Genomic DNA, 83,841 nt, shown 5'->3' on the forward strand with positions numbered 1-83,841 from the left:
AATGCCCGTCAATGAAGAGACGGTGACGCTGGAAAAGGCTCCGGTCGAGGTTCCGGCCGAGGTCAATGGGGGAGAGGCCGAGATCGTGCCCTTCCACGCGGGCGAAACGCTCAAATGGCGGTTGGCTTCCTAGAGCGCGCGACGAGATCCCACACGAAGATCGCCGCGGCCGCCCAGATACAGGCGAAGCAGGCGGCCTGCGCGGGCTTCAACTCCTCTCCGAAGACGGTGAGGCCGAGAATGAAGACGATGCTGGGCGCCAGGAACTGGATGAAGCCGAGCGTCGAATAGGGCAGCCGCCTTGCAGCAATGGCGAACATCAGCAGCGGAAAGGCCGTGAGCGCGCCCCCGAGCATGATCGCGAGGCTGAGACTGGTATCTTGCGTGAAAGCCGATCCGGCCGGAGTGCCTGCGTAATAGAAGGCGACCACCGAGGCAGGGACGAGCAGCACCAGCGACTCGATCGTCAGGCCGGGCAGGGCGCCCACGTCGACCTGTTTGCGAATGAGGCCATAAGTGCCGAAGCTCAGCGCCAAGGTAAGGCTGATCCACAAGGTCGTCAGCGCGCCGCCCAAAAGTAGTGAGACGCCCACCGCTGCGAGCGCCACAGCAGCCCACTGCGCCCGCGACAACCGCTCCTTCAGCAGCAGTGTGCCGAGCAGGACGTTGATCAGCGGGTTGATGTAGTAGCCGAGGCTGGCGGCGTAGACGTAATTGCTCTGGATCGCCCAGACATAAACGACCCAGTTCACCGCGATCAGCGTGGCGCTCAGGAGCAGCCAGGCCATGGTGCGCGGGTTGGAGAGCGCGGCCTTCAGTTCCGGCAATTGCTTTCGCACCGCAACGATCAGCAGGCACAGCGGCAGCGTCCAGATGATCCGCCAGCCGACGAACTCCATCGCCGGGACGCTGCGCACCAGGATCAGGTAAAGCGGCAGGAAGCCCCAGATCAGATAGGCTCCGAGCGCTGCCCAAAGGCCTGTCCGGGGGTGTTCGGTTGCTGTCGTTTCCATGAATGAATCGCGCCTAGGCCGGGGCGTTGACCCCTGCAAGCCTCATCTCGTCGGCTGAGAAACCACGACTCGTCGATTAATCGAAATCTGACGCCAATGTTGCAATCGGTTCAGGAAAGCGCGCGTAATACTGAACGGCATCAGGACACCACGAGTCGAATACGACCAAAGGAATTGCTCATGCCGAACCTTACCAAGACCCTTTCGCTGGCTATCGCCGCCAGCGGCCTCACCCTCGCCATGCCGGCCAGCGCCGCCGTGCCCGCCCATGCCGCACCGCAGGCGCAGGCCCATGCTGCCGCGCATGTCGATATCGCCGGCGAAACCGTCTTCGAGCATGGCAAGAAGCACAAGCGTCACAAGCGCCACAAGCATCACCGCGGCCATGATCGCTACGAGGACCGCTATTACGGCGAGCGCCGCTACTACCGCGACGACCGCCGTCCCTATTACATGCGCTACGACCGCCGCTGGGGCCAGCCGGTCTATCGCGACACCCGCATTTGGCGTGGTCGCGACAACCGCTATTACTGCCGCAAGGAAGACGGCACCACCGGCCTCTTGGTCGGAGCCGGTGTCGGCGCGCTGATCGGTCATGAAGTGGCCGGACGCGGCGGCGACCGCACGCTCGGCGCTATCGTCGGCGGCGCGGCAGGCGCGCTGCTCGGTCGCTCGATCGACCGTTCCAGCACCCGCTGCGGCTAATCACATCGCGAGCTTTCGGACTGCGCCCACCCGCAGTTCGGAGGGGGCGACCCTTCGGGTCGTACTGGGCGTCGTCCGAACCCTTTCAAGAAGGGGAGGGCGGCGCCCTTTTACTTGTGCGCGTCCTTGGACTTGCGGGTCGGCTTGACCGCGTCCTTGAGCCCGACGCCGATGCTGGCGCGCGGTTGTTCGACCTCGGTGCTGGCTACCGGATAGGCGCAATAGTCGGCGGCGTAATAGGCCGCCGGGCGATGGTTGCCCGACAGGCCGATGCCCCCGAAGGGCGCGCCGGAGGAGGCCCCGTTGGTCGGGCGGTTCCAGTTGACGATGCCGGCGCGTGCCTCGCTCCAGAAATGCTCGAAATCATCGGGCTTGCCGCCGACCAGTGAGGCCGAGAGGCCGTAGCGCGTGTTGTTCGCTTCCGCGATCGCTTCGTCGAAATCCTTGACCCGGATCACCTGCAGCAGCGGGCCGAACAGTTCGACATCGGGGCGGTCCTCGATGGCCGTGGTTTCGATGATGCCGGGGGTGAGGAAGGGCAGGTCCTCCTTCGGCCGCGTCATCTTGAGGATCGCTTCGCCGCCATGGGCCAGCAGGGCTTCCTGGCTTTCCATCATCATCTCGGCGGTCGCGTTGTCGATCACCGTGCCCATGAAGGGCTGCGGCTCGGCAAAGGGTTCGTCGACGATCAGGCGTTCGGCAAGGTTTTTGACCGCCGGGACGATCTCGTCATACACGCTGTCGAGCACGATCAGGCGGCGCGCGGCGGTGCAGCGCTGGCCGGCGGTGGTGTAGGCCGACTGGATGATGGTGACCGCCGCGTCTTCGATCTTGGGCGTGTCGATCACCACGATCGGGTTGTTGCCGCCCATTTCGAGGGCAACGATCTTGGCCGGATTGCCGGCAAGCTTCTTGTTGATCGCAATCCCCGCCGGGGCCGAGCCGGTGAAGAGCACCCCGTCGACCGCCTCGTGCGCGACCAGCGCCTTGCCCATGTCGGGCCCGCCGTGGAGGCATTGGATCACGCCTTCGGGCACTTCGGCCTCGTGGAACAGCTTGGTCAGGAATTCGCCAACCGCCGGGGTCTTCTCGCTCGGCTTGAAGACGACGACATTGCCCGCGATCAGCGCCGGCACGATGTGGCCGTTGGGCAGGTGGGCCGGGAAATTGTAAGGACCGAGCACCGCCATCAGCCCGTGCGGCTTGTGGCGCAGCGCCGAGCTTCCCTGAAGCGCGCTGTCGAGCTTCTTCTGTCCGGTGCGTTCGGCATAGGCCTTGATCGAGATCTCGACCTTGTTCTTGACCGCTTCGACCTCGGTGCGAGCTTCCCAAAGGGGCTTGCCCGTTTCGCGGGCGATCAGTTCGGCAAAGGGTTCGGCGTGCTTGAGCACCTGGTTGGCGAAGCGGCGCATGAATTCCATGCGGACCGCAGCCGATTGCCGCGCCCAGTCGCGCTTTGCCGCCAGCGCGCGTTCCATCACCTTGTCGATATTGCCGACCTTGCCACGCCAGATCTGGTTGCCCGTCGCCGGCTCGGTCGAAATCATCTTGTCAGACACAAAAAAGCCTGTCCTTGAACCCGTTGCCCTATCTGCAACCGCCTATGTGCCTTCTGCCTTGGCGCGTCAAATTGAGTTTTGGCTAATGTGTCCACAAGGGACGGGGGCCGGGCCATGCGCATCGCCGATGCGGCGAAGGCGCGCGACCTTTTCGTGCAGGGGCTGCCAGTCATCGCGTTCGTCGATGGCCGACCAGATTGCCTCCACCTCGTCGATGAGCATGCTTTCGGGCGCCCCCTCGCTCCAATAGGGGTGGGTGTCCTCGACCCGTTCGTAAGCGCTGAGCAGCTGCGCGATCTCGCCCGTCGCCCCGCCGGTGCGCAGGCGGTAGAAAAAGGCGTCGGGCTGTTCGCCGCTGGCCGCCATCTCGGCCTCGCACGCGCCGACCAGCCGGCCATCCTCTTCGCCGCCCTTGGGCACGAGGCCGAGCCGCCAGCGCCAGCGCCGCCCGACCGCTTCCATATAGAGCGGCCCGAACCGCTCCATCGCGGCGATGAGTGGGGGCGCATCGGCCAGCAGGCGCAGCGCGATGGCGAACTGGCCGCAGTTCCAGTGCAGCGCTTCGGGCTGGCGGCCGAAGGCGTAGAGGCCCTGATGGTCGAAATAGGCGGCGGTGAAGCCCGGCTCCCACTTGGGCAGGAATCGCCAGGGACCGTAATCGAAGCTCTCGCCAAAGATGTTCATATTGTCGGTGTTGAGCACGCCGTGGACGAAGCCGGCCACCATCCAGCTGGCGGCAAGATCGGCCATGCGCTCGACCACGAGGTGCATGAGGCGCACGGCTGGCTCTTCGCGGCCCGGCGCGTCCTCGGGTGGGGGTGGGCCGGGGATGTGTTCGAGGCAATAGGCAACCAGCGCCTCCATATGCTCCTTTTCCTCCAGCACGAGCAGGCGCTGGAAACTGCCGATGCGGATATGGCCGTGGCTCAGTCGCGTCATCACCGCCGAGCGTGTCGGGGAGGGTTCGTCCCCGCGCTCCAGCTTTTCCCCGGTCTCGACGATGCTGAAGGTCTTGGAGGTGTAGACGCCCAGCGCTTCGAGCATTTCGGTGGCGAGGATCTCGCGCACCCCGCCTTTCAGCGTCAGCCGTCCGTCGCCTGCGCGGCTCCACGGGGTCTGGCCCGATCCCTTGGTGCCGAGATCGAGAAGGCGGCCCGCGCGATCACGCATCTGGGCGAAAAGAAAGCCGCGCCCGTCGCCGATTTCGGGATTGAACACGCGGAACTGGTGGCCGTGGTATCGCAGCGCGAGCGGCTGGGGGAGGTTGCCTTCCAGCGGTTCGAAACGTCCGAAATGCCGGACCCAATCGCTGTCCGACAGCTCCCCCAGACCGACGGCGGCAGCCCAGCGGTCGTTCCGGAAACGCACGTTCGTTTCGGGAAAATCCGCCGGCGCGACCGGGTCGCCAAGCCAGTCCGCAAGCTCCGAGATTGGCGTTTCGGGGCGGTATTCGGCGGGTTCGGGGGCGCTCGGCATGGGCTTTGGATGGGGCGCATGGCCGGGTCATGCAAGTCGTCTCTCGAAATTTGCGCAAAGCCGCGCTACCGGAGCAGGCATGGATAGCGATTTCAGCGAGCGCAGCTGGCAGAGCCCCGACGGGCTGGAGCTGTATTTCCGCGATTATGCCGCGGGCGGCGAGGGTGCGACGAGCGGCAAGCTGCCGGTCGTGTGCCTCCACGGCCTCACCCGAAACAGCCGCGATTTCGAAGGGCTGGCCCCGCATATCGCGGCGCAGGGCCACCGCGTCATCGTCCCCGACATGCGCGGCCGCGGGCAAAGCGCCTATGCCGAAGACAGCGCAACCTACGCCGTGCCCACCTATATCGCCGATGTCATGGCGCTGCTGGCGCAGGAAGGGATCGAGCGCTTCGTCTCGGTCGGCACCTCGATGGGCGGCATCATGACCATGCTGATGGCCCAGTTCGCGCCCGAAAAGCTTGCCGGGGCCGTGATCAACGACATCGGTCCCGTGGTGAACCCGGTCGGAATCGACAAGATCAAGACCTACCTCGGCAAGGGCGGAAGCTTCCCGACCTGGATGCACGCCGCGCGCAGCCTCGAGGAAGTCCATGGCGAATCGCACCCGGGCTTCGACACGAACGACTGGATCCAGATGGCCAAGCGTTCGATGACTTTGTGCAACAATGGCCGGATCGCCTTCGATTACGACATGAAGATCGCCGAGCCTTTCTCCTCCGCCGACGAAAACGCCGTGCCGCCCGATCTGTGGCCGGGCTTCGAGGCGCTGGCGGCAAAGCCGCTCCTCCTCGTGCGCGGCGGCATCTCGGAAATCCTGTGCGCGGAGACTCTCGCGGAGATGCAGGCTCGCGCGCCCGATGCCGATGTGGTGACCGTGCCCGAAGCGGGCCATGCGCCCACGCTCGATGAGCCCGAGGTGCGCGCAGCAATCGACGCGCTGCTGAACGCCGCCCGATGAGCGCAGCGCATGACGGCATTGCGCCGAACGTCCTCCACGTCTTCCCGACGGCGGAATCCGCGGAACTGATCGCCGCTTTCGGCACTAAGCTGCGCCATACTATGGTGACGGCCGACGGCGCGCTTCCGGCTGGCCTGCGCAAGAGCCCCTATCTCAAACCCGCAAGCGATTTCCCAAAGCTTGGCGGCGCGCTGGGGCCGGGGCGGATGCAGAGGCTGGCGCGCGCCATGACGCCTTTCGACCTCGTGCTGACGCATGGGTATGAGGCGCTCGACGTCGCGATGGCGCACACGCTGTTCAAGGATGCGATGAACCTGCCGCCGCTTATTCATCATGAGCATGCGCTCGACGCGAAGCATGGGCTGAAACGCAAGTGGTATCGCCGGATTGCGTTGGGCAAGGCGTCCGGCCTGGTTGTCCCGGGCGAGGCGCTGGAAGAGCGTGCGCTGGTCGACTGGCAGCAGCCGATGGGCCGCGTCAAACGGATCGCCCCGCTGCTCGACACCAAGGCTTTCGCCAAGAAGCCGAAACACGACAGCCTGCGCCTCATCAAGCATCCGGGCGAACATTGGGTCGGCTGCTGGCCGGGCGAACAGGACTCCAGCCGCCTCGCCGCGCTGGTCGAAGCCGTGGCGCAGCTGCCGGGCGCGTGGAACCTCGTCGTAATGGGCGAAGGGCAGGAACGCGCCGACAGCCAGGCGCAGATCGACCGGCTTGAGATCAACGACCGCGTGCATTTCCTCGCCAGCTCGATTGCGCCGGCCAAGGTGATGGGCCTGTTCGACATCTTCGTATCGCTGTCGGGTCGGGGCACTTTCCCTGTCCACGTGGTGGAAGCGATGGCGGCTTCCGTCGCCGTGCTCGCCCCGCACACGCCGGAGATGGAAGGCATCCTTCCGCAAGCCGCGCAGGAATGGCTTTATGATCAGGGGGCGTCGGGATCGCTTTCCGCCTATCTCGGCGCGCTGGCGAAGGACAAAGGCCTGCGCACGACGCTCGGCGAAGCGAACCGGGCGAAAGCGGTGCAGGATTTCGACCGCGAGAAGACGCTCGCCACCTATCGCCGTCTCTATTCCAGCGCCATGAAACGCGAATTCTGAGGCCTTCGCCTTTCAGCCGCCGTTCACGCGGGCGGGGACAGGCAGGGCGTTGAACCGCGCTAGCCATTGCCCTTGTCAGGCGTGATGCCTAAAGACCCGCGAACCATTTTTTCAAGGACCGGAGCCCGCCGCGAAGTGGCACGTAAACCCAGTACCGAACTCTCCCGCGAAGAGAAGAAAGCCAAGGCCGAAGCCGCCGAACAGGACGCGCTGCTGCGCGAAGTGGACGAGGCTGTGCGTCAGGGCGATTTCGAAAGCTTCATGGCAAGCTATGGCAAGCCGCTGCTCGGCCTCGTGATCGTGGGCCTCGTAGCCTTCGGCGGCTATCTCTACTGGGATGGCGAGCGCGAAGGCGCGATGGAGCGCTCGGGCGAGGAACTGGTGACGGTTCTCGACCAGATCGAGGCAGGTAATATCGATACCGCCACCGGCCAGCTCGACGGGTTCGACGGCAAGGGATCGCCGGCTGTCAGCGCGAAGATGCTGCGCGCCGGGATTGCCTCGGAAGCGGGCGAAAACGAGGAAGCCGCGCGCCTCTATGGCGAAATCGCAGAGGACGGGAACGCGCCCGAAGCGCTGCGCAACCTTGCGCTGGTCCGCCGCACGACGCTCCTGTTCGACACGATGAAGCCCGAAGAGGTGGTGGCCGCGATGAAGCCGCTGGCCGTACCGGGCGAACCCTTCTTCACCAGCGCGGGCGAACTCGTCGCCCATGCCTATCTCGCGCAGGACAAGCGCGCCGAGGCCGGCGCCCTGTTCGCCGAAATCGCGCGCGACGAGAACACACCCGAAGTCGCCCGCGCGCGCATGCTCAACATGGCCGGCATCCTCGGCGTCGACGCGGTCGACGATGTGCAGGATGTCCTCGAACGGCAGGGCGTCGAGGGCACCGACGCCGAACTCGTCAGCGAATGACACGAAACGGAAATTTCATGAGCCAGAAACTAACCAAATTCGTCCTCAAGAGCGCGGTGCTGACCGCCTCCACGCTGGCGCTCGGCGCGTGCAGCGGCGGGCTTTTCGGCGGCGGCGACGGCAAGAAGGACACGCCCACCTTGGGTGAGCGCCAGCCGATCCTCTCGCGCATCGACACGGGTGCCAAGGTCGATCCGGCGCTGGCCGGGACTGCCGTGACGCTGCCGGCCGCGCGCGCCAACGACACCTGGGGTCAGGGCGGCGGGACGGCCAACAAGAGCTATGGCCACCTCGCGCTTTCCGCTTCTCCGGCCCAAGCCTTCACCGCGCAGGTCGAAGGTGCAAGCAACAAGCGCCGTCTGGGCGCTGCGCCGGTTGTCGGTGGCGGCAAGCTCTTCGCAGTCGGCACGGATGGTCAGGTTTCCGCTTTCGACGCGCAGACCGGCGCGCGCGCCTGGACCTACCAGAGCGCCTTCACCGACGACACGCGCCCCAGCGCCTTTGGCGGCGGTGTCAGCTTCGATAACGGCAAGCTCTACGGCACCGATGGCGCGGGCAATGTCTACGCGCTCGATGCGAACACGGGTGCCGAGCTGTGGAAGGTAAAGCCCGGTGGTCCGCTGCGCGGTTCGCCCACGGTCGCCTTCGGCAACATCTTCGTGATGAGCCAGGACAACCAGCTCTTCGCTCTGGGTGCGAACGATGGCCGCCTCGTGTGGCAGGAATCGGGTTCGACCACCATGGCCGGCGTGTTCGGCGTGGCTTCGCCCGCTGCGGGCAACGGCACGGTCGTCGCCGGGTACACCTCGGGCGAGCTCGTTGCCTACCGTTACGAGAACGGCCGCAGCCTCTGGGCCGACGCCCTGGCGCGCACCTCGATCTCGACGCAGGTCGGCGCGCTGTCGGACATCGACGCCGATCCGATCATCGACAATGGTCAGGTCTTCGCGCTGGGTCAGGGTGGCCGCATGGCCGCTTACGAGCTCGTTACCGGCCAGCGCCTGTGGGAGCTTACCGTTGCCGGTATCTCGACCCCGGCGATTGCGGGTGACTGGATTTTCGCCCTGACCGACGATGCGCGCCTGATGGCGATCGCGCGCAGCACCGGCAAGGTCCGCTGGCTCACCCAGTTGCCGCGTTTCCGCAACGAGGAAAAGAAGAAGGACCCGATCTTCTGGCAGGGTCCCGTGCTCGCGGGCGATCGCCTGTGGGCGGTTAATTCGGAAGGCCAGGTCTATTCGATCAGCACGGGCGAAGGTTCGGCAACGCTGTTCCGCGACCTCGAAGAGCCGATCAGCCTTCCGCCGGTCGTCGCCAACAGCACGCTCTATGTGCTTGATGACAGCGGCCGGATCACGGCGTTCCGCTAAGACTGAACCAGACAGGGCGGCTAACCGGCTGCCCCTGCCGAAACACATCGAGGGTCAGCCGAGCGGCTGGCCCTCGTCCGTTTCATAGACGCGAATATCGCGCGAGGCGGGCGGGTTGGCGGCCATTACCTCCTTGAAGGTCGCCATATGCGCGGAGGCCCCATGCGCCTCCAGAGCGGCCCGGTCCCGCCAGCGTTCGAACAGGATCAGCGTGTCGGGATCGGCAATGTCGCGCGCGAAGCTGTAATCGAGGCAGCCGTATTCGGCGCGGCTGGCGCGGACCATTTCGACGATGGCCTTCTGCGTGGCCGCATCGATCGTGCGTCCCAGCCGTATCGTGCCGTTGATCTGGATCATGCGCCTCGCTCCTTCGAAGGGTTAGAAACTGTACTTGTAGACCCGGCTGATATCGCCGCCCCATTCGCCGTGATACCGGTCGAGCAGGACTTGCGCGGGGACTTTTCCGGTGGCGACGATTTCATCCAGCGTCTCGAGGAAGCCGGTCTCATTGTCGCCCGAGGTGTTGAGGCGCCCGCGCGCCACAAGCCCCGAACGCGCAATGGCGAGGACGTCCTCCGCCAGATCGCGCAAGCTGCCTCCGCCCGGGATCGGCGCGTCGAGCGCCAGTTTCGGCACGGCGTTGCGCAAATCCTGGCGCTCTTCCATGGTCCAGTGCTTGACCGCGTCCCATGCCGCATCGAGCGCGTCCTGTTCGTAGAGCAGGCCGACCCAGAAGGCGGGGAGGGCGCAGATGCGGCTCCACGGTCCGCCATCGGCGCCGCGCATTTCGAGGAAGCTCTTGAGACGGACTTCGGGAAAAGCGGTCGAAAGGTGGTCCCACCAATCGCTCTCGGTCGGCTTCTCGCCGGGCAGGACCGACAGCTTTCCTTCGAGGAAGTCGCGGAAGCTGAGGCCCGCGGCGTCGATATACCTGCCCTCGCGGAAGACGAAATACATCGGCACGTCGAGCATGTAGTCAACCCAGCGTTCGTAGCCGAAGCCGTCCTCGAACACGAAGGGCAGCATGCCGGTGCGGTGCGGGTCGGTGTCGGACCAGATGTGGCTGCGATAGGAAAGGTAGCCGTTGGGCTTGCCTTCGGTGAAGGGCGAATTGGCAAACAGCGCGGTGGCGAGCGGCTGGAGCGCGAGGCCGGTGCGGAACTTCTGCGCCATGTCGGCTTCGGAAGAATAGTCGAGGTTCACCTGGATGGTGCAGGTGCGCAGCATCATGTCGAGGCCCAGCGTGCCAACGCGCGGCATGTGCCGTTTCATGATCTCGTAGCGGCCCTTGGGCATCATCGGCAGTTCTTCGCGGGTCTTGTCGGGCCACATGCCGAGGCCGAGGAAGCCGACATCGCAGGCTTCGCCCACCTGCTTTACCTGCGCGAGGTGACGCCCGGTCTCGTTGCAGGTCTGGTGCAGATTTTCGAGCGGCGCGCCGGAAAGTTCGAGCTGGCCGGCCGGTTCGAGGCTGACCGTGCCGTCGTCCCCGCGCATGGCGATGACCTTGCCGCCTTCCTCGACCGGTTCCCAGTCGAACTGGCGCAGGGACATCAGGATGTCGCGAATGCCGCCCTTCTCGTCATAGGAGGGGGCGCGGTGGTCGCTCTTGTGAAAGACGAGCTTCTCGTGCTCGGTGCCGATCCGCCACTGGTCCTTGGGCTTTTCGCCCTTCTGCATCGGCGCGACGAGCTGGTCGCGGCTTTCGATGACGGGGTCGGCCTTGGCTGAGGTATCGCGGGTGCTCATTTGGGTGGCGTTAGGCAACCGAACCTGCCGAGGGAAGGGAAATTATTCCTCGCCCAGCCAGTCGCCCGCCTCGGCCATCCATACCGCGATTCCCGCCAGCGCCGCGGTTTCGCCGCGCAGGACGCGCGGGCCGAGGCTGATGGCGCGCGCGTTGGGATGCGCACGGATGGCGGCGCGCTCGGCATCGTCGAAGCCGCCTTCGGGACCGATGAGGAGCGCGGCAGGCCCCTCGGCATAGCAGAACGCGTCGGCTGCCGGTTCGCCGCCTTCCTCGTCAGCGAAGAAGAGGATGCGGTCGTCCGGCCAGTCGCGCAGCAGGGCGTCGAGCTTAACCGGTTCGGCGACTTGGGGAAGCGCGGTGCGCGCGCATTGCTCGGCGGCCTCGGTGACGATGGTCACGGCGCGTTCGCCGTTGAGCTTGTCCGCGACGCAGCGCCGGGTGATCACCGGATGGATCGCCGCAACACCCAGCTCGGTCGATTTTTCGAGGACCATGTCGAAGCGATCCTTCTTGAGCAGCGCGGGACAAAGCCAGAAATCGGGCACCTCCTCGCGCGGGCGAAGATGGTCCTCGACCTTCAGCTCGACCCGACGCTTGCCGGCCTCGGCAACGCGGGCCACCCATTCGCCCGTCACATCGTCGCACAGGATCACCGCATCGCCTTCACCCACGCGCATGACGCGGGCGAGATAGTTCGCCTGATTGCCTTCGATGCCGACGATGCGCCCGGCGGCGAGTTCATCGGAAACGAAAAGGCGGGGGGCGCTCTTGGGCGGCCATGCGGGAGTTGCTGCCATGGCTTTGCAGGTGGCACGTGCGCTTGTAGGGAGCAAGCCATGAGCGACACCGCGCCTGCAGATATCGTCCCCGACAGCGAACACCGCGGCCTCGTAGCGCGCCTGCCGCAGCTGCCGCGCGACTTGGCGCAGCTGGCGCGGTTCGACCGGCCGATCGGCTGGTGGCTGCTGTTCTGGCCCTGTGTGTGGGGCGTCTGGCTGGCGGGTGCAGGCTGGCAGTGGGCGCTGCTGGGCTGGCTGCTGCTCGGCAGCGTGGCCATGCGCGGCGCAGGCTGTGTCTATAACGATATCGTCGACGCGAAGCTGGACCGGCAGGTGGCGCGCACCGCCAGCCGCCCGGTGGCGAGCGGGCGCGTGTCGAAGAAGCTTGCCTGGGGCTGGCTCCTCGCGCTTTGCCTCGTCGGGCTGGTGGTGTTGCTCCAGCTGCGCCCCCTCGCGCAGATGGTCGCGCTGGGGAGCCTTGCGCTGGTTGCCGCCTATCCTTTTATGAAGCGGATCACGTGGTGGCCGCAGGCGTGGCTCGGCATGGTCTTCACCTGGGGCCTTCTCGTCGGCTGGACCCAGCTGCGCGCCGACAATTGGGACGCGCTCGCCGCCATGTACGCAGGCGCAGCGCTGTGGGTCATCGGTTACGACACAATCTACGCCATCCAGGACCGCGAGGACGACGCGCTGGTGGGAATCCGCTCCTCCGCTCTGCGGCTTGGTGGTCATGTGAAGGGCGGGGTGGCACTTTTTTATACGGCAGCCGTCGCGCTCTGGGCGCTCGCCTTCTGGCTCTACCGCGCGGACTGGATTGCCCTTCTGGCGCTGTTTCCGGCGGCGGGACATCTCGCATGGCAAGTCGCTACTCTCGATGGCGAGGATGCGGGCAATCCGCTCGCGCGCTTCCGCTCCAACCGATGGACCGGCGCCTTGGTGGCCGCCGCCTGCTTTGTCGTGGGGAACGCCTGATGTGCAATCTCTACCGCATGACCAAGAACAAGGACGAGGTCGCCGCGTGGTTCGACGCGGTGAATGAGCTGGGCGGCGCGAATTTCGGCGAGGAGGTCTTCCCCGGCTACCCGGGCGCGGTGGTGGCCGAAGGCAAGCTCACCCAGATGAGCTGGGGCTTCCCGCTGGTGATGAAGGGCAAGAACGGCCAGCCGCTTAAGCCCAAGCCGGTCAACAACGCGCGGACCGACAAGCTCGACAGTTTCTTTTGGCGCTACAGTTTCGAGGAACGGCGCTGCCTCATCCCCGTCACCGCATGGGCGGAAGCCGAGGGGCCCAAGGGCGGCAAGACCCGCAGCTGGCTATCGCGCCCCGATGCCGAGCTGTTCGCCGTGGCAGGGGTGTGGCGCAATTCGGACGAATGGGGCGACTGCTACTCCATGGTGATGACCGATGCGGACGGTCTCGCCGCCGAGGTTCACACACGGATGCCCGTGTTGCTGGACAAGGCGGACTGGGGGACGTGGACCTCCGGCTCGCCCGAGGATGCGCGCGCCCTGTGTCGCCCGTGGGAAGGCGAGCTCACGCTCGACCGCAGCACGGTGCCGTGGTCGGGCAAGGGGCAGGTGGGGCTGCTCTAACACCATGCGGATCGCCCTGTTCGAACCCGAAATCGCCGGGAATGTCGGCAATGTCATGCGTCTGGGCGCCTGCATGGGCGCGGGCGTGGATCTCATTGAACCGCTCGGCTTCCCGTGGGACGATCGCCGCGTGCGCCGCGCCGCAATGGACTATATCGACCATGTCGAGGTGGTGCGCCACGAGAGCTTCGAAGCCTTCCGCGCGGCAAGGTCAGGGCAACGCCTCGTGCTTTTTACCACCCGCGCGACGCAGTCCTCCTACGACTTCGCCTATCACCCCGACGACATCCTGCTGTTCGGCAAGGAAAGCGCCGGAGTGACCGATGCGGTTCGCGCGTGCGTCGACGCTAGCGTGCGGCTGCCGATGAAGCCGGAGGTGCGCTCGCTCAATTTGGCGACCAGCGCGGGTCTCGCGCTGGGCGAAGCGCTGCGGCAGACGGGGAATCTCCCGGCCTAGACCTTTCGGCCTTGCGCTTGGGCGAGTGGCTGGCGAAGAGCGGCCTACGCAGCACGATCTCATTCATAGCAGACCACCTCGAATTCGATGCCGTCCCAGTCGAAGAAATAGAAGCTGTCGGGCCCGGGCTCGTAGCTTCCGTGGTTGAACGGTTCGAGGCCCTGCTCTCGCACGATCGCTTCGGCAGCGGCGAGGTCATCGACCTGCACCCCTATGTGATTGAGCGGCACGCCCTTGGCGAAATCGCCTCGCGCGCCATCCTTCGTGTAGATCGCGAGGTAGTTGCGTTCGTCGCCGACGTGGATCGTGCGACCGCCGAGCTTCGACGGCCCTCTCCACCGTTCCTTCCAGCCGAGCAGGCGGGCGAACAGCTGCGCGCTGCGGTCGGGATCGGTGACGGTGATGTTGACGTGTTCGATAGTGCCATGCGGCATTGTGCATCTCCTTTTGTGGCCCCGCAGAACGGGGCGCGTTGGTCGATGCACCACCCTATGCAACCTCAAGCTAAGTTGAGGTCAAGCTTCAAATGCGCTATCTCAGTAATTGATGAAAGCGAACGACCTCCTTCCCATCGGCAATATCGCGCGGCGGACCGGCCTCTCGGTCTCGGCAATCCGGTTCTACGAGGAGAAGGGGCTGGTCGAAGCCCACCGCACCGGCGGCAACCAGCGGCGGTTCCTGCGCAGCGATATCCGGCGGCTGAGCTTTATCCTGATCGCGCAAAAGCTGGGACTGTCGTTGGCGGAGATCGAAGATGCGCTGGCGGGTCTGCCGCAAGGGCGTACTCCTACCGCCGCCGACTGGACGACAATCAGCAAGGAGGTCCGCCAACGCATCGACGCGCAGATCGCGGCGCTCGAAAAGGTGCGCGACGATCTCGACGGGTGCATCGGCTGTGGATGCCTGAGCCTGAAGAAATGCGCGCTCTACAACGCGGATGACCGCCATGGCCGCGACGGCGTGGGTCCGCGGGTCTTGCGCTGAGTTGGTAGGCTGCGCATAGGCTGCCTGACCTCCCTGAAAACCGGATCGACCGCTTGAAACCCATCCCTTCTTCGCGCCTCTTCCTGTGGTTCGTGCTCGCCCTTCCGGCGCTGGCACTTGGTGGGCAATGGGCCTTCACGCCCGAAGCCTACGGCTATGGGCATGCCATCGCCGACAGCGGGGACTGGGCGGCGTGGTTGCTGATGGTGACGCTGGCGGTGACACCGGTCCGCCTGCTGTTTCGCAAGCGTCGCTGGGCGCAGTGGCTGATGCGGCACCGGCGCGACCTGGGGGTGGCGAGCTTTGCCTATGCTGCGATCCACACGGGCGTCTATATCTGGAAAAAGGGCGCGCTGGCCTGGAGCGGCGGCGAGCTGGGGCAGGACTTCATTCTTGCCGGGTGGCTGGCCTTCGCGCTGTTCGTGCCGCTTGCGGTGACCTCGAACGACGCCTCGATGCGGGCGCTCAAGCGGTCATGGAAGACGTTGCATCGGCTGGTCTATCCGGCCGCACTGCTGACCTTCCTGCACTGGATCTGGTCGGCCTTCGACCCGACCACGGCGTGGATCCACGCAGGGATCCTCGCCGCGATCGAAGGTCTCAAGATCTGGCTCCAGCGCCGTTAGAGCGTGACGTACTGGCGGAAGCGGGCAACCTCGGCTTCGTCGACATACTTGCCGATTTCGCGGTCGAATTCGTCCATGTCCGCATAAGGGCGGTATTCCATGAACTCGTGCTCCATCTTCTCGGTCATGCCGGGGATGAGCTTGATATCGGCTTCGCTGGCGCTGTTGAGGTTCACCGGCACGAAGACCGTTTCGAGCACGGCGGCGGCTTCGTCGGCGCTCATGGTTTCCATCAGCTTGGCATTGAACGCGCTGACGCTGTCATAGGGCTGGCCTGCGACGATTGCGGCGGCGGCTTCGGCCCCGAGACCGGCGGCGGCAAGCTGTTCGGCCGTCGCGGTGCTGGCGTCGAGCACGCCTTCGGTCGTCGCTTCGGCTTCCGCGGTATCGGTGGCTTCAGTTTCGGCGGTGGTGTCGGTCGCCTCTTCAGCCTCGCCCGAGCAGGCGGCGAGCGAGAGGGCGGTTCCGGCAAGGGCAGCGGCGACAATCAGTTTACGCATGAAATATCCTCTTATTGCGAAGTATTCGCATTAGCAGTTATCGAGGCGATGGAAAGTGATTTCTCGACGAACGAACGGGAAGGGCGGATCAATGCTCCGGTCCGAGCTCCGGATCGAGGTCGCGCGGGCGGGCGAAATGGACCAGCGTGCCGCAGCCTTCCTTCAGCTGCGACCAGTCGTCGATCTCGAGCTCGAACACGGCAAAAGCGGCGGTGGGGAACTTAACCTTGGCCTCGTCGAACAGGGCGTTCTCGTTGGCCGGGGCGACCAGTTCGAACAGCATGTCGCCAAGGCCCGGGTTGTGACCGGCGATCAGCAGCGTGTCCGCCTCGCCGCCCTGTTCGTGGATCACGTCGAAAATCGTGTCGGTGGAGGCGAGGTAGAGCGCCTCTTCCCACTCGATCTCCGCGCCGATGGCCGCTTCCTCCAGCGTGGTCTTCACGCGCTGCGCAGGGCTGGCGATCAGCTTGTCCCACTTCACCCCGTGATCGCGGATGTGGTCGCCGATCAGCGCGGCTCCCTTGCAGCCGCGCTTGTTGAGGCCCCGGTCGAAATCGCGCTTGTCGCTCTGCCCCCAGTCGGACTTGGCGTGGCGCAATAATCCCAGGATCTTCACGATTCTTCGCTCTCCGCTTCGGCCGTGTCGGCGTGAGCGCTGTCTCCAACACCCTTCGCCACGCGCTGTAAAGCTTCCGCAAGCGTCAGGCGTATGACGGGCGTGCCCTCGGGGAAGGCGGAGAGGAGGCGGCTGGGGAAGGCGGGCGAAAGGACGACGAAGTGCCCGGCGTCGTCCTTGCTGCGGATCAGCCGCCCGAAAGCCTGCGCCAGCCGGGCGCGGATGATGCGGTCGTCATAGCGCTGCGCGCCGCCCGCCGCCTCGGCTGCAGAGGCGCGGCGCGCGCGGTGGAGGATGGTGGGGCGCGGCCAGGGCACGCTTTCCATCACCACGCAGCGCAAAGAGCGCCCCGGCACGTCCACCCCGTCGCGCAGGGCATCGGTGCCGAGCAGGCTGGCGCGCGCATCGTCACGGAAGATGTCGGTAAGCGTGCCGGTGTCGATCGGATCGACATGCTGCGCGTAAAGCGGCAGGCCCGCGCGGGCGAGGCGGTCGGCGATCCGGCCATAGACCGCGCGCATGCGGCGGATCGCAGTGAAGAGGCCAAGCACGCCGCCCTCGCTCGCTTCGATCAGCCGCGCATAGGCTCCGGCCAGCGCGGGAATATCGCCGCGCTTGATGTCGGTGACGATCAGCACCTCGGCGCGGCCTGCGTAATCGAACGGACTGTCGGCCTGTGTGGTCTTGGGCGCGAGTTCGAGATGCGGCGTACCGCTCTTGGCAATGGCGTGCTCCCAGTCGGGGCCGCTCTCGTCCCGGTCGGTCAGTGTGGCGCTCGTCAGCATGACGCCATGCGCGGGTTCGAGCACGACCTGCGCAAACGGTTTCATCGGGTCGAGCCAGTGGCGATAGAGCCCGACGTCGAACTCGCGCGCGTCGTTGCGGTCGACAGCCAGCCAGTCGACGAATTCGGGGTCCGCCGGTCCGCCAAGGCGGCCGAGTAGCGCCTCCCACGCCGCGATCAGGTCGATCCGCCAGCTCAGCGAATGGCGAGCGCCCTCGATACGCGCGCGGCCCTGTCCGTCGAGCCAGTCGGGCGCGTCTTCCATGATTGCCTCGAGCCGCCCGGCAAGCTTGAGCAGCGGCCTGCGGATCTGCGCCAGGGCCTGCGCTGCCGTGCTCGCCGCCTCGACCAGCTCGCCAGGAAGCTGCGCGGTTTCGGTCTCGATGCCGTAGCCCGCTTCCTGCCCGCTCTCGTCGCGCGCATAGGTGGTGGCGCGGACCTGCGCGAGCAAAGCCTCGAGTGGCCCCGAGGGCGCGCCTTCCGCCAACCGCCCGAGCCACCCTTCCGAGGGGAGCGCCTCGGCCGCCTCGACCGCGGCCTCCACCGCATCGCCGCCCGCCTCGTCATAACTCGCGACATCGGCCAGCCGCGCGGCCAGCCCGCGCCGACGGCCGCGCGAATTGCGCTCCGGCCCGATGATCCAGCGGCGAAGCTCGATCGCCTCCTGCCCCGTCAGCGCGGCGGAAAAGGTGCTGTCTGCGGCGTCGAAAACGTGGTGGCCCTCGTCGAACACGATGCGCGTGGGGCGGCTGGCAAGATCGCGTCCGCGCGCGGCGTTGACCATCACCAGAGCGTGGTTGGCGATGACGAGATCGGCCTGCGCGGCGTTACGCGCGCTGCGTTCGATGAAACACTTTCGGTAATGCGGGCAGCCCGCATAGACGCATTCGCCGCGCTGGTCGGTCAGCGCCGCGATCCCACGCTTACGAAACAGCGTGCCGAGCCAGCCGGGCAGATCGCCCCCGATCATGTCCCCATCCTGCGTATAGGCGGCCCAGCGCGCCACCAGGTGCGCGAGGATCGCGGGACGCCCGGCAAAGCCGCCTTGCAGAGCGTCTTCGAGATTGAGGAGGCAAAGATAATTCTCGCGTCCCTTGCGCACCACCACAGGCGGCGAGCCATCGGGGCGCGTCGCAGGCCATGCGCGCGTGCTCTCGCGACGCAGCTGGCGCTGGAGGTTTTTTGTATAGGTGCTGACCCAGACCGTCCCGCCCGATTGCGCCGCCCATAGCGAGGCAGGCGCGAGATAACCCAAAGTCTTGCCGATCCCCGTCCCCGCCTGCGCAAGCAACACATGCGGGCGGCGCTGGCGATCACGCGGGGAGAAGATATGGCCCGCCCCGCGCGCGAACAGCCGCTGACCCTCGCGCCGTTCTGCACCTTCGCCGGTCAGCTGTTCGAGATGCGCCTCGATCTCCGGCTCCTCGATCAGGACCTGCGAGGGCTGCGGACGCTCGGGCGTCTCCTCCCACTCGGGCAGGCGCGTGAAGAGCCACTTTTCCGCCTTTTGCGGCTTGGCGACATGCGGGGCGAGGACGTTGGCCCAAGGCCAGCGCAGGCGGGCGAGCGACTGCAGGCTCGACCACGCGCCCTCGCGCTCGGCCCAGTCCTCGCTTTCGCAGGTCGCGACCAGCGCGCCTGCCGCCTGTTGCAGCAACAGCGGCACGCCCGCATCGTCCTCCGGTTCAGCCAGATCGAGCGCATGGGCGAGGCCCTTGGGCGTCGGTACGCAGAACTTTGCCGGATGAACGAAAGCGAACAGCTCCAGCAGGTCGAGCCCCGAAAGATCGGGATAGCCCAGCCGGCTCGCCACCAAGGGCGCGTTCATCAGCAGCAGCGGCGTATCGGCCGCCGCCATCACCGCCTCCCCCTTGGAGCACCCGCGCGTCGAACCATTGGCGTCGCGCAGCCAGGTACCGGCATGGCTGGCATGAAGCGCGGGAAGGGGGAGAGGCTGGCTCACCCCTCCGGCGTTAGAACACAAAAGGAACGCGGGGCAAGCGGCGTGGGCGAGTTATTTATCGGTCTTCGGCGGTATCTTGGAAACGAGGAGTTGGGCCGTAACCTCCGCTTTCGGGTGAGAGCGCACGAGCGAGTTGTGGCTTCGATATGCGAAAGCGGCCTTTTGCGCGAATACGAAGCCGGGGCTGTTACGGATCCCGCCGAAGCACCCGACCGGAACGAAAAATGCCAATCTTCATTAGGGATTTGAAGGGAATAGCGCATGAAAACAGCCCTGGTTTCAGCTGCGACTGTGGCGCTGTCGGCGTCGGTCGCCTCGGCCCAGCCTGAAGGACCTCCGCCAACGCCGCCCGAGCTTAGCGAGGAAGCCGTCGCGAAGGGAAGGTCATCCGATATTTCGCGCGCTTACGCAGAAGCCTTCGGGGTCAATTCGGGAGAAGCCAGAGACAGACTGGCTGCACAAGACAGAGCCGTCGTCTACGCAGAAGAGCTCTTGCGCTCCGAACCATTGGGTTTTGTGGATCTTGAAATTGAGCACGAACCCAATTTCAAGATCGTGATCTATTACAACAAATCGATCGACCGGCAAAAGCTGACCAGTGCTGCGCCAGTCGAATTGCGGCGCTTTCTGGTGTTCAATCCTATCAACAAATCCAGGGAGGAAATCCGGACTGACCGGCAGGTTGTTTCGCAGGCTCTGACGGCCGCTGGGCTGCAGTACGGTCTCGAATTCTCCCTGCGGAAAGGCGAATTTTTCCTGGAGATACCGGCCAACGCCGATGAAGAGCGGTATCGCGCCGTGCTGCCGGAACTGACGCGAGCCACTATCAGCATCGTGCGAGGGGCCACCAGCGTCGATGCAGCCGGACTTTATGGCGGGTATTGGTTCGAGGCCGAATTCTACTGCACCGCCGGGTGGCCCGTTCGCAACTCTGCCGGCACGGAGGGGCTTCTCACCGCCGGCCATTGTGGCCCTCCCTATGAGATGAATTTCTCATGGAACAGCGAGCGTCCGATCCTGGCACCGGCATGGGCACGTAAGGACGAATTGCGCGGTTACCAAACACTAGACCATGCCATGTATCCATTGGGGCGGCACACGACGACGCGGGTCATAAATATCGAGAACAACAGGGTTTATCGCGGCGAAACGAATACCGTCCCGGGCATTGTTACGGCATTCTACGAGATCGCCAGTCCGCGCCAGCCGGCTCGCGGCCAATATCTCTGCAAGATGGGTTCGACGACGGGGCTAACCTGCGGCATTGTTGCCGACCTCAATTTCAATGGCGACGGGCAATGGAATGTCGTCAAGGTTAGCCAATCCGCGCAAAGGCATATTGCCGAAGGCGGGGATAGCGGCGGCCCCGTTTTTTCGTGGAGTTCAGATGGCTCGATGGTGCATCCGATCGGTATCATGAAGCGTACCGCACGCGTGAATGACCAAGTTTGCCGGAACAGCAGCACCACAGCTTCGAACAACACGACGTGCTATTTCACGTTTATCCCGCTTACGACAATCCGTGCTTACGACCCCTTTCAGGTCAATACGGTAGACGGGTTTCGTTCGCCATGAGGCCTGTCGTTCCCGTTTCAGCGCTATCGCTTGCTCTCGCGATATCCCTTTCTGCCTGTACGCAGCCGGGCACCGGAGCTGCGCAAACTCCAGTTCCGGTCATGGCCGATTACGATCAATCTTTCGATGCTATCGCCTTCTCGGGAACACTGCGACGTAACGAAGAGTGCATCGTTCTGATCGGATCGGACGGAACGCGGTATGTGCCGGTTTTTCGTACGACGGCAGACGCGACCGAATTGGCCCGCAGGTTCGATTTGGCCGGCGGTGAGAGGGTTACGGTCAATGGGATGAACCGGTTTCCAAGCGATGGACCCGGTGCCGAAAAATTTCGCCCCTGGGCAGAGTGCGGGGGTCACTTTTTTACGTATGGCGGTATCGATCGCGAATGGAGCAAACCTCCCCGCCCCGTTAACGCGCCGGAAGGATAAGGTTCGAGGTTTTGCGCTCCTGTAACAGGTGGCGGGTGGTGAAGCTTCGTTGGTTAGGGCGGGAACGAAACCCTCTTCTTTCTTGGGCCTATTTCAGTTCGCTCGACTGGCCGGGCTTGGGCAGTACGCGGGTCAAGATGATTGGCCGAAGTCGAGGCTTGGGTCCGGTATTCGCCATTCAGCTGATCTGGCGTTGTCTGTCCTACTTCGGATCGGCTGATTAATGACATCTCATGACTATCGCTGAAATTCCTCTCTTTTATCCTCACTCTTGCCGCCCCATCGACTTACGGAATTTTCGTTCTCAAGACCGTGCTCCATGCGCTCCATCCTGTCGGGCCCGCCGCCTGCCGTTCCAACCGGTGTCCAACACTTCGCACTTGCGAAATGGGCGCGCAGGCGCAAAGGCGGTGGCCATGAGCATGAACGATCTGATCACCGCCGCACGTGTGTCCAAGGCCTGGCCCTTCCAGGAGGCGCAGCGGCTGCTCAAACGCTATCCCGATGGCGCGAAGCCCGACGGCAGCCCGGTGCTGTTCGAGACCGGCTATGGCCCCAGCGGCCTGCCGCATATCGGCACCTTCCAGGAGGTGCTGCGCACCACGCTCGTGCGCCGCGCGTTCGAGGCGATGATCGGGGCGAAGCCGGAAGACGGCAAGACGCGCCTCGTCGCCTTCTCCGACGACATGGACGGCCTGCGCAAGGTGCCCGACAACGTGCCCAACCAGGCGCTGCTCGAGGCGAACCTGCACCTGCCGCTCTCCCGCGTGCCAGACCCGTTCGAGAAGGGGCACGAGAGCTTCGCGGCGCATAACAACGCCATGCTGCGCGCCTTCCTCGACCGCTTCGGATTCCAGTACGAATTCGTCGCCGCGAGCGACATGTACAATTCGGGCCGTTTCGACGAGGCGCTGCGCCAGGTCCTGCGCAAGAACCAGGACATCCTCGACATCATGCTGCCCACTCTGCGCGAGGAGCGGCGCAAGACCTATTCGCCGATCCTGCCGATCTCGCCCACCACGGGCCGCGTGCTGCAGGTGCCGGTGGAGGTCGTCGATGCCGAAGCCGGCACGATCCGCTTCACCGACGAGGATGGCACGCAGGTCGAGCAGTCCGCGCTCGGCGGCATGAGCAAGCTGCAGTGGAAGGTCGACTGGGCGATGCGCTGGTACGCGCTCGGCGTCGATTACGAGATGTACGGCAAGGACCTGACCGACAGCGGCGTGCAGTCGGGCAAGATCGTCAAGGTGCTGGGCGGCCGCAAGCCCGAAGGCCTGATCTACGAGATGTTCCTCGACCAGAACGGCGAGAAGATCTCCAAGTCCAAGGGCAACGGCCTCTCGATCGAGGAATGGCTGCAATACGGCAGCGAGGAGAGCCTCGGCTTCTACATCTTCCCCAATCCCAAGAGCGCCAAGCAACTGCACGTCGGGGTGATCCCGCGCGCTGTGGACGATTACTGGCAATTCCGCGAACGGCTGGAGGAGCAGGAGCTCGACAAGCAGCTCGGCAATCCCGTGTGGCACCTGGCGCGCGCCAACGGCGGGTTCGAGGGGGCCGAGGCGCCGGGCGCGGGCGACAGCCTGCCGGTGACCTATGGCCTGCTACTCAACCTCGCCAGCGTACTGGGCGCCGAAGCGAGCGAAGAGGCGCTGCGCGACTATCTCGCCAGCTACATCGGCAGCGACGAGATCACGCCCGAACTCGACGTGCTGATCGGCACCGCGGTCGCCTATACGCGCGACTACATCGTGCCGACCCTGTCAAAGCGCGCGCCGACGGCAAACGAGGTGGAGGCGCTGAAGGCGCTCGACGCCTATCTCGCCAAGGCGCCGGCGGACACCAGCGCCGAGGATTTGCAGACCGAAGTCTACGAAATCGGCAAGCGCGAGGAATACGGCTTTGCATCCCTGCGGGACTGGTTCAAGGCGCTTTACCAGACCCTGCTCGGCAGCGATCAGGGGCCGCGCATGGGCAGCTTCATCGCGCTCTACGGGGTGGAAAACAGCCGCAAGCTGATCGCCGAGGCGCTGGCCAAAGCCTGACTGCGCGGCCTGTGGGGTCGGGTCAGACGTGCTTGCGCGTGCGGTACCATTTGGTGAGCACGTATTTCGAACCCTCGATCACAGGCGTGCCGGCGTGCATCGTGTCCTCGTTCGGCGTGCCGTCGGGCTTGGCGTTGTTCCAGATCAGGAGCACGCCGGGCTTGGGTTCGATCGAGGCGCCGACATGGGTGAAATGGGTGTGCCCGCCCTGCGGCACGCGGTTGAGGAAGGCCATGGCCGTCCAGCACCGCTGGCCGCCGCGTTTGCGTTCCATCTTCCAGTATTCCTGGTCGGTGTAGAACCAGTCGTTATGCGGCTTGAATTCCTGCCCCGGCAGATAGCGCTGGCCCTGGATCGCCTCGCCGGTCATCGGGTTCATGCCGAGCAGGTCGTCGATCCGGCGCGAGATGCCTTTCACAAAGGGATCCTGCGGGTTGAAATTGCCCGAGTAGGAGGTGCGGAACTTCTCGATATAGGCGGTTTCGTGCAGCTCGCTCGGCCGTGCAACCACATCGATCATGGTGATGAACCGGCGGCATTCCTCGGGCGTGAGGAAATTCGCTACGGCGAAAATCTCCGCCTTGTCGGTGGGCACCTTGTAGATGCTCTCGTCGGCTTCCAGCCGCTTGCGCACCTGTGCGCCGATACGTTTAAGAGCGTCTTGGTCGGGAATCACGGCAATCTTGGTCATGGACACTAGTGTTAGCGTTGCCGCGCGCCGCTGCAAGCAGGCATCTTGTGCGAATTGCGCCAGCCGCTAGATTCGCCGCCACAAGGATACGGGACGGGAGGCACCCAAACATGACCGATACGACTGCTGCACGCCGCTATTCGCTGGGCGCGATGATTTTCCACTGGGTGATCGCAATTGCGGTCATCGTGAACTGGCGGCTTGCCGAAAACGCCGAGCATGCCGAGGCGATGGAAGACAAGATGGCCATCTTCGCCGATCACAAGGCGCTGGGCATCCTGATCTTGGCTCTCACCCTCGGACGGCTCTTCTGGCGCTGGACCCACCCGGTTCCGCCGCTGCCCTCCGACCTTGCCAAGTGGGAAGCGACACTCGCCCGAGCGGTCCACATCATTTTCTACGTCCTGCTGATCGGGCTGCCGCTGGGCGGCTGGTTCGCCAACTCGCTGGCGGGGCGTGAGATCGACATGTTCGGCTTCTTCACCATTCCCCCACTGCCGCTGGGCGAGAATGGCGATCTGGCGAAGTCGATCTTCGGGCTGCACGCGACCGGTGGCTCGCTCTTCATCTACCTCATCGCGCTGCATATTCTGGGCGCGCTGAAGCACACCTTCTTCGACAAGAACGGCGGCATCTTCCGCATGCTGCCCTTCGGAAAGGTCCCGGGCTGACACGAAAAGCCCCCGCCGATCGCTCGGCGGGGGCACTTGGCGCTCGCGGTCCACTCTCACGCCGCGAACGGCAATTCTGAGTTACCAGAAGAAGTCGTAAATCACGTCGACCACTTCGCCGCTGTAGATATCGACCAGCAGCACGTCGTCGTAATAGCGGACCCAGCGATAGGGGCCGTAGACCTCGGGCAGGCGATAGTGCCAGGGATCGTTGATCCAGTAGCGGCTGCCGAAGAACAGGTTGCCGAGACGGAACCCGATGTTCAGGCGGCGATAGCGGTAATCACGATAGGGCGCGTAATAGCGGCCGATGCGATAGATGTGGCGGTTCGAATGGCGATAATCTCGCCAGTTGTAGCGCCGGTCCGCGCGCCAGCGGCGCTCGCTCCACCGGTTGTATTCATGCCAGCGGCGGCCGTCGTAATAGCGGGCACGCCGATCGGAACGATGTTCGCTGCGCTTGCCGTCGCGATAGCCGTCCCGATAGGATTCGCGGCTCTGGCGCCGGTCTTCGCGGGCGTCGGCACGACGCTCGTCGCGGCGACCTTCGCGATAACCGTCACGGCGTGCGTCGCGATAGCTACGGTTGCGATCTCCGGTGTAGGTCCGGTCGCGATCGGCACGGCGGTCGCTGCGGTTCCAGTCACGGCCCGAGCGCTCCTGCGCCCGGTCGGCGCGGCGGTCGCTGCGGTTCCACTCGCGGCCCGCGCGCTCCTGCCGACGCTCGGCAGCGACGCGTTCGGCAGCGCGGCGGATCGACTCGTTGCCCTGCGGACGGCGGTTTTCGCTACGGTCGGCGCGGCGTTCCTGACGGCGTTCGGAGCGCTGCTCTTGCCTGCGCTCGGAACGCTGTTCCTGGCGGCGTTCACCGCGCTGTTCCTGCCGGCGTTCGGAGCGGCGCTCCTGCTTGCGTTCGCCCCGTCGTTCGGAGCGGCGGTCGTCGCGGTCGCGCTGGCTGCGTTGTTCGGCAGCCGCTTCCGCAGCAGAGGCCGCGGTGGGCAGGGCAGTGGTCGCCATCGCAATTGCAAGGGCGCCCAGCGCGCTGCCTTTCATCAGCTTTATAAGTGTCATGGAGCGTGTCCTTCTCGGCTTGGTCAGCCGCTCCACACCTGCGGCTTTGTCTGTCGATGTCGCACTTTGTATCACAGCGTCCTGACCCCTGTCTGAACCGGCTCGTCGACCTCACGTTCATATTTCTGATTACTAGCCTGAACGTGAACCCTATCCCATGCCGCGCGTTCGGGTGGGATGGAGCATACACTCGCCTCGGTCCGTCAGGACTTGCTGGACCGCATGACCATCGCCGCGCAGGACCGGCATTCGCCCATGCACACGCCCGTCGTCGCCACTGCCGATGCCGATGCTCGGATCATGGTGCTGCGCGATTTCGACGCGGAAGACTGGACGCTGCGCTTCCACACCGACCGGCGCGCGCCGAAGGTGGGCGTGATCGGCGATGGTTCGCCAGTTGGCGTGCTCCTCTACGACCGCGAGGAGAAGGTGCAGATCCGCTGCCGGGGCCGGGGCTGGATCGAAGAGGACACCGCGCTCGCCGACACGAGCTGGAAGGAAAGCGATGCCTTCGCACGCCGCTGCTATTTGGGCGCGCCGCCAGGAGAGCCGCGGGATGAGCCCTCTAGCGGCTTACCCGACTGGATTGAAGGCCAGCGCCCGACCGAGGAGCAACTTGAGCCCGCTCGGATCAATTTCGCCGTGCTTATCGTGGAGATCGAAGAAGCGGACTGGTATTACCTGTCGAACAGTGGCCATCGACGTGCGCTGATCGACCGTGACGGCGGACGGTGGATCACACCTTAACTATGCGAACCGCACGGTTTTGTTAAGAATGGCGCGGTATTGTGCTTCACCAGGGTAATTGCAGGACAAGACAACGTGACAAGGCCATCCGGACGCATCCTCATGCTGTTCGACAACATGAATCGCGACTATGTTTCCCGCCTCCATTCGGGCGCAAGCCGCGAGGCCGACGCAGTCGGGCTGCAGCTGCAGATCGAAAACATCCATGCAACCGACAGCAAAGCGGAAAGCTTTGTGGACGATCCGGTCATCGCGGGTGTGATCCTGACCGCCCCCTTGTGCGATGACCGCCATGTCATGCTGCAGATCGAGAAGCGGGACCTTCCCTTCGCGCGAATCGCCTCGATGCTCGATCCGGGCCGCGGCATCACCGTTGCCATGGACGAGTACGATGCCGCCCGCTCGGTCACTGCGCTGTTGCTCGAAGCCGGACATCGCCGCGTCGGCATTATCCGTGGGCCGCGCTCGCACCTTTCGAGCATGCGGCGCTATAACGGCTTCACCGCCGCGCTGGGATCCAAGGGCGTGAAACTAGTCCCATCGCTGGTCGCGGAAGGAGATTACACGCGCAAAGGTGGCGAAGAGGCCGGCGCGAGACTGCTGGCGGCGAAGCCCACGGCCATCTTTGCCAGCAACGACGCAATGGCTGCCGGACTTGCCGATGCGGCCCGCAAGGCCTCGCTTTCCGTGCCCCGCGATGTGTCGATTGTCGGGTTCGACGACGATCCCATCGCCAAAAGCATGCATCCGCCGCTCACTTCGGTTCGCCAGCCGCTGGAAGACATGGGCGCGGCAGCGTGCAAGCTGCTGGCCGGGCGCATGGTCGGCCGCGGTTCGGGCAAAGCGCATACGGATGTGCCTTTCGAGCTGGTCGAACGTGCCTCGATCGCGCCACCCGGCGCCGCAGGCTGACAGCCGCGCCGCCGGTCAGGCGGCGTGGACGGTGTGCCGGTTGCGGCCGGCTCGCTTAGCCTCGTAAAGTGCCTTGTCGGCGGCGCGCAAAAGGTCGCGCTCGTCCAAGCCGGGCTGGAGCTCGGCAACACCGATGCTGAGCGTGACGGTCATGGGGTGCTCCCATTCTTCCGCCGCCAGCCGTTCGCGAATGCGGTCGCACCGCGGGTCGAGCTCGTCCGCGCGGCGCTTGGGGAAGACGAAGAGGAATTCCTCGCCGCCCATCCTGCCGACCGAATCGTCGCTCCGCAGCTCGTCCATCAGGATGGCCGCGATCTGCTTGAGCACCGTGTCGCCGACCTCGTGGCCGAATTCGTCGTTGATCGCCTTGAAGTGGTCGATGTCCACCATGGCGACGGTCAGCGGCTCGCCCTGGAATTCGTGGGCGTCCATCGCCTCGGCTAGGTTGGCGAGGATGCAGCGGCGGTTGGGCATGCCGGTCAGCGCATCGGTTTCGGCCAGCATGCGCACTTCGGCAGCCTCGCGCTCGGCCTTGGCGCGGGCGATTTCGAGCTGGGCCATGGTCTCGGCACGCTCCGTCACGTCCATCATGGTGCCGAACAGCGCGGTGACCTTGCCGTGACTATCGGCCTCCGCCTGGCCGCGGCAATCGATGTGGACGATATCGCCGGGCCCGCGCACCATCCGCGTTTCGAAGGCAAAGGGTAATGCCTGACTGGTGGCTTCCACGACGAAGGCGCGGACGCGGTCGCGGTCGTCGGGATGGATAAGCGCGAGCCACTGCTCGAAGCCGGGACTCTCACTCTCATCAAAGCCGCAGATGCGCAGAGCCTCGCGCGACCAGCGAGCCGAATTGTCACCCGGCTGGAACCGCCAGTGGCCTACCTTGGCCGCCCGCTCCGCCGCTTCGAGCAGGGCCGCGCTCTCCGCCGTCCGGGCGAGGGCATGCTCACGCTCCGACAGGAGGTAGGCGAGCGGCATGGACGAGCCGAGCAGCGCCACGAGGTAGAGCTGGAAGAACAGCACCTGTTCTTCGGTGGTGGAGAAGAACAGCGTCACCGGGCCTGCGTTGAAGGCGGTCAGGATCGAACCGATGGTCGCGATGATCGTGACGGCGGTGGCTGCGCCGCTTAAACCCATAATGGCCGTGGCGACGGCGATGCCGAGGACGGGCAGGAACAGGAGCGGCATATCCGCCTGACCGAAAGCGGCGACCGAGAGGATGGCGACCACCATCATGGTCCAGAGCGACCTCATCGACAGCAGCGCACGCTGGTCCTGCGGGTCCTGCGCAATGAACAGAATAACCGGCGTCACCACCAGCATGCCCAGCGACACCGTACTCGTCCATGAGGACAGGAAGGGATAGGTCATGTTGCCCGACAGCAGGCCCGCCATTAGGCCGCTGAAGCAGCCGGCGACGATTGCCGTGGCTGCGAAGCGCAACGTGTTCAACGGTCGTGAAAGCGGGGTGAGGGAAGCTTTGTTTCCGCCCATCAGGTAAAAGACGAGATAACCTTCGGCGAGGTTGGCGACGGTATAGCCAGCCGAATCGAGGACTCCCGATCCCGCCCAGACATTGGAGATCATGCTCGCCGCAGCGACATAAAGCGTCGTCATCCGGCGCCGGCGGGGGCCGAACAGGAGCAGGGCAGCCACGAAGATGCCGCTGGGAGGCCAGACGGCGGCAATGCCGTCCTCGCCCTGCGTCAGGTCGAGGGCGACCAGCGCGCAGGCAAGCCAGGCCAGTCCGAATACGATCGGCCAGCCGAAATACCCCGCACTCTTTTGTCTCGACACCAGCGAGTCCCTCCTGGTTCCGCGGTATACCAAACGATCGGGGATTTGGCTTAACAATTCATATAGTCCAAAACAGCCCACCTACACGTGGGAGAGCCGGCCGGAGTGCCGCTTCCCCGACGCGAGGCGCGCGGCGGGTTCCGGCGCACCCTCCTGGCATGCCGGAACCCGTTGGAAATCAGGCGGCCTGCTTGATCTCGCGCAGCGTGAGATCAAAGGTCACGTCCTCGCCCGCGAGCGGGTGGTTGCCGTCGACCTTCACCTGCTCTTCGCCCACTTCGAGGATGTAGAGCGTCATCGGCTGGCCGTCGGGCGACTGGGCCTGCAGCGCCATGCCGGGCTCCGGCGCGGGTTCGGGCGGCAGGTTGGCGCGCGGGATGTCGAGGATCAGTTCCTCGCGGCGCGGACCGAAGGCGCTGTCGCTCTCGATGGCGACGCTCTTTTCGTCGCCCACGGCCATGGAGGTGAGGGCAGCTTCGATCTGCGGGAAGATCTGCCCGCTGCCGAGCGTGATTTCCTGCGGACCGGTCTGCGCGGTGTTGCCGATTTCGGCGCCATCGCCCCGCTTGAGGACGTAGTCGATGATCACGGTGTCACCGCTGTTGGGAGTAGTCATGGATATCCTTTGAATTTCGTGTGTGCGGCGCGAGGAAACTGCGCCGTCAGGCAACGCACCCGCGGTTCGGATGCCTTGCGCGCGATTGTGTCAAAGGTGGGTGGGGGGAGTCAAATCGGCTGGTCCCGCGAGATTCGCTGCTCTTCTTCAAAAGCCAATTGTGCACATAGCTGCTCTATCTGGCGAACGATTGAACTCGCCGAAGGCAGAAGCTCGTAAGTGTGATGACGAACCTCTTCCAAACTTCGAGAAACAAGCGGCACCGCAGCGGCTATAGCTCGGGCAACCTCTCGGATGGTCACAAGATAGGTCAACTGCTTGGGGTGCTCGAAATCGTCTCGATAACTTGCAAGTCGCATCAGAAAGAAGCCTTCCTGCGCACTCATTCCGAGAGGATGCTTCGACCATGGAAGCGGTCTGGTCGTCGCTTCGGCGGCAAGCTGCCTGAGTGACATGACGCGGAATCCTGGTGTACTTCGCGGTCGTTCGTCAAAGTCGCGTTCGAAATACTCTAGCCATTGCTTTCTAACCTTCTCGGGAGACGCGCCAATGTTTGCGCTGCCTGCAAGTGCCACCGTTAGTGCCGACTGAACAGCCCGATGAGCCGAGCAAGCGGCTGAGAAAATATAGAGATTACGAGGTCCTGTATTTTCGAGGTGCGCCTTGCATTCTTCTAGCGAATGCAAGGCCACCGCCTCGGGGGAGATCTCAGGGTATCCGAGATCGAACAAGTGACTACCTAGTCAGCTTCTTATACGCCAACCGCGTCGGACGATCCGCAGCGTCGCCCAGGCGGCGTCGCTTGTCTTCCTCGTAGGCCTCGAAGTTGCCCTCGAACCATTCGACGTGGCTGTCGCCCTCGAAGGCGAGGATGTGCGTGGCGAGGCGGTCGAGGAAGAAGCGGTCATGGCTGATGACCACGGCGCAGCCGGCGAAGTTTTCGATCGCCTCTTCCAGCGCGCCCAGCGTTTCCACGTCGAGGTCGTTGGTCGGTTCGTCCAGCAGCAGGACGTTGCCGCCTTCCTTCAGCATCTTGGCCATGTGGACGCGGTTGCGTTCACCGCCCGACAGCTTGCCGACGTTCTTCTGCTGGTCCGCGCCCTTGAAGTTGAACGCGCCGACATAGGCGCGGGTCGAGGTGTCGTGGCCGTTGACCTTCATATAGTCGAGGCCGTCCGAAATCTCTTCCCAGACGTTGTTCTTGGGGTTCAGGTGGTCGCGGCTCTGGTCGACATAGCCGAGGTGGACGGTCGAACCGATTTCCACCGTGCCGCTGTCGGGTTCTTCCTTGCCGGTCAGGATCTTGAACAGCGTGGACTTGCCCGCGCCGTTCGGCCCGATCACGCCGACGATGCCGCCCGGAGGCAGCATGAAGGAGAGGTTTTCGAAGAGCAGCTTGTCGCCATAGGCCTTGGAGATGTTCTTGGCCTCGATCACCTTGCCGCCCAGACGCTCGGGCACCTGGATGACGATCTGCGCCTTGCCGGGCTTGCGGTCCTTCTGGCCTTCCTGGAGTTCCTCGAACTTGCGGATACGCGCCTTGGACTTGGTCTGGCGCGCGGATGGCGTCTGCCGGATCCATTCGAGTTCGCGTGACAGGGCCTTCTGGCGGCCGCTTTCCTCGCGGCTTTCCTGCTCGAGACGCTTGGCCTTCTTTTCCAGATAGGTCGAGTAGTTGCCTTCGTACGGATAGTAGGACCCGCGGTCGAGTTCGAGGATCCATTCCACCACATTGTCGAGGAAGTAGCGGTCATGGGTGATCATCAGCACCGCACCCGCATAATCCTTGAGGTGGTTTTCGAGCCACTGGACGCTTTCAGCGTCGAGGTGGTTGGTCGGTTCGTCCAGCAGCAGGATCGAGGGCTTCTGGATCAGCAGGCGGGTGAGCGCGACGCGGCGCTTCTCACCGCCCGAAAGATCGGTGACGGGCCAGTCGCCGGGAGGGCAGCGCAGCGCTTCCATCGCGACTTCGAGCTGGTTGTCCAGCGTCCAGCCGTCGACCGCGTCGATCTTGTCCTGCAATTCGGCCATTTCGGTACTGAGCGCGTCGAAATCGGCGTCTTCCTCGGCCATTTCCATGCCGATGGCGTTGAAGCGTTCGACCATGTCGGCCACTTCACGCGCGCCGTCCTTGACGTTTTCGAGCACGGTCTTGCTCTCGTCGAGCTCGGGCTCCTGCTCCAGATAGCCGACGGTGATGTTCTCGCCCGGCCATGCTTCGCCGGTGAAGTCCTTGTCGATGCCGGCCATGATCTTGATCAGCGTCGACTTGCCTGCGCCGTTAGGACCGACGATGCCGATCTTGGCGCCCTGGTAGAACTGCAGGTTGATATTGCTGAGCACCGGCTTGTTGGCACCGGGGAAGGTCTTGGTCATGTCCTTCATGACGAAGGCGTATTGCGCGGCCATCGGGCGAATCCTTGGATGTGTCGTCAAAGAGGGGAAGTTTGGTGGGCCAGATAGGCGCGAAGGGGGCAATCGGCAAGGTCGCTCTGGCAATTGGCGTGAGGCTGGCTTAGGCGACCATGGCAATGGACGAGACGCCGGGTCAGCACAGCAAATTGCCGCAGGTCGCGATCCTGTTCGCGCAGTTTGCCGCCTATCATGTCGACCGGGTGGAAGCGGTGGCGCGCCGGCTGAAGGGCCGGGCGGAGGTGCTGGCGGTGGAATACGCGACCACCAGCGCGGTTTATGCGTGGGAGCCGGCCGAAGGGATCGAGCACGCGCGCCATGTCACGCTGTTCCCGGGGCAGAGCTATCACGATCTCGGCAAGATGGAGCGCTATCGCGCGGCTAAGAAGGCGCTCGCCGGGGCCGACATGGTCTGCGTGGGCGTGCCCTATTCGCGGCCCGACATCATCGCGCTGTCCTGGCGGCTGGCCGCAGCGGGCAAGCGCATGGTGCTGATGACCGAGAGCAAGTTCGACGATTTTCCCCGGCGGCTGGCGCGCGAGCAGGCCAAGGCCAAGCTGCTCTCGCCCTACAAGGCAGCCATCGTCGGCGGTTTGCGCCAGCGCGACTATCTCCAGTTCCTCGGCTTCGGGGACAAGCCGATCGTGCCGGGCTACGACACGGTGGGGCTGGACCGCATACGCGCTCAGGGCGGCGGTGAGACGGTGCGCTGGGAGGACCGCGATTTCCTTTTCGTCGGCCGCTTCGTGGCGAAGAAGAACCTCAACGTGCTGCTGGCGGCCTATGCGCGCTATCGCGAACTTGCAGGCGCTGCGGCGCGGCGGCTGGTGCTGGCCGGGGACGGCGAACTGGCGGACGATCTGAAGGCGCAGGCGGGCGAGGGGGTGGAGTTCACCGGCTTCCTCAAGGCCGAAGCGGTCTCGCAGCAGCTCGCCCGCGCGCTTGCGCTGTGCCTCGTCAGCACCGAGGAGCAGTGGGGGCTGGTGGTCAACGAGGCGGCGGCTTTCGGCGTGCCCTCCATCGTCAGCCAGGCCGTGGGATCGCGCGATGCGCTGGTGCGCAACGGCGTCAACGGATATGTGGTCGAGCCGCAATCTATCGAGAGCATCGCGCGGGCCATGCTGGCGCTGTCGCAGAGCGAGCAGGCGTGGCAGCGCTATTCGGACGCGACCGCAGAGCGCGCGCATCTGGGCGATACCGAGCGGTTCGCCGACGCGGTGGAGGCGCTGTTCGATCCGACGAGCGAAGGCGCGAGCCGCGCGTTAAAATTCTGGCAGGAGATTTCGGAAGGATGAGTGACGCGAAACCGGGTGCGCTCGCGCGCTATTCGCTGACCAAGCGCGTGCTGGTGACGGGCGGGGCGGGCTTCCTCGGCTCGCATCTGTGAGACAGGCTGATCGCCGAGGGGCACGAGGTGCTGTGCGTCGACAATTTCTTCACCGGCGCGCGCGCCAACATCGCCCACCTCTTCGACCACCCGCGCTTCGAGCTGCTGCGCCACGATATAACCATGCCGCTGGCGGTGGAAGTGGACGAGATCTATAATTTCGCCTGTCCCGCCTCGCCGATCCACTATCAGTTCGACCCGGTCCAGACGACCAAGACCAGCGTCATCGGCGCAATCAACATGCTGGGCCTTGCCCAGCGTTTGCGCGTGCCAGTCCTGCAGGCCTCGACCAGCGAGGTCTATGCCGATCCCGAACTGCACCCGCAGCCCGAAAGCTATTGGGGCAACGTCCATCCGATCGGCCCGCGCAGCTGCTAAGACGAGGGCAAGCGGTGCGCCGAGACGCTGTTCTTCGACTATCGCCGCCAGCACGATTTGCCGATCAAGGTCGTCCGCATCTTCAACACCTATGGCCCGCGCATGCACCCGAACGACGGGCGCGTGGTCTCCAACTTCATCCTCCAGGCCTTGCGGGGCGAGGACATCACCATCTTCGGTGACGGCGAGCAGACGCGCAGCTTCTGCTATGTCGACGATCTCGTCGATGGCTGTGTGCGGATGATGGGGACCGATGCCGATACCACGGGGCCGGTCAATCTCGGCAATGAGGGCGAGTTTTCCATGCTCGAGCTGGCCGAAACCGTGCTCGACATTGTCGGTGGGAAATCGAAGCTGGTGCACAAGCCCCTGCCGCAGGACGATCCGCGCCGCCGCAAGCCCGATACCTCGCTGGCGCGCGAATTGCTCGGCTGGGAAGCGACGACCAAGCTGCGCGAAGGCCTTGCGAAGACTATCGAATATTTCGAGCAAAGCGGACACGCGCAGGCCGATTGAGGCTTGGCATCGCCGCTGGCGCTGTTAGCAAGCGGCCCCATGAACAAGTCGCTTCTCGCGCTCGCCGCGCTCTCGCTCTCCGTTCCCGCCCATGCCGACCGCGCTGATCTGGCGCTGGAAAGCGACACGATCGCGTGGGATTTCGTCGAGGGGATCACCACCGAAGTCGGCCCGCGCATGCCCGGTACCGAGCAGGAAGCGCGCGGTCGCGTCTGGGCGATGCAATGGCTGAGGGCCAACGGCTTCGCCAATGTCGCCGACGAGCCGTTCGACATGCCGACCTGGGTGCGCGGTGTGGAAACCGCCGAAGTGACCGCGCCTTTCGCGCAGCCGATGGCGATCACCGCGCTCTCGACCACCACGTCGACCGGGCCGGAAGGGCTGGAAGCCGAAGTCGTCTATTTCCCGACCTACGCCGACCTGCAAGCCGCCGAAGAGGGCAGCCTTGCGGGCAAGATCGCCTTCGTCAGCCACGATATGCGCCGCGCGCAGGACGGCTCGCATTACGGCTTTGCCGGCCCTGCGCGCTGGATGGCGCCCTCACTGGCGGCGAGCAAGGGGGCAATGGCGACGGTCATCCGCTCGGTCGGCACCGACAGCCACCGCGTGCCGCATACGGGAACGACGACCTTCGCCGAGGGCGTGAAGCCCACGCCGGCCGGCGCACTTTCCAATCCCGATGCCGACACGCTGGAGCGCATGTTCGCGCGCGCCGAGGGGCAGCCCATCCGCATGAAGCTGGTCATGACCCCGCGCGATCTCGGCATGACGCGCAGCGGCAATGTCGTGGGCGAGATCACCGGGCGCGATCCCTCGCTGCCGCCGGTCCTGCTCGCCTGCCATCTCGACAGCTGGGACCTCGGCACCGGCGCAATCGACGATGGCGCCGGCTGCGGGATCATCGCCGCGGCGGCAAAGCACGTGGCCGCCCAGGGCCAGCCGCTGCGTACGATCCGCGTGCTTTTCGCTGGCGCCGAGGAAACCGGCCTGTGGGGCTCCAAGGCCTATAGCGAAGCGCATCTGGACGAGCCGATCTATGTCGGCCTCGAAAGCGATTTCGGCGCGGACCGCATATGGCGGTTCGAAACCAATTTTACCGCCAGCGATTCGGCGCTTTATGCCGAGCTGGCGGCAAGCGTCGCCCGCTTCGGCGTGGCGCCCACGCGGATCGCGGCGACCGGCGGTGCGGACCTCAACCTTGTGCGTGACCAGAAGGGCCCGCTGATCGACCTGCAGCAGGACGGGACGCGCTATTTCGACCTCCACCACACGGCGGACGATACGCTCGACAAGATCGATCCGGTACAGCTGCGCCAGAACGTCGCGGTGTGGACCGCCGTGGTCGGCGTGCTGGCCAACCGGGCGGAGCCGATTGTGTTGTCGAGTGGCAACTAATCCGGAAAAATCCCGATTTGGTACAGATTTGGGTCGGAATTCCGTCCCGAAACTTGTAAGCACGCGCCAATTCTTTACGCGCCGTTAAGGGTACTCGCGTAAAGCAATGGGGGTAAGGAGGTCGGGGCGACCTAATGAGGGAACAGATCATCGGTCTCATCACGCCTACCATGGCGGCGGTGTTCTTCGTGCTTTTCCTGGTCATGTGGCACCGGGGGAAGATGGGGAACTATGTTCTCGCTTTCGCGCTCAGCTACGTCTTTTTCGCAATCGGCTTCATGGTTACGCACGTGCTCGACACGGCGGCATTCTATACCTGGCATGTTACCCAGTTCTTCTACACCATAGCCTTGGTGACGGGCGCATGGGGCTTGGCCCAGCGCGCAGGCCAGCCCCCGATGCTCGGTGTCTTTTTCGGCATCTACGTGCTCGCTGCGCTGACCCTGGCCGTGGCGGTCGTCGTAACGCCGGACGTCGGACCGAGGTTGGTGATCATCAACAGCGCTTATGGTGTGATCAAGGTCGTCACCTTGATGATCCTGCTCGGCACGGCTCGCCGCGATGCGATCGACAAGCTGATCATCGCCATGCAGGCGCTCTCGGCGGCACAGTTCCTCATCCGGCCTTCGCTGACCTTGCTGATCGAGAACCAGATCGCGGCCGACGCCTATCGCGATTCCATTTACTATTCGGTGCTCAACCTCTCGGTGACGGTCGTTTCGCTCTTGAACGCGATGATCCTGATCGGCGCCTGCGTTTACGATCAGATCAAATCGGTCAGAGAACGCGCCGAGCTCGACTTGCTTACGGGGCTGCGCACGCGCCGCGCCTTCGAGCAGGATGTCATCGCACAGGTCGAAAAGGCCAAACTGGAAGGCGTTCCGGTTTCGTTGGTCGTCGCGGACATCGATCACTTCAAGGCGGTCAACGACGTCTGGGGCCACCAGGTCGGCGACAAGGCGATCGCCGCCTTCGGGACGGTCGTCCAGGACACCATCCGCGATACCGACATCGCTGGCCGCATCGGCGGCGAGGAATTCTGCGTTCTCGCGTGGAATTGCGACGGCGAAGCGGCAATCTCCATGGCCGAACGCATCCGCAAACGCTTCGCGGAAACGCAGGTCGAGGGCATGCCCGAAGACCACCGCCTCACCGCCAGCTTCGGCGTGGCCGGGCGTAACGAGGGCGAGGGATACGGCAAGGTCTTCGCCCGAGCCGACGCTGCGCTCTACACCGCCAAGCAAGAGGGGCGGAACCGCACCGTGCGGATCGAGCACAAGAAGGCGCTCGCCAGCGTTTCGAAACTGGGCGCCGCCCTCGCGGATCATCCCGAGGACAAGCCCCGGGCCGCTAGCGCCTAGGCCAGCAGGCCCTCGACGGGCCGCGCCGTGCGGTTCGGAAACAGCTCACGCATCACCTTTTCCGCATCCATCCCGTAATGGTCGGCCATCGCGCCGGCCATGAGCGCTTCCAGCGACTGGGTCGGCATTAGATCACGACGTTCGAACAGGTTTTGCGGCGCTAGGCCCGGCCAATCGGCCACGACCCTGCCGCCGCGCACCGAACCGCCCAGCAGCAGCGCCGCGCTACCCGTGCCGTGGTCGGTGCCGTTGGTCCCGTTCATCGCGACGGTGCGGCCGAATTCGGTAACGACCATCACGAGCGTGTCCTTCCACACAGGGCCGATGCCCTTGCGGAACTCGGCGATGAGCCCGTCGAGCTGGCGGAAGCGATTGTCGAGCATCCCCATCTGGTTGGCGTGGCTGTCCCAGCCGGGCAAATCGACCATGGCTATCCGCGCGCCTTGCGGATCGCGCAGCATACGCGCGGCGAGCACGCCGACGTCGGTGGCGCGCGCGAGATTGCGCATGTCGGAAGCGTCGGCAATCCCGTCGGCCTGCTGCGCCGCCTGCCACAGCGCGGCCAGCTGCGAGTCGGCGGAATAGAGGTCGGGTAGCCGCTCGATCAGTCCCTCGCTCGCCTTGGGCAACGGGCTGGGGGCGTAGGTCGAGGCCGGATTGTCGCCGCGCAGGGCCAGCGGAAGGGCGGATGCCAGGGCTATGGCCGGAAGTTCGCCGCCGCCGGCGAGACCGAGGAAGCGGTTGAGAAAGCCGTCGCGGCGCTGGAAGGGCTGCGTGCCGCCTGTCTCGAGCAGGTTCTGCGCGTCGAAATGCGAGCGTTCGCGATAATCGGTCGCCACGGCGTGCGCGACAAGCGCCTCGCCATCGGCATAGAGCTTGCCCACCTCAGCCAGCCGCGGATGCAGCGAGAACATCCCGTCGAGCTTGGGCGCACCGGCATAGGCCTTGACCCAGCGGGCACGGTGCTGGCGGTAGGCGGGATCGGCCAGCGGTGCGGCGAGTGCCAGCCCGTCAGTCGCCCCGCGCATCACGAGGACGAGCAGGCGTTTCTCGCTCGCCGCGCGGGCGAAGGCGAACTTGGGGCCAAGGGCGGCAAGGCTCGCCCCTGCCATCGATCCGGCCAGCATGGTGCGTCGTGTCAGCATCGCTATCTCCGCATCATTTCGGGCGATACGAGCAGCAGGGCAAACCCCATCTCGTTGCTTTCGGCCCATCGAATGGTTTGCATCGTGCTCTCGGACAGCGAGCCGGGGAACATGGCTTCGGCGAGCGCGCGCGTGTCTTCGAGTCGCATTTCGGCGGCGAACCGCTCGGCTGCCTCCACCCTCCGAAGTAACGAACTGGGCGCAGCCCAGCCACCTTCCCTGTCGTCCCACCCTGCGGGAGATCTAGGTTTCCAAACCTCTTGTCCCAGTGCGCGCATCATCCCGGCAAAATTCCCATCAATCTGGGAAACTTCCCCTCCTGCGCGCAGCATTGCGATTGCCCATTCCCAAGGCTGGCGGAACTTAACCGGTCCCGGCTCCCAGCATTCTTGAGAATCAATCAGGGACAAATACACGCTCGGCAAATGGCCGTCGGTTTTCGTGAACGTGGAACTCAGTCGCTCCACGAGTGCCTTCGGAGGTGCATCGCCCGCAAAATGGCGCGCTAGCTTTTCTGCAACGAACAGTGCGGTTGAAGGGTGGCGAGCAAGATCCTCAAGAATAGCGATCGCTTGGCCCGCGCCGTTGTCAATATAGCGACGGCCAAGAACGATCCGCTGTCCCGGTTGGTGGAACCAGTCGAAAAACGACGCGCCGCGACCCTGTGGCACGGCTTTATCGGCGTAAGGAATGCCCTCGATAGTCCAACCGGTCAAGGCCAAGGCCAGTTCGGTCACATCATTTTGCGAATACCCACCGTCGACACCGAGTGTGTGCAATTCAAGTATCTCGCGCCCCAGGTTCTCGTTGAAGCCCCTCTTACTCTGCCTTTTGCGAGTGCGGTATTTCGCTGCCGAGCTGGAAGGTCCAAGCGATCGAAACTGATCAAGGTAAGCCAGCATCGCTGGATGCAAAGCGGCCGCTTTCAAAAGATCGACGAAGAAACCGTTGACATGCGGTCGGACTGCACCGAATTCATAAGGCGCAAGCAGCATGGGCACTTGCGATTTGTCTGACGACACGGCGAAATGATTTGCCCAAAAATGGACCATCCGCTCCATGAACGGTGTATCTGTCGCAAATGCCAGACGAGCTCGTATGGCAATGTCACCGTTTACGGAGGCACGGACTGCCTTTCGGCGCTCCTTCAGAAGAAGACTACGTTCCTTGCCTTCTGCTTCGTCGCGCATCGAGCGAAAGGTGTAGGTGGCTTCTACCGCACGCCGGACGGCTTTGGCGCCAATGGCGCGTCCGGCAACTTCTGAAGGTGAGGGCCGATAGGCCTCGATCTGCCGGACCAGCCAGGCGCGCGGATCGCTCGGCAGGGCATCGCCCCGGCGATAGCCGAGGCCGAAGCGGTTGAGGGCGATGGCGAGTGGGGTCATGGCGTCGGTTCTTGTCCGTTCCTTCAGTCAGGGCAACTCACGCCGCCCGTTTTGGTCCCCCGCCGCTGAAGTGCCTTGCTAGGAGGCCGGGCATGAATGCCACCTGTAACGCGGCGCGCGCGACGAGGAACAGGCTGAAAGAAAGCCACAATCCGTGGCTTCCCAGCGGCCAGCTGACCCATAGCGCCAGCGCGTAGACAATCGCCGCGCCGATCATCGTCAGCAGCAGCCTGTGCGTCCAACTCGCCCCGACATAGACCCCGTCGAGGACGAAGCCGGCCAGGCCGAGGAAGGGGATGACCACCAGCCAGGGCGCCAGCGCCTGCGCCTCGATCCGGACCGCCTCGGTCGCGGCGAAGCTGGCTAAGATCGGGTCGGCGAGCAGGAAGAAGCCGCCAGCGACCAGCGCGGCGGCGACCATGCCGCGCCACAGGATCGCGCGGATATAGAAGATGAAACCGCGCCGGTCGTGCGCGCCCGCGCGCTCGCCATTCAATACCTGCGCAGCGTTCTCGAACCCGTCGAGCAGCAGGGCGGTGAAGATGAAGAGCTGGTAGATGATCCCGTTTGCCGCCAGCACCACCGCGCCGCGCTCGGCCGAAAGGCGGGTGATCCCGGCCAGAGCCACCACGAGCACCACCGTGCGCAGGAAGAGGTCGCGATTGACGGTAAGGAAGGGGCGCAGCTCGGCCAGCTTGGCCACCCCGCCCGCCCTGGCCCGCGCCACCAGCACGGCGCCCTGCGCCCCGCCGAGCATGATCGCGGCCAGCACGGCAAGCTTGGCGTATTCGGCGATGAAGCTCGACCAGCCGATCCCGGCGATGCCCCAGTCGAGGCCGAGCACGAACCACAGGCCCAGCCCGACGTTGAGGAGGTTGTAGGCGACCTCCACCAGCAGCACCGTCTTCATCCGGCGCTGGCCGACGAGGAAGCCGATCATCGCGAAATTCGCCATGACCGCGGGCGCGCTCCAGTACCGGATGTCCGCATAAACCCCCGCCGCCTCGCGCACCGCGCCGCTCGCTCCTAAAGCGTCCAGCGCCAGAGGCAGCAGCAGCGGCTTGGCGAGGATCAGCAGCGCGGCGATGGCGAGGCCGATGATCAGTCCCCGCAGCAGCACCAGCGCCTGCGCCTCGGCGCCCGAGCGCGTGCCTTCCTGTGCCACCAGCCCGGTGGTGCCGGTCTTGAGGAAGTTCATCACCGTGAAGAGGACGGCGAACAGCCGCGCGCCCACGTCGACCGCACCTTGCGTCGGCGCATCGCCCAGCCGCCCGACAATCCAGATGTCGCCGATGCCGATCAGCGCAGTGGCGACATTGGTCACCATGGCAGGCAGGGCAATCGCCCAGATGGCGCGCGTATCGAGAGGGGTGGGAGGGGAGGCGGTGGTGGCGGTCACTCGCTCACTCCCTTGCAATGTTCAACGTGTGGTCGGGGAGACAAGATTCGAACTTGCGACCCCCTGTACCCAAAACAGGTGCGCTACCAGGCTGCGCCACTCCCCGACACGTACGTCGAACTTCTGACCGGACGGCTGTTGGTAGGCCCGGCAGGACTCGAACCCGCGACCTAGCCGTTATGAGCGGCCAGCTCTAACCAACTGAGCTACGGGCCCCCGCCAACCATCCGAGAAGGCGAAACCGCCGCCTAGCGCCGCCCTTGGCGCGAGGCAAGCAGCGAAAGGGCAAATTTGCCTATCCCGCGGCGTTTTCGGGCGCGGGCGCGGTCTCGGCGGCGGTCAGCAGCGGGAGCGACAGCACCAGCCGGTCGCCATCGCGCAGCAGCTCGCCGCCCGAGGAACGGGCCTCCGCGCGCGCCAGCCTCAGCGAGAAGCCCGCGCCGAAGATCCCGGCGCTCAGCGCGCCCGTGCTGGGCCGCGTTTCGACCGAAAACACGTCCTCCGCCTCGCGCAGGGTGGCGGGCAGGGTGGTGGCGAATTCGATCTGGTCGCCGGCGGTGTCGAGGTCGAGGCGGATCGTCTCGCCCGCCGCCGTGGCCCCGGCGATCGTGGCGAGGAGGCGCCAGGCGAGCATCTCGGCTTCCGACTGGTCGAGAGCGAGCGGGGCGCTAGCATCGCCCAGATGCGCATCGAAGCGCGCCACGCGCGGGCTCAGCACGGTCTGCAACTGCATGACCTGGCGGCGCGCAATGGCGGCGAAATCGCAGTGGCCCGCTTCGAGTTCGAGCACGCCCGCCTCGAGCTTGGCCAGCCGGTCGAGCTCGTCGAAACCGGCAAGGATATGCGCCGAATCGCCCGCGATGGTGGCGGCGATGCTGCGGTATTCGTGCGGGACCGGGCCGATCATCTGCTGCTGGATGATCTCGGCATAGCCCTGCATGGCGTTGACCGGCGTGCGCAGCTCGTGGAGCAGCTGGCGCAGGCGGTCGGCGGCAGCCTCGCGCCCGTCGGCCACCTCGGCAGCGACCCGGCGCAGGCGCCCGACATAGCCGAAGAAGCGGCCTTCGTTGCGGGTGAAGCGCGGGGTGGCGTCGAGGATCCACTCGCCCGCAATGCGCGGTGCGCCGCGCAGGGCGATGCGCAGGTTGCTCAAGGGCTGGCGGCGGCTGATGGCATCGACCAGCGCGCTGGAGCCGAGCGTCTTCAGGTCGGTGCCCACGATCATGGGCGCGGTAGAGCCCTCGGCCCAGTCGACCCGGCCGCGCGAATCGGCGCTGAAGATGAAGTGTTCGAGAGGTCCGGGTTCGCCCCGGTCCTCGTCGCCCATCGGCAGGCGCGGGGCCTCGGCATCGCTGGCGGGCGGAGCGGCGCCGGATGCGCGCGCGCGGCGGAAGCCTTCGATCCGTTCGACCAGCGAGCGCACGTCGTCCTTTCCCGGCGCGCTGCGCGGCTCGTGCGCGGCGGGCGGCGCGGATTCTTCGGTAGCGGGCTGGGTGTCCTCGATCTCCGGCCGGGGCCTTTCGGTCGGCGGGGCGAGCTCTTCCATCAGCTCGAGCGGTTCGGGTTCGGGCAGGGCGCGGTCGGACACGCCAAGCCGGTCGAGTACCTCCACCGCCTCGCGCGGCAGATCGCGGCGATGGCGCAGGAAGCCGCGCGCACGGATTGGCAGCTTCGGGATGAGTTCGGCCCACTCGCCGCCCCGCAATTGCGCGCGATAGAGCGCCGCGGCGGCGACATGGGGATGCGCCTCGCCGAACCATTTGACGAGTTCGGGATTGCGGAAGCGCCAGCCGCTCTCGCCCACGATTGCCGCGCGGGTCTTGGCCGGGATCATCTCGCCCAGCGCGATCAGGCGGAGGTATGCCGCAGCCTTCAACGCACGATCGCCGGCCTGCGGCCGCTCGCCGAGCAAGTCGATGAGCTGGCGGAACTGCGTCTTCGCCGCACGCTCGCCGGTTGCGCGCAAGCGCAGCACAGTGGCAAGGCGGTCGTCGAAATGCATTCAGTCTCCGGCTAAAGGGCGCGAGTATGGAGGATGGGCCATCGCACATCTGCCCTCATCCAGGCTCAACAGATATAGTTAAGCGGCCATTTACCCCAGCTGCACGCTCTCCTGCGTTGCAATGTGGGACGATTGCTGGCAAAGATAATAATGTTAGCCAATCGGATGGTTGCGCACTTCCAACATTTCATGTGCGCAAAACGATCCCCTTGGCATGCCGTCTGAACGGGGAAGAATCGCCATGGCCAATCTCGACGATATCGATCGTCGCCTGCTGTCGGAACTGCAGGATGAAGGCAGAATCACCAATGTCGAGCTGGCGCATCGCGTCGGCCTGACCGCGCCGCCCTGTCTGCGCCGCGTCCGCGCGCTGGAGGAAGAGGGCGTGATCCGCGGCTACCACGCCGATCTCGACCCGTCGAAGCTGGGCTTCTCGATCACCGTCTTCGCCATGGTCAGCCTGAAGAGCCAGGCGGAAGACGCGCTGCGCGAATTCGAGGCTGCGATGAAGGATCTGCCCGAAGTGCGCGAAGTCCACATGCTCAACGGCGAGATCGACTTCATCATCAAGATCGTCAGCCGCGACCTGCAGGCCTTCCAGGAATTCCTGACCAGCAAGCTGACGCCCGCGCCCAATGTGGCGAGCGTGAAGACCTCGCTGACGATCCGCACCAGCAAGAACGATCCCGGCGTCCCGCTATGAGCAAGACCCTGACCGGCCATTGCCTCGGCGGTGCGGTCACGGTGGAGCTTTTAGGCGCCAAGGACGAACTTGAAATCTGCCAATGCACCATGTGCCGCCGCTGGGGCGGGGCTTTCTACGCGGCCTTGGCGGGGGACAGCTTCACGCTCGGCGGTGAGGAGTCAATCACCGCCTACGCTTCGAGCGATTGGGGCGAGCGGGCCTTTTGCTCGAAATGCGGGACGAATATCTGGTGGCGCTTCAAGCCGACCGGCAATCGCAGCTTTTCGGCTGGCCTATTCGATGGTTCGGCGAAGCTCGGCATCGAGAAGGAAATCCTCGTCGATGAAGCGGCGGACTGGTGCCGGCTGCAGGGCGACCATCCCCGCCAGAGCGGCGAGGAAGTGATCGCCGAGGCCAAGGCCGCCGGTTTCACCTTCGACTGATGGCCGCGCCTCAGATCTCGAACAAGTCCGCCAGAATCGTGCCCTCGTCGAGATCGAGCCGGTCGGGGTTGGGGCTGTCGTAAAACACCAGCAGGCGGCGGTTTCCATCCTCGTCGGTGAAGAATTCGATGCCCTCCGGGTGGTCAGCGTCCAACTTGACGGGGAGGTCGAACAGCCGCTCGGGACGATGCAGCTTGACCGTTTCCTCGTCCTCTGGTTCCTCGTTCACCCAGTCGTTCCAGCGGTAGATCGCGCAGCGTCCGTCGAGGTCCTGCGTGGGTCCGGCAAGGATCAGCAGGTCGTCGCCATCGAGCAGCAGGTCGCGGATGCCGAGGCCGCCCAGATCCATCAGCCGCTTGAAGGGCTTGCCGGGCAGGTGAAGCTTGCCGCTCTCCTTGGGCTCGATCTGCGGTTCGAGCAGCAGGGCAAAGGTCTGGATGACCGGGCCGCGCAGTCCCAATGCGATGCGCTCCGGCCCGGCGGCGGCGATGCCCTCGATATCGAAACCGCCTTCCTTGGCCGCCATGCGCAGCGAGGGGCCGACCAGCGGGTCCTTCGCCATGTAGCGCCCCAGTTTGCTGCCGTATTTCGCCTTTTGCGAGACCAGCCCGGCGCGGCGGTCCCCGTCTTCCTTGACCGGTACGGCATGGCCGTCCTCGTCATAGAGCAGCGGGATGCGCGCCAGCACGCAGCGCGGGCGGGTGTCCTTCAAGTCGGCCAGCTTTTCCAGGTCGATGCAATCGGGTTCTGCCCCGTCGTCGCGCGGATCGGGGCGGGTGCGCGAATGGCTGCCGGTCACCCACAACCAGCCGTCGATCGCGGCCAGCCCCTCGATGTCCATCTCCTCCTCCGGGTCCTTCAGGTCGATGAAGTCCTTGAGCGGATAGCGCGTGTGGTTCTCGTACCAGCCGTATTGGCCGGGGGTCAGCCGTTCGACCCCATGCGCCTCGTCACCCGCCACGAAGAGCGTCTCGCCGCAAAAGGCGCTGGCGGAGATGTCGTGGATGGGATGCTCATCTTCGTGCGCATCGCCGGAGAACTTGAGCTTCAGATGCCCGACCGGTTCGCGCGGGGCGGGCAGGTCGTCGCTGTTGGTGAAGGGCTGGGGCTTGAGGGTCATGGGCATTGAACCCATGACCCTGCCGATTGGTTCACCGGGGACTTATGCGTCCCGCTCTTTCAGCCATTCTTCCAGCCATTTGATCGAATAGTCGCCGCTTTTCACGTCGTCCTGTTCGAGCAGGGCCTGGTGGAGCGGGATCGAGGTTTTCACGCCTTCGACCACCATTTCTTCCAGCGCGCGTTTCAGCCGCATCATGCAGCCTTCGCGGTTGCGGCCGTAGACGATCAGCTTGGCGATCATGCTGTCGTAATAGGGCGGGATCGAATAGCCGGCGTAGAGCCCGCTATCGACGCGCACATGCATGCCGCCGGCGGGGTGGTAATAGCTGATCTTGCCCGGGCTCGGCGCAAAGGTGAACGGGTCTTCCGCGTTGATGCGGCATTCGATCGCATGGCCCTTGAACTCGATCTCGTCCTGCTTCACCGACAGCGGCTTGCCGTCGGCGATACGGATCTGCTCGCGCACCAGGTCGACGCCGGTGATGGCTTCGGTCACCGGGTGTTCGACCTGAAGGCGGGTGTTCATCTCGATGAAGTAGAACTCGCCGTTTTCCCACAGGAATTCGATCGTGCCCGCGCCGCGATAGCCCATGTCGCGCATGGCCTGTGCGCAGACTTCGCCCATGCGCATGCGGTCTTCCTCGCCCAGCACGGGGGAGGGGGCCTCTTCGAGCACCTTCTGGTGGCGGCGCTGGAGCGAGCAGTCGCGCTCGCCCAGATGGATGGCGTTGCCATTGCCATCGCCGAAGACCTGGAATTCGATGTGGCGCGGATCGCCGAGGTATTTTTCGATATAGACGGTGGCGTCGCCGAAAGCGGCCTTCGCCTCGCTGCCCGCCTGCTTCATCAGCGTTTCGAGCTGGTCTTCGCTTTCGCAGACCTTCATGCCGCGGCCACCGCCGCCGCTGGCGGCCTTGATGATGACCGGGAAGCCGATTTCCGCGGCGATTGCTCGCGCTTCCTCGACCGTCGCGACAGCGCCGTCGGAACCGGGCACAAGCGGCAGGCCCAGCGCACCGGCGGTCTTCTTCGCTTCGACCTTGTCGCCCATGGTGCGGATATGTTCGGGCTTGGGTCCGATCCACTTGATGTCGTGGGCTTCGACGATCTCGGCGAACTTGGCGTTTTCCGAGAGGAAGCCGTAGCCCGGGTGGATCGCATCGGCCTGCGCGATTTCGGCGGCCGAGATGATGTTGGCGATGTTGAGATAGCTGTCGGCGGCGGCCGGCGGACCGATGCACACGGCGTGGTCGGCAAGGCGGACGTGCATGGCATCGGCGTCGGCGGTGGAATGCACCGCGACCGTCTCGATACCCATCTCGTGCGCGGCGCGGTGGATGCGCAGCGCGATTTCGCCGCGATTGGCGATGAGGATGCGTGAAATGCCCATGGCTTACCCGATGACGACGAGCGGCTGGTCGAATTCGACCGGCTGGGCGTTCTCGACGAGGATCGACTTGACCGTACCGGCCTTGTCGGCGGTGATCGGGTTCATGACCTTCATGGCTTCCACGATGAGGAGGGTCTGGCCTTCCTTCACGCTGTCGCCGACGCTGACGAAGTCCGACGCGCCCGGTTCCGGGGCGAGATAGACGGTGCCGACCATGGGCGACTTGATCGCGCCGGCGGTGTCGGCTGCTGCGGGCGCGGGGTCGTTACCCGGAGCAGGGGCTGCCGGAGCCGGTGCGGCGGCTGCGGGTGCAGGTGCTGCCATCGGTGCAGGCGCTGCGGCCATCGCCACGCCGCCACCGCGCGATACGCGGATCTTGCGGTCGCCATCCTCGACTTCGATTTCGGTGAGCCCGGTGTCGCCCAGCATCTCGGCGAGTTCGCGCACGAGCGAGGTGTCGACGTCCATGCCGGATTTTCCGGCGTTACCTTTACGTTCGGCCATGAATGGTCCCTTGTCAGTTATTGCACGCGCCTATGCGTGAGCCGCGCGCGCAAGACAAGGGGGAGGGGGCTTATTTAGAGCGCGGCGGCCTTGTCCAACGCTACGGCATAGCTGCGCGGGCCCAATCCCTGCACGCAATCGGCTGCCGCCATGCCGACATAGGAGACATGGCGAAATTCCTCGCGGGTGGAGGGATCGGAGAGGTGCACTTCGATGACCGGAACCGCAATGGCCTTAATGGCATCGAGCAGCGCGATGGAAGTGTGCGTATAGGCGGCGGCGTTGAGCAATACAGCCTTCGCGTCCTGCCGGTTCGCCTCGTGCAGCCAGTCGACCAGCTGGCCTTCGTGGTTGGTCTGGTGGAAACTGATCTCCAGCCCCAGCGGCCCGGCCTGCTCGTGCAGCATGGTCTCGATATCGGCGAGCGTCTCGGTGCCGTAAATCTCCGGCTCGCGCGTGCCGAGCAAATTGAGGTTGGGGCCGTTGAGGACGAAGACGGTGTTGGTCATGGCCCGTGTCTTAGCGCGCCCGGCTCACCTTTCCAGCCCCTTCGCCTTTCCCCACTGGCGCGCGGCGGTGTAGCCGAGGTAGCCGGTGCCGAAGAGGGCGTAGAGCTCGTCGGGCAGGCCGCGCAGATAGGCGGTGATGCCGCTGCCGATGTCCTGCGCGGCCTGGGGGGAGAAGGCGGCGAGGACGCCCATGGGGAGCGAAAACAGGATCACCGTGTACATCACATAAAGGAAGCTCGGCCGCGCGCGGCTGGTCCAAGGATCACGCGAATTAGCCTCGGCGACGATGGCGGACAGGCGCGCCTCGATGGCTTTCAATTCGTGCGTGCCTTCCAGCGCGAGCAGCTCCAGCTTGGCCTTTGCGCGCGCTTCCTTGTCGGGGATGATCTTGTCGATGATCGAGGCGATGGGGCCGATGAGCGATTCGATGAGTGCCATTTGTGTTCCTCCTTCCTGCCCAATGAACCATATGGGTTAGCGTAGGAAAGCCTTTTCGATGACCGTCAGGGGATGCCCCGCGCGTTGGTCATTGAAATTTCACACCTCTGCGCTACAGGGAGAGCAGAGGTAAAGGTCCGAGTAACCGCCGTGATGCGCCGATTTGCACCGCTGTTCGTTTTGGCTGCCGCAGGTTCGCTTGCGGCCAACGCTGCGCTTGCGCAGGTTTCAGGCGAGCAGGACGACGCCATCTCCTCTTCTGCAGAGGGCGCACTGGCCGTACCCGAAGACTGGGACTGCGACATTTACTCGGAAGAATATCGCGAGTGGCTGGAGGCAGGCAACGACCCGCAGGACTGGCGTTTTGCCGGCAAAAGCTATCGCGCGGCCAATGACGGCGATCTCTACAATTGGCAGGACTGGCTCGACTGGTCCGAAGAACAGAGCTGCATCGCCGCTGTCTACGCCGACCCGCAAAGCGCAGGCGGAGGACTGTTCGGAGATGGAATGACCGGCGTCGGTCTCGTCACCGGTTTCCTCGCCACCGGCCTCATTGCGGCCAGCGGCGGCGAGAACGCGAAAAGCCCGGGCTGATCCCGGTGGCGCGTCGCCGCGCGCCCAACGCAAAACCAGTTTCCCCGATACTCCCGCTTGTGGATGCCAGACCGCGCGCTAAGATCGCGCCCGAGAGGCAATTCGAGGGGGGTAATCATGGCTGTCGTTTCCGGTCGTTCCATTTGCACGGCGCTTGCCGCGATGCTGCTTGCAGGAACGGGCCTGACCGCGCCCGCCCTTGCGCAAGGCTCGGACAAGGCGGAGGCCAATCCGCTGGCCTCGCTTCCCTTGCGCGCCATTGGCCCGGCCTATCCCAGCGGGCGTATTTCCGACTTTGCGGTCTTTCCCGATGGCGACCACCATTACCTCGTCGCCACCGCATCGGGCGGCCTGTGGGTGACCGAGAACAACGGGACGACCTGGAAGCCCATCTTCGATTCCGAAGGCAGCTACGCCATCGGCGTGGTCGAGCTGGCGCCTTCCGATCCCGACATCATCTGGGTCGGCACGGGCGAGAACAACGCGCAGCGGTCGGTTGCCGCCGGCGACGGGGTCTACAAGTCGAGCGATGGCGGCAAGAGCTGGACCAATATGGGGCTCAAGGCCTCGGGCCACATCAGCCAGATCTGGATCGACCCGGAGGACGCCGACACGGTGATCGTCGCCGCGCAAGGGCCCTTGTGGAGCCCGGGGGGCGACCGCGGCCTCTACAAGACCACCGATGGCGGCAAGAGCTGGGACCGCATCCTCGAAATCGACGAGAACACCGGCATAAACGAATTCGTCGTCCACCCGGATGACCACGACCAGATCGTCGCCTCCTCCTACCAGCGGCGGCGGCATGTCTGGGTGCTGATCAACGGCGGCCCGTCTTCCGGCATCCACCGCACGAATGACGGCGGCGAAAGCTGGAGCAAGGTGTCCTCCGGCCTGCCGGGCGGCGATCTCGGGCGCATTGGCATCGCCTCCGCGCCGAGCGATCCCGACACGGTCTATGCCATCATCGAGGGGACCGACGACACGCAGGGCGTCTACCGCTCACGCAATTTCGGCCAGAGCTGGGAGAAACGCTCGGGCCACATGACCACCAGCCCGCAATATTACAACGAGCTGGTCGTCGACCCGCACGATCCCGACACGCTCTATTCGCTCGACACCTTCTCCAAGCGCTCGACCGATGGCGGCAAGACTTTCGCCGACCTCAATGCCGCGCACCGCCATGTCGACGACCACGCGCTGTGGATCGATCCCGACAATACCGATCATATGCTGATGGGCGGCGACGGCGGCGTCTACGAGACCTGGGATGGCGGCACGCTGTGGCGGCATATGCAGAACCTGCCCGTGGTCCAGTTCTACCGCATCCAGCCCGACAACGCCGCGCCGTTCTACAATGTCTGCGGCGGGACGCAGGACAACAATTCGCTCTGCGGTCCCTCGCGCACGACCAACAAGCACGGCGTCGTCAATTCCGACTGGCACGTCATCCTGGGCGGTGACGGCTACAAGCCGCAGATCGACCCGCGTGATCCCAACATCGTCTACACCCAGTACCAGTACGGCGGCCTCAACCGCTACGATCGCCGCACGCAGGAGCGTGTGCCGCTGACCCCGCAGCCCGAGGCGGGCGAGCCGGCCTACAAGTGGAACTGGAACACCCCGCTGCTCATCAGCCCGCATAATCCCGACCGTATCTATTACGCGGCCGAATACCTCTTCGCGTCCGACGATCGCGGCAACAGCTGGCGCAAGATCAGCCCAGATCTCACCCGTCAGATCGACCGCAACGCGCTTGAAGTCATGGGCCGCGTGTGGAGCGTGGACGCGATTGCCAAGAACAACTCGACCTCGATCTACGGCGCGGCGATTGCGCTCAGCGAAAGCCCGGTGGAGCGCGGCCTCATCTATGTCGGCACCGATGACGGCGTGATCTCCGTCACCGAAGACAACGGGGCGACCTGGCGGCGCAGCACCGCATTTCGCGGCGTGCCCGACATGAGCCTGGTGGAGGACATCGTCGCCTCCAACCACGACGCCAATGTCGCCTATGCCGTATTCGACAACCACAAGCGCGGCGACGACAAACCCTACGTCTACCGCACCGCCGACCGTGGCCGCAGCTGGACCGCCATCACCGCCAATTTGCCGGGGCGCGGCACGGCGCACACCTTTGCCGAGGATCACCGCGATCCGAACTTGCTCTTCGTCGGCACCGAATACGGCTTGTTCTATTCGCAGGACCGTGGCGGCAGGTGGCACCAGATGAAGGGCAATTTCCCCACCATCTCGGTGCGCGATATCGAAATCCAGCGGCGCGAGAACGACCTCGTCGTCGGCACCTTCGGGCGCGGGGTCTATATTCTCGACGATTATTCGCCGCTGCGCACCTCGCCTGCCGCGGTGAAGGGACAGGAAGCGACGCTGTTCGGCGTGCGCGATCCCTGGCTCTATATCGAAGGCGATCTGTGGGGCGGTTTCGGCGGTCCGCAGTCCTTCAACGGGGCCGATTTCTGGTATGCCGACAACCCGCCCTTCGGTGCGGTCTTCACCTATCACCTGCGCGACGGCCTCAAGTCGCGCGCCGAAATGCGGCGCGAGGCAGAGGCCAAGATCGCCAAGGATGGCGGCGACACGCCCTATCCCTCGTGGGAGGAATTGCGGCTGGAAGACCGCGAGACCGCGCCAGCCATGGTCTTCACGATCCGCGATGCGAGCGGCAATATCGTGCGCCGCATGACCGGTCCGCACGCCAAGGGCCTGCATCGCGTTGCCTGGGACCTGCGCTATTCCGCGCCCGATCCGGTGTCGCTGGGCGGTGCCGGTGAGTCACTCTTTGGCGCGCCTGCGGGCGGCCCGCTGGTCCTGCCGGGGCAATACAGCGTCACACTCTCCAAGCGCGTCGACGGGGTGGAAACCCAGCTGGCCGGGCCGCAGAGCTTCACGGTGAAGCCGCTCGAACGCAGTCCCGAAGCGGCCGAGGATCGCGCCGCCGTGCTCGCCTTCCAGCAGCGCACCGCCGACCTCGTGCGGACGGGCACGGGCACCTCTTCCGCCTTGCGTGAAATGAACGACCGGCTGGCGCATATGAAGATTGCGGTCGATGCGGTGGACGCGCCGACCGATGCAGAGCGGGGCGAAATCCGCCGGCTCGGGGGCGTTCTCGCCGATGCAGCCACCGCGCTTTATGGCGATAGCACCATCGGGGGGCGCAACGAGGCGGCGCCGGTCGGCATCATGGGCCGCCTCGGCGCGATCCGTTATGGCGGCTGGTCGCACACCTCGCCGGTGACCGGATCGGAACGGGCCGCGCTGGACATTGCCGAGCGCGAGCTTGCCCAGGTCATCGGCCAACTGCGCGGGGCGGAAGCCTCGATGCAGGCGCTGGCCGACCGGCTGGAAGCGCTGGGTGCGCCCTACACGCCGGGCAGCGGCATTCCCGACCTGCCGCAAGGCAGCTAGGGCGAGCGCCTCGCGAGGTCGGCATGGGCCGGCTTCGCGGGCGGCAGGACGGCATAGGGTGATGACGCGGCAGGACGGGACATTTCGCGCGGCGCTTTGCCTTTCGGCGGCGGGGCTTGCCGCCGCCGTTCCTGCTCATGCGCAGGAGGTCGGACCGCCCGAACCCCAATCGGAGAGCGAGCCCATCGTCATCACCGGCACGCGCATGGAAGCGGTGCTAGCGGACGAACCCTACACCGTCAGCGTGATCGATTTCGAGGCGCTGGAGCGGGACTTGCCGCGCACCGTGCCCGAGGCGCTGGACGAGATTCCCGGCGTGATGGTGCAGAAGACCGCGGCGGGACACGGCTCTCCCTACATTCGCGGCTTCACCGGCAACCGCACGCTGCTGGTGATCGACGGCATCCGTTACAACAACGCGACCTATCGCGACGGGGCGAACGAGTATTTCGCGCAGGTCGATCCCTTCACGTTGGAGCGCATCGAGCTGGTCGCCGGACCTGCATCTGCGCTTTACGGCAGCGAGGCAGTCGGCGGTACGCTCGCCCTGTCCACGCGCGCGCCAGCGCTGTTCGGGAAGGAGGGCGCCTATGTGGGCGGCGAACAGGTTTTGCGGGCGTCCAGCGGCGATGCCAGCCTCGTTTCGCGCACGGCCATCGATTTGGGCGAGGGCGGCAAATGGGGCTTTCGCGGCGGCGTCACCGCACGCGACTATGGCGATATCCGAGCCGCGGATTTCGGGCGGCAGCCCTACACCGGCTATCGCGAGGCGGCGGCGGACGGGCGGCTCGATGTGGTCCTCTCGCCCGGCTGGACCGCGACATTCGCGCACCAGACGCTGTGGCAGGACGACGTGCCGCGCACCCATTCGACCCTTTTCGCCGTGCCCTTCGAAAGGACCGTGGCTGGCGATGATCGGAGCCGCGAAAAGGACCACATTCGCAGCCTCACCTACGCCAAGCTGAACGGAGAACCGGGGCGGGCTTGGCTTGACGATCTCGAGGTCACACTCTCCCGCCAGACTCGCCGCGAGAGCGAACTGCGGGTGCGGGGCGATGGGCGGCGCGTGCTGCAATCCTTCGATTCCGACCTGACCGCCCTCAGCGCTGTGGCGGTCGCCCCGCCCGGAACCGCCTCGGTCATGTACGGCTTCGACCTCAGTCACGAGGGCGTGGACAGCGCGCGCACCGACACCGACCCGCTGCGCGGCATCGTGCGCCGCCGCCTGCAAGGACCGGTGGGGGACGATGCGAGCTACGCGCAGGCGGGCGTCTTCGGACGTGTCGACCTGCTGCTTGGCGAGCGCCTCAAATTGGAGGCCGGCCTGCGCTTCTCCCGTGTCGCCGCACGCATCGGCACCTTCGCCGATCCGGTCACGGGCGAGGCGCGCTCGTTTAAAGGCGACTGGTCCGACCTTTCGGGCACGCTGCGCGCGCAATACCGCGTGGGTGCTCACCGGCTCTGGGCCGGATACGGCCGCGCCTTTCGCGCGCCCAATATCGCCGACCTCAGCCGCTTCGGCGCGAGCCGTTCGACCGAGATCGAAGTCGCCAGCCCCGACCTTGGGCCGGAACGCTTCGACACGTTCGAACTCGCTTGGCGATACGAAGGCGATGCGTTGGAGCTGGGCGCCAGCGCCTACACCACCGCGCTCATCGACTACATCGAAACCGTCCCGACCGGGCGGATGCGCGAGGGGCTGGTCGAGGTCGCCAAGCAGAACGCCGCCTCTGGCCGGGTGAACGGCGTCGAACTGACCGCGCGCGCAAGACTCACCTCCGCCCTGTCGTTGCAGGGTAATGCAACATGGCTTGAAGGCCATCTGACCTCGCCGACGACCGGCGGGGAGGTGCGCGAACCGATCAGCCGCATCCAGCCGCTCACTGCCAATCTTGCGCTGAAGTGGGAGCGAGACACGCACTGGCTGCGCGCCGATCTGCGGCTGGCGGGCCGGGCGGACGAATTGAGCAGCGGCGACCTGCTCGATCGCGAACGCATCCCGCCCGCCGGCACGCCCGGTTACGCCCTGCTCGGCCTTGCCGCTGGAATCCAACTGGCCGAACGGATCGAGGCCACGCTGGCGCTGGAGAACCTGCTTGACGAAGCGTACCGCGTGCATGGTTCTGGGACCAACGAGCCGGGCCGCCACGTCCGCGCAGGACTGCGTTTCAGCTTCTAGAGCGCAGCCTTCTTGGCCTTGCGCCGCTTGGCCATGCGCGGCAGCAGGAAGAGGTAGATGCCCGTTCCCCACATCACGATGAGCAGGATGCCGGTGGGCAGGAACACGTAATATTTCACCCCGTCCGTGAAGAACGAGCCATCGTGGATCGTCTCGATCAGATCGGATCGGCGATAGGCAACGTGGAGGACTTCGGCGGTCTGGGTATCGACCTGCACCTCCCAGCCGGACTTGGCGCGCAGCTTTGCGATTCCGCGATCGACGCGCAGGTCGATGCGGTCGATGTCCGACCAGTCGGCAATGCCCGCCTGCGGATGCTGGCGCGCGGCCGCGACCATCTGCTCGAAAGAGGCACCGGGCAATTGCGCTTCCGCCACCCCGCGCGTCGTCGGCGGCTGGATCCAGTCGACGTCCTTTTTCAGCATCAGGACGATACCCGCGAAGAACATGATCCCGGCCGGCAGGAACACCGCCAGCGAAAGCCAGTAGTGGACCTGCCGGATAAGCTTCTTCGCGTTCATCGACCCTTACCGCAACATCACGGAATGACGCTGCCGGGCACCCAGGGCGCGTCGGCGGCGATCAGCTTGCGTTCGAAGGCAGGGATGGTCTGTTCGACCAGCACCTTCACACGCGAGCGGAACGCCTCGAAATCGGCCCTAGCATAGGCCAGCTCGTCGCGCTGGGTCTGCGTCGGGCCGTAGCTTGTGCCCGAGACCGTCCACATGACCATCTGCAGGCGGTCGAGGAAGGTCGCCTCGCGCCGTTCGTTGAGCTTGTTGCGCGCCGCATCGCCGTGAACCATCGCGTCCAATGCGAGGTATTCGTTGCGGATCGCAAGCCAGTCGGCTTCGAGTTCGGCCGGATTGCCCGACCGTGCGTTCTGCGCTGCCACGCCGAGCTGCTCGACACGCTTGCCGAGATTGTCGACCGTGTGATCCGCCGCGATGACCGAGCGCGAGAAGCGCGAGATGTCTTCCCAGAAATCGGCGGTATCCGGCTGGTTCGGCAGCGCGCGTTCGGTGCGCATGGGCTTCACCGTGAAGCTCTGCGGCCCCACCAGTTCGGTCGTGCGTCCGTCGATACGCTGCGAGAGCGACACGGTGTATTCGCCCGGAGGCGCCATGAAGCCGGTCGGATTGCCGAAGGAGAGGCTGATATTGTTGGGATAGCGCAGGTCCCAGTTCACCCGGTGGAAGCCCTTCTTGCCCGGACCCTGCAGGCGGCGCACGACATTGCCATCGCTGTCGCGCACGGTCAGCCAGATGCCCGGCTCCAGCTCCTGCAATTCGGCGGTGAGTGAGCCGAAATCGGGCAGCGGCGTGTTGCCGCCGTCCTTGATCAGCGGCTTTTCCGCGTCCTTGCGGGTGCCGGCGCGGGTGGGCAGGTCGTCCTTGAGGTAATAGGTGAAATTCGCGCCGAAGGGCGGGTTGGGTGCGGTAAAATAGCCATCGCCCTGCCATGCCTTGCCGTCGCCGCCGAGCGGGCGCTCCTCCATGTACCACCAGGCATCGCGGCCCGCGAAGAGCAGCGCGTCCTGCTGGAGGCTCTGCGCGGTCAGCTGGCGCAGCGGCGAGATGTCGTCGACGATGAAGAAGCCGCGGCCGAAGCTGGCGCCGACAAGGTCGTCCTCGCGGCGCTGGATGGTGACATCGCGGAAGGAGATCGTCGGCGCATCGCCCGTTAGCTTGGTCCACTTGCGCCCGCCGTCGAGCGTGAAGAACAGCCCGAATTCGGTCGCGGAGAAGAGCAGGTTCGGATTCTCGTGATCCTGCACCACACGCCAGACAAGGTGACGGTCGGCAAGATTGCCGGCGATCGAACGCCAGCTGCGCCCGCCGTCGGTGCTCTTGAGGAGATAGGGTTTGTAGTCGCCATACTTGTGGTTATCGAGCGCCACATAAACGGTGTTCACGTCGAACAGATCGGCACGGATGTCGTTGACGAAGGCGTTGGCGGGTACGCCCGGCAGCGAGCCGACCTCTACCTTGCGCCAGCTGGCGCCGCCATCCTTGCTGTACTGGATCAGCCCGTCGTCGGTTCCGGCGTAGAGCACGTTGGGATCGAGCGGGGATTCGCCCAGCGAGGTGATCGTGTTGTATTGCGACATGGCGAGCAAGTCCCAGCCCGCCTCGAAGCTCCACTGGCGGCCCTGAACGGGCAAGCGCAGGCGGTTCTCGTCACGGGTGAGATCGCCCGAAATCGGCGTCCAGCTGTCGCCCCGGTCGTCCGAGCGCCAGACGCGCTGCGAGGCGAAATAGAGGCGGGTGGGCTGGTGCTGGCTGACGAGGATCGGGGCATCCCAGTTCCACCGCTCGATGGGCTCGCCGGGGCGCGCCTTGGGCTGGATATAGACGTTCTCGCCGGTCAGCCGGTCGACACGGGTGAGGTTCCCCTGCTGCCACTGGGCATACATGATGTCGGGATTGCCCGGCTCGACTGCGGACTGGTGCCCATCGCCGCCCAGCGTCACGAACCAGTCGGCGTTGCGGATGCCGTTGACGTTGGCGGTGCGCGACGGCCCGCCCTGCGAATTGTTGTCCTGCGTCCCGCCATAGACGGTGTAGAACGGCTCTGCATCGTCCACCGCGACCTTGTAGAATTGGGTGATCGGCAGGTTGTCGATGAAGCGCCAGGTGGCGGTGTGATCGTAGCTTTCGTAGATGCCGCCGTCCGAACCGAAGACGATATAGTCGGGATCGTCGGGACGGAAGGCGATGGCGTGATCGTCCACGTGCTTGGTGTTGTTGTTGAGATCGCTCCAGGTCTTGCCGCCATCGTTCGAGATCTGGCTGGTGTTGGAGACGAGGTAGATGCGGTCGAAGAAGTGGGGGCTCGCGTAGAGTTCCTGATAATAGTGCGGCCCGGTGCCGCCGCTCACCGCGTCCGACATCTTGGTCCAGCTGCCGCCGCGATTGGCCGTACGCCACACGCCGCCTTCGCGCTGGTCGAGCTCGATCGCGGCATAGACCACGTCGGGCTGCATCGGCGAAATGGCGAGGCCGATCTTGCCGAGATTGCCCTGCGGAAGACCGGTCTTCATCTGGGTCCAGCTCTCGCCGCCATCCTCGCTGCGCCACAGCCCGCTTTCGGGGCCGGCGCCGATATAGGCGGCGACCGTGCGATGATGCTGCCACAGGGCGGCATAGAGACGGTCAGGGTTGCGCGGATCGATGAGGAGGTCGGTTGCGCCGGTGTAGGGGCCCGAGGCCAGCACGTTCTCCCAGGTCTTGCCGCCGTCGGTCGTCTTATAGACGCCGCGTTCGCCGCCCGGCGACCACAGCGGCCCCTGCGAGGCCACCCAGACGGTGTCGGGATCTTCGGGATGCACGATGATGCGCGAGATATGCTCGGACTTTTTCAGGCCCATGTTCTGCCAGGTCTGGCCGCCATCGTCCGAACGGTAGATGCCGTCGCCAAAGCCGATGTGGCGCCCGCCGTTGTTCTCGCCCGTACCGACCCAGACGCGGCCCGGATCGCTGGGATCGAGCGCGACGGTGCCGATGGAATAGGCGCCCTGGCCGTCGAAGATGGATTTCCAGGTGGTCCCGGCGTTCTCCGTTTTCCAGACGCCGCCCGAACCCACGGCGACATACCAGGTGGCGGGATCCTCCGGCACGATGACTATGTCGGCGATGCGGCCCGACATGAAGGCGGGCCCGATGTTGCGCAGCTTGAAGGCGTCGAAGGTCTTGGCCGAAAGCGCGCCTTGCGAGCTGTCGTCCTTGTCCGATTGCGCGACGGCGGTGCCGCCCAGAACGAGAGCGAGAAAGCAGCCGACGAGGCCGCGCGTGAAGCTGTGCATCCAATCCCCCCTGGGTAGAAGTGCCCGGCAGGGTAGCGATTATGGCACGCTTGGAAAGGGAATTCGCAACGCGTCCGTCGGCGCAGGGTCGCCGTTGGTCGAACGCGGTATCGTGCGGATGAGAAGGGGGAAAACCACTGGTCGGGATGACTGGATTCGAACCAGCGACCCCCACACCCCCAGTATGGTGCGCTACCAGGCTGCGCTACATCCCGAAACCAGTGGAGGCGGCCCTATAGGCGCGGTATTTCCACATGGCAAGCGCCTGTCTTGCCCAATTCATTGCCAGTGCATCGCATTGCTGCTAACCGCGCAGCCCGAAATCGAGGGGAGGGCGACGAGGGGGTCTTGAAGGCCTCGCTACAAGCGCCCAACTCGCTTCCGACAGACACGTTTTACCAACGACAGGCTTTCATTCCATGCTCACGATTCTCGCCGCTGCCAGCCCTGCCGCAGAGCCGCCGGTCTGGCTGCAGATCCTCCCCTGGATCGCGATCTTCGCCGTTTTCTGGTTCCTGATGATCCGCCCGCAGATGCGCCAGCAGAAGGCGCACCAGGAAAAGGTCGCCGGCCTCAAGCGCGGCGATGAGGTGGTCACCGCAGGCGGCCTCGTCGGCAAGATCACCAAGGTGGAAGAGCAGTTCGTCGAGCTGGAACTGGCCAAGGGGATGAAAGTCCGCGCGGTCAAGCACACCATCGGCGAAGTGCTGAACGCGAAACCGGCCAAGCCGGCCAACGACTGAGCGCCCCCACAAGAAGGATAGGCCGCCGCCATGCTGGAATTCCCGACCTGGAAAAAGGTCATGCTCTGGGCTGTCGCGATAATGGGCGCGCTCGCAGCGCTGCCCTCGATCGCCTCGCTGACCAATAACGACTGGCCCGACCAGCTTCCCGACCCCACGGTCAATCTGGGTCTGGACCTTGCCGGCGGCAGCCACATTCTTCTTGAAGCGGAGCGCAGCCAGGTCGCGGCCAAGCGGCTGGAAGACATGGAAGAAGGTGTGCGCAACGCCCTGCGCCGTGCCGAACCGCAACGCATCCGCATCGGCGACGTGTCGACCGATGGTGGTGAATTGAGCTTCCTGCTCGACGATGCAGCCGACATCGACCGTGCGCGCGGCGAGATCGAGGATCTCATGGCGGGCACCGGTCCGGTGCGTGAATGGGATCTGCAGGTCGTCGACGGCCAGCGCTTTGTCCTCACGCCGACCGAGGCGGGTCTCGACAACGCCGTGGACGCCGCCATGGAGGGCGCGCTGCGCACCATCGGTATCCGTGTCGACGAATTGGGCACGCGCGAGCCGACCATCCTGCGCCAGGGTGACACCCGCATCGTGGTGCAGGTCCCCGGCCTGCAGGATCCCGACGCGCTCAAGGCCCTGCTCGGCAAGACCGCCAAGCTCGAATTCAAGCTCGTCGAACGCGATGCCTCGGCCGAGGAAGTCCAGCGCGGCTTCGTTCCGGGCGGCGAGGTCTATCCCTATGCCGACACCGACACCTATCAGGGTACCGGCGTCGTCGTTCAACGCCTTGGCGGGATCGACGGCGAGACGCTGACCGGCGCGATCCAGACTTTCGACAGCCAGACCAACGAGCCGGTCGTTTCGATCACCTTCAATCCCGAAGGCGGAACCCGCTTCAGGACTATGACGACCAAATACACCGGTCGCCAGTTCGCCATCATCCTCGATGGCGAAGTGATCTCGGCCCCCGTCATGCGCGAGCCGATCGTCAACGGCCAGTCGCAGATCAGCGGCAGCTTCACGACCGAAAGCGCCAACGAGCTCGCAATCCAGCTGCGTTCGGGCGCGCTGCCGGTCGACCTTGCCGTCGTCGAAGAACGCACCGTCGGGCCGGACCTTGGCGCCGATTCGATCAAGCAGGGCCTGCTCGCCATGGGTATCGGCACGCTACTGGTCATGGTGCTGATGATCGTCACCTATGGCCGCTTCGGTATCTATTCCACCGTGGCGCTGGTCATCAACGTGATGATGCTGCTCGGCATCATGGCGATGCTGGGTGCGACGCTGACGCTGCCGGGTATTGCGGGCTTCGTGCTGACCATCGGTGCGGCGGTCGACGCCAACGTGCTCATCAACGAGCGTATCCGCGAAGAACGCAAGCGCGGACGGCGCGTGATGGCGGCGGTCGAGAACGGCTACAAGGAAGCGAGCCGCGCCATTTACGACGCCAACATCACCAACTTCATCGCCGGTGTGCTGCTGTTCCAGTTCGGCTCCGGCCCGATCAAGGGCTTTGCGGTCGTGCTGGTGGTGGGCCTGTTCACCTCGGTCTTTACCGCCGTACCGCTGACCCGGATGTGGGTGGCGGGCTGGCTGCGCAAAGCGCGGCCTTCGGACCTGAACATTTAAGGAGGACGGACCCATGAAACTTCTCAAGCTCGTCCCCGACGACACCAACATCAAGTTCCTCAAGTGGCGCGTGCCCTTCTTCGTGGTCAGCCTGCTGCTGATCGCGGCGAGCTGGGCACTGGTGATGACCAAGGGCCTCAACTACGGCGTTGATTTCGCCGGTGGCCTTGAGGTCCGCGCGACCTTTACCGAGCGTTCGGAAGCGCCGGTCTCGGAGCTGCGTTCCGACATCGAAGGCTTGGGCTATGGCTCGCCGGTCGTTCAGCGCTTCGGCGAGGACAACCAGGTCTCCATCCGCGTGCGCCTGCCCGACGAAGTCTCGGCCGATAACGAGGCCGCGCAGGCTGCCGCCAACGCGGTGGTGCAGGAATTGCAGGGCAAGTATCCCGACTTCCGCCTCGACGGGAACGACAACGTGTCGGGCAAGGTCTCCGGCGAATTCCGGGAGGATGCGGTCTTCGCGCTCGTCCTCGCCATGCTGGGCGTTGCGCTCTACATCTGGATCCGCTTCGAATGGCAGTTCGGCGTGGGAGGTCTCTTCGCATTGTTCCACGACGTGTCGCTGACGCTGGGTATGTTCAGCCTGTTCCAGCTCGAATTCAGCCTCCAGATCATCGCCGCCATCCTGGCGATCATCGGCTACTCGCTGAACGATACGATCGTCGTCTACGACCGTATCCGCGAGAACCTGAAGAAGTATCGCAAGATGCCGCTGCCCGAACTGCTCGACCTTTCGGTCAACGAGACGCTGGCGCGTACGGTGATGACCTCGCTGACGCTGCTCGTGGCGCTGATCCCGCTGCTGCTGTTCGGTCCGGCTAGCCTCTTCGGTCTGACCGCCGCGATCACGCTGGGAATCTTTGTGGGTACCTACAGCTCCATCTACATGGCCGCGCCGCTGCTGGTGTGGATGGGCGTGACCTCGAACAGCTTCATCCCGGAAGAAACGGTCGCCGACCGCCAGGAAAAGAAGCTGCGCGGCGAAGTCTGATAAAGCGCGTCCGCCGCTTTTAGAGGCGGCGGACCAGCATCTCCGCAACGCCGATCCACGCCGGATTATCGACGACCTGCTGTTTCTCGCCATGGCCCGGTGGCAGCAGGCCGACGAGATTGCCCTGCCGGTCGATCAACCGGCCGAAGGCGAAACGTCCGCCCTTTTTCGGCACCAGCACATCGCGATTGACCGCGCGCGCGGCCTCTTCCGGCGGTAGCTGGCGCAGCCATAGCTGGTCGCCCGGGCGGTATTCGCCATGCGGGTAATCGATGGTGAGCACCACCAGCGCGCCGTCGCCGCCAAGATCGGTGGCAAGGATCGCATCACGCGTGGAGGGCAGGGCCTCGGGGCCCGCCTGGCCGAGCGTGGCGACCACCTGCGGGTGGCCCGCTTTCTCGGAGCGGACCAGCATCTCCGGTTCGACCCCAAGGGCAGCGCCAATCCGCTCCATCCATTTGAGCGAGAGGTTGCGCATTCCCGTTTCCAACCGCCCGACCGTCTGCGGCGTGGTGGGCGGATCGCAGGCGTCGGCCAGATCGGCGAGGGTCATGCCCTTCTGCTTGCGAATGTCGCGGATGCGGTTGATCACGGCATTTCCCTGAATAACCAAAGTGGTAAAAAGAGCTTTCCTACACTAACCGACAAATTGCAAGGCCCTCTCCTGCCAAGGAGGAGACGAGCGATGCGCAGGGAACTGGTCGAACGCGAACTGACCGAAGTCGGACCGAAGCGTACCGGTTCGGCGCGGGGAAAGAGAAGAACCGTTACGGTCAATCTTGCGGAGAGCCCGCTGACATGGCTCCACGCGCGCGGCCATCTCGACGATCGGCAGTTCGACGCGGGCGAGCGCCTCCGCGCGGATTACGAGCGCGCGCAGTTGGCGCCCTCCATCACCATGAACTGGGACCCGGTGCGAGTCGACGGAGGCGGTGGCGACGGCTTGACGCCATCGGAACGCCAGATAGCGGCCAAGGCCCGGTTCGACGGCGCCATGGCCGAGGCGGGCAGCGGACTGAAAGACATCCTCTGGCGGGTCGCTTGCGCTTGTGAAGGGCTGCCCGAGGCCGAGAAGGGGCTGGGCTGGCCCGCCCGCAGCGGCAAGCTGGTGCTGAAGCTGGCACTCGACCGGGTGGCCGATTTCTACCGGATCAGGTGACGCAGGCTACTTGTGCCTGATCCGCGTTACACGTGGTCCGTGCTGTGGGACCGGATCAGGTCTTGGCTGACGAGGGGGCTTGACCAATTCGACATTTGGAAGACGATGTGCATCGTTGAGATCGCAACGGCGGGAGATTGCGGGATGTTCGGATTGTTCAAGAAGAAGATGGCGCCCCAGGAGCCTGTCGAATTGACTGCGGTCGTACCGGTCGACGCCACGCCGGAGCGGTTCTTCGAACTGGTCGATTTTTCCGATCCAGCCAATGCGAAACGCGAATTGGGCCACGAAGTGCGCCAGACAGGCGATGGCAATTTCGTGCTGGTCATGAGTTTCATGCCCGATCTCCACTTTCCGATCACCGTCGAAAAATGCGAGCGGCCGGTGCATTACGCCTATTCCACTGTGATGCCCGAGGGCGTGGGTAATCTGATGCGGAGCGAGGAATCCTATCAGATCGAAACGAACGAAGATGGCGGCTGCATCGTCGTAATGACGATGAAGGCCGAGTTGCGGCCCGGCCTGACCATGCAGGAGTACGATCGTGAACTCGATCTCCTCACGATGTCGCTGCAAAATTCGATGGCCAAGATGAAGGTCCACGCTGAAGGAGGCATCGAGGACGTGCGCGAATTCGAGCGTCAGCAGGCGGGATAATTCGTCACCCGATAAGACTTCTGACGCGTTCGCGCAGGGCTGGAATCACGTCATTCCCAAACCAGCGATTGTCGCGCATGAAGAGCGTGCTTCTCCACGAGGGATGCGGGAGCGGGAAGAATGCCGGCAGGAATTCGCGGTAGTTGCCGACGCGCTCGCGCATGCTCCAGCCTTTCGTGTCGGGCAGATAGGCGCGCTGGGCGTAGGTGCCGACCAGCAAGGTGAGGCGGTCTTCGGGGAGCTTGGTCCAGATGCGCTCGTGCCAGGTTGGCGCGCATTCCGGGCGGGGCGGTTTGTCGCCTCCGCTCGCCTTGCCCGGGTAGCAGAAGCCCATCGAGACGATGGCGAACAGGGCCGGGTCGTGCAGCGTATCGAAGCTGACACCGAGCCATTCGGCGAGCCGGTATCCCGATTTATCGTCGAAAGCGAAGCCGCTTTCGTGGGTGATGCGCCCCGGTGCCTGCCCGATCACCACCACGCGGCTGGTCGGGCTGAACTGGACGATGGGCTTGGGGCCGAGCGGCAACTGCTCGGCGCACAGGGTGCAGGACCGGATTTCGCGTTTGAGAGCTTGTGCGCTCAAAGCGCCTCGACCTGTTCGGCCAGGTCCAGCCAGCGTTCCTCGGCAGCCTCCTTCTCGGCGCGCGCGTTCTCGATGCCCTTGGAGACATTGGCAAAACGCTGTGGGTCGGAAGTGTAGAGGTCCGGGTCGGCAAGGATTTGCTCGCCGCGCGCGATGGCCGCTTCCAGTTCCTCGATACGCGCGGGCAGCAGCTCGTAGTCGCGCTGGTCTTTGTAGGAGAGTTTGGTCGGTTTGGGCGGCGGCGGGGGAGGGGGCGCGGGCTTTTCCTCGGCCTTGCCGGCCTTCGCCTTGCTGGTGACGGGGGCCTGACGCTTGGCCTGCCAGTCCTCGTAACCGCCCGCGACCACATCGACCTTGCCTGTTCCATCAAGGCCGAGCGTAATGGTCACCGTGCGGTCCAGGAAATCGCGGTCGTGGCTGACGATGAGGACGGTGCCTTCGTAATCGGCGATCACTTCCTGCAGCAGGTCGAGCGTTTCGAGATCGAGATCGTTGGTCGGCTCGTCCAGCACGAGGAGGTTGGAGGCCTTGGCAAACTCGCGCGCCAGAAGCAGGCGGCTCCGCTCGCCACCCGACAGAACGCCCACGCGCATATCCACGATCTTCGGATCGAAAAGGAACTCTTTCAGATAGCCCTGCACGTGCTTACGGTTGCCGCGCACGTCGATCCAGTCGCCACCTTCGGCCAGCACCTGCCGCACCGTCTTGTCGGCGGTGAGGAGCTGGCGCTGCTGGTCGATCATCACGCCGGTGAGCGTCTTGGCGATCTCCACCGTGCCGCTGTCGGGCTCGAGCTCGCCGGTGAGCATCTTCAGCAAGGTCGTCTTGCCCGCGCCGTTCGCGCCGACGATACCGATCCGGTCGCCGCGCTGGATGCGCAGGGAGAAGGGCTTGATGATCGTGCGGTCACCGTAGGCCTTGGTGATCTTGTCCGCGACGATGACCGACTTGGACTTGAAGTCTTCCTCGGTAGCCAGCTTCAGCTTGGCGGTGCCTCCTGCCGAAATCATCGAGGCCCGCTGCGCGCGCATCTGCCACAGCTTTTCGAGCCGTCCCTGGTTGCGCTTGCGCCGCGCGGTCACACCGCGTTCGAGCCAATGCGCCTCGATCTTCAGCTTCGCGTCGAGCTTTTCCGCCGCGCGGGCTTCCTCGGCATAGACCTGTTCTTCCCACGCCTCGTAGCCGCCGAAGCCTACTTCCTTGCGGCGCAGGTCCCCGCGGTCGAGCCAGATGGTTGCGCGGGTCAGGCGTTTCAGGAATGTCCGGTCATGGCTGATGACGACGAAGGCGCCCTTGTAGCGCTCCAGCCAGCCTTCGAGCCAGTCGATCGCGCCGAGGTCGAGGTGGTTGGTCGGCTCGTCCATCAGCAGGAGGTCGGGCTCCTGCGCCAGCGCTCGGGCGATGGCGGCGCGGCGCTTTTCGCCCCCGCTCGCTCCCTTGGTCTCGCGGCTCATGTCGATGCCGAGCTGGCCGGCGATCGCTTCGACCTCGAATTCCTGCGGGGCGTGTTCCCCATCGAGCGCCCAGTCCATCAGCGTGGCGTGACTGGTCAGGTCCGGGTCCTGTTCGAGCAGCACGATCTTGGCGTGCGGCTTGACCTTGCGGGTGCCTGCGTCGGTTTCGATACGTCCGTCGATCATACGGAAGAGGGTGGTCTTGCCTACGCCATTGCGGCCGATCAGCGCGAGGCGGTCGCGCGGGCCGATGTGCAGGTCGAGCGGCGCGTGGTCGGGGCCGCCGAACAGCCACTTGCCGCCCTGCTGCAGGGCCATGCCTTCGAGGCTGAGGATGGGGGGCTGTGCCATAGGCCGCGCGAGGTAGTCGCGCTTGGAGCATCCCGCAAGCGGTTAGCGCGCCGCTTTCTGCGCCTCCACCATGCGCGCGACGTCTTCCAGCAAGGCGGGCGCGTCGTAGACAATGCCGTCCTTGATGGTCCAGCGCACGCCGCCGACCTGCTCGATGGCGCCGGTCTCGTAATTCAGCTTGGTATGGCCGGTGCCATAGAGCAGCTTCAGATTGTCGAGCGGATTGCCCGGCACGATCACGAGATCGGCCAGCTTGCCGACCTGGATGGTCCCCATTGGCGGGGTTTGCCCGCGCGCCTGGTAGATTTCCTCGGCCCCGGCCACGGTGGCGGCGCGGATGACCTCGAGCGGCTCGAGGCCGGCTTCGCGCAGCATTTCCAGCTCGCCGATATAGGCGAAGCCCCAGGTCTGGTAGATATAGCCCGGATCGCTGCCCGCCGTGACGCGCCCGCCGCGGCGGTGGAATTCTTTCGTCAGATCGAACCAGTATCGGTAGAACTTGCGCCAGGCGACTTCGTCTTCGGTCGACCAGTCCTTGTAATAGCTGCCGTGATTGGTCGCGCTTGGGGCATAGAAGTCCATGAGGCTCGGCAGACTGTACCGTTCGTGCCAGTCGCGGTTCTTCGCTGCCATCACGTCGCGGCTAGCGGAATAGATGTTGAAGGTGGGGCTCAGCGTCACGCCGCTGTCGACGAGGTGGTCGATATAGGCGTCCCATTCCTCGCTGCCCGGCTCCACCACCTGGTCGGCCAGCCGTGCGACCCAGGCGAAGCGCGATTGCTCGTCGTAATAATTGTAGCCCTGCGGGTAGGTCGGCAGCGCGGCCTCATCCAGCAGGCTTTCGAAATGGCCGTAGAAATGGGTGACGCCGTCCATGCCGAGCTCGACCGCCTTCGCCGCGTTGACCCTTTGGACGCCCGGTTGGGCGAGGTGGGCGACGCTGCCCATCTGCTGCTTCTCCGCCTCGTCGAGCGCGGCTTTGAGCAGCGCCGGTTCGAGGCTGTTGAAGAACTTGATGCCCCAGAAGCCTTGCGCCTTCGCCCAGCGCACCCATTCGCGCGCCTCCGCTTCGGTCGTAATCGGGCCGCGGTCCCACTTGTCGCCGAAAGCGGCATAGGGAAACAGGCGCGGGGCGGTGATCGTGTTGGCGGCGCTGCGCTGTGTGTCGGACAGGTCCGGCTGGCCCGGCCCCCAGTAGAAGGACACGCCGCGCACGCTCGTCACCCCATGGGCGAGCCATAGCTTGTAGCCATAGGAGGGCTGCCCCGCCTTGGAGGGATCGCCGTTGTGGCCATGCGTGTCGACGAAGCCGGGCATTACCGTCATGCCCTTGGCGTCGATGATCCGTGCAGCGCCTGCGCGCACCGCATCGGGAGCCGCGCCGCCATGGATTGCGGCGATGCGATCGCCCTCGATCACGATATCGACCGGCCCCATCGGCGGCGCGCCGGAGCCTTCGACCATCGTCGCGCCCGAAACGATCAGCGTAGGGTAGGGGCCCTCGCCCTCGGTGCGGTCGGGGACGGGCTGCATCTGCGCGGCAAGCGGCGTCGCGACTAGGACAGCAAAAGCTGCACTCAGGATTTTCAAAAGTTTCATGGCGGCTGGTTTCCCTCTCCCGAGCATCGCTAACGTGCAAAACCCTGCGCGCAAAGGCTTTTGCGGAACCTCTGCGTTCAGCCGCGCGTAAACCGGCAACGCGGACAGTGCGTCCGAGAAGAGGAGATTTGCCCATGATGCGCCCCACCAGACTGCTTGCCGCACCGGCCCTGATGCTTGCCGCAGCCCTGCCGATGACGGCGCATGCGGGCGAAGTGCAGATTACCGCCCAAAACCCCGTGATCGAATTGACGGTCTTCGAGCAGATCGAGGTCGAGCCGGATACGGCGACGATCTGGACCGGTGTCCAGTCCGACGCGAACACCGCTGTCGAGGCGCTGCGGCGCAATTCGGCGGAAATGCAGCGGCTGGTTTCGCTGATCCGCGCGCTTGGCATTGCCGAGCGCGACATCCAGACTTCGCGGATTAGCCTGAACCCGCGTTACGATTACCAGAACCGGGGCGACCAGCCGCCCCGCTTTCTCGGCTATCGCGCCAGCAACCAGGTGACCGTCAAGCTGCGCGATCTCGACCGGGTCGGCGAAGTGCTCGACGCGATGGTCGAAGCCGGTGCGACCAATATCAACGGACCGAATTTCTCCATTGAGGACGACGAGGCCGCCAAGGCGCAGGCTCGCAGCAACGCGCTCGAGCGCGGACGCGCGCAGGCCGAGGAATACGCCCGGCTGGCCGGCTACACCGGTGTTCGCTTGCTGCAGGTGGCCGAATCCATCCGCGGGTCGAGCGGCATGATGGAGCAGAGCGACCGGATCGTCGTAACCGGCTCCCGCAGCATGGCTGCGCCGCCCCCGCCGGTGGCGCCCGGCGTCGTTGCGACTGGCGTCGGCATTGCGCTGACTTATGAGATGACCCGCTGAACGGGTGCGAACGGCAACATTCACACCTTGTTCAACGCTTCATGCCTAGTAAGCTGCCTGTCATGAAACAGCTTCTCGCCTCCCTGCTCGCCCTCGGCCTGGTTGCCGGGCCGCTGACCGCCACGCCGGCGGAAGCGCAGCGTCGCTCCGACCAGGGCGAGGCGCGCAAGGAGATGCGGGCGGGCAATATCCTGCGCGCTCGCGAGATCGAGAATCGTGTGCTGCCGATGATGGGTGATGCCGAATACCTCGGCTTCGACTACGATTCGACCGCGATGGCGTATCGCCTGAAGTTCATCAAGAAGGGCCGTGTGCTCTATGTCGATGTCGACGCGCGCACGGGCCGGATCCTGCGCCGCAGCCGCTGATTTTCTCGCGGATTTCGGTCGATCAGAAACCTCGTTCATCTTGACGCGTTCATCTACATGAACAACACGCGCAAGAATATTAGCGAGGAAAGCAATTCATGAGAATCCTGATCGTCGAAGACGAGCCGACGCTGGGCCAGCAGCTCAAGAGCACGCTGGAGCAGAACGGCTATGCGGTGGACCTGTCCACCGATGGCGAGGATGGCCACTTCCTCGGTTCCACCGAAGATTACGACGCGGTGATCCTCGATCTCGGCCTGCCCGAGATCGACGGTCTGACCGTGCTCGGCATGTGGCGCAAGGAGGGGCGTAAGTTCCCCGTTCTCGTGCTGACCGCGCGCGACAGCTGGTCGGACAAGGTTGCCGGGCTGGATGCGGGCGCGGACGATTACCTTGCCAAGCCCTTCCAGACCGAAGAGCTGATTGCTCGCCTCCGCGCGCTCATCCGTCGCGCGTCCGGCAACACCTCCAGCGAACTGACGGCCGGCGATGTGCGTCTCGACACGCGTTCGGGCCGCGTCACGCTGAAGGGTGAGCCGGTCAAGCTGACCGCGCAGGAATACAAGCTGCTGTCCTACCTCATGCACCACAAGGGCAAGGTGGTCAGCCGCACCGAACTCATCGAACACATCTACGACCAGGATTTCGACCGCGATTCGAACACGATCGAAGTCTTCGTCACCCGCATCCGCAAAAAGCTGGGTGCGGAAGTGATCACGACCATCCGTGGACTCGGTTACAGCCTCGACGACCCCGCCGACCAGCCCCGCGCATCCTGAGGAGGATGGCGAGGCGAGGGCGGCGGCGGGTTCTCCTGCCGGCGACACCGCTGCGCCTGAACCCGACGCCGATCCGGTAACGCTCCCGACGCCGCCCGCACCGCGCCGCAGTCTTGCTGCGCGCATGATGGCGATTGCGGCGATCTGGGTCGGGGTCCTGCTGCTGGGTGGCGGGTTCGCGCTTGAACGCGCGCTGACCCGGGAAGTGCAGAGCAATTTCGACGACCAGCTGGAATATGTCCTTACCGCCCTGATCGCCTCGGCTGAGGTCGACGAATGGGGCGACGTGCGCTTCTACCGCTCGCTCGGCGACCAGCGCTTCCTCGAGGTCAATTCGGGCGTCTACTGGCAGATCAGCGGGCCGGGCAGGGACCCCTATCCCAGCCGCAGCCTGTGGGATCGCACGCTCGCGGTCGATGGCGATCACACGGACGACGAGCCCCACTTCTACGACAGTGAGCAATATCCCGACGAACCGCTGCGCGTGGTCGAGCGGAACATCATCCTGCCCGAAAGCGACACGCAGTGGACCTTCACCGTGGCCAGCGCGCGCGAGGAAATGGACTTCCAGGTTTCGCGCATCCGTTCGATCCTGGTGTGGAGTTTTGCCGTGCTGGGCCTCGGCCTCCTCATCATGGCCGCGCTGCAAAGTTACTATGGCCTGTCGCCCTTGCGCCGAGTGCGCGCGGCGATCCAGTCGATGCGGTCCGAAGGCGCGAACCGGATCGAGGAGCCGCTGCCGCTGGAAGTCGAACCGCTGGTGGAAGAGATCAACGCGCTGCTCGCCCATAGCGAACGCCAGGCGGAGGAAGCGCGAACCCATGCGGGCAATCTCGCCCACGCGCTGAAAACCCCGCTCACCGTCCTGACCAACGCCGCCACCGCGCACGATCCCAAGCTTTCCGACCTCGTCTGCCGCGAAACCAAGACCATGCAGCGCCATGTCGAGCACCATCTCGCCCGCGCCCGCGCGGTGGGGCGCCGCGCCACGGGTCATGCCCGGGCCGAGGTCTGGCCGAGCGCGGAAAGCGTGCTGCGCGCCGTCACCCGCATTTACGAGCACACCCGCTTCGACCTCGACGGCAAGCGCGAGGCCGCCGTCGCCATCGAACGGCAGGATCTCGACGAAATTCTCGGAAACCTGATCGAGAACGCTGCCAAATATGGCGGCGGCTCCGTCTTCGTGACGGTCGACGCCGAGCCCGATGCCGAGCAATGCGCCATCTGGGTCGAGGACGACGGGACCGGCATTCCCGAAGCCGAGCGCATCCGCATCTTCGACCGCGGCGCGCGGCTCGATACCGGCAAGCCCGGCACGGGCCTTGGCCTTGCCATCGTGAGAGACGTGGCCGAAATCTACGCCGGCTCGGTCGAACTCGGCACCAGCGAGGACCTCGGCGGGCTGATGGTCACGCTTAGATTGCCGCGACCCGGCGTTTAGGTTCAGACTTCGTTCAATCCATCGTGTATAAGCCACGGACCATGGACGAAAAAAATATCACGGCGCGCCGCGCGCCCTTCGCTCTTCGGGTGGGACTTGCCGGGCTGGTTGGCCTCGGGCTCTCCGGCTGCACGATGATGGCCGACTCCTATGGCCACTCGGGCGTTTCGGTCGGCGTCGGCTACAGCTCGGGCGGCTATTACGACCCGTATTACGATCCCTATTATGACAGCTACTACGGCTGGTACGACGACTACTATTACCCCGGCACGGGCTATTACGTCTACGACCGCTACGGCTATCGCCATCGCTGGAACGACTACCAGCGCCGCCTCTGGGCCGAACGCCGCGAGCGCTACGAGCGCCGCGTCGCGCATCGTGCCCTGGCCGAAAACTGGGCCGGGTTCGAACTTGGCGAAAGCGGCCGCTACGAAGACCGGCGGGCCGATTACCGCCGGGCAGAGCGCCGCGATCGCGCCGCAACGCGTGACCGCCGCGAGGATGCGAACCGCGGTTCGGCTATCCGCCAGGCTGCCGAGGCCACTGCGCGCGAACGCCGCGAGGAACGCGCCGGCCAGCAGCGCGCCGTGAGCCGGTCCACTGAAGCGGCTCGCCGCGCTCCGGCTCGCGAGGCCGCGCGCCGCGCACCGGCTGGTGAAGCGACACGTCGGGCGCAGCGCGGCACGGCAGAGGCCGTGCGCAGGGCTCCGGCCGCTCCGGCGGCCAGCCGCGCTCCGGCACCGGCTCCCGCCCCGCGCGAGAACCGTCGCCAGGAACGCGCCGCACCGGCGGCCCAGCGCAGCAATGCGCAGGAAACACGCCGCGAGGAACGCGCGCGTCCCGATAGGTCGGAACGCTCATCGCGCCGCAACTCTCCTGCCGCGACGCGCCGAGCCCGCGAAAAGAACCCCGATTAAGAGGTCAGTCCCTGCGCTTTCTCGTGATGGCGAATGACTTCGTCGATGATGAAGCGCAGGAACTTCTCGCTGAACTCGGGGTCGAGCTCGCTCTCCTCCGCCAGCCGCCGCAGCCGGGCGATCTGCTCGGCCTCGCGCGCGGGATCGGCGGGGGGCAGGGTGGCGGTGGCCTTGTAGGCGCCCACCGCCTGCGTGATGCGAAACCGCTCGGCCAGCATATGCACGAGCGCGGCATCGATATTGTCGATGCTCTTGCGATAAGCCGCCAGCGTCGCGTCTTCGGCGGGGGTCTGTTGCACCTCTTGCGTCATCGCTTGCCAGATTAGCGCCAATCCGCCTCTTGCCAAGAAAGTTTAGGCAGGACATGGCCAAGCTGACATGACAGCCGACGTCGTTCCCCTCCCGCGCAAGGGCCCGGAGCCCTCGATCGAACCCATGCTGGCGCTTACCGCGCAGGGCATGAACGCGGTCAACCAGGTCATTCTCGACCGGATGCAGAGCGAAGTGCCGCTCATCCCTGCGCTCGCCGGACATTTGATTTCGGGCGGCGGCAAGCGCCTACGCCCGATGCTCACGCTCGCAGGGGCAGAGCTGGTCGGCTACAGCGGCACGCGCCATCACAAGCTCGCCGCGGCGGTCGAATTCATTCACACCGCGACGCTGCTGCACGACGATGTCGTCGACGGCAGCGACTTGAGGCGCGGCAAGGCGGCGGCCAACATCATCTTCGGCAATCCCGCCACCGTGCTGGTGGGCGATTTCCTCTTCAGCCGCAGCTTCGAACTGATGACCGAGGACGGCAGTCTCAAGGTCCTCAAGATTCTCTCGGGCGCCAGCGCGATCATCGCCGAGGGCGAGGTCGACCAGCTGACCGCCCAGCGCAAGATCGACACCAGCGAAGAACGCTATCTCGGCATCATCCGCGCCAAGACCGCCGCGCTGTTCGCCGCGGCCAGCCGCATCGCGGCCGTGGTCGCGGAATGCAGCGAAGAAGAAGAACAGGCGCTGGACGAATACGGCCGCAACCTGGGCGTCGCCTTCCAGCTGGTCGACGACGCGCTCGATTACGATTCCAACGCGGCCGAAATGGGCAAGGACCGCGGCGACGATTTCCGCGAGGGCAAGATGACCCTGCCGGTCATCCTCGCCTACGCCCGCGGCAGCGAGGAAGAACGCGAATTCTGGAAGGCCGCCATCGCCGGTTTCCGCACCACGGACGCCGATCTCGACGAGGCAATCCGCCTGATCGAAGCGCATAACGCCGTCGCCGACACCAAGGCTCGCGCCCGCCACTTCGCCCAGCGCGCGATCGACGCGCTGTCGATCTTCCCCGACGGCAAGGCCCGCCGCGCCATGACGCAGGCGGCCCTTTTCGCCGTATCGCGCGGCTATTGATCGGCACTTCAAAGCTCCGTTCGCCCTGAGCTTGTCGAAGGGCAGTCCTTCCTTTTAAGGCCTGGCGAGAAAGGAAGAGCAATGCTTCGACAAGCTCTGCACGAACGGTCGGCCGGCGGTGGCTGACGACCTCCCCATCCACGCTGTCCTGCCCGACCTGCTCGCCGCACTGCGGGAGAGTAGCGGCGCCGTGCTGGTCGCGCCGCCGGGGGCGGGCAAGACGACGGCGGTGGCCCCAGCGCTGCTCGATCAGGAATGGTGCAGCGGCACGGTGATCCTCACCTCGCCCCGCCGTGTGGCCGCGCGCGCTGCGGCGGAGCGGATGGCGCAGATGCTGGGCGAGAAGCCGGGCGAAACCGTGGGCTACCTGACCCGCCTGGACAGCAAGCGTTCGAGCAAAACTCGCGTGCTGGTAGTAACCGAGGCGATCTTCGTGAACCGCATCCTCGACGATCCAGAGCTTGAAGGCGTGTCGGCGGTGCTGTTCGACGAGGCGCATGAACGCCATCTCGACAGCGACCTCGGCCTCGCGCTGGCGTTGGAAACTCAAGGCGTGCTGCGCGAGGAATTGCGCGTGCTGGTCATGTCGGCGACGATCGACGGGGCGCGCTTCGCCGCGCTCATGGGCGGCGATACACCGGTGATCGAGAGCGAGGGGCGGGCCTATCCGCTGGAGATCCGCTGGCTCGGCTCCTCCCCGCAGGCGCGGGTCGAGGACGCCATGACTTCGGCCATCGCGACCGCGTGGAAGGAACAGGAGGGCGATATTCTCGCTTTCCTGCCCGGTGTGGGCGAGATCGAGCGCACGCGCGAACGGCTGGCGGAGCGTCTGCCGAGCGCGCTGGTGTTGCCACTCCATGGGCAAGTCCAACCGGCCGAACAGCGCGCCGCGATCCGCCGCGATCCCAAAGGGCGACGGCGGATCGTGCTGGCCACCGCGATCGCCGAAACCTCGCTGACGCTGGAGGGCGTGTCGGTCGTGGTCGACGCAGGGCTCTCGCGAAGGGCGGAGTTCGACCGGGCGGCAGGGACGACGCATCTCGTCACCCATCGCGCGAGCCAAGCGGCGGCGGCGCAGCGCGCGGGACGTGCGGCGCGGCAGGGGCCGGGCGTGGCCTATCGCCTGTGGGAAGAGGGCGGACACGCCGGAAGGCCGCAATTCGATCCGCCCGAGATGGAAACCGCCGATCTGGCGCCGCTGGTGCTCGACCTCGCGAAATGGGGGACGAGCGATCCCGCAAGCCTGCAATGGCTCGACCCGCCGCCCGTGGCCTCCGTGGCGGCAGCGCGTGCGACGCTGGTCGGGCTGGGCGCGCTCGATGCGGAAGGGCGGATCACCGAACGCGGAAAGCAACTCGCCAGCCTCCCGCTCGACCCGGCTTCGGCGGCGATGCTGCTGTTCGGGGCGGAGCACGGCAGCGCCGCGAAAGCCGCGCGGCTGGCGCTCCTGCTGCAGGAACGTGGCCTTGGGGGGCGGGGCGAGGATCTGGAAGCGCGCCTGTTGCGCTGGAACGAGGACCGGGGCGCAAGGGCCGAGGCCAGCCGCAAGCTTGCGGGGCGCTGGGCGATGCTGGCGGAGAAGCTGGTGGCGTCGGGAAACCGCGACAACATCCCGGCAGCCATCCTCCTCGCAGCCGGTCGCCTAGAGTTCATCGCCAAGCGCCGCGACGCGTCGGGGGAAAGCTGGATCGCCTCGGGCGGGCGCGGGTTCATGCTCGATCCCGCATCGCCGTTGGCGCGGGCCGAGTTTCTCGTGATCGGCGACGCGCAGGGGCAGGCGAAGGGCGCGCGCATCACTTCGGCTATCGCGCTGGAGCAGGCCGATCTCGAACACTGGCTGGGCGAGCGGATCGAGAAACGCTCTGTCCTGCGCTGGAAACAGGACCGCGTGGAAGCGCGGCTGGAAAAGCGGCTGGGCGCAATCACGCTTGCGAGCGGTCCCGATCCCTCGCCCGACAGCGCGGCGCTTGTGGATATCCTTGTGGGCAAGGCTCTGGAAAATCCGGCAAAACTGATCCCGGCGGAGCTGCAGGCGCGCGCCGCCTTCATCGGGCTGGATGCGTTTTCGTCCGACAAGCTGGCCGAAACCGCCGATCTCTGGCTCGCCCCGCTTCTGGAGGGGCGGCGCGATCTCGACCTTCCCAAGGGCCGACTGGTCGACGCGCTGCTCGGCCTGCTCGACTGGAACGACCGGCAGCGGCTGGACAGCGAGGCGCCGCGCGAGTTTACTTCGCCTGCCGGGACCACGCACCGGATCGACTACACCGGCGACGACGCGCCCAGCGTGGAGGTCCGCGTGCAGGCGCTCTTCGGTCTGGAACGCCACCCGATGATCGGCGACACGCCGCTGTTCCTGAAACTCACCAGCCCGGCCGGACGCCCGATCCAGTCCACCCGCGACCTGCCCGGTTTCTGGCGCGGCAGTTGGGACGATGTGCGCAAGGACATGAAGGGTCGCTACCCCAAGCATCGCTGGCCCGAGGAACCATGGGCGGAAAAGCCCAGTTTGAAGACCAAGAACGCCTTTTCAAAATCCGGCGGCTGAATTACAGGGCCCTCATTATGGCAGCACGTATCTACCAGCGACCGCAGAGCGCGATGCAATCGGGCAAGGCCCGTACCGACGAGTGGGTGCTCGAATTCGAACAGTCCGAGGCTCGCCGGGCTGACCCGCTGATGGGCTGGACAGGCAGCGGCGATACGCAGGCGCAGGTGCAGCTCAAATTCCCGAGCAAGGACGAGGCGAAGGCCTATGCCGAGAAATACGGTATCGCCGCCCGCGTCCACGCCACGCCGCCGCACAGCCTGAAGCTGCAGGCCTACGCGGATAATTTCCGGTAATCACACCTGCGCAAATGCGGTGTTGAAATCTGGGCCAACCGCCGCCATATGGCGCGCCGGGAGTCGGGTGGACGTTTGCGTTCGCTCACCGGGTCAGGTCCGGAAGGAAGCAGCCCAGGTGAATTGCGGCGGGTCGCTCGGCTCCTTTTCCCTCAGCTCTGGTTGCTGACGCGCATGCGATCGCGCGCCTCGTTGCGCGACCCCGTCGCCGGGACGAGCCCGGCCACCTTGCCGAGACCGAACGCAGGCATATTGCCATAGACCGTTTCGTAGGCTCCCCCGTCGACCGCGTAAGTTTCGTGGTAGATGCCGACTGTGCCGTCGCTTCCGACATTCCGGTTGAACGCCGTCCAGGCCGGCCAGTGCTTCTCGTCGTGTGAGCGGGCATAGCGTTCGAGGCTCTCGAAATCCTTCCAGTATTGCAGCAACATCACCTGTCGCAGGCTGCAAAAGGCGAACTCCGTCCCGAGGAAACCGCTCTGGGGATTCGCCGAAAGTTCCTCCAGCATCGGACCCATCGAGCGAAAAACGGGCCACCATTTGCTGAACTTGTGGAAATGATTGATCCGCATGCCGATCAGGAAGACCACGAGCGGGCCGGAAAATTCGGCGGTCATCCGCCCTTTGACTATCGACATGGGGCTCTCCTTGACGACATAGATTGCAAATTGAAACCTATTGGTCAAGCTTCGACAAATCGGGATCGAGCGCCTACCTGATAGGCTATGGGTGATTCACCGGAAAATACTGACGGCCTCCCGTGGGAGACTGACGTCGAGGACGACGCGCCGAGCGCTGCCGAACTGGAGGCGGCCGGGCAGAACTCGATGTTCGGCGACGCGCCGGAGCCCCAGGTCACGCCTGCGCCTTCACCCGAGCCGGCGCCAATGCCCGCGCCCACTCCTGTGGAATCGCCGGCTGCTGCAACTCCCGCGCAGGACAGCGCCGAACCCGCGCAGCCTTACCGCGTCCTTGCACGCAAATACCGTCCGCAAACTTTTGCCGAACTGATCGGGCAGGACGCCATGGTTCGTACGCTGGCCAACGCCATTGCGCGCGACCGGCTGGCGCATGCCTTCCTGATGACCGGCGTGCGCGGGGTGGGCAAGACCTCGACCGCGCGCCTCATCGCCAAGGCGCTGAACTGCATCGGCCCCGATGGCGAGGGCGGTCCGACGATCAGCCCCTGCGGCGTGTGCGAGCCCTGCACGGCGATTGCCGAGGGCCGCCATATCGACGTGATCGAGATGGACGCCGCATCGCACACCGGCGTCGACGATGTGCGCGAGATCATCGAGGCGGTGCGCTATGCCGCGGTCTCCGCGCGCTACAAGATCTACATCATCGACGAGGTCCACATGCTCTCGCGCAACGCCTTCAACGCGTTGCTCAAGACGCTGGAAGAACCGCCGGCGCATGTGAAATTCCTCTTCGCCACGACCGAGGTCGAAAAGCTTCCCGTCACCGTCCTCAGCCGCACGCAGCGCTTCGATTTGCGCCGTATTCCGGTCGAATTGCTCGAAGCGCATTTCGCCGAAATCTGCCGCAAGGAAGGGGTGGAGGCCGAGGAAGAGGCGCTCCATATCGTCGCCAACGCCGCCGAAGGTTCGGTGCGTGACGGGCTCTCCATCCTCGACCAGGCTATCGCCCATGCCGATATGGACACGGGCGGCAAGGTCACGGCGGAGCGCGTGCGCGACATGCTGGGCCTTGCCGATCGCGGGGCGCAGCGGCGCTTGTTCGCCCATATCCTCGATGGCGATGCCAAGGCCGCGCTGGCTGCGGTCGACGATCAGTATGCGCTCGGCGTTGAACCGCTCGCACTGATGCGCAGCCTGATGGACCTCACCCACCGCATCGCGTTGACGCAGGTTTCGGGCGGCGAGGCCGAAGCGACTACCGCCGAAGAGCGCGAGCAGCTGACCGAATGGGCTAAGCGGCTCGACGTCGGGCAGGTCCACCGCCTGTGGCAATTGCTGCTCAAGGGTCACGAGGAAGTCCGCCACGCGCCCGACCCGTTAGTCTCGGCGCGGATGGCGCTGCTCCGCGTGCTGCACGCCGCGGGAATGCCCGATCCGGGCAAGCTCGCAAAGCAGTTGGAAGAACTGGCCGCGCGCGGTCCCGCTCCGGCAGCGAGTGCGGGCGAGGGCGGCGCCGGCGCCCCGACAGCCACGCTCGACTGGGAAGAGCTGATCGAGAAGGTCTCCGCCGCTGGCAAGCTGCAGGCGGAGAGCATCATGCGCCTCCAGATCCGCCCGATCAGCGTGGAGATGGGCAAGCTCGTCTACACTCGCGATGCGAAGTATGGCGACGCGATCGAGCCGGTGCTTAAGGACGCGCTTTACGCCGTGACGGAAACCCGCTGGCAGTTGGAAACCGGCGATCCCGCGCTCGCCACGCCCTCGCTCGAAGAGCAGCGGCAGGCCAAGGCCGAGGCCGCCAAGGCTGCCATGAAAGAGCATCCGATGGTGAAAGCGGTTGAAGCCGCGTTCCCCGATGCCGAAATGATAGAAGACGGCGCCGATGTCCCCCCGATGCGGCGCGAGGTTCCCTGGAACCGCAGAGCATAAGGACGACCCAGATGAAATCGATGGAAGAAATGATCGCCGCCGCCCAGAAGGCTGCCGAGACGATCCAGACGCAGATGAACGAAGCGCAGGCCAAGCTCGACACGATTGAGGTCGAAGGCGCTGCCGGTGGCGGCCTCGTCAAAGTCCGCGCAACGGCCCGTGGCCGCATCATCGGCGTCGAGATCGACGAAAGTCTGATGAAGCCGGAAGAAAAGCAGATGGTCGAAGACCTCGTCGCGGCCGCCTTCAACGATGCGCGCGACAAGGCCGATCGCAAGTCGGCCGAGGAAATGCAGGCGATCCAGGGCGGCATGGGCCTGCCTCCGGGCATGAACATTCCGGGTCTGGGCTAAGCCTGTCCTACAAGCCGTGACGCCTGCTATCGAAGGGGCAATGGCGGGACATGACGACACAGGGAAAGGGCCGCGCGAGCAATCGCTGCGGCCCTTTTCGCGTCCTGCGCGTTTTCTTCGTCAGGACTGTGCTCCATGCGCCCCATCCTTCAGCTTGGCGGGGTTGAAGCTGAACGGCTGGCGCTGTGCACAGCTAAGCGGAGGCGCGGCGTTGCGAAGCGGGTAATCGCTACCCATATTCGGTTCCAACCCGACGGCCCCGAGGCGGGCCGCAACTGGACAGAATGCATATGACCGAGACCTTTCCCCTCCTTCCGCTGCGCGACATCGTCGTCTTCCCCGGCATGGTGGTCCCGCTCTTCGTGGGCCGCGACAAGTCGGTGGCGGCGCTGGAAGTCGCGATGGAAGGATCGAAGGACATCTTCCTCCTCTCGCAGCTCGATCCGGGGTGTGACGATCCGGAAGGCCGCGACCTCTACGACACCGGCGTCATCGCGCAGGTGCTGCAGCTGCTGAAGCTGCCCGATGGCACGGTGCGCGTGCTGGTCGAAGGGCAGGCGCGCGCCAAGCTGCATGAACTGCGTGCCGTCGGCGACTATGTCGCTGCCGACGTGACCGAGATCGAGGAACCGACCGCGTCGGGCACAGAGATTAGCGCGATGATGCGCCAGGTGGTCGAGCAGTTCGGCGAATACGCCAAGCTCAACAAGAAGATCGGCGAGGACGCCGCCGAGCAGCTCGCCGAGGTCGACGATGCGGGCGAGCTGGCCGACACCATTGCCGCCGCCATCCAGGCCAAGGTTTCCGACAAGCAGTCGCTGCTGGTCGAACCCGATCCGCTCAAGCGCCTCGAAATGGTGATGTCCTTCATGGAAGGCGAGCTGTCGGTGCTGCAGGTGGAGCGCCGCATCCGTGGCCGCGTGAAGCGGCAGATGGAAAAAACGCAGCGCGAATATTACCTCAACGAACAGCTGAAGGCGATCCAGAACGAACTCGGCGATGGCGACGAGGACGGCGGCAACGAGATTGCCGAGCTGACCGAGAAGATCGGCAAGACCAAGCTGTCGAAGGAAGCCAGGGCCAAGGCCGAAAGCGAGCTCAAGAAGCTTAAAGGCATGCAACCGATGAGCGCCGAGGCGACCGTCATCCGCAACTATCTCGACGTGCTGCTCGGCCTGCCGTGGGGCAAGAAGAGCAAGGTCAAGAGGGACATCGGCAAGGCGCAGGAGATCCTCGATGCGGATCACTATGCGCTGGAGAAGGTCAAGGACCGCATTATCGAATACCTCGCCGTGCAGGCGCGTACCAACAAGCTCAAAGGCCCGATCCTGTGCCTCGTCGGCCCTCCGGGTGTCGGCAAGACCTCGCTCGGCAAGTCGATTGCCAAGGCGACGGGACGTGAGTTCATTCGCCAGTCGCTGGGCGGTGTGCGTGACGAAGCCGAAATCCGCGGTCACCGCCGCACCTACATCGGCTCGCTGCCGGGCAAGATCGTCACCAATTTGAAAAAGGCCGGCAAGAACAATCCGCTGTTCCTGCTCGACGAGATCGACAAGCTCGGACAGGACTTCCGCGGCGATCCTGCGTCGGCTTTGCTCGAAGTGCTCGACCCCGAACAGAACAGCAAGTTCCAGGATCACTACCTCGAACTCGATCTCGACCTGTCGGACATCATGTTCGTCACCACGGCGAACAGCCTCAACCTGCCGCAGCCGCTGCTCGACCGCATGGAAATCATCCGGCTCGAAGGTTACACCGAGGACGAGAAGGTCGAAATCGCCCAGCGCCATTTGCTGCGCAAGCAGGTCAAGGACCATGGCCTGAAGGATGGCGAGTTCGAACTGACCGAGGACGCACTGCGCGACCTCATCCGTTATTACACGCGTGAAGCGGGCGTCCGCACTCTCGAGCGCGAACTGGCGCGGCTGGCTCGAAAGAGCTTGCGCAAGATACTCGAGGGCAAGGCGGCCAGCGTCACCATCACGCCCGAAAACCTCTCCGAGTTCGCCGGTGTCCGAAAGTTCAAGCACGGCATGGGCGAGGAAGAGGCGCAGGTGGGCGCAGTTACGGGCCTAGCCTGGACCGAGGTGGGCGGCGAACTGCTGACCATCGAAAGCGTCACCACGCCGGGCAAGGGCGAGATCAAAACTACCGGCAAGCTTGGCGAAGTGATGAACGAAAGCGTCGCCGCCGCCTTCAGCTTCGTGAAGGCGCGCGCCCCGCATTACGGCATCAAGCCCAGCATCTTCCAGCGCAAGAACATCCACATCCACCTTCCCGAAGGGGCGGTGCCGAAGGATGGCCCTTCTGCAGGTATCGGCATGGTCACCTCGATCGTCTCGACGCTGTCGGGCGTGGCGGTGCGCCCTGACGTGGCGATGACCGGCGAGGTCACGCTGCGCGGCCGGGTGCTGGCGATCGGCGGACTGAAGGAAAAGCTCCTCGCAGCGCTTCGCGGCGGCATCAAGAAGGTGCTTATCCCCGAAGAGAACGTGAAGGACCTCGCCGAAATTCCCGAGAACGTGAAGCAGGGGCTGGAGATCGTGCCGGTCGCCCATGTCGACGAGGTGCTCGAGCATGCGCTGACCAGCCTGCCGTCACCGATCGAGTGGACCGAGGCGGACGATCTGGCGAGCCAGCCGGGGCAGGCCCACGGCAGCGCTTCGCCCACCGCGCATTAACAAATGATCTGTTGCGCCGCAGCGAGATGTCTCGCTGCGGCACAACAATAGTGCGTTTCGCCGCAAAATAGAGATTTCAAGCCCAAAAACCGCCGATTTTGGCGGATTTTGCCTTTGACAGCGGGGGCAAAAGCCTCTCAATTCGCTGCTCCCCGGGCGAAGCGATTCACCGGACGACAATTCAAAACTCGATTGAGGGGGTTCTAAAGAGAATGAACAAGAACGATCTGATTGGTGCTGTTGCAGAAGCGAGTGGCCTTTCGAAGAGCGACGCATCGAGCGCCGTCGAAGGCGTGTTCGACGCAATCACCAAGTCGCTGTCGAAGGGCGATGAAGTTCGCCTCGTCGGCTTCGGCACCTTCTCGGTCGCCAAGCGCAAGGCCTCGACCGGCCGCAACCCGCGTACCGGCGAACCGATGAACATCCCCGCTTCGAACCAGCCGAAGTTCAAGGCCGGCAAGGGTCTCAAGGACGCCGTCAACTAAGACGCGCCTTAAAAGCACACGAAAACGCCGCAGCGACCTCCCGGTTGCTGCGGCGTTTTTCTTTTCCGGTAGCGGATCAGTCGAAGGCGATCAGCGCCGTCGGAGCCTGTTCGGTGCGCGGGCTGATTTCCCACACAAGAGACTGTCCGTGCGCGCTGGCCTGGGGACCCTCGTCGGTGTTGTTGGCGAGGATGCGGCCATCGGTGACGATGGTGAAGGTCCCTTCGGGCACTGCGATCTTGCCGATGTCCTTGCCGCTCTCGCCCGACATCTGCGCCAGACCGGCCATGCCCGCCATCATGCCCTGCATCGGATTGCCGCCACCCTGTGCGGCGAAGCCCGGTGCGTCGACGCGGAGCTGGTTGTCGTCGCGCAGCATCACGGTGACGAACATGTTCGCCATCGGCATCTTCTCGATCATGGGGAAGGCGAAGTCGTGGCTCATCCGGCCCGAGATGCGGAAGTCGACATCGAACAGGCCGTCGCCAAGATAGGTTACGTCTTCCCAACCGCGCTGGCGTTCGAGCTTTTCGGCGAGTTCCTGCGCCGCTTCGGGATTGGACGGATCGATCCCGCCCAGCATGGCCTTCATCTCCTCAGCCTTCTTCTTGCGCTCCGCCTCGCGCGCGCTCGCCCCGGCATCCCATTCGGCGCGCTGCTCGTTCACCTCGGCAAGCGTGCATTCGCGCTTCTCGAAATCGTCGTCATAGCACTCGGCCTCGAAGGTCTCTTCCTTGCCCATTTCGGACAGCTTCGAGAGCGCGAGCATCTGGATCTCGCCATCGTAGCTGTAGGAAAAACTGCCATCCTTCATGATGTGCAATTCGCTGGTAAAGGCGCCCGGCGTCAGCAGGCAACCGGACAGGGCCAGCGAGCTCGCCGCAGCGAGGCTGGCTGCGCGCAATTTCATCGGCATCATGGTCAATTCGAATTTCCCCCCGTTAGACGTCAGCCGCGTGTCGCGGCGGCATAGAGCGCAATCGCTGCCGCGTTGGACACGTTAAGGCTTTCGATTTCGTTAGAAATGGGCAGCTTGGCGAGGGCATCGCAATGCGTCTCGATATTGTGCCGCATGCCTTCGCCTTCCGCGCCGAGCACGATCGCGACCGGGCCTGTGGGCAGGGCGTCGGCGAAGGTTGTGTCGGTATGGCCGGTCAGGCCGATCCGCCAGTATCCGGCCTCGGCCATCTCCTCCATCGCACGGGCGAGGTTGACCACCCGGATCCACGGCAGCGTCTCGAGCGCGCCCGAAGCGGACTTCGCGATGACACCGCCTTCGGGCGGAGCGTGGCGGTCCTGCGTCACGAGAGCCGCCGCGTTGAAGGCGACCGCCGAGCGCATGATCGCGCCGACATTGTGCGGGTCGGTTACCTGGTCGAGCACGATGATCGGGCGCGCGGGATCGCCGTCGAGTACTTCGTCGAGGAACCGGTCCTCCAGCGCCGCGCATTCGAGGACGAGGCCCTGGTGCGGCGCGTCCTTCGCGACGAGCCTCGCGAGATCCTGCACATCGGCGTATTCCACAGGGAAATCGGGCGGCAGCTCGCCGTCGAGCGAAGCCACGCCTTCGCGCGTCGCCCACAGCTTGCGGTGCTGTCGATCGGGGTTCTTGAGCGCCGCCTCGACCGCGTGGCGGCCCCAGAGGCGCACGTGGCCCGCGCTGGCCCGGCCGCTACCGCGCCCGCCCTTCATGCGGCCGGCCCGACCCCTTAATGCGCGTTTGCGTTCGCCTTTTGCCATGGTTTTCGTCCTGTATCCGAGATTGCGTGGCGCTCCTGCCAGCGAGGGC

Annotated in this window: 77 protein-coding genes, 3 tRNA genes, 1 other RNA gene and 1 pseudogene (1 of these 82 running past the window's edge); 44 read left to right on the plus strand and 38 right to left on the minus strand. The window is 65.0% G+C overall.

Features of this window, described 5'->3' with window-relative positions; genetic code table 11:
* Positions 1-133, plus strand: the final stretch of a protein-coding gene (gene pyrC / locus K3148_RS09980; protein WP_221424665.1) for a dihydroorotase. Its footprint begins 914 nt before the window's first position; only the last 133 of its 1,047 coding nucleotides appear in the window; its start codon lies beyond the left edge, outside the window; the stop codon is at positions 131-133.
* On the opposite strand, the gene rarD is transcribed toward pyrC, so the two are convergent.
* Positions 111-1,013: an EamA family transporter RarD gene (gene rarD / locus K3148_RS09985; protein WP_221424666.1), complete on the minus strand. Its 903-nt coding sequence runs from the start codon at positions 1,011-1,013 to the stop codon at positions 111-113. The genes pyrC and rarD overlap by 23 nt on opposite strands.
* A gap of 180 nt (positions 1,014-1,193) precedes the next feature.
* Between rarD and K3148_RS09990 the strand changes: the two genes are divergently transcribed.
* Positions 1,194-1,718 carry a glycine zipper 2TM domain-containing protein gene (locus K3148_RS09990; RefSeq protein WP_221424667.1) on the plus strand — a complete coding sequence of 175 codons (525 nt, stop codon included), beginning with the start codon at positions 1,194-1,196 and terminating at the stop codon, positions 1,716-1,718.
* Between the two features lie 110 nt (positions 1,719-1,828).
* Here K3148_RS09990 and astD read toward each other — a convergent pair whose 3' ends face one another.
* Both astD and K3148_RS10000 read right to left on the minus strand, forming a co-directional pair.
* Positions 1,829-3,277, minus strand: coding sequence for a succinylglutamate-semialdehyde dehydrogenase (gene astD / locus K3148_RS09995; protein ID WP_221424668.1), 1,449 nt, complete (start codon positions 3,275-3,277; stop codon positions 1,829-1,831).
* 66 nt (positions 3,278-3,343) lie between these two features.
* Entirely contained in the window at positions 3,344-4,753 is a 1,410-nt protein-coding gene (locus K3148_RS10000; RefSeq protein ID WP_221424669.1) for a protein adenylyltransferase SelO family protein, read from the minus strand.
* Positions 4,754-4,832: 79 nt separating this feature from the next.
* Between K3148_RS10000 and K3148_RS10005 the strand changes: the two genes are divergently transcribed.
* From K3148_RS10005 to K3148_RS10020, 4 genes are all read left to right on the plus strand, one after another.
* Entirely contained in the window at positions 4,833-5,714 is an 882-nt protein-coding gene (locus K3148_RS10005; RefSeq protein ID WP_221424670.1) for an alpha/beta fold hydrolase, read from the plus strand.
* The gene (locus K3148_RS10010) at positions 5,711-6,814 is read left to right on the plus strand and encodes a glycosyltransferase (protein WP_221424671.1); all 1,104 of its coding nucleotides are present in this window, start codon (positions 5,711-5,713) and stop codon (positions 6,812-6,814) included. The genes K3148_RS10005 and K3148_RS10010 overlap by 4 nt, the downstream gene beginning before the upstream one ends.
* A gap of 135 nt (positions 6,815-6,949) precedes the next feature.
* Positions 6,950-7,729, plus strand: a complete 780-nt coding sequence (locus tag K3148_RS10015; protein WP_221424672.1) for a tetratricopeptide repeat protein — start codon at positions 6,950-6,952, stop codon at positions 7,727-7,729.
* Between the two features lie 17 nt (positions 7,730-7,746).
* On the plus strand, positions 7,747-9,099 hold the full coding sequence (locus K3148_RS10020) for an outer membrane protein assembly factor BamB family protein (protein ID WP_221424673.1): 1,353 nt from the start codon (positions 7,747-7,749) through the stop codon (positions 9,097-9,099).
* Between the two features lie 54 nt (positions 9,100-9,153).
* Here K3148_RS10020 and K3148_RS10025 read toward each other — a convergent pair whose 3' ends face one another.
* The 3 genes from K3148_RS10025 to K3148_RS10035 are packed head-to-tail and all read right to left on the minus strand — an operon-like array spanning position 9,154 to position 11,646.
* Positions 9,154-9,456: a putative quinol monooxygenase gene (locus K3148_RS10025; protein WP_221424674.1), complete on the minus strand. Its 303-nt coding sequence runs from the start codon at positions 9,454-9,456 to the stop codon at positions 9,154-9,156.
* A 21-nt stretch (positions 9,457-9,477) separates the two neighbouring features.
* Entirely contained in the window at positions 9,478-10,848 is a 1,371-nt protein-coding gene (locus tag K3148_RS10030; RefSeq protein ID WP_221424675.1) for a glutamate--cysteine ligase, read from the minus strand.
* A 42-nt stretch (positions 10,849-10,890) separates the two neighbouring features.
* Positions 10,891-11,646 carry a 16S rRNA (uracil(1498)-N(3))-methyltransferase gene (locus tag K3148_RS10035; RefSeq protein WP_221424676.1) on the minus strand — a complete coding sequence of 252 codons (756 nt, stop codon included), beginning with the start codon at positions 11,644-11,646 and terminating at the stop codon, positions 10,891-10,893.
* Between the two features lie 39 nt (positions 11,647-11,685).
* Here K3148_RS10035 and ubiA point away from each other — a divergent pair, with 39 nt between their 5' ends.
* Genes ubiA through K3148_RS10050 form a run of 3 tightly spaced genes read left to right on the plus strand, consistent with a single transcriptional unit; the run spans position 11,686 to position 13,677 of the window.
* Positions 11,686-12,600 carry a 4-hydroxybenzoate octaprenyltransferase gene (gene ubiA / locus K3148_RS10040; protein ID WP_221424677.1) on the plus strand — a complete coding sequence of 305 codons (915 nt, stop codon included), beginning with the start codon at positions 11,686-11,688 and terminating at the stop codon, positions 12,598-12,600.
* Positions 12,600-13,220, plus strand: coding sequence for an SOS response-associated peptidase (locus tag K3148_RS10045; RefSeq protein WP_221424678.1), 621 nt, complete (start codon positions 12,600-12,602; stop codon positions 13,218-13,220). The genes ubiA and K3148_RS10045 overlap by 1 nt, the downstream gene beginning before the upstream one ends.
* Before the next feature lie 4 nt (positions 13,221-13,224).
* Positions 13,225-13,677 carry a tRNA (cytidine(34)-2'-O)-methyltransferase gene (locus tag K3148_RS10050; RefSeq protein WP_221424679.1) on the plus strand — a complete coding sequence of 151 codons (453 nt, stop codon included), beginning with the start codon at positions 13,225-13,227 and terminating at the stop codon, positions 13,675-13,677.
* A gap of 59 nt (positions 13,678-13,736) precedes the next feature.
* Here the strand turns inward: K3148_RS10050 and K3148_RS10055 are convergent, their stop codons facing one another.
* The gene (locus K3148_RS10055; RefSeq protein ID WP_221424680.1) at positions 13,737-14,111 is read right to left on the minus strand and encodes a VOC family protein; all 375 of its coding nucleotides are present in this window, start codon (positions 14,109-14,111) and stop codon (positions 13,737-13,739) included.
* Positions 14,112-14,223: 112 nt separating this feature from the next.
* Between K3148_RS10055 and soxR the strand changes: the two genes are divergently transcribed.
* Together soxR and K3148_RS10065 are read left to right on the plus strand one after the other, a co-directional pair.
* A complete protein-coding gene (soxR, locus tag K3148_RS10060; protein ID WP_221424681.1) occupies positions 14,224-14,661 on the plus strand; it encodes a redox-sensitive transcriptional activator SoxR in 438 nt (145 codons plus the stop codon).
* Positions 14,662-14,714: 53 nt separating this feature from the next.
* A complete protein-coding gene (locus K3148_RS10065; RefSeq protein WP_221424682.1) occupies positions 14,715-15,287 on the plus strand; it encodes a protein-methionine-sulfoxide reductase heme-binding subunit MsrQ in 573 nt (190 codons plus the stop codon).
* Here the strand turns inward: K3148_RS10065 and K3148_RS10070 are convergent.
* From K3148_RS10070 to K3148_RS10080, 3 genes are all read right to left on the minus strand, one after another.
* On the minus strand, positions 15,284-15,787 hold the full coding sequence (locus K3148_RS10070) for a helix-hairpin-helix domain-containing protein (protein ID WP_221424683.1): 504 nt from the start codon (positions 15,785-15,787) through the stop codon (positions 15,284-15,286). The genes K3148_RS10065 and K3148_RS10070 overlap by 4 nt on opposite strands.
* 88 nt (positions 15,788-15,875) lie before the next feature.
* Complete coding sequence (locus tag K3148_RS10075; protein WP_221424684.1) at positions 15,876-16,403, minus strand: SixA phosphatase family protein; 528 nt, start codon at positions 16,401-16,403, stop codon at positions 15,876-15,878.
* Positions 16,400-19,150, minus strand: a complete 2,751-nt coding sequence (locus K3148_RS10080; RefSeq protein WP_221424685.1) for an ATP-dependent DNA helicase — start codon at positions 19,148-19,150, stop codon at positions 16,400-16,402. The genes K3148_RS10075 and K3148_RS10080 overlap by 4 nt, the downstream gene beginning before the upstream one ends.
* Positions 19,151-19,411: 261 nt before the next feature.
* Here K3148_RS10080 and K3148_RS10085 point away from each other — a divergent pair, with 261 nt between their 5' ends.
* The 3 genes from K3148_RS10085 to K3148_RS10095 all read left to right on the plus strand — a co-directional run bounded on the left by K3148_RS10085 (position 19,412) and on the right by K3148_RS10095 (position 23,201).
* Positions 19,412-20,725: a S1 family peptidase gene (locus tag K3148_RS10085; RefSeq protein ID WP_221424686.1), complete on the plus strand. Its 1,314-nt coding sequence runs from the start codon at positions 19,412-19,414 to the stop codon at positions 20,723-20,725.
* Between the two features lie 101 nt (positions 20,726-20,826).
* The gene (locus K3148_RS10090) at positions 20,827-21,156 is read left to right on the plus strand and encodes a hypothetical protein (protein ID WP_221424687.1); all 330 of its coding nucleotides are present in this window, start codon (positions 20,827-20,829) and stop codon (positions 21,154-21,156) included.
* A 416-nt stretch (positions 21,157-21,572) separates the two neighbouring features.
* Positions 21,573-23,201: a lysine--tRNA ligase gene (locus tag K3148_RS10095; RefSeq protein WP_221424688.1), complete on the plus strand. Its 1,629-nt coding sequence runs from the start codon at positions 21,573-21,575 to the stop codon at positions 23,199-23,201.
* A gap of 22 nt (positions 23,202-23,223) precedes the next feature.
* Here the strand turns inward: K3148_RS10095 and K3148_RS10100 are convergent, their stop codons facing one another.
* Positions 23,224-23,892 carry a prolyl hydroxylase family protein gene (locus K3148_RS10100; RefSeq protein WP_221424689.1) on the minus strand — a complete coding sequence of 223 codons (669 nt, stop codon included), beginning with the start codon at positions 23,890-23,892 and terminating at the stop codon, positions 23,224-23,226.
* A gap of 110 nt (positions 23,893-24,002) precedes the next feature.
* On the opposite strand from K3148_RS10100, the gene K3148_RS10105 reads away from it, so the two are divergent.
* Entirely contained in the window at positions 24,003-24,563 is a 561-nt protein-coding gene (locus tag K3148_RS10105; protein ID WP_221424690.1) for a cytochrome b, read from the plus strand.
* 81 nt (positions 24,564-24,644) lie between these two features.
* On the opposite strand, the gene K3148_RS10110 is transcribed toward K3148_RS10105, so the two are convergent.
* The gene (locus K3148_RS10110; RefSeq protein ID WP_247711543.1) at positions 24,645-25,634 is read right to left on the minus strand and encodes an RcnB family protein; all 990 of its coding nucleotides are present in this window, start codon (positions 25,632-25,634) and stop codon (positions 24,645-24,647) included.
* 177 nt (positions 25,635-25,811) lie between these two features.
* Here K3148_RS10110 and K3148_RS10115 point away from each other — a divergent pair, with 177 nt between their 5' ends.
* Together K3148_RS10115 and K3148_RS10120 are read left to right on the plus strand one after the other, a co-directional pair.
* Positions 25,812-26,381 (plus strand): PNPOx family protein, encoded by a 570-nt coding sequence (locus K3148_RS10115; protein ID WP_247711544.1) that lies wholly within the window; start codon positions 25,812-25,814, stop codon positions 26,379-26,381.
* 75 nt (positions 26,382-26,456) lie between these two features.
* A complete protein-coding gene (locus K3148_RS10120; RefSeq protein ID WP_221424691.1) occupies positions 26,457-27,293 on the plus strand; it encodes a substrate-binding domain-containing protein in 837 nt (278 codons plus the stop codon).
* 15 nt (positions 27,294-27,308) lie between these two features.
* Here the strand turns inward: K3148_RS10120 and K3148_RS10125 are convergent, their stop codons facing one another.
* The 4 genes from K3148_RS10125 to ettA all read right to left on the minus strand — a co-directional run bounded on the left by K3148_RS10125 (position 27,309) and on the right by ettA (position 32,118).
* Positions 27,309-29,093, minus strand: a complete 1,785-nt coding sequence (locus K3148_RS10125; RefSeq protein ID WP_221424692.1) for a sensor domain-containing diguanylate cyclase — start codon at positions 29,091-29,093, stop codon at positions 27,309-27,311.
* A gap of 178 nt (positions 29,094-29,271) precedes the next feature.
* Entirely contained in the window at positions 29,272-29,709 is a 438-nt protein-coding gene (locus K3148_RS10130) for an FKBP-type peptidyl-prolyl cis-trans isomerase (RefSeq protein WP_221424693.1), read from the minus strand.
* Between the two features lie 110 nt (positions 29,710-29,819).
* On the minus strand, positions 29,820-30,440 hold the full coding sequence (locus tag K3148_RS10135; protein ID WP_221424694.1) for a hypothetical protein: 621 nt from the start codon (positions 30,438-30,440) through the stop codon (positions 29,820-29,822).
* A 4-nt stretch (positions 30,441-30,444) separates the two neighbouring features.
* Positions 30,445-32,118, minus strand: coding sequence for an energy-dependent translational throttle protein EttA (gene ettA / locus K3148_RS10140; RefSeq protein ID WP_221424695.1), 1,674 nt, complete (start codon positions 32,116-32,118; stop codon positions 30,445-30,447).
* 122 nt (positions 32,119-32,240) lie between these two features.
* On the opposite strand from ettA, the gene K3148_RS10145 reads away from it, so the two are divergent.
* The 4 genes and pseudogenes from K3148_RS10145 (at position 32,241) to K3148_RS10160 (ending at position 37,158) form a co-directional block, all read left to right on the plus strand.
* Positions 32,241-33,416 carry a glycosyltransferase gene (locus K3148_RS10145; RefSeq protein ID WP_221424696.1) on the plus strand — a complete coding sequence of 392 codons (1,176 nt, stop codon included), beginning with the start codon at positions 32,241-32,243 and terminating at the stop codon, positions 33,414-33,416.
* Between the two features lie 101 nt (positions 33,417-33,517).
* A pseudogene (locus K3148_RS10150) lies at positions 33,518-34,402 on the plus strand (UDP-glucuronic acid decarboxylase family protein).
* Positions 34,403-34,441: 39 nt separating this feature from the next.
* Positions 34,442-35,797 carry a M20/M25/M40 family metallo-hydrolase gene (locus K3148_RS10155; protein ID WP_221424697.1) on the plus strand — a complete coding sequence of 452 codons (1,356 nt, stop codon included), beginning with the start codon at positions 34,442-34,444 and terminating at the stop codon, positions 35,795-35,797.
* Between the two features lie 134 nt (positions 35,798-35,931).
* Positions 35,932-37,158: a GGDEF domain-containing protein gene (locus tag K3148_RS10160; RefSeq protein ID WP_221424698.1), complete on the plus strand. Its 1,227-nt coding sequence runs from the start codon at positions 35,932-35,934 to the stop codon at positions 37,156-37,158.
* Here K3148_RS10160 and K3148_RS10165 read toward each other — a convergent pair.
* The 6 genes from K3148_RS10165 to K3148_RS10190 form a co-directional block, all read right to left on the minus strand.
* On the minus strand, positions 37,155-38,303 hold the full coding sequence (locus K3148_RS10165; RefSeq protein WP_221424699.1) for a DUF1501 domain-containing protein: 1,149 nt from the start codon (positions 38,301-38,303) through the stop codon (positions 37,155-37,157). The two genes, K3148_RS10160 and K3148_RS10165, sit on opposite strands and share 4 nt — an antisense overlap.
* Before the next feature lie 2 nt (positions 38,304-38,305).
* The gene (locus K3148_RS10170) at positions 38,306-39,688 is read right to left on the minus strand and encodes a DUF1800 domain-containing protein (RefSeq protein WP_221424700.1); all 1,383 of its coding nucleotides are present in this window, start codon (positions 39,686-39,688) and stop codon (positions 38,306-38,308) included.
* 37 nt (positions 39,689-39,725) lie between these two features.
* On the minus strand, positions 39,726-41,087 hold the full coding sequence (locus K3148_RS10175; protein WP_221424701.1) for an MATE family efflux transporter: 1,362 nt from the start codon (positions 41,085-41,087) through the stop codon (positions 39,726-39,728).
* Positions 41,088-41,116: 29 nt separating this feature from the next.
* A tRNA-Pro gene (locus tag K3148_RS10180) sits at positions 41,117-41,193 on the minus strand.
* A gap of 33 nt (positions 41,194-41,226) precedes the next feature.
* Positions 41,227-41,303: transfer RNA gene (locus K3148_RS10185), tRNA-Ile, on the minus strand.
* Positions 41,304-41,382: 79 nt separating this feature from the next.
* On the minus strand, positions 41,383-43,089 hold the full coding sequence (locus K3148_RS10190) for a sensor histidine kinase (RefSeq protein WP_221424702.1): 1,707 nt from the start codon (positions 43,087-43,089) through the stop codon (positions 41,383-41,385).
* 241 nt (positions 43,090-43,330) lie between these two features.
* Here K3148_RS10190 and K3148_RS10195 point away from each other — a divergent pair, with 241 nt between their 5' ends.
* Positions 43,331-43,792, plus strand: coding sequence for an Lrp/AsnC family transcriptional regulator (locus K3148_RS10195; protein ID WP_221424703.1), 462 nt, complete (start codon positions 43,331-43,333; stop codon positions 43,790-43,792).
* Positions 43,789-44,217, plus strand: coding sequence for a GFA family protein (locus K3148_RS10200; RefSeq protein WP_221424704.1), 429 nt, complete (start codon positions 43,789-43,791; stop codon positions 44,215-44,217). Before K3148_RS10195 ends, K3148_RS10200 begins: the two co-directional genes overlap by 4 nt.
* A 10-nt stretch (positions 44,218-44,227) precedes the next feature.
* Here K3148_RS10200 and K3148_RS10205 read toward each other — a convergent pair whose 3' ends face one another.
* The 5 genes from K3148_RS10205 to K3148_RS10225 form a co-directional block, all read right to left on the minus strand.
* Positions 44,228-45,337 (minus strand): DUF3616 domain-containing protein, encoded by a 1,110-nt coding sequence (locus K3148_RS10205; protein WP_221424705.1) that lies wholly within the window; start codon positions 45,335-45,337, stop codon positions 44,228-44,230.
* 42 nt (positions 45,338-45,379) lie between these two features.
* A complete protein-coding gene (gene accC / locus K3148_RS10210; RefSeq protein WP_221424706.1) occupies positions 45,380-46,729 on the minus strand; it encodes an acetyl-CoA carboxylase biotin carboxylase subunit in 1,350 nt (449 codons plus the stop codon).
* 3 nt (positions 46,730-46,732) lie between these two features.
* Positions 46,733-47,233 (minus strand): acetyl-CoA carboxylase biotin carboxyl carrier protein, encoded by a 501-nt coding sequence (accB, locus tag K3148_RS10215; RefSeq protein WP_221424707.1) that lies wholly within the window; start codon positions 47,231-47,233, stop codon positions 46,733-46,735.
* A 74-nt stretch (positions 47,234-47,307) separates the two neighbouring features.
* A complete protein-coding gene (locus K3148_RS10220; RefSeq protein ID WP_221424708.1) occupies positions 47,308-47,742 on the minus strand; it encodes a type II 3-dehydroquinate dehydratase in 435 nt (144 codons plus the stop codon).
* Between the two features lie 24 nt (positions 47,743-47,766).
* Positions 47,767-48,180: a holin family protein gene (locus K3148_RS10225; RefSeq protein ID WP_221424709.1), complete on the minus strand. Its 414-nt coding sequence runs from the start codon at positions 48,178-48,180 to the stop codon at positions 47,767-47,769.
* 180 nt (positions 48,181-48,360) lie between these two features.
* On the opposite strand from K3148_RS10225, the gene K3148_RS10230 reads away from it, so the two are divergent.
* The 3 genes from K3148_RS10230 (at position 48,361) to K3148_RS10240 (ending at position 54,373) form a co-directional block, all read left to right on the plus strand.
* The gene (locus tag K3148_RS10230) at positions 48,361-48,774 is read left to right on the plus strand and encodes a hypothetical protein (protein ID WP_221424710.1); all 414 of its coding nucleotides are present in this window, start codon (positions 48,361-48,363) and stop codon (positions 48,772-48,774) included.
* A gap of 117 nt (positions 48,775-48,891) precedes the next feature.
* The gene (locus tag K3148_RS10235) at positions 48,892-52,194 is read left to right on the plus strand and encodes a VPS10 domain-containing protein (RefSeq protein WP_221424711.1); all 3,303 of its coding nucleotides are present in this window, start codon (positions 48,892-48,894) and stop codon (positions 52,192-52,194) included.
* A gap of 61 nt (positions 52,195-52,255) precedes the next feature.
* A complete protein-coding gene (locus K3148_RS10240) occupies positions 52,256-54,373 on the plus strand; it encodes a TonB-dependent receptor (protein WP_247711685.1) in 2,118 nt (705 codons plus the stop codon).
* On the opposite strand, the gene K3148_RS10245 is transcribed toward K3148_RS10240, so the two are convergent.
* The 3 genes from K3148_RS10245 to K3148_RS10255 all read right to left on the minus strand — a co-directional run bounded on the left by K3148_RS10245 (position 54,370) and on the right by K3148_RS10255 (position 58,393).
* Positions 54,370-54,894: a PepSY-associated TM helix domain-containing protein gene (locus K3148_RS10245; RefSeq protein ID WP_221424713.1), complete on the minus strand. Its 525-nt coding sequence runs from the start codon at positions 54,892-54,894 to the stop codon at positions 54,370-54,372. The genes K3148_RS10240 and K3148_RS10245 overlap by 4 nt on opposite strands.
* A 17-nt stretch (positions 54,895-54,911) precedes the next feature.
* A complete protein-coding gene (locus K3148_RS10250) occupies positions 54,912-58,178 on the minus strand; it encodes a VPS10 domain-containing protein (protein WP_221424714.1) in 3,267 nt (1,088 codons plus the stop codon).
* Between the two features lie 138 nt (positions 58,179-58,316).
* Positions 58,317-58,393: transfer RNA gene (locus K3148_RS10255), tRNA-Pro, on the minus strand.
* Positions 58,394-58,597: 204 nt separating this feature from the next.
* Between K3148_RS10255 and yajC the strand changes: the two genes are divergently transcribed.
* The 3 genes from yajC to secF are packed head-to-tail and all read left to right on the plus strand — an operon-like array spanning position 58,598 to position 61,541.
* Complete coding sequence (gene yajC, locus K3148_RS10260; protein WP_221424715.1) at positions 58,598-58,921, plus strand: preprotein translocase subunit YajC; 324 nt, start codon at positions 58,598-58,600, stop codon at positions 58,919-58,921.
* A 30-nt stretch (positions 58,922-58,951) separates the two neighbouring features.
* Positions 58,952-60,550, plus strand: a complete 1,599-nt coding sequence (gene secD, locus K3148_RS10265) for a protein translocase subunit SecD (protein ID WP_221424716.1) — start codon at positions 58,952-58,954, stop codon at positions 60,548-60,550.
* A gap of 13 nt (positions 60,551-60,563) precedes the next feature.
* On the plus strand, positions 60,564-61,541 hold the full coding sequence (gene secF / locus K3148_RS10270) for a protein translocase subunit SecF (RefSeq protein WP_221424717.1): 978 nt from the start codon (positions 60,564-60,566) through the stop codon (positions 61,539-61,541).
* A gap of 19 nt (positions 61,542-61,560) precedes the next feature.
* On the opposite strand, the gene K3148_RS10275 is transcribed toward secF, so the two are convergent.
* Positions 61,561-62,133: a helix-turn-helix transcriptional regulator gene (locus K3148_RS10275; protein WP_221424718.1), complete on the minus strand. Its 573-nt coding sequence runs from the start codon at positions 62,131-62,133 to the stop codon at positions 61,561-61,563.
* 93 nt (positions 62,134-62,226) lie between these two features.
* Between K3148_RS10275 and K3148_RS10280 the strand changes: the two genes are divergently transcribed.
* Entirely contained in the window at positions 62,227-62,700 is a 474-nt protein-coding gene (locus K3148_RS10280; protein WP_221424719.1) for a DUF6456 domain-containing protein, read from the plus strand.
* A gap of 144 nt (positions 62,701-62,844) precedes the next feature.
* A complete protein-coding gene (locus K3148_RS10285) occupies positions 62,845-63,357 on the plus strand; it encodes an SRPBCC family protein (RefSeq protein WP_221424720.1) in 513 nt (170 codons plus the stop codon).
* 4 nt (positions 63,358-63,361) lie between these two features.
* Here the strand turns inward: K3148_RS10285 and K3148_RS10290 are convergent, their stop codons facing one another.
* The 3 genes from K3148_RS10290 to K3148_RS10300 are packed head-to-tail and all read right to left on the minus strand — an operon-like array spanning position 63,362 to position 67,344.
* Entirely contained in the window at positions 63,362-63,940 is a 579-nt protein-coding gene (locus K3148_RS10290) for a uracil-DNA glycosylase family protein (protein ID WP_247711545.1), read from the minus strand.
* Positions 63,937-65,745 carry an ABC-F family ATP-binding cassette domain-containing protein gene (locus K3148_RS10295; RefSeq protein ID WP_221424721.1) on the minus strand — a complete coding sequence of 603 codons (1,809 nt, stop codon included), beginning with the start codon at positions 65,743-65,745 and terminating at the stop codon, positions 63,937-63,939. Before K3148_RS10295 ends, K3148_RS10290 begins: the two co-directional genes overlap by 4 nt.
* Positions 65,746-65,787: 42 nt before the next feature.
* Entirely contained in the window at positions 65,788-67,344 is a 1,557-nt protein-coding gene (locus K3148_RS10300; RefSeq protein WP_221424722.1) for an amidohydrolase family protein, read from the minus strand.
* Between the two features lie 134 nt (positions 67,345-67,478).
* Between K3148_RS10300 and K3148_RS10305 the strand changes: the two genes are divergently transcribed.
* The 5 genes from K3148_RS10305 (at position 67,479) to K3148_RS13995 (ending at position 71,727) form a co-directional block, all read left to right on the plus strand.
* Positions 67,479-68,222, plus strand: coding sequence for an SIMPL domain-containing protein (locus K3148_RS10305; protein ID WP_221424723.1), 744 nt, complete (start codon positions 67,479-67,481; stop codon positions 68,220-68,222).
* 62 nt (positions 68,223-68,284) lie between these two features.
* Entirely contained in the window at positions 68,285-68,590 is a 306-nt protein-coding gene (locus tag K3148_RS10310) for a PepSY domain-containing protein (protein ID WP_221424724.1), read from the plus strand.
* 98 nt (positions 68,591-68,688) lie between these two features.
* Entirely contained in the window at positions 68,689-69,369 is a 681-nt protein-coding gene (locus tag K3148_RS10315) for a response regulator transcription factor (RefSeq protein ID WP_040963393.1), read from the plus strand.
* Complete coding sequence (locus K3148_RS10320; protein ID WP_221424725.1) at positions 69,317-70,810, plus strand: sensor histidine kinase; 1,494 nt, start codon at positions 69,317-69,319, stop codon at positions 70,808-70,810. Before K3148_RS10315 ends, K3148_RS10320 begins: the two co-directional genes overlap by 53 nt.
* A gap of 41 nt (positions 70,811-70,851) precedes the next feature.
* Entirely contained in the window at positions 70,852-71,727 is an 876-nt protein-coding gene (locus K3148_RS13995; protein ID WP_221424726.1) for a hypothetical protein, read from the plus strand.
* Here the strand turns inward: K3148_RS13995 and K3148_RS10330 are convergent.
* Positions 71,724-72,038 carry a chorismate mutase gene (locus K3148_RS10330; RefSeq protein ID WP_221424727.1) on the minus strand — a complete coding sequence of 105 codons (315 nt, stop codon included), beginning with the start codon at positions 72,036-72,038 and terminating at the stop codon, positions 71,724-71,726. The genes K3148_RS13995 and K3148_RS10330 overlap by 4 nt on opposite strands.
* Before the next feature lie 67 nt (positions 72,039-72,105).
* On the opposite strand from K3148_RS10330, the gene K3148_RS10335 reads away from it, so the two are divergent.
* The 4 genes from K3148_RS10335 to ffs all read left to right on the plus strand — a co-directional run bounded on the left by K3148_RS10335 (position 72,106) and on the right by ffs (position 76,114).
* Positions 72,106-73,122: a polyprenyl synthetase family protein gene (locus tag K3148_RS10335; RefSeq protein ID WP_221424728.1), complete on the plus strand. Its 1,017-nt coding sequence runs from the start codon at positions 72,106-72,108 to the stop codon at positions 73,120-73,122.
* Between the two features lie 118 nt (positions 73,123-73,240).
* Entirely contained in the window at positions 73,241-75,667 is a 2,427-nt protein-coding gene (gene hrpB / locus K3148_RS10340) for an ATP-dependent helicase HrpB (protein ID WP_221424729.1), read from the plus strand.
* Positions 75,668-75,684: 17 nt separating this feature from the next.
* Positions 75,685-75,963 (plus strand): ETC complex I subunit, encoded by a 279-nt coding sequence (locus tag K3148_RS10345; RefSeq protein WP_221424730.1) that lies wholly within the window; start codon positions 75,685-75,687, stop codon positions 75,961-75,963.
* A gap of 56 nt (positions 75,964-76,019) precedes the next feature.
* Positions 76,020-76,114: signal recognition particle sRNA small type (ffs, locus tag K3148_RS10350), an RNA gene on the plus strand.
* 1 nt (position 76,115) lies between these two features.
* Here ffs and K3148_RS10355 read toward each other — a convergent pair.
* Positions 76,116-76,601: a DUF4188 domain-containing protein gene (locus K3148_RS10355; protein ID WP_221424731.1), complete on the minus strand. Its 486-nt coding sequence runs from the start codon at positions 76,599-76,601 to the stop codon at positions 76,116-76,118.
* Between the two features lie 87 nt (positions 76,602-76,688).
* On the opposite strand from K3148_RS10355, the gene K3148_RS10360 reads away from it, so the two are divergent.
* From K3148_RS10360 to K3148_RS10375, 4 genes are all read left to right on the plus strand, one after another.
* Positions 76,689-78,533: a DNA polymerase III subunit gamma/tau gene (locus K3148_RS10360; protein WP_221424732.1), complete on the plus strand. Its 1,845-nt coding sequence runs from the start codon at positions 76,689-76,691 to the stop codon at positions 78,531-78,533.
* A gap of 11 nt (positions 78,534-78,544) precedes the next feature.
* Positions 78,545-78,886 (plus strand): YbaB/EbfC family nucleoid-associated protein, encoded by a 342-nt coding sequence (locus tag K3148_RS10365; RefSeq protein ID WP_006834372.1) that lies wholly within the window; start codon positions 78,545-78,547, stop codon positions 78,884-78,886.
* A gap of 290 nt (positions 78,887-79,176) precedes the next feature.
* Positions 79,177-81,567, plus strand: a complete 2,391-nt coding sequence (gene lon / locus K3148_RS10370) for an endopeptidase La (RefSeq protein ID WP_221424733.1) — start codon at positions 79,177-79,179, stop codon at positions 81,565-81,567.
* Between the two features lie 212 nt (positions 81,568-81,779).
* Positions 81,780-82,052 (plus strand): HU family DNA-binding protein, encoded by a 273-nt coding sequence (locus K3148_RS10375; protein ID WP_006834374.1) that lies wholly within the window; start codon positions 81,780-81,782, stop codon positions 82,050-82,052.
* A 76-nt stretch (positions 82,053-82,128) separates the two neighbouring features.
* Here the strand turns inward: K3148_RS10375 and K3148_RS10380 are convergent, their stop codons facing one another.
* Together K3148_RS10380 and rlmB are read right to left on the minus strand one after the other, a co-directional pair.
* Entirely contained in the window at positions 82,129-82,962 is an 834-nt protein-coding gene (locus tag K3148_RS10380) for a hypothetical protein (RefSeq protein WP_247711546.1), read from the minus strand.
* A 38-nt stretch (positions 82,963-83,000) separates the two neighbouring features.
* On the minus strand, positions 83,001-83,792 hold the full coding sequence (rlmB, locus tag K3148_RS10385) for a 23S rRNA (guanosine(2251)-2'-O)-methyltransferase RlmB (protein WP_221424735.1): 792 nt from the start codon (positions 83,790-83,792) through the stop codon (positions 83,001-83,003).
* Positions 83,793-83,841 lie beyond the last annotated feature (49 nt).

This window comes from Qipengyuania aurantiaca, assembly GCF_019711375.1.
Lineage (GTDB): Bacteria > Pseudomonadota > Alphaproteobacteria > Sphingomonadales > Sphingomonadaceae > Qipengyuania > Qipengyuania aurantiaca.

What these genes read in the sequence shown, in the direction of transcription:
- rarD (WP_221424666.1), bottom strand. Translation starts at nt 1,013, where the DNA reads ATGGAAACGACAGCAACCGAACACCCCCGGACAGGCCTTTGGGCAGCG.
- K3148_RS09990 (WP_221424667.1), top strand. Translation starts at nt 1,194, where the DNA reads ATGCCGAACCTTACCAAGACCCTTTCGCTGGCTATCGCCGCCAGCGGC.
- K3148_RS10000 (WP_221424669.1), bottom strand. Translation starts at nt 4,753, where the DNA reads ATGCCGAGCGCCCCCGAACCCGCCGAATACCGCCCCGAAACGCCAATC.
- K3148_RS10005 (WP_221424670.1), top strand. Translation starts at nt 4,833, where the DNA reads ATGGATAGCGATTTCAGCGAGCGCAGCTGGCAGAGCCCCGACGGGCTG.
- K3148_RS10010 (WP_221424671.1), top strand. Translation starts at nt 5,711, where the DNA reads ATGAGCGCAGCGCATGACGGCATTGCGCCGAACGTCCTCCACGTCTTC.
- K3148_RS10020 (WP_221424673.1), top strand. Translation starts at nt 7,747, where the DNA reads ATGAGCCAGAAACTAACCAAATTCGTCCTCAAGAGCGCGGTGCTGACC.
- K3148_RS10025 (WP_221424674.1), bottom strand. Translation starts at nt 9,456, where the DNA reads ATGATCCAGATCAACGGCACGATACGGCTGGGACGCACGATCGATGCG.
- K3148_RS10030 (WP_221424675.1), bottom strand. Translation starts at nt 10,848, where the DNA reads ATGAGCACCCGCGATACCTCAGCCAAGGCCGACCCCGTCATCGAAAGC.
- K3148_RS10035 (WP_221424676.1), bottom strand. Translation starts at nt 11,646, where the DNA reads ATGGCAGCAACTCCCGCATGGCCGCCCAAGAGCGCCCCCCGCCTTTTC.
- ubiA (WP_221424677.1), top strand. Translation starts at nt 11,686, where the DNA reads ATGAGCGACACCGCGCCTGCAGATATCGTCCCCGACAGCGAACACCGC.
- K3148_RS10045 (WP_221424678.1), top strand. Translation starts at nt 12,600, where the DNA reads ATGTGCAATCTCTACCGCATGACCAAGAACAAGGACGAGGTCGCCGCG.
- K3148_RS10050 (WP_221424679.1), top strand. Translation starts at nt 13,225, where the DNA reads ATGCGGATCGCCCTGTTCGAACCCGAAATCGCCGGGAATGTCGGCAAT.
- K3148_RS10055 (WP_221424680.1), bottom strand. Translation starts at nt 14,111, where the DNA reads ATGCCGCATGGCACTATCGAACACGTCAACATCACCGTCACCGATCCC.
- soxR (WP_221424681.1), top strand. Translation starts at nt 14,224, where the DNA reads ATGAAAGCGAACGACCTCCTTCCCATCGGCAATATCGCGCGGCGGACC.
- K3148_RS10070 (WP_221424683.1), bottom strand. Translation starts at nt 15,787, where the DNA reads ATGCGTAAACTGATTGTCGCCGCTGCCCTTGCCGGAACCGCCCTCTCG.
- K3148_RS10085 (WP_221424686.1), top strand. Translation starts at nt 19,412, where the DNA reads ATGAAAACAGCCCTGGTTTCAGCTGCGACTGTGGCGCTGTCGGCGTCG.
- K3148_RS10090 (WP_221424687.1), top strand. Translation starts at nt 20,827, where the DNA reads ATGGCCGATTACGATCAATCTTTCGATGCTATCGCCTTCTCGGGAACA.
- K3148_RS10095 (WP_221424688.1), top strand. Translation starts at nt 21,573, where the DNA reads ATGAGCATGAACGATCTGATCACCGCCGCACGTGTGTCCAAGGCCTGG.
- K3148_RS10100 (WP_221424689.1), bottom strand. Translation starts at nt 23,892, where the DNA reads ATGACCAAGATTGCCGTGATTCCCGACCAAGACGCTCTTAAACGTATC.
- K3148_RS10105 (WP_221424690.1), top strand. Translation starts at nt 24,003, where the DNA reads ATGACCGATACGACTGCTGCACGCCGCTATTCGCTGGGCGCGATGATT.
- K3148_RS10110 (WP_247711543.1), bottom strand. Translation starts at nt 25,634, where the DNA reads ATGACACTTATAAAGCTGATGAAAGGCAGCGCGCTGGGCGCCCTTGCA.
- K3148_RS10115 (WP_247711544.1), top strand. Translation starts at nt 25,812, where the DNA reads ATGGAGCATACACTCGCCTCGGTCCGTCAGGACTTGCTGGACCGCATG.
- K3148_RS10130 (WP_221424693.1), bottom strand. Translation starts at nt 29,709, where the DNA reads ATGACTACTCCCAACAGCGGTGACACCGTGATCATCGACTACGTCCTC.
- ettA (WP_221424695.1), bottom strand. Translation starts at nt 32,118, where the DNA reads ATGGCCGCGCAATACGCCTTCGTCATGAAGGACATGACCAAGACCTTC.
- K3148_RS10145 (WP_221424696.1), top strand. Translation starts at nt 32,241, where the DNA reads ATGGACGAGACGCCGGGTCAGCACAGCAAATTGCCGCAGGTCGCGATC.
- K3148_RS10155 (WP_221424697.1), top strand. Translation starts at nt 34,442, where the DNA reads ATGAACAAGTCGCTTCTCGCGCTCGCCGCGCTCTCGCTCTCCGTTCCC.
- K3148_RS10160 (WP_221424698.1), top strand. Translation starts at nt 35,932, where the DNA reads ATGAGGGAACAGATCATCGGTCTCATCACGCCTACCATGGCGGCGGTG.
- K3148_RS10165 (WP_221424699.1), bottom strand. Translation starts at nt 38,303, where the DNA reads ATGCTGACACGACGCACCATGCTGGCCGGATCGATGGCAGGGGCGAGC.
- K3148_RS10170 (WP_221424700.1), bottom strand. Translation starts at nt 39,688, where the DNA reads ATGACCCCACTCGCCATCGCCCTCAACCGCTTCGGCCTCGGCTATCGC.
- K3148_RS10190 (WP_221424702.1), bottom strand. Translation starts at nt 43,089, where the DNA reads ATGCATTTCGACGACCGCCTTGCCACTGTGCTGCGCTTGCGCGCAACC.
- K3148_RS10195 (WP_221424703.1), top strand. Translation starts at nt 43,331, where the DNA reads ATGGCCAATCTCGACGATATCGATCGTCGCCTGCTGTCGGAACTGCAG.
- K3148_RS10200 (WP_221424704.1), top strand. Translation starts at nt 43,789, where the DNA reads ATGAGCAAGACCCTGACCGGCCATTGCCTCGGCGGTGCGGTCACGGTG.
- K3148_RS10205 (WP_221424705.1), bottom strand. Translation starts at nt 45,337, where the DNA reads ATGACCCTCAAGCCCCAGCCCTTCACCAACAGCGACGACCTGCCCGCC.
- accC (WP_221424706.1), bottom strand. Translation starts at nt 46,729, where the DNA reads ATGGGCATTTCACGCATCCTCATCGCCAATCGCGGCGAAATCGCGCTG.
- accB (WP_221424707.1), bottom strand. Translation starts at nt 47,233, where the DNA reads ATGGCCGAACGTAAAGGTAACGCCGGAAAATCCGGCATGGACGTCGAC.
- K3148_RS10220 (WP_221424708.1), bottom strand. Translation starts at nt 47,742, where the DNA reads ATGACCAACACCGTCTTCGTCCTCAACGGCCCCAACCTCAATTTGCTC.
- K3148_RS10225 (WP_221424709.1), bottom strand. Translation starts at nt 48,180, where the DNA reads ATGGCACTCATCGAATCGCTCATCGGCCCCATCGCCTCGATCATCGAC.
- K3148_RS10235 (WP_221424711.1), top strand. Translation starts at nt 48,892, where the DNA reads ATGGCTGTCGTTTCCGGTCGTTCCATTTGCACGGCGCTTGCCGCGATG.
- K3148_RS10240 (WP_247711685.1), top strand. Translation starts at nt 52,256, where the DNA reads ATGACGCGGCAGGACGGGACATTTCGCGCGGCGCTTTGCCTTTCGGCG.
- K3148_RS10245 (WP_221424713.1), bottom strand. Translation starts at nt 54,894, where the DNA reads ATGAACGCGAAGAAGCTTATCCGGCAGGTCCACTACTGGCTTTCGCTG.
- K3148_RS10250 (WP_221424714.1), bottom strand. Translation starts at nt 58,178, where the DNA reads ATGCACAGCTTCACGCGCGGCCTCGTCGGCTGCTTTCTCGCTCTCGTT.
- yajC (WP_221424715.1), top strand. Translation starts at nt 58,598, where the DNA reads ATGCTCACGATTCTCGCCGCTGCCAGCCCTGCCGCAGAGCCGCCGGTC.
- secD (WP_221424716.1), top strand. Translation starts at nt 58,952, where the DNA reads ATGCTGGAATTCCCGACCTGGAAAAAGGTCATGCTCTGGGCTGTCGCG.
- secF (WP_221424717.1), top strand. Translation starts at nt 60,564, where the DNA reads ATGAAACTTCTCAAGCTCGTCCCCGACGACACCAACATCAAGTTCCTC.
- K3148_RS10280 (WP_221424719.1), top strand. Translation starts at nt 62,227, where the DNA reads ATGCGCAGGGAACTGGTCGAACGCGAACTGACCGAAGTCGGACCGAAG.
- K3148_RS10285 (WP_221424720.1), top strand. Translation starts at nt 62,845, where the DNA reads ATGTTCGGATTGTTCAAGAAGAAGATGGCGCCCCAGGAGCCTGTCGAA.
- K3148_RS10295 (WP_221424721.1), bottom strand. Translation starts at nt 65,745, where the DNA reads ATGGCACAGCCCCCCATCCTCAGCCTCGAAGGCATGGCCCTGCAGCAG.
- K3148_RS10300 (WP_221424722.1), bottom strand. Translation starts at nt 67,344, where the DNA reads ATGAAACTTTTGAAAATCCTGAGTGCAGCTTTTGCTGTCCTAGTCGCG.
- K3148_RS10305 (WP_221424723.1), top strand. Translation starts at nt 67,479, where the DNA reads ATGATGCGCCCCACCAGACTGCTTGCCGCACCGGCCCTGATGCTTGCC.
- K3148_RS10310 (WP_221424724.1), top strand. Translation starts at nt 68,285, where the DNA reads ATGAAACAGCTTCTCGCCTCCCTGCTCGCCCTCGGCCTGGTTGCCGGG.
- K3148_RS10315 (WP_040963393.1), top strand. Translation starts at nt 68,689, where the DNA reads ATGAGAATCCTGATCGTCGAAGACGAGCCGACGCTGGGCCAGCAGCTC.
- K3148_RS13995 (WP_221424726.1), top strand. Translation starts at nt 70,852, where the DNA reads ATGGACGAAAAAAATATCACGGCGCGCCGCGCGCCCTTCGCTCTTCGG.
- K3148_RS10330 (WP_221424727.1), bottom strand. Translation starts at nt 72,038, where the DNA reads ATGACGCAAGAGGTGCAACAGACCCCCGCCGAAGACGCGACGCTGGCG.
- K3148_RS10335 (WP_221424728.1), top strand. Translation starts at nt 72,106, where the DNA reads ATGACAGCCGACGTCGTTCCCCTCCCGCGCAAGGGCCCGGAGCCCTCG.
- K3148_RS10345 (WP_221424730.1), top strand. Translation starts at nt 75,685, where the DNA reads ATGGCAGCACGTATCTACCAGCGACCGCAGAGCGCGATGCAATCGGGC.
- K3148_RS10355 (WP_221424731.1), bottom strand. Translation starts at nt 76,601, where the DNA reads ATGTCGATAGTCAAAGGGCGGATGACCGCCGAATTTTCCGGCCCGCTC.
- K3148_RS10360 (WP_221424732.1), top strand. Translation starts at nt 76,689, where the DNA reads ATGGGTGATTCACCGGAAAATACTGACGGCCTCCCGTGGGAGACTGAC.
- K3148_RS10365 (WP_006834372.1), top strand. Translation starts at nt 78,545, where the DNA reads ATGAAATCGATGGAAGAAATGATCGCCGCCGCCCAGAAGGCTGCCGAG.
- lon (WP_221424733.1), top strand. Translation starts at nt 79,177, where the DNA reads ATGACCGAGACCTTTCCCCTCCTTCCGCTGCGCGACATCGTCGTCTTC.
- K3148_RS10375 (WP_006834374.1), top strand. Translation starts at nt 81,780, where the DNA reads ATGAACAAGAACGATCTGATTGGTGCTGTTGCAGAAGCGAGTGGCCTT.
- K3148_RS10380 (WP_247711546.1), bottom strand. Translation starts at nt 82,962, where the DNA reads ATGAAATTGCGCGCAGCCAGCCTCGCTGCGGCGAGCTCGCTGGCCCTG.
- rlmB (WP_221424735.1), bottom strand. Translation starts at nt 83,792, where the DNA reads ATGGCAAAAGGCGAACGCAAACGCGCATTAAGGGGTCGGGCCGGCCGC.